Origin of the sequence: Lysinibacillus sp. GbtcB16, assembly GCF_019091145.1 — a bacterium.
Lineage (GTDB): Bacteria > Bacillota > Bacilli > Bacillales_A > Planococcaceae > Lysinibacillus > Lysinibacillus fusiformis.
In genome coordinates, this window is the sequence record NZ_JAGXJV010000001.1 from 749,729 (window position 1) to 865,071 (window position 115,343).

Annotated in this window: 114 protein-coding genes (1 of these 114 cut by a window edge); 75 read left to right on the forward strand and 39 right to left on the reverse strand. The window is 36.6% G+C overall.

Translation table 11 applies throughout. The annotated features are described in order from the left end of the window. Nucleotides 1-31: 31 nt before the first annotated feature. The 7 genes from KVT27_RS03660 to KVT27_RS03690 all read left to right on the forward strand — a co-directional run bounded on the left by KVT27_RS03660 (nucleotide 32) and on the right by KVT27_RS03690 (nucleotide 7,126). On the forward strand, nucleotides 32-613 hold the full coding sequence (locus tag KVT27_RS03660; protein ID WP_036124433.1) for a pyridoxamine 5'-phosphate oxidase family protein: 582 nt from the start codon (nucleotides 32-34) through the stop codon (nucleotides 611-613). Between the two features lie 193 nt (nucleotides 614-806). Then, entirely contained in the window at nucleotides 807-1,499 is a 693-nt protein-coding gene (vanR, locus tag KVT27_RS03665; protein WP_036147781.1) for a VanR-ABDEGLN family response regulator transcription factor, read from the forward strand. A gap of 22 nt (nucleotides 1,500-1,521) precedes the next feature. Beyond that, entirely contained in the window at nucleotides 1,522-2,616 is a 1,095-nt protein-coding gene (locus tag KVT27_RS03670) for a sensor histidine kinase (RefSeq protein WP_208706147.1), read from the forward strand. 90 nt (nucleotides 2,617-2,706) lie between these two features. Continuing rightward, nucleotides 2,707-3,621 (forward strand): D-alanyl-D-alanine carboxypeptidase family protein, encoded by a 915-nt coding sequence (locus KVT27_RS03675; RefSeq protein ID WP_036124437.1) that lies wholly within the window; start codon nucleotides 2,707-2,709, stop codon nucleotides 3,619-3,621. Nucleotides 3,622-3,765: 144 nt separating this feature from the next. Next, nucleotides 3,766-4,161: a VOC family protein gene (locus KVT27_RS03680; RefSeq protein ID WP_217580726.1), complete on the forward strand. Its 396-nt coding sequence runs from the start codon at nucleotides 3,766-3,768 to the stop codon at nucleotides 4,159-4,161. A gap of 252 nt (nucleotides 4,162-4,413) precedes the next feature. After that, on the forward strand, nucleotides 4,414-5,544 hold the full coding sequence (locus KVT27_RS03685; RefSeq protein WP_217580728.1) for a CamS family sex pheromone protein: 1,131 nt from the start codon (nucleotides 4,414-4,416) through the stop codon (nucleotides 5,542-5,544). Nucleotides 5,545-5,857: 313 nt separating this feature from the next. After that, entirely contained in the window at nucleotides 5,858-7,126 is a 1,269-nt protein-coding gene (locus KVT27_RS03690; RefSeq protein WP_036147783.1) for an NtaA/DmoA family FMN-dependent monooxygenase, read from the forward strand. Between the two features lie 52 nt (nucleotides 7,127-7,178). Here the strand turns inward: KVT27_RS03690 and KVT27_RS03695 are convergent, their stop codons facing one another. The 3 genes from KVT27_RS03695 to KVT27_RS27215 all read right to left on the reverse strand — a co-directional run bounded on the left by KVT27_RS03695 (nucleotide 7,179) and on the right by KVT27_RS27215 (nucleotide 10,435). Further along, nucleotides 7,179-8,105 carry a TIGR03943 family putative permease subunit gene (locus KVT27_RS03695; protein ID WP_036147605.1) on the reverse strand — a complete coding sequence of 309 codons (927 nt, stop codon included), beginning with the start codon at nucleotides 8,103-8,105 and terminating at the stop codon, nucleotides 7,179-7,181. Between the two features lie 11 nt (nucleotides 8,106-8,116). Continuing rightward, complete coding sequence (locus KVT27_RS03700; RefSeq protein WP_042737475.1) at nucleotides 8,117-9,115, reverse strand: permease; 999 nt, start codon at nucleotides 9,113-9,115, stop codon at nucleotides 8,117-8,119. Between the two features lie 132 nt (nucleotides 9,116-9,247). Beyond that, complete coding sequence (locus KVT27_RS27215; RefSeq protein ID WP_036124444.1) at nucleotides 9,248-10,435, reverse strand: AraC family transcriptional regulator; 1,188 nt, start codon at nucleotides 10,433-10,435, stop codon at nucleotides 9,248-9,250. A gap of 164 nt (nucleotides 10,436-10,599) precedes the next feature. Here KVT27_RS27215 and KVT27_RS03710 point away from each other — a divergent pair, with 164 nt between their 5' ends. Next, nucleotides 10,600-11,358, forward strand: coding sequence for an SDR family NAD(P)-dependent oxidoreductase (locus KVT27_RS03710; protein ID WP_217580730.1), 759 nt, complete (start codon nucleotides 10,600-10,602; stop codon nucleotides 11,356-11,358). A gap of 57 nt (nucleotides 11,359-11,415) precedes the next feature. Here the strand turns inward: KVT27_RS03710 and KVT27_RS03715 are convergent, their stop codons facing one another. The 6 genes from KVT27_RS03715 to KVT27_RS03740 form a co-directional block, all read right to left on the reverse strand. Beyond that, nucleotides 11,416-13,077, reverse strand: coding sequence for a methyl-accepting chemotaxis protein (locus tag KVT27_RS03715; RefSeq protein ID WP_036147606.1), 1,662 nt, complete (start codon nucleotides 13,075-13,077; stop codon nucleotides 11,416-11,418). Further along, complete coding sequence (locus KVT27_RS03720; protein WP_036124450.1) at nucleotides 13,077-14,060, reverse strand: BMP family lipoprotein; 984 nt, start codon at nucleotides 14,058-14,060, stop codon at nucleotides 13,077-13,079. Before KVT27_RS03720 ends, KVT27_RS03715 begins: the two co-directional genes overlap by 1 nt. A gap of 260 nt (nucleotides 14,061-14,320) precedes the next feature. Then, entirely contained in the window at nucleotides 14,321-15,589 is a 1,269-nt protein-coding gene (locus KVT27_RS03725) for a PTS ascorbate transporter subunit IIC (RefSeq protein WP_036124451.1), read from the reverse strand. A 32-nt stretch (nucleotides 15,590-15,621) separates the two neighbouring features. Next, nucleotides 15,622-15,885, reverse strand: a complete 264-nt coding sequence (locus KVT27_RS03730) for a PTS sugar transporter subunit IIB (RefSeq protein ID WP_036147608.1) — start codon at nucleotides 15,883-15,885, stop codon at nucleotides 15,622-15,624. Beyond that, on the reverse strand, nucleotides 15,882-16,346 hold the full coding sequence (locus KVT27_RS03735; protein WP_217580732.1) for a PTS sugar transporter subunit IIA: 465 nt from the start codon (nucleotides 16,344-16,346) through the stop codon (nucleotides 15,882-15,884). Before KVT27_RS03735 ends, KVT27_RS03730 begins: the two co-directional genes overlap by 4 nt. A 55-nt stretch (nucleotides 16,347-16,401) precedes the next feature. Beyond that, nucleotides 16,402-17,313 carry a LysR family transcriptional regulator gene (locus KVT27_RS03740; RefSeq protein WP_217580734.1) on the reverse strand — a complete coding sequence of 304 codons (912 nt, stop codon included), beginning with the start codon at nucleotides 17,311-17,313 and terminating at the stop codon, nucleotides 16,402-16,404. 138 nt (nucleotides 17,314-17,451) lie between these two features. Between KVT27_RS03740 and KVT27_RS03745 the strand changes: the two genes are divergently transcribed. The 8 genes from KVT27_RS03745 (at nucleotide 17,452) to KVT27_RS03780 (ending at nucleotide 25,885) form a co-directional block, all read left to right on the forward strand. Next, the gene (locus KVT27_RS03745; RefSeq protein ID WP_217580736.1) at nucleotides 17,452-18,417 is read left to right on the forward strand and encodes an ABC transporter ATP-binding protein; all 966 of its coding nucleotides are present in this window, start codon (nucleotides 17,452-17,454) and stop codon (nucleotides 18,415-18,417) included. Further along, the gene (locus KVT27_RS03750) at nucleotides 18,414-19,439 is read left to right on the forward strand and encodes an ABC transporter substrate-binding protein (protein WP_217580738.1); all 1,026 of its coding nucleotides are present in this window, start codon (nucleotides 18,414-18,416) and stop codon (nucleotides 19,437-19,439) included. The genes KVT27_RS03745 and KVT27_RS03750 overlap by 4 nt, the downstream gene beginning before the upstream one ends. Before the next feature lie 58 nt (nucleotides 19,440-19,497). After that, nucleotides 19,498-21,159 (forward strand): ABC transporter permease, encoded by a 1,662-nt coding sequence (locus KVT27_RS03755; protein ID WP_217580740.1) that lies wholly within the window; start codon nucleotides 19,498-19,500, stop codon nucleotides 21,157-21,159. Beyond that, entirely contained in the window at nucleotides 21,152-22,222 is a 1,071-nt protein-coding gene (locus KVT27_RS03760) for an MBL fold metallo-hydrolase (RefSeq protein ID WP_217580742.1), read from the forward strand. The genes KVT27_RS03755 and KVT27_RS03760 overlap by 8 nt, the downstream gene beginning before the upstream one ends. Next, nucleotides 22,215-23,021 (forward strand): hypothetical protein, encoded by an 807-nt coding sequence (locus KVT27_RS03765; RefSeq protein WP_217580743.1) that lies wholly within the window; start codon nucleotides 22,215-22,217, stop codon nucleotides 23,019-23,021. Before KVT27_RS03760 ends, KVT27_RS03765 begins: the two co-directional genes overlap by 8 nt. 191 nt (nucleotides 23,022-23,212) lie before the next feature. Beyond that, nucleotides 23,213-24,514, forward strand: a complete 1,302-nt coding sequence (locus KVT27_RS03770) for a M48 family metallopeptidase (RefSeq protein WP_036124464.1) — start codon at nucleotides 23,213-23,215, stop codon at nucleotides 24,512-24,514. Between the two features lie 79 nt (nucleotides 24,515-24,593). Continuing rightward, on the forward strand, nucleotides 24,594-25,412 hold the full coding sequence (locus KVT27_RS03775) for a YitT family protein (RefSeq protein ID WP_008174345.1): 819 nt from the start codon (nucleotides 24,594-24,596) through the stop codon (nucleotides 25,410-25,412). Between the two features lie 98 nt (nucleotides 25,413-25,510). Next, entirely contained in the window at nucleotides 25,511-25,885 is a 375-nt protein-coding gene (locus tag KVT27_RS03780; RefSeq protein WP_036147616.1) for an MmcQ/YjbR family DNA-binding protein, read from the forward strand. A 65-nt stretch (nucleotides 25,886-25,950) separates the two neighbouring features. On the opposite strand, the gene KVT27_RS03785 is transcribed toward KVT27_RS03780, so the two are convergent. The 6 genes from KVT27_RS03785 to KVT27_RS03810 form a co-directional block, all read right to left on the reverse strand. Further along, on the reverse strand, nucleotides 25,951-26,292 hold the full coding sequence (locus KVT27_RS03785; protein WP_217580744.1) for a GIY-YIG nuclease family protein: 342 nt from the start codon (nucleotides 26,290-26,292) through the stop codon (nucleotides 25,951-25,953). A 17-nt stretch (nucleotides 26,293-26,309) separates the two neighbouring features. Continuing rightward, nucleotides 26,310-27,065: a DUF2087 domain-containing protein gene (locus KVT27_RS03790; RefSeq protein ID WP_031417937.1), complete on the reverse strand. Its 756-nt coding sequence runs from the start codon at nucleotides 27,063-27,065 to the stop codon at nucleotides 26,310-26,312. Nucleotides 27,066-27,199: 134 nt separating this feature from the next. Continuing rightward, a complete protein-coding gene (locus KVT27_RS03795; RefSeq protein WP_217580745.1) occupies nucleotides 27,200-28,075 on the reverse strand; it encodes an ABC transporter permease in 876 nt (291 codons plus the stop codon). Next, complete coding sequence (locus KVT27_RS03800; protein ID WP_217580746.1) at nucleotides 28,075-28,995, reverse strand: ABC transporter ATP-binding protein; 921 nt, start codon at nucleotides 28,993-28,995, stop codon at nucleotides 28,075-28,077. The genes KVT27_RS03795 and KVT27_RS03800 overlap by 1 nt, the downstream gene beginning before the upstream one ends. A gap of 5 nt (nucleotides 28,996-29,000) precedes the next feature. Beyond that, entirely contained in the window at nucleotides 29,001-29,405 is a 405-nt protein-coding gene (locus KVT27_RS03805) for a DUF3021 domain-containing protein (protein ID WP_025114246.1), read from the reverse strand. Between the two features lies 1 nt (nucleotide 29,406). Beyond that, a complete protein-coding gene (locus KVT27_RS03810) occupies nucleotides 29,407-29,856 on the reverse strand; it encodes a LytTR family DNA-binding domain-containing protein (protein ID WP_089985532.1) in 450 nt (149 codons plus the stop codon). 224 nt (nucleotides 29,857-30,080) lie between these two features. Here KVT27_RS03810 and KVT27_RS03815 point away from each other — a divergent pair, with 224 nt between their 5' ends. Next, a complete protein-coding gene (locus KVT27_RS03815; protein ID WP_217580747.1) occupies nucleotides 30,081-31,109 on the forward strand; it encodes an AbrB family transcriptional regulator in 1,029 nt (342 codons plus the stop codon). A gap of 44 nt (nucleotides 31,110-31,153) precedes the next feature. On the opposite strand, the gene KVT27_RS03820 is transcribed toward KVT27_RS03815, so the two are convergent. Then, the gene (locus KVT27_RS03820) at nucleotides 31,154-32,848 is read right to left on the reverse strand and encodes a methyl-accepting chemotaxis protein (protein ID WP_217580748.1); all 1,695 of its coding nucleotides are present in this window, start codon (nucleotides 32,846-32,848) and stop codon (nucleotides 31,154-31,156) included. A gap of 213 nt (nucleotides 32,849-33,061) precedes the next feature. Here KVT27_RS03820 and KVT27_RS03825 point away from each other — a divergent pair, with 213 nt between their 5' ends. From KVT27_RS03825 to KVT27_RS03840, 4 genes are all read left to right on the forward strand, one after another. After that, the gene (locus KVT27_RS03825; protein ID WP_008174324.1) at nucleotides 33,062-33,202 is read left to right on the forward strand and encodes an RAxF-45 family protein; all 141 of its coding nucleotides are present in this window, start codon (nucleotides 33,062-33,064) and stop codon (nucleotides 33,200-33,202) included. Nucleotides 33,203-33,306: 104 nt separating this feature from the next. Continuing rightward, entirely contained in the window at nucleotides 33,307-35,109 is a 1,803-nt protein-coding gene (abc-f, locus tag KVT27_RS03830; RefSeq protein WP_217580749.1) for a ribosomal protection-like ABC-F family protein, read from the forward strand. After that, nucleotides 35,102-35,893 carry a GNAT family N-acetyltransferase gene (locus KVT27_RS03835; protein WP_217580751.1) on the forward strand — a complete coding sequence of 264 codons (792 nt, stop codon included), beginning with the start codon at nucleotides 35,102-35,104 and terminating at the stop codon, nucleotides 35,891-35,893. The genes abc-f and KVT27_RS03835 overlap by 8 nt, the downstream gene beginning before the upstream one ends. 309 nt (nucleotides 35,894-36,202) lie before the next feature. Next, nucleotides 36,203-36,937, forward strand: coding sequence for a hypothetical protein (locus KVT27_RS03840; RefSeq protein ID WP_036124482.1), 735 nt, complete (start codon nucleotides 36,203-36,205; stop codon nucleotides 36,935-36,937). A 90-nt stretch (nucleotides 36,938-37,027) separates the two neighbouring features. On the opposite strand, the gene KVT27_RS03845 is transcribed toward KVT27_RS03840, so the two are convergent. The 17 genes from KVT27_RS03845 to KVT27_RS03925 all read right to left on the reverse strand — a co-directional run bounded on the left by KVT27_RS03845 (nucleotide 37,028) and on the right by KVT27_RS03925 (nucleotide 60,808). After that, on the reverse strand, nucleotides 37,028-37,399 hold the full coding sequence (locus KVT27_RS03845; RefSeq protein WP_008174304.1) for a hypothetical protein: 372 nt from the start codon (nucleotides 37,397-37,399) through the stop codon (nucleotides 37,028-37,030). A gap of 109 nt (nucleotides 37,400-37,508) precedes the next feature. Continuing rightward, nucleotides 37,509-38,192 carry a M23 family metallopeptidase gene (locus KVT27_RS03850; protein ID WP_036124483.1) on the reverse strand — a complete coding sequence of 228 codons (684 nt, stop codon included), beginning with the start codon at nucleotides 38,190-38,192 and terminating at the stop codon, nucleotides 37,509-37,511. Next, nucleotides 38,192-38,473 carry a phage holin gene (locus tag KVT27_RS03855; protein WP_217580753.1) on the reverse strand — a complete coding sequence of 94 codons (282 nt, stop codon included), beginning with the start codon at nucleotides 38,471-38,473 and terminating at the stop codon, nucleotides 38,192-38,194. The genes KVT27_RS03850 and KVT27_RS03855 overlap by 1 nt, the downstream gene beginning before the upstream one ends. A 17-nt stretch (nucleotides 38,474-38,490) precedes the next feature. Then, a complete protein-coding gene (locus KVT27_RS03860) occupies nucleotides 38,491-38,904 on the reverse strand; it encodes a hypothetical protein (protein ID WP_217580755.1) in 414 nt (137 codons plus the stop codon). Between the two features lie 159 nt (nucleotides 38,905-39,063). Further along, nucleotides 39,064-42,045 carry a hypothetical protein gene (locus KVT27_RS03865; protein ID WP_217580757.1) on the reverse strand — a complete coding sequence of 994 codons (2,982 nt, stop codon included), beginning with the start codon at nucleotides 42,043-42,045 and terminating at the stop codon, nucleotides 39,064-39,066. Between the two features lie 384 nt (nucleotides 42,046-42,429). Beyond that, a complete protein-coding gene (locus KVT27_RS03870) occupies nucleotides 42,430-43,110 on the reverse strand; it encodes a hypothetical protein (protein ID WP_217580759.1) in 681 nt (226 codons plus the stop codon). A gap of 121 nt (nucleotides 43,111-43,231) precedes the next feature. Continuing rightward, a complete protein-coding gene (locus tag KVT27_RS03875) occupies nucleotides 43,232-45,967 on the reverse strand; it encodes a hypothetical protein (RefSeq protein ID WP_217580761.1) in 2,736 nt (911 codons plus the stop codon). A 21-nt stretch (nucleotides 45,968-45,988) separates the two neighbouring features. Continuing rightward, nucleotides 45,989-46,435, reverse strand: a complete 447-nt coding sequence (locus KVT27_RS03880; protein WP_217580763.1) for a hypothetical protein — start codon at nucleotides 46,433-46,435, stop codon at nucleotides 45,989-45,991. 11 nt (nucleotides 46,436-46,446) lie between these two features. Then, the gene (locus KVT27_RS03885; RefSeq protein ID WP_217580765.1) at nucleotides 46,447-49,314 is read right to left on the reverse strand and encodes a phage tail protein; all 2,868 of its coding nucleotides are present in this window, start codon (nucleotides 49,312-49,314) and stop codon (nucleotides 46,447-46,449) included. Between the two features lie 13 nt (nucleotides 49,315-49,327). Then, on the reverse strand, nucleotides 49,328-50,113 hold the full coding sequence (locus tag KVT27_RS03890; RefSeq protein WP_217580767.1) for a distal tail protein Dit: 786 nt from the start codon (nucleotides 50,111-50,113) through the stop codon (nucleotides 49,328-49,330). Continuing rightward, nucleotides 50,113-56,427: a peptidoglycan DD-metalloendopeptidase family protein gene (locus KVT27_RS03895; RefSeq protein ID WP_217580769.1), complete on the reverse strand. Its 6,315-nt coding sequence runs from the start codon at nucleotides 56,425-56,427 to the stop codon at nucleotides 50,113-50,115. The genes KVT27_RS03890 and KVT27_RS03895 overlap by 1 nt, the downstream gene beginning before the upstream one ends. 170 nt (nucleotides 56,428-56,597) lie before the next feature. Beyond that, on the reverse strand, nucleotides 56,598-57,089 hold the full coding sequence (locus KVT27_RS03900) for a hypothetical protein (RefSeq protein WP_217580771.1): 492 nt from the start codon (nucleotides 57,087-57,089) through the stop codon (nucleotides 56,598-56,600). A 68-nt stretch (nucleotides 57,090-57,157) separates the two neighbouring features. Continuing rightward, on the reverse strand, nucleotides 57,158-58,156 hold the full coding sequence (locus KVT27_RS03905; RefSeq protein ID WP_217580772.1) for an Ig-like domain-containing protein: 999 nt from the start codon (nucleotides 58,154-58,156) through the stop codon (nucleotides 57,158-57,160). Between the two features lie 34 nt (nucleotides 58,157-58,190). After that, entirely contained in the window at nucleotides 58,191-58,946 is a 756-nt protein-coding gene (locus KVT27_RS03910; RefSeq protein WP_036147641.1) for a hypothetical protein, read from the reverse strand. Next, nucleotides 58,943-59,485, reverse strand: coding sequence for a hypothetical protein (locus tag KVT27_RS03915; protein ID WP_036147642.1), 543 nt, complete (start codon nucleotides 59,483-59,485; stop codon nucleotides 58,943-58,945). Before KVT27_RS03915 ends, KVT27_RS03910 begins: the two co-directional genes overlap by 4 nt. Before the next feature lie 263 nt (nucleotides 59,486-59,748). After that, a complete protein-coding gene (locus KVT27_RS03920) occupies nucleotides 59,749-60,228 on the reverse strand; it encodes a hypothetical protein (RefSeq protein WP_217580774.1) in 480 nt (159 codons plus the stop codon). Between the two features lie 76 nt (nucleotides 60,229-60,304). Continuing rightward, nucleotides 60,305-60,808 (reverse strand): sigma-70 RNA polymerase sigma factor region 4 domain-containing protein, encoded by a 504-nt coding sequence (locus KVT27_RS03925; protein WP_036124529.1) that lies wholly within the window; start codon nucleotides 60,806-60,808, stop codon nucleotides 60,305-60,307. Between the two features lie 227 nt (nucleotides 60,809-61,035). On the opposite strand from KVT27_RS03925, the gene KVT27_RS03930 reads away from it, so the two are divergent. From KVT27_RS03930 to KVT27_RS03965, 8 genes are all read left to right on the forward strand, one after another. Beyond that, nucleotides 61,036-62,352: a ParB N-terminal domain-containing protein gene (locus KVT27_RS03930; RefSeq protein ID WP_217580776.1), complete on the forward strand. Its 1,317-nt coding sequence runs from the start codon at nucleotides 61,036-61,038 to the stop codon at nucleotides 62,350-62,352. A 10-nt stretch (nucleotides 62,353-62,362) separates the two neighbouring features. Further along, nucleotides 62,363-63,349 (forward strand): phage lytic cycle repressor MrpR family protein, encoded by a 987-nt coding sequence (locus KVT27_RS03935; RefSeq protein ID WP_036147646.1) that lies wholly within the window; start codon nucleotides 62,363-62,365, stop codon nucleotides 63,347-63,349. A gap of 149 nt (nucleotides 63,350-63,498) precedes the next feature. Further along, a complete protein-coding gene (locus KVT27_RS03940) occupies nucleotides 63,499-63,963 on the forward strand; it encodes a hypothetical protein (protein ID WP_036124535.1) in 465 nt (154 codons plus the stop codon). Nucleotides 63,964-64,023: 60 nt separating this feature from the next. Further along, nucleotides 64,024-64,197, forward strand: a complete 174-nt coding sequence (locus KVT27_RS03945; RefSeq protein WP_155269843.1) for a hypothetical protein — start codon at nucleotides 64,024-64,026, stop codon at nucleotides 64,195-64,197. 34 nt (nucleotides 64,198-64,231) lie between these two features. Next, nucleotides 64,232-64,477, forward strand: coding sequence for a hypothetical protein (locus KVT27_RS03950; protein ID WP_217580778.1), 246 nt, complete (start codon nucleotides 64,232-64,234; stop codon nucleotides 64,475-64,477). Nucleotides 64,478-64,528: 51 nt separating this feature from the next. After that, the gene (locus KVT27_RS03955) at nucleotides 64,529-64,708 is read left to right on the forward strand and encodes a hypothetical protein (RefSeq protein WP_036226864.1); all 180 of its coding nucleotides are present in this window, start codon (nucleotides 64,529-64,531) and stop codon (nucleotides 64,706-64,708) included. Between the two features lie 206 nt (nucleotides 64,709-64,914). Beyond that, entirely contained in the window at nucleotides 64,915-65,445 is a 531-nt protein-coding gene (locus KVT27_RS03960; RefSeq protein ID WP_008174302.1) for an NfeD family membrane protein, read from the forward strand. A 15-nt stretch (nucleotides 65,446-65,460) separates the two neighbouring features. After that, a complete protein-coding gene (locus KVT27_RS03965) occupies nucleotides 65,461-67,014 on the forward strand; it encodes a flotillin lipid rafts scaffold protein FloT (protein ID WP_036124540.1) in 1,554 nt (517 codons plus the stop codon). A gap of 39 nt (nucleotides 67,015-67,053) precedes the next feature. On the opposite strand, the gene KVT27_RS03970 is transcribed toward KVT27_RS03965, so the two are convergent. Together KVT27_RS03970 and KVT27_RS03975 are read right to left on the reverse strand one after the other, a co-directional pair. Further along, complete coding sequence (locus KVT27_RS03970; RefSeq protein WP_036124542.1) at nucleotides 67,054-67,599, reverse strand: GNAT family N-acetyltransferase; 546 nt, start codon at nucleotides 67,597-67,599, stop codon at nucleotides 67,054-67,056. Between the two features lie 15 nt (nucleotides 67,600-67,614). Continuing rightward, a complete protein-coding gene (locus KVT27_RS03975) occupies nucleotides 67,615-68,439 on the reverse strand; it encodes a methyl-accepting chemotaxis protein (protein WP_025117432.1) in 825 nt (274 codons plus the stop codon). A gap of 292 nt (nucleotides 68,440-68,731) precedes the next feature. On the opposite strand from KVT27_RS03975, the gene KVT27_RS03980 reads away from it, so the two are divergent. Further along, nucleotides 68,732-69,934, forward strand: coding sequence for an MFS transporter (locus KVT27_RS03980; protein ID WP_036147648.1), 1,203 nt, complete (start codon nucleotides 68,732-68,734; stop codon nucleotides 69,932-69,934). Between the two features lie 21 nt (nucleotides 69,935-69,955). Next, nucleotides 69,956-70,681 (forward strand): sulfite exporter TauE/SafE family protein, encoded by a 726-nt coding sequence (locus tag KVT27_RS03985; protein WP_036127733.1) that lies wholly within the window; start codon nucleotides 69,956-69,958, stop codon nucleotides 70,679-70,681. Between the two features lie 235 nt (nucleotides 70,682-70,916). Here KVT27_RS03985 and KVT27_RS03990 read toward each other — a convergent pair whose 3' ends face one another. The 3 genes from KVT27_RS03990 to KVT27_RS04000 form a co-directional block, all read right to left on the reverse strand. Next, nucleotides 70,917-71,699, reverse strand: a complete 783-nt coding sequence (locus KVT27_RS03990) for an enoyl-ACP reductase FabI (RefSeq protein ID WP_080709378.1) — start codon at nucleotides 71,697-71,699, stop codon at nucleotides 70,917-70,919. 148 nt (nucleotides 71,700-71,847) lie between these two features. Then, nucleotides 71,848-72,444, reverse strand: coding sequence for a hypothetical protein (locus KVT27_RS03995; RefSeq protein WP_254636044.1), 597 nt, complete (start codon nucleotides 72,442-72,444; stop codon nucleotides 71,848-71,850). 141 nt (nucleotides 72,445-72,585) lie between these two features. Continuing rightward, a complete protein-coding gene (locus KVT27_RS04000; RefSeq protein ID WP_004232564.1) occupies nucleotides 72,586-72,834 on the reverse strand; it encodes a ferredoxin in 249 nt (82 codons plus the stop codon). A 106-nt stretch (nucleotides 72,835-72,940) separates the two neighbouring features. On the opposite strand from KVT27_RS04000, the gene KVT27_RS04005 reads away from it, so the two are divergent. From KVT27_RS04005 to KVT27_RS04035, 7 genes are all read left to right on the forward strand, one after another. Continuing rightward, nucleotides 72,941-73,969 (forward strand): YpbB family protein, encoded by a 1,029-nt coding sequence (locus tag KVT27_RS04005; RefSeq protein ID WP_150907914.1) that lies wholly within the window; start codon nucleotides 72,941-72,943, stop codon nucleotides 73,967-73,969. Then, nucleotides 73,970-75,412 carry a RecQ family ATP-dependent DNA helicase gene (locus tag KVT27_RS04010; protein WP_217580780.1) on the forward strand — a complete coding sequence of 481 codons (1,443 nt, stop codon included), beginning with the start codon at nucleotides 73,970-73,972 and terminating at the stop codon, nucleotides 75,410-75,412. An 86-nt stretch (nucleotides 75,413-75,498) separates the two neighbouring features. Further along, nucleotides 75,499-76,227: a LysM peptidoglycan-binding domain-containing protein gene (locus KVT27_RS04015; RefSeq protein ID WP_217580782.1), complete on the forward strand. Its 729-nt coding sequence runs from the start codon at nucleotides 75,499-75,501 to the stop codon at nucleotides 76,225-76,227. A gap of 146 nt (nucleotides 76,228-76,373) precedes the next feature. Further along, nucleotides 76,374-77,129, forward strand: a complete 756-nt coding sequence (locus KVT27_RS04020; RefSeq protein ID WP_208704496.1) for a metallophosphoesterase — start codon at nucleotides 76,374-76,376, stop codon at nucleotides 77,127-77,129. Between the two features lie 113 nt (nucleotides 77,130-77,242). After that, nucleotides 77,243-78,208 (forward strand): YpdA family putative bacillithiol disulfide reductase, encoded by a 966-nt coding sequence (locus KVT27_RS04025; RefSeq protein WP_036124550.1) that lies wholly within the window; start codon nucleotides 77,243-77,245, stop codon nucleotides 78,206-78,208. A 57-nt stretch (nucleotides 78,209-78,265) separates the two neighbouring features. Continuing rightward, nucleotides 78,266-78,826: a glycerol-3-phosphate acyltransferase gene (locus KVT27_RS04030; RefSeq protein ID WP_036124552.1), complete on the forward strand. Its 561-nt coding sequence runs from the start codon at nucleotides 78,266-78,268 to the stop codon at nucleotides 78,824-78,826. Between the two features lie 4 nt (nucleotides 78,827-78,830). Beyond that, nucleotides 78,831-80,372, forward strand: coding sequence for an aminotransferase class V-fold PLP-dependent enzyme (locus KVT27_RS04035; RefSeq protein WP_036147651.1), 1,542 nt, complete (start codon nucleotides 78,831-78,833; stop codon nucleotides 80,370-80,372). Between the two features lie 28 nt (nucleotides 80,373-80,400). On the opposite strand, the gene KVT27_RS04040 is transcribed toward KVT27_RS04035, so the two are convergent. After that, nucleotides 80,401-81,369, reverse strand: a complete 969-nt coding sequence (locus KVT27_RS04040) for an asparaginase (protein ID WP_036124554.1) — start codon at nucleotides 81,367-81,369, stop codon at nucleotides 80,401-80,403. 84 nt (nucleotides 81,370-81,453) lie between these two features. On the opposite strand from KVT27_RS04040, the gene prsW reads away from it, so the two are divergent. From prsW to KVT27_RS04225, 37 genes are all read left to right on the forward strand, one after another. Next, on the forward strand, nucleotides 81,454-82,128 hold the full coding sequence (gene prsW / locus KVT27_RS04045) for a glutamic-type intramembrane protease PrsW (RefSeq protein ID WP_036147653.1): 675 nt from the start codon (nucleotides 81,454-81,456) through the stop codon (nucleotides 82,126-82,128). Nucleotides 82,129-82,224: 96 nt separating this feature from the next. Next, nucleotides 82,225-83,058: a spore cortex-lytic enzyme gene (gene sleB / locus KVT27_RS04050; protein WP_008180429.1), complete on the forward strand. Its 834-nt coding sequence runs from the start codon at nucleotides 82,225-82,227 to the stop codon at nucleotides 83,056-83,058. A 15-nt stretch (nucleotides 83,059-83,073) separates the two neighbouring features. Beyond that, nucleotides 83,074-84,357 carry a PepSY1/2 domain-containing protein gene (locus tag KVT27_RS04055; protein WP_036124559.1) on the forward strand — a complete coding sequence of 428 codons (1,284 nt, stop codon included), beginning with the start codon at nucleotides 83,074-83,076 and terminating at the stop codon, nucleotides 84,355-84,357. 86 nt (nucleotides 84,358-84,443) lie between these two features. Then, the gene (locus KVT27_RS04060) at nucleotides 84,444-85,103 is read left to right on the forward strand and encodes a flagellar brake protein (protein WP_036124560.1); all 660 of its coding nucleotides are present in this window, start codon (nucleotides 84,444-84,446) and stop codon (nucleotides 85,101-85,103) included. A 96-nt stretch (nucleotides 85,104-85,199) separates the two neighbouring features. Beyond that, complete coding sequence (gene cmk, locus KVT27_RS04065; protein ID WP_036124562.1) at nucleotides 85,200-85,874, forward strand: (d)CMP kinase; 675 nt, start codon at nucleotides 85,200-85,202, stop codon at nucleotides 85,872-85,874. A 102-nt stretch (nucleotides 85,875-85,976) separates the two neighbouring features. Beyond that, on the forward strand, nucleotides 85,977-87,113 hold the full coding sequence (gene rpsA / locus KVT27_RS04070; RefSeq protein WP_036124564.1) for a 30S ribosomal protein S1: 1,137 nt from the start codon (nucleotides 85,977-85,979) through the stop codon (nucleotides 87,111-87,113). Nucleotides 87,114-87,598: 485 nt separating this feature from the next. Continuing rightward, on the forward strand, nucleotides 87,599-88,909 hold the full coding sequence (der, locus tag KVT27_RS04075) for a ribosome biogenesis GTPase Der (protein WP_036124566.1): 1,311 nt from the start codon (nucleotides 87,599-87,601) through the stop codon (nucleotides 88,907-88,909). A 111-nt stretch (nucleotides 88,910-89,020) separates the two neighbouring features. Continuing rightward, complete coding sequence (locus KVT27_RS04080) at nucleotides 89,021-90,037, forward strand: NAD(P)H-dependent glycerol-3-phosphate dehydrogenase (protein ID WP_036124568.1); 1,017 nt, start codon at nucleotides 89,021-89,023, stop codon at nucleotides 90,035-90,037. Between the two features lie 223 nt (nucleotides 90,038-90,260). Continuing rightward, nucleotides 90,261-90,473, forward strand: coding sequence for a DUF2768 domain-containing protein (locus KVT27_RS04085; protein WP_008180416.1), 213 nt, complete (start codon nucleotides 90,261-90,263; stop codon nucleotides 90,471-90,473). A gap of 22 nt (nucleotides 90,474-90,495) precedes the next feature. Continuing rightward, nucleotides 90,496-91,278, forward strand: a complete 783-nt coding sequence (locus KVT27_RS04090) for a hypothetical protein (protein WP_036124570.1) — start codon at nucleotides 90,496-90,498, stop codon at nucleotides 91,276-91,278. Between the two features lie 92 nt (nucleotides 91,279-91,370). Then, a complete protein-coding gene (gene spoIVA / locus KVT27_RS04095; RefSeq protein ID WP_036124572.1) occupies nucleotides 91,371-92,849 on the forward strand; it encodes a stage IV sporulation protein A in 1,479 nt (492 codons plus the stop codon). Nucleotides 92,850-93,047: 198 nt separating this feature from the next. Continuing rightward, the gene (locus KVT27_RS04100; RefSeq protein ID WP_004232618.1) at nucleotides 93,048-93,320 is read left to right on the forward strand and encodes an HU family DNA-binding protein; all 273 of its coding nucleotides are present in this window, start codon (nucleotides 93,048-93,050) and stop codon (nucleotides 93,318-93,320) included. A 220-nt stretch (nucleotides 93,321-93,540) separates the two neighbouring features. Then, a complete protein-coding gene (folE, locus tag KVT27_RS04105) occupies nucleotides 93,541-94,110 on the forward strand; it encodes a GTP cyclohydrolase I FolE (protein WP_008180410.1) in 570 nt (189 codons plus the stop codon). Nucleotides 94,111-94,172: 62 nt separating this feature from the next. Further along, the gene (gene mtrB, locus KVT27_RS04110; RefSeq protein WP_008180408.1) at nucleotides 94,173-94,391 is read left to right on the forward strand and encodes a trp RNA-binding attenuation protein MtrB; all 219 of its coding nucleotides are present in this window, start codon (nucleotides 94,173-94,175) and stop codon (nucleotides 94,389-94,391) included. A gap of 253 nt (nucleotides 94,392-94,644) precedes the next feature. After that, the gene (locus KVT27_RS04115) at nucleotides 94,645-95,412 is read left to right on the forward strand and encodes a heptaprenyl diphosphate synthase component 1 (protein WP_036124575.1); all 768 of its coding nucleotides are present in this window, start codon (nucleotides 94,645-94,647) and stop codon (nucleotides 95,410-95,412) included. A gap of 15 nt (nucleotides 95,413-95,427) precedes the next feature. Next, entirely contained in the window at nucleotides 95,428-96,132 is a 705-nt protein-coding gene (locus tag KVT27_RS04120) for a demethylmenaquinone methyltransferase (RefSeq protein ID WP_036124577.1), read from the forward strand. 19 nt (nucleotides 96,133-96,151) lie between these two features. Further along, nucleotides 96,152-97,126 (forward strand): heptaprenyl diphosphate synthase component II, encoded by a 975-nt coding sequence (gene hepT / locus KVT27_RS04125; RefSeq protein ID WP_036124578.1) that lies wholly within the window; start codon nucleotides 96,152-96,154, stop codon nucleotides 97,124-97,126. An 86-nt stretch (nucleotides 97,127-97,212) separates the two neighbouring features. Further along, nucleotides 97,213-97,629 carry a nucleoside-diphosphate kinase gene (gene ndk / locus KVT27_RS04130; RefSeq protein ID WP_008180402.1) on the forward strand — a complete coding sequence of 139 codons (417 nt, stop codon included), beginning with the start codon at nucleotides 97,213-97,215 and terminating at the stop codon, nucleotides 97,627-97,629. 260 nt (nucleotides 97,630-97,889) lie between these two features. Further along, nucleotides 97,890-99,038 (forward strand): thiolase family protein, encoded by a 1,149-nt coding sequence (locus KVT27_RS04135; RefSeq protein WP_036147655.1) that lies wholly within the window; start codon nucleotides 97,890-97,892, stop codon nucleotides 99,036-99,038. A gap of 15 nt (nucleotides 99,039-99,053) precedes the next feature. Continuing rightward, on the forward strand, nucleotides 99,054-99,821 hold the full coding sequence (locus tag KVT27_RS04140) for a 3-hydroxyacyl-CoA dehydrogenase (RefSeq protein ID WP_150907910.1): 768 nt from the start codon (nucleotides 99,054-99,056) through the stop codon (nucleotides 99,819-99,821). Between the two features lie 69 nt (nucleotides 99,822-99,890). After that, entirely contained in the window at nucleotides 99,891-101,516 is a 1,626-nt protein-coding gene (locus KVT27_RS04145; RefSeq protein ID WP_217580784.1) for a long-chain fatty acid--CoA ligase, read from the forward strand. 125 nt (nucleotides 101,517-101,641) lie between these two features. Then, a complete protein-coding gene (locus KVT27_RS04150; protein ID WP_008180398.1) occupies nucleotides 101,642-101,872 on the forward strand; it encodes a hypothetical protein in 231 nt (76 codons plus the stop codon). 84 nt (nucleotides 101,873-101,956) lie between these two features. After that, nucleotides 101,957-102,730, forward strand: a complete 774-nt coding sequence (locus KVT27_RS04155) for a CheR family methyltransferase (protein WP_036147658.1) — start codon at nucleotides 101,957-101,959, stop codon at nucleotides 102,728-102,730. A 302-nt stretch (nucleotides 102,731-103,032) separates the two neighbouring features. Then, nucleotides 103,033-104,214 (forward strand): chorismate synthase, encoded by a 1,182-nt coding sequence (gene aroC / locus KVT27_RS04160; protein WP_008180396.1) that lies wholly within the window; start codon nucleotides 103,033-103,035, stop codon nucleotides 104,212-104,214. A gap of 3 nt (nucleotides 104,215-104,217) precedes the next feature. Then, nucleotides 104,218-105,309: a 3-dehydroquinate synthase gene (gene aroB / locus KVT27_RS04165; protein ID WP_036226913.1), complete on the forward strand. Its 1,092-nt coding sequence runs from the start codon at nucleotides 104,218-104,220 to the stop codon at nucleotides 105,307-105,309. Further along, the gene (gene aroH, locus KVT27_RS04170) at nucleotides 105,306-105,674 is read left to right on the forward strand and encodes a chorismate mutase (RefSeq protein WP_217580786.1); all 369 of its coding nucleotides are present in this window, start codon (nucleotides 105,306-105,308) and stop codon (nucleotides 105,672-105,674) included. The genes aroB and aroH overlap by 4 nt, the downstream gene beginning before the upstream one ends. A gap of 18 nt (nucleotides 105,675-105,692) precedes the next feature. Next, entirely contained in the window at nucleotides 105,693-106,793 is a 1,101-nt protein-coding gene (gene hisC, locus KVT27_RS04175) for a histidinol-phosphate transaminase (RefSeq protein WP_217580788.1), read from the forward strand. Then, nucleotides 106,790-107,887, forward strand: a complete 1,098-nt coding sequence (locus KVT27_RS04180; protein ID WP_036124593.1) for a prephenate dehydrogenase — start codon at nucleotides 106,790-106,792, stop codon at nucleotides 107,885-107,887. The genes hisC and KVT27_RS04180 overlap by 4 nt, the downstream gene beginning before the upstream one ends. Before the next feature lie 56 nt (nucleotides 107,888-107,943). Then, nucleotides 107,944-109,230: a 3-phosphoshikimate 1-carboxyvinyltransferase gene (aroA, locus tag KVT27_RS04185; RefSeq protein ID WP_036124595.1), complete on the forward strand. Its 1,287-nt coding sequence runs from the start codon at nucleotides 107,944-107,946 to the stop codon at nucleotides 109,228-109,230. A 96-nt stretch (nucleotides 109,231-109,326) separates the two neighbouring features. Beyond that, the gene (locus tag KVT27_RS04190) at nucleotides 109,327-110,595 is read left to right on the forward strand and encodes a tetratricopeptide repeat protein (RefSeq protein ID WP_080709379.1); all 1,269 of its coding nucleotides are present in this window, start codon (nucleotides 109,327-109,329) and stop codon (nucleotides 110,593-110,595) included. 14 nt (nucleotides 110,596-110,609) lie between these two features. Continuing rightward, nucleotides 110,610-111,167: a ReoY family proteolytic degradation factor gene (locus KVT27_RS04195; protein ID WP_008181956.1), complete on the forward strand. Its 558-nt coding sequence runs from the start codon at nucleotides 110,610-110,612 to the stop codon at nucleotides 111,165-111,167. A 146-nt stretch (nucleotides 111,168-111,313) separates the two neighbouring features. After that, nucleotides 111,314-111,763 (forward strand): DUF2487 family protein, encoded by a 450-nt coding sequence (locus tag KVT27_RS04200; RefSeq protein WP_036124597.1) that lies wholly within the window; start codon nucleotides 111,314-111,316, stop codon nucleotides 111,761-111,763. A 154-nt stretch (nucleotides 111,764-111,917) separates the two neighbouring features. Further along, the gene (locus KVT27_RS04205) at nucleotides 111,918-112,424 is read left to right on the forward strand and encodes a QcrA and Rieske domain-containing protein (protein WP_025114703.1); all 507 of its coding nucleotides are present in this window, start codon (nucleotides 111,918-111,920) and stop codon (nucleotides 112,422-112,424) included. A 19-nt stretch (nucleotides 112,425-112,443) separates the two neighbouring features. Beyond that, the gene (gene qcrB, locus KVT27_RS04210) at nucleotides 112,444-113,118 is read left to right on the forward strand and encodes a menaquinol-cytochrome c reductase cytochrome b subunit (protein WP_008181573.1); all 675 of its coding nucleotides are present in this window, start codon (nucleotides 112,444-112,446) and stop codon (nucleotides 113,116-113,118) included. Nucleotides 113,119-113,159: 41 nt separating this feature from the next. Then, complete coding sequence (locus KVT27_RS04215) at nucleotides 113,160-113,927, forward strand: menaquinol-cytochrome c reductase cytochrome b/c subunit (protein ID WP_004232669.1); 768 nt, start codon at nucleotides 113,160-113,162, stop codon at nucleotides 113,925-113,927. A gap of 242 nt (nucleotides 113,928-114,169) precedes the next feature. After that, on the forward strand, nucleotides 114,170-114,766 hold the full coding sequence (gene lhaT / locus KVT27_RS04220; protein WP_008181568.1) for a lipoprotein heptaprenylglyceryl N-acetyltransferase LhaT: 597 nt from the start codon (nucleotides 114,170-114,172) through the stop codon (nucleotides 114,764-114,766). Nucleotides 114,767-114,826: 60 nt separating this feature from the next. Then, on the forward strand, nucleotides 114,827-115,343 hold the 5' portion of the coding sequence (locus KVT27_RS04225) for a zinc metallopeptidase (protein WP_008181566.1). The gene runs 158 nt beyond the window's last position; 517 of the gene's 675 nt are visible here — the first part of the coding sequence; the start codon lies at nucleotides 114,827-114,829; its stop codon lies beyond the right edge, outside the window.

Here is a 115,343-nt window from a genome sequence, read left to right on the forward strand (position 1 = left end):
CCTCTGTAGAAGAGAAATAGGGGGCTAAAAAATGAAAACGGACATTCGAATGCATCTAAGAGCATGTACAGATGACAACCAAATAAAACAATTTTTAGAGGACGCACAAACTGCTTTTCTTGGGTTAGTGGATGAACATATGCCATATGTTATTCCATTTAATTATGTCTTTAAAGATGGATATTTTTATTTTCATGGAGCGAATGAGGGAAGAAAAATAAATATTATTGAGACCAATCCACATGCATGTATTACAGTATGCGAAACGTTTGGAACAATGGTAGACCCCATTCCTGCTGAAACGGATACAGCATATATGAGTGTGGTTGCGAATGGTCAAGTGGAAATAGTAATAGATTTAAATGAAGCAACTGCTGCCATGCAGGCAATGCTGGATAAATATGTACCGAGCTATTACCATACTCGATTATCGAAAACACATATCGAAAAGTATCAATCTTCTTTAGGGAGTAAAACACTTGTCTTGAGAATGAAACCTATTACGATAACAGCAAAAGAAAATAAATTAAATGAACAAATGCAATTTTATCCAGGGAGAATAGTAAAACAAGATATGTCCCAAAAATCTTCTCCTACTGCCATCCATTCTTAAAATTAAGGCGCTGTAAAACAATTAGCTTTATAGAATGGATGTCGTTATAAAAAAGATTTGGAAATATGTTATTTCCGAATCTTTTTTTAGTTGGTTTCGAAAATAAACTATTCTTATTTATAGATATAGCAATAAGGAAGTGCTATAATGCGTGTGAAAAAACGTGGAAAATTCGAGGATAGAAGGAGGAACAATTTGTTTGAACATTTTAGTAGTTGACGATGAAAAAGAAATTGCAGATTTAATAGAGCTTTATTTAAAAAATGAAAATTATCATGTATTTAAATATTATACAGCTCAGGAAGCATTGGCTTGTATTGAGCGTGAAGGTTTAGATTTAGCTATTTTAGATATTATGATGCCACATATTGATGGCTTTACCATTTTACAAAAAATACGTGAAACCTATAATTTCCCTGTCATTATGCTGACGGCTAAGGAAGAGGAAATTGATAAAATAAATGGATTTTCTTTAGGAGCAGATGATTATATTACAAAGCCTTTTCGACCGTTAGAGTTGGTCGCTCGCGTTAAGGCACAGTTACGAAGATTTACGTTATACAACCAAAGCTCGAAGCCACATGAAAATATGATTGATTTTGCAGGTTTAATGATGAACAAAAATACGAGACAAGTCTTGTTAAATGAAAGACAATTATCCCTTACACCTACAGAATTTTCCATATTATGGTATTTATGTTCGAATAGAGGAAAGGTTATTAGCTCAGAAGAGTTGTTTCAGGAAATATGGGGAGAAAAATATTTCAATAGCAATAATACAGTTATGGTTCATATTCGGCATTTGCGCGAGAAAATGAATGATTCTGTAGAGAATCCCAAATTTATTAAAACGGTTTGGGGAGTGGGGTATACAATTGAAAAATGAGTTTGGAAGACTGAAGAGGAAAATGATTTTACAAATTATTTTTATTCTTGCTGTGGCCATTATATTCGGTTTGATTATCAACTTTGCCCTCATCGATGGTGTTTTGCAAAAGCCTTTCGCCAATGCTTTTATGTCTTTTTGTGAAAATGTTTTACAATTAGATTATTATGCAGCCCGACAAGCTTATTTTGTATTATTCCAACAAAATAAACCCCTTTTGCTAACGATAGGATTCATTTTATTACTGCTAGTTATTTTTTATATGGCCTTATCTCGTTTCACTCGTTATTTTCATCAAATTAGTTCAAGTATCTCCATGCTTTCTGACGAGTCAGAACAGGAAATCCACCTACCTCCTGAGCTAGATTTTTTGGAGAAAAAATTAAATGATGTAAAAAATAAATTAGAAAAACGGGCAAGAGATGCGCAAGAAGCAGAGCAACGGAAGAATGACCTTGTTGTTTATTTGGCACATGATATTAAAACCCCTTTGACTTCGATTATTGGCTACTTAAGCCTTTTAGACGAGGCTAAGGACATGCCTGTGGAGCAAAAAGAAAAATATGTAACAATTACGCTAGAAAAATCTTATAGGCTTGAGCACTTAATCAATGAGTTTTTTGAAATTACTCGATTTAATTTACAATCCATTATTTTAGAGAAAGATTCAATTCCTCTAAACTATATGTTGATGCAAGTCGCCGATGAATTTTACCCATTGTTAACACCTAGAGGTCAAAAGGCAATCGTCCATATCGATGGAGATATTACTATTTATGCAGATGGAAATAAATTAGCAAGAGTATTTAATAATATTTTAAAAAATGCAATGGCCTATAGTGATCCTAATAGTACAATTGAAATTAGTGCTAAAAAAGAAAATAATGAAACATGTATTTCGTTTTCAAATACAGGAAAGACGATCCCTCCTGAAAAACTAAAGATGATATTTGAAAAGTTCTATCGTTTAGATAATTCAAGATCCACACAAACTGGTGGTGCGGGACTAGGTTTAGCTATTTCAAATGAAATTGTACAAGCCCATGGCGGAACAATTACAGCTACTTCTAGTAATGAAAAAACGATCTTTACTGTCAGGATTCCGGGTAATTCTTAAGAAACCTTAAGAATTCACTAATAGTTAATTAAAATAAAGCTCCTCTTTTTATGTTTGAATTAAGACATAATGAGAAGGAGTTGTTTTTATATGTTTAAGAGAAAAGGTATTTTTACTATACTATTCATTTTCGTCATGTTGTTTGTTTATTTTATATGGGCTAAAGAAACGCCTGTATCCTTACAAGTCAACACGCAATCGTTTGACACGCCAACAAAGAGTGGCGATATGATGAATGTTAATTTATATAGCTCGAATGCTATTCTAGTGAATTTAGATGATAATAAAGTTCTGATAGATAAAAATAGCGAGGAAGTTATTTACCCTGCATCATTAACAAAAATGATGACGGTTTTAGTGGCTATCGAGCAGATTCCTAATTTACAGGAAGAAATTGTTTTAGGAAATAATATATTTAATCATTTATACGAAGCGAACGCATCACTTGCTGGCTTTCTTCCAAATGAAAAGCTTACGCTAGAGGATTTATTATATGGTTCTATGCTGCCATCAGGCGCCGAGGCTTCCATCGGTTTAGCTGAATATATTGCTGGTTCGGAAAGAAAATTTGTAAATCTAATGAATGAAAAGGCCCAACAGTTAGGCATGAAAAATACTCATTTTATGAATACTACTGGATTGCATCATACAGAGCATTATACGACTGTCAAAGATATGTCTTTACTTTTGCAATATGCATTAACAAATGATGAATTTCGTCAAGTGTATACAGCGGAAAGATATTCTATCAAACCTACAAATCGTCATCCAGAGGGAATAACCTTTACAAATAAAATGTTTCAAAATATGACAACAAGAGCATTACCAGGTGGAGAAATTTTAGGTGGGAAAACAGGCTATACGGATGATGCGGGTTTATGTTTAGCAAGTTTAGCTACAATAAATGGACAAGAATACATCTTAGTAACAGTAGGGGCTGAAGGGAATTCTCGAACAGAACAATATAATATAACAGATGCATTTTCCGTGTATAGTCAATTATAAATTAGTTTCATGTAGCTTTAGAGATTCATCTGAAATCATGTAATGTTGAATTGACAGAAAATTAATAATTATTTTATTTTTCATCTTATCAAAAATGCTTTATAGTAAATGTATTCAAACATATTTGCTTCGAAGGAGGATACAATGGGGAGATTGGTTCATTTTGAAATTCATGTAAGTGACATGGAGAGGGCAAAGAATTTCTATGGAAACGTATTTGGTTGGTCATTTCAAGATTGGAGTGACTACGCAGGAATGCCGTATTTTGGAGCAGTAACAGGTGTTGAGGATGAGCATGGCATTGATGGCGCTTTAATGCAACGTCAAGGTCCTCCTCCAGAGCCTAACCAAGCTATGAATGGATTTGCTTGTACGATGGGCGTAGAAAGTTATGATATAACGGAAGCCAAAATTCTAGAAAACGGTGGCCAAATAGCTATGCCAAAGTATGCATTACCAGGTATGGCATGGCAAGGATACTATATGGATACGGAAGGCAATGTATTTGGTATTCATCAGCCAGATAAAAATGCAAAGTAAGAATGATGTAGCCTTAGCTATGTAAATAGGGAAGAGTGCATTAAAGCTAATTGAATCTCTGAGGCAACCCAACCAAACTAGTAAGACTTATGTTCTTTTATGAACATAGGTCTTTTTTTGATGGGCGACATCGCATGAACAAAAGGGGCAAAAATGGTGAAATTTTCAAGTTAATGATGTATTATTTCGGTAAATTTGTTATGGTAAATAAAGGTATTTAAAATGTACCATAATGATCGAGGAGTAATCGTGATGAAAAGAAGACAACGAATGTTATTTTTGGTGGCGCCCCTATTACTTTTAAGTGCTTGTAATAGTGAGATGGAGGGGAGCACGAACAATGAGAAAAAGTATATATCGTCTATTCAAAAAAAGGAAACTTATGAAATTCAACCTTCTACTAAATTCAATATTGCTAGAGGCTCCATAATCAAGAATATGAATAATGCATTAAATATGAATGAAATAGAAAGAGGTTTAATGGAATTATCCATCCATCAATTTCCAACTGATAAGTTTTATTTGCAGGAAGGTCAATATGTAAGTGATGAAACAATTAGTCAATGGCTAAGTAGAAAAACAAATGATGATGTAGGTTTAAACCCTGCAATCGAACATAAAACCGATAATGTTTTAGAGGATGAAAAAAGGTATCCCTTAATCCTTTCCCATGTATTGGAACAAAATTTTATTAATAAAGAAACTAGTAAAATGGAAGGCATGTCAATTGCAATATCGTTAAATGAATATTATGACATACGAGTAACTGATGGTGATGGTTTAATTTACACTGGGCAAGTGAAAGTAGACCAAAACGATGATGATGTCGATGATGTCAAAAACTTTGGGAAAAAAGTAGCTGAAAAGATAATTAAAGATATTAGGGGAAATGTAAAAATACCGAATGTTCCTATTACCCTTACGTTATTTCAAGAATCGAATATAAATGATATTATTCCAGGGGTATTTTTAGCAGAAACGTTTATCCCTCAGGGGGAAGCTAGCATTACAAAATGGGCTGAAATAGATAAGAAATTTTATATATTTCCCTCGGAAGCGTTATATAGTTTAGATCAAAATATGTATACTAAATTATTGCTTTTTAAAGAGGACATTCAGGAAGGATTTAAACATGTAAACCTAAAAATATTTGGCAAGCTACGATATGAAGAAGGCAAATTAACAGATATTCAAATAGAGGTAAATGCTCCACTTATAAATGAACCAGAGCTGATTGGTCTATTACAGCTCATAAGTACCAATTTAAATAGGATATTAATCGATTATATTCCCATTACAGTTCGGATCATTGATCAGCAACAAGATGTAGGAATTGTCATTTGGGACCCTATTGAAAAACAAATTTTTGCAAAGCCTATTTAGCTTCTCGACATCGTAAATGTTTAGTTATAACTAGTATTTGAATTAATTGAAATTAGGGGAACTATCCACATTATAAAAGCTTATGACCCATAGGCTAGCTGTTAATAAAGAGGTCAAACTTTTTGCCTCTGGTGATATCTTTTATTATGATAATAGCTATATTTTCCTTTATAGTAAGTGTTTTAAATAATAACGTCTAGGTGCCCATTCAACTGAGGCACCTCTTTTTTATGGCAAATGGCATTGCAATCTTATACATGAATGAGTATGATGAAAATGATAATCATTTTCATTTAAAAGGAGTGGAGTATTCATGAAAAGACATCTCATTATTGGTATGCATCTAGCTGTGCAAAACAAACATGGTGAGAAAGATGTGTTGATGGATGAGCATATTGCATTCGCGAAGCGTGCTGAGGCGGCTAAATTAGATTTTTTATTTAAAGCAGATTATTTAATGGCTCATCCAGAATTAATGGCTAAAACTAAAGGTACAGTTGGGTTAGACCCTAGCTTTTTATTGACTGCAGTGGCAAGAGAAACGAAGCAAATAGGTTTAGTAACGACCATTTCTACCTCTTTTATACCACCCTATTTGATTGCCCGACAATTACAATCCTTGAATTGGATTAGTGGGGGACGTGTAGGATGGAATATCGTGACCTCCATTGATGGTGCCTATAATTTTAGTAACGAGCCTATGCCTTCCTCAGAGGAGCGTTATGCAAAAGCGGCTGAATGTACTAAGGTTGTGAAGCAGCTATGGCATAGTAATCCTTATGAAATGTTAGAAACAGATGGCAATATAGAGAAAATAAAAGAACTTATGAAGCCAATCAATCATGAGGGAGAGTTTTTCCATATAAAGGGGCCGTTAAATATACCGATGCATCCGGCAGGAGAAATTCCATTATTTCAAGCAGGAGCATCAGACGTGGGGCGACAATTTGCAGCAACCGTATCCAATGCCATTTTTGCGGCGACACCAGCTATGGAGGTTGGTATTGAGATGCGCAATGATTTACGGAAACGAGCTGTTAACGTGGGACGTACAGCAGATGATATACGCTTATTACCAGGACTCTATTTCTTTATTGGAGATACATATGAAGAAGCATTAGACATGTACCATCATGCACACGCACATTTAACCCTGGAGCGTCGTTACGATGCTTTAGAGTCAGTCATTGGTTTGAATGTTCGACATATGGCACTACATGATCCTGTAACAGTGGATATGTTACCACACGAGAATCAAAAAGTACGCAGTCGAACACATGCTGATCTTGTTCGTCGTTACATCATGGAAAATGAACCATCTGTTGAAGTACTGCTTGCTCGTCCAGAAGTAATTGGTTCAGCACATCTTGTAGCAATCGGCACACCACAGCATATTGTCGATCAAATTGTTACTTTTTATGAAGAGGGGGCATTGGATGGCTTTATTGCTGTTCCAGGTGGTCCTGCGAAATCTTTGGATTTATTCTTTAGCGATGTTATCCCTCTGTTAATAGAGCATGGGTTATTCCGAGCTGAATATGAAGGTAGTACATTAAGTTCCCATTTAGGCTTAAACGTGTAATTATCTAATAAATAAACGAAAAAGGGCAAACAAATAGTTTTGCCCTTTTTTGCTAGAAGCTCATCCGAACATTAATAGGATAAAGATAGGGTGATTCGGGTTGTTCAATTGTTACCCAATTATCAATATGGATGACAGGTAAGCTTGCCCCCTCATATGTTGTTTGACCAATGGTACCGACTACTTCAAGCCATGTATCTTCTGTGAGCGTAGGTGCCTCAGGAAATTCTGTTAGAAAGCCTACGATACTTGCATCAGCGACACAATGGGTAATAAGAAATCTTGAAATAACTAGTTGCTGCTCTGTAAAGCTTTCCTCTTTTAAAACAAAGCCCTTTATTTGAATTTTCTTCCCTACATAATTAGACAAATTTTGATTGATTTCTTCATAGTAAATGGTATAGTCCTCATCGGTCATTTTCAGCATAGGCTGTTGTGAGAGCCGTTGCTTTAATTGTTCATATTGTTTTTTCGTCATCTCCTGTTTTTCCTCCAGAAGTCGGGGGTCAGCATCATGCTCATCGTAAATATTTTCATCGATCATTTCATTTGAAGTCAGGTAATCCTCTATTTTAGATGATTGATTTTGCTGAGTGATTATAAAAGCACCACCCTTTTTATCAGCGATGGCAGCATCCAAAATTTTTGCTGGCACGAAGAAGCCCGTCATGATGGGGGTTATGATAATAAGGTAGGCTAGCCATTTTTTTCGTGTAGAAGGAGCGTGAACATGGTCGTGATGAGAGCAGCAAGCTTGTCCGATTGGATGACATGGCTGGGAAGTCTTTGAGAAAGATATAACTGTTGTTAATTGCACAAGAAAAAGTATAAAAAATAAAGCGGCAGCTGTTTGACTAAGGCCTTCATATTTAGGGTTGATGAATTTTGTTAGTTCTCCGGTCCAATGCAGATTGGCTATCATAGCCGAGAAAGCGAGGAGCATTAGGGCTCTTAGTGCTTGTTGCACGTGAAATTTCATAGTTTACCCCCTTAGAGATACGCTGAAAGAATCCATATACTAATGTAGACAACTATAGCCACTAAGGCGATTAATGAGAAGACAAATTTTAAGCGAAATACGCTCATCAACATGATAGTATTTTTCAAGTCAATCATCGGGCCGAAAATAAGAAATGCAAGAATGGATGGTGTAGAGAAAACGGCGCTAAAGGATGCGCCAATAAAGGCATCGGCCTCCGAACAAAGGGATAAAATGAAGGCTAAGCCCATCATGACCAAAATTGAGGAGGATACACCATCTCCAATTTCGACGAGTGCTTTGGTAGATACATAGGTTTGCACAAAGGCAGCTAAAAACGCCCCAATAATGAAGTATTTGCCCACATCAAAAAATTCATCAATGGCATGTTTAAACATAGTCATTAGTTTTGTGACGAAGGATGTTTGTTGATTAGTAGTTGTCAATGAATAGGGCTGTAAGGAATGTTTAAATTGTGAGCCTTTAAAAAACAAGCTGATGAGTAATGCGACTACAATGGCAATGACAAAGCCAATTAGCATCCGAAGGCTAGCTATTCTTAAATCATTGCCAAATGCCATATAGGTAGAAAGAATAACGACTGGATTAATGAGCGGGCCAGTTAACATAAATCCCATAGCTGCATGAATAGGTACACCTTTGGCTATCAATCTCTTAACAATCGGAACAATTCCACATTCACAGGCTGGAAATAAGGCTCCTATAAGACAGCTCATAACAACAGCCAACAGAGGGTTTCGAGGAATACACCTTTGAATATGTTCCTCTGTAATGAAAATTTGAATAAAGCCAGCAATGAGTATTCCCATTAAGACAAATGGTAATGCCTCAATTAAAATACTTAAAAAAATGGTGTTCAAACTGAGTAAAGACGAGCTTAGATTGTTCAGTGCAGAGATGTTGAACAAGATTAGCGATAGAATACTAATAAATAGAATGAAGAGGAACCAAAAATTCAATGCATATTTAGAGAAAGCTAGACGTTCCACAAATACCTCCTTAAAGTGTAATGATTACGTTTTAATACAAGGTATGTGATAAAAGTTTCTGTTAGTACTTTCAAAAAAAGAGAAAATATAAGCTATTTCCCACTAACTTATTACTTTCTCTCCTCTATCAATTTATTGATGAGCATATTTAGTTCTATATTGCTTAGGGGTGATACCAGTAAATTTCTTAAAAACTTTAATAAAATAGCTTTGGTCTGTGAAATTAAGTAAAGAGCCGATATCTAAGATTGGATAGTTTGTAAATGTTAAGAGCTTCTTCGCCTCATCAATCCTTTGCTGCTGAATATATTCAGTAAAGGAAATCCCTACTTCCTTTTTAAATAAGGAGGAGAGGTAATTGGGGCTTAAATGGCAAATAGCTGAAAGTTGATCGAGTGTTATATCTCCGTATAATTGATTTTCAATATAATGAATACAAGCAGTAACGGGAGCCGAATATTTCCTTGTTTTGGCTTGTGCTACACGACTTGTGTAGTCGTAAATAGCTTCCTCCATTAACGAAAGAATGTCGATTAAACTATTTTGATCCTCTAGTTTCTGAATGTAAAAATCACTTAGTGTAAAGGCTGTTTCTTCGTTTAACCCACCTTCAATCGCTGCACGACAAATTAGGGCAATCCCTGTAATCATCAAATATTGTACACTTTTTAAATTATTACGCTTTGAAAGTACTCCAAGTTCCGCTTGTTCAACAATGGAATAGTTCAAGACTTCTGTTAATTTCTCCATACGCCCATTTTTCACATTGTCTAATAATATTTTTTCATAGTAAAGATTTGTATGGACAATATCATTTCTTCTGGCATACGAAAGCTCAAGCGCTGTATGTCCCTCATGGCGAATAAGAGGCTTTAGCTCTTGGTTGTAATGAATTACTGCTGTTTTATTTAATTTCCGCTGATAGATGGAATAATAAACAAATAAACTAATAGCTAAGCGCTGCTGATAATGAAGAGTAGGGATCGGCTCGTGCTCATGATAAGTGGTTTCCTCCAATTGTGGTGAAAGAGAGGGACCGACAATTATGGCTCCTAAATGCTTTTTGTTTATGATGAGGTTGATCAAGAAGAAATTAAAATTAGCGATAGTGAAAAAAAACGGATAGTCTGATGAAGACGTATGGTAAGGATATGTTTTCAATTGTTCCTTTATAGAATGATAGGATGGATGATTGAGACATTCCGCTGATGCATATTCAAAAATTATTTCTCCCGATGCATGAATATAAGAGACAGGAAGATGATGTGTTTCATAAACGAGTTGACTTATGTATTGAAGGTCGATAGTAGATATTTTCACGTGTTACACACCTCAGTTCTTCATGGTGCTTTCAAAATGAAAGCAGTTACAATTTTTATGAACAGACAATGGGAAAGTACTATTTTGTGTAAAATAATACAATAAAAAAGGGGAAAGTAGCAATAAAATAGACCATGTATTCAACATAATAGGGGGAATGGAAGATGGATCTTTTAAATAAAATTGCCTTAGTAACGGGTGCTGGAAGCGGTATTGGAAGAGCAAGCAGTTTAAAGCTTGCTAGCAACGGTGCAAAAGTCGTGATCGTTGATTTCAACAAGGAAACGGGAGAAGAAACATTAAAATTGGTGAAAGAACAAGGAGGAGAGGGAATCTTCGTTCAAGCTGATGTTTCGAAAAGTGAAGATGTAGAGAAATATGTGAATGCTGCCGTTGAAACATACGGTCGTATTGATGTATTTTTCAATAATGCAGGAGTGATTCAAAAAATTTCCCCATTAACAGAGATTGCTGATCATGAATATGATCGCATTATGTCAATCAACGTAAAAGGAGTTTTTCTTGGCTTAAAACATGTGATTAAAGTAATGGAAGGACAAGGTAGTGGCTCTATTATAAATACAGCTTCAACGGCTGGTGTTCGTAGCGAGCATAGTATGGCTGTTTATTCTGCAAGTAAGCATGCAGTTATTGGTTTAACAAAATCTGCTTCATTAGAGTATGTGAAAAAAGGTATTCGTATTAATGCGATTTGTCCTGGTGGAGTGGAAACAGCGCTAACAAACAGTGTAACTGCTATGTTTGAAACAGGGGGCTATATTCCAGAGGAAATTCCAAATATGAGAATGGGACGTTATGCTAAACCAGAAGAATTAGCAGAAATGGTTGTTTTCCTAGCATCAGACAAAGCAAGCTACATGACAGGCTCTATCGTAGTAGTTGATGGTGGCTTAACATTATAAAATAAAGAAATCCAGTGAACAACTAGTCACTGGATTTTTTCATGTTTATTTGACAAGCTATAATGTGAATTTTTTAAGCTCATTCATTAATGTATCCGTCATTTTTTGAAGGTCGACAATTTTTGTATTTATTTTTTGGAAGGATACTAGTTGTTCCTGTGTTGAGGCTGAAATTTCCTCTGTACCTGCGGCTGTTTCTTCTGTAATCGCAGAAATATTTTCAATCGTACCATTCACTTGCTGGCTCATTTCATTTGTTTGCATCATTTCCTTAGTGAGATGCTGTAAATCATGATGGATATCAGTTATATGATTAGTAATGGCTGCAAATGAATGTTCCGTTTCTAGCATTGATTGTGCTTGCTCATTCGAAAGCTCATGCCCTCTTTCAGCCGTTTCTAAGATGTGATCTATACCATCTTGAATATGAGTAACCATTGAAGAAATTAAATTTGTCGCATGTTCCGTTTCAGAAGAAAGCTTTTTAACTTCATCGGCTACGACGGCAAATCCTTTTCCTGCTTCGCCAGCACGGGCTGCTTCAATAGCGGCATTTAAAGCTAACAAATTTGTTTGACTGGCAATTGTATGAACAGCATTAGCGGCTCCTTCGATTTCTGTTGTAAATTGTGAAAATTGAGTAACAGCATTTTTAATTGCTAGTGAGGCACCTTGAATATCCTTCGCAATAGTAGATTGTTTTTCCAATGTAAATTGCCCATTTTGAACGGCATCCAATGCCTGTTTACCATGTATAGCTGATTGCTCTGTTGTGTGAGCAACGGATTTAAATTGATCCGACATATTATTCATGAGAATCGCGACCGATTGAATATCTTCTGACATCGTGTAACTACCCTTTGCTAATTCGTCCGTAGATACTGCTACTTGATTGCTACCTTCGTTAATATTTTGCATATGGCTTGTTACATCCTGTGTAAATAAACTAACATCCTTGCCTATTTGATCGATGGACAACACGGTGCTCTTTAAATTCGTCATCATTTGTGAAAAACTTTCAGTCAATCGATCAATTTCATAACGGCTATTTGATTGATAGGAAAGGGTGGAGGTATCTATCGTGAGATCCCCAGTAGCCGCGCTCTGCGCACATTCTACAATTTGGTTGATAGGTTTCGTAATTCTTTTAGCAGCTACATAAGAATAAACAATTGTTGCTAAGATTAATAGGACACTGCCTATGATAGCTGTTGTAATAATAAAACCAATTTTTTGCTTTGTTACTTGTATCATCTCTTGATACCATTCATTCGTTTCTTTTTTCAGCAAATACATATCATTTAAAATGCCTTTAATTCGAAGAGATTGCTTTTTAACTTCTGGACGATTGTCCTCTTGCAGGCCTGCTTTTGTAGCTTTTTCGAGCGCTGCAAATTTATCTGTAATTTTACTAATTAATTTCTGATGTTCAGGAATTTTCGATAGGGATGCTAATGCATCTAAATTGACTTTTGTTTCTTGTAATATAGCAAGTGCTTCATTTTTATTGGCCTCACTATCTAAATAGGTGTAGTTATTTAATGATTGGCTAGCAACTACGAAGCTTTGTTCAAGCTCTTTCACTGAGAGTAATAGTGCGGTATCATCTTGAGCCGTTGTTTGAATGGAAAATGTTTGAACAATAATAAAACCAATCATCCCCATCGCCAGCAAGATGGGGATCAATGTGTTCATAAATAATTTCTTTCGTAGTGTCACTAACTATCCCTCTTTTCTGCAGAAACTTTTATCGAGCCTGAAACAATCGCTTCACGGGCTTTTTCAATGGCGGCTTGTTGCTCAGACGTTAATGTAATCACACGGATATCAGCTAGTCCTACACCTTGCTCGGCTAGTCCTAGAGCCAAGGATTTTTCAGTTAATTTACCTTCGTCCACCAGTGTTTTTGCGAGTTGAAAAACGGCATGGTCAACATTCTTTAACATAGAAGTGACGACTGTTTTTTCAGCAATATAAAATTGATCGATATCAACCCCAGCTGCATAAATTCCCATTTCTTCAGCTTTTTTTATCGCCCCAAAGCCTGTAAAACCAGCAGCGTGGTAAATGAAATCAACTTGATTTTGAATATATTTATCAGCGATTGCCGCACCAGCCTGTGTATCATCAAAGGTTCCTGCATAGTCACTCATAATTTCAATATTTGGGTTTACATAGCGAGCCCCTTCTATAAAACCATTTTCAAAGTGATGGATAACAGGAGCATCTGCCCCACCAATAAAGCCGATTTTCCCTGTTTTGCTTGTCATAGCAGCCACCATACCAACTAAGAAACTTCCTTCTTGCTCCTTAAAGGTAATAGAGATAATGTTGTTCACATCTGACTGTCCATCAATCAATACAAATTGTTGCTCAGGGAATTGCTTCGCAGTCTTTTCTAGTGCCTCTTGTACAGAAAAACCGAGACCAATGATAATATCATATTTTTCTTCTACAAGCTCCTGTAGCTTCTCCTCATAATTTCCATCTGGTGCCTCTTTATAATCAAATAAAATACCAAGTTCATCCCGCGCCTTTTCAAGTCCTTTAAAAGCAGAATCGTTGAATGATTCATCTCCAAGTCCAGCATCCGATAGTAAAACTCCTATCTTATAACCTTCCGTTGATGTATCTGTCTGAGCCGATGAACAGCCTGCTATTAATAGAGCAATCAAAAGACAAGCCACCATTAATTTCTTCAAAATATGTACCTCCTGTTGTTTCTAGTTATAAAGTATATATCGGCAAAAATTTAATATTTTTAGTCGGATGTCAGACGTCGAATAAAATAAATTTTTGTACGATCTATAAGAATATATATCCAAATCTATATACATAATAAGTTAATAATATAAAGCTAGATAACTAATCAAGTAATATATTTATTAAAGTTTCCCACTTTTCCACGGATGTACAATAACAAAAAAGCCCAACGCAATTTGCGTAGGGCTTTTTTCTAGAATTAAACAGCTCCAAATAATTTTAATAAATTAATAATAATAATGCCGATAATACCAAAGTCTGAATCACCAAAGGTCGTACCTTCATAGCCGATATCTCCCATAAAGATTAAAAGTATCGCGGGAATAAAGCTAATTAATAAACCATTAGCAAAGGCACCTGACATGGCACCGATTCTGCCTCCTGTAGCATTGCCAAACACACCTGCTGCAGCGCCAGTAAAGAAGTGGGGAACTAGCCCTGGCACAATTACTTTCAGTCCGATGAAAGGCAGTATAAACATTGAAACAAGTCCAGCTAAAAAGCTAAATAGGAAACCAATGATCACAGCATTCGGGGCAAATGGGAAAATAGTTGGGCAATCGAGTGCAGGCTTCGTATTGGGCACAAGTTTATCAGCAATGCCTTTAAAGGCTGGAACAATTTCAGCAATTAACATCCGTACACCAGCTAAAATGATATATACCCCAGCAGCAAATGTAATCGCTTGCATAATGGCGAAAATAATGAAGTTAGATCCACCAGATAGTTGTGCCTCTATATAGGAAGGTCCCGCGAATAGCGCTACAATGACAAAGAATACACTCATCGTTAAAGAGATAGCGACAGATGTATCACGTAAAAAGCCAAGGGACTTAGGTACCTGTATATCTTCTGTTGATTTTGCTTTATTACCAACGAGCTTGCCAATTTTGGCAGATACATAGTAACCAACACTACCAAAGTGACCGACAGCAAAATCATCACTGCCTGTTATTTGGCGGACAGTTGGTTGCAAAATAGCAGGGAACACTACCATACAAAGTCCGAGTATAATAGAACCGACAATGATAAGAGGTGTCCCACTCATTCCACCAACAGATAAAGAAGCAGCGATTAAACAAGCCATGAATAATGTATGATGCCCAGTTAAAAAGATATATTTTAATGGCGTAAATCGCGCAAGTAATAAGTTCATAACCATCCCAAATACCATAATGAGTGCAGTGGCTGTTCCAAAATTAGTTTGAGCAGCTGCTACGATGGCCTCGTTGTTAGGAATAACTCCCTGTACGTGAAAAGCATGATCAAACATTTTACTAAAATGATCTAACGAGCCAATTAGGACAGTTGCTCCTGCCCCTAGGATCACAAAGCCCATAATCGTTTTTAACGTACCTGAAAGAATAGTGGAGCTTGATTTCTTTTGAATAAATAAACCAATAAATGCGAATAGGCCGACTAATATAGCTGGTGTTCCTAAAATGTCATGCATGATAACATCTAACATACCAACACCTCATCCTATCCAAATTTTTGTGCTTAAAGCCAAGGTTCCAGCTTTTCCTTAATTTCCGATATATTCATCATATTGACGATACTCACAATGATTGCGTTGTCTTTCGCTAATTCATTCACAATATCAGCTGCACCTAAATAAATATCAGCTTTCTCCGCCTTTGCGGATGCTAAATCCGTATGGGTCACCTCCGCCTCTTTGCCCATAGACTCTAATGCCTTCTTTACATTTAATTCTAAAATAAAACTACTTCCTAATCCGCTACCGCACACGACTAATATTTTCATCCTGCTGACTCCTTTGTCGTATATTGTTTGATCTTCTCTCGTATGTCTTCTTCATGCTGACAAGCAATAAGGCTATCAATCTGATCCGGATGTTGTAGCACTAAGGTTAGATCAGCCAATGCCTGTAGATGTGATGTATGGTCGATTGCAGCTAAAACAATAATTAAAAAGACAGGCTGATTAGGGCTGAAAAAAACAGGCTGCTGTAAACGTAGCAAACTTACTGCTAAGGCATGAACACCGTCTGTTGGCCGTGCATGCGGAATAGCAACTTTCGGCGTAATGACGACATAAGGACCATATTGCTCAATGGATTGAATCATCGCATCGATATAGCGTTGTTCAATTTTATGTTGACGTATTAATGGATTGGCAGCTAAACGAATGGCTTCTTGCCAGGACTGAACAAAGTTTGCAACTTGGATACAATCCTTTGTCAGCAATTGGGTTAGCAAATACATTCCTCCTTTCTAATAAATATATCCCCATTGCATTTTATTACGGCGATCTGTGGAATTATGTCAGAACTGAAGACATTTTTAATCGCTGCGCTACTTCGTAAATCGACATTTTGACAAACTCATCAATGGTATTATCTAACCGCGTTTTAGGATATATAAATTGAATCTTTCTCCGAAGCGTCACATCCTGTAAATCCTTTTTCATTAGTAGACCCGATTTTAATTCTTCTTCAATTAAGGCAGCGGAAACGAAAGCCAAGTTCTTTCCGAAGGTCAGCATTTTTTTTATTGTACTTACCGAATCCAATTCGATGGTATAAGTAGAAGGCTGAAAGGGGTCCATCCACTTTTCGATGAAGTGATTCGTGGAGCTAGATGACGTATGCAATAACAGTTTATTTTTAAGAACATCCTCTCTCGTGATGAGCTTTTTAGAGGCGAGTGCATGTGTTGGGCTTAATGCTAAAACAAGGGCATCTTCTCCGATTGTCTCGTAATGAAGGGCAGTATTTTCCTGTTTAGTCTCCATAATGAGCCCAAAATCTAATTCTTGAAGGGCCACTTTATTTTCAATTTCCGGAGCTGTTTTCACCTCTAACGAAATACGAATCTCTGGATAAGCCATTGAAACTTGATGGATTAAATCGGGCATGAAAATATGTGCGGGTAATCCACTTGCCCCAAGTCGGAGGGAGCCGATATGCCCAGCTAAGAGGTTTTCAATAAAGCGATTCATATCCTTTTGGAGCTGTACAATTTGACGGGCATAATGATAAACACCCTCTCCCGCTTCAGTTAAGCGGTACCCGCCTGCATTTGTGCGAAATAATCGGATACCATATTCCTCCTCAATTGAACGAATATGAAAGGACACAGTTGGGGCTGTAATACCAAGTTCTTTGGCGACTGGAGCTAATTTTTTAAATTCAACGAGTAAGCAAAATGCCTGTAATTTTAAATTATTCATTTTATCCTCCTAAAGTAAATTAGAAAAAATATTGCATTCACTTAAGTTTATTAGATTTTTTTTAACGAGTTATTAATAGTAGATTAATATTTTCTAAATATGTGGAATTTATAGTAGGTAGTAACGAGGAGGATACTTATGAAAATCTCATTAACTAATATCGAGAAAAAATATGGACAATCTCAAGCATTATGGCCCATCAATGTTGAGTTAGATCAACAATTCATTACGATTCTCGGACAGTCAGGCTGTGGTAAAACAACTTTATTAAAATTGTTGGCAGGTCTTGAACAGCCAACGAAAGGGGAAATTCGATTTGATGACACTGTCATTTATTCTTCCGAATCTCGTAAAAATGTCAAACCGAATAAACGCAATATCGCCATGGTTTTTCAAGATTTTGCCCTATGGCCTCATATGACCATCTATCAAAATATCGCCTTTGGTTTAAAGGGGATTATTCCAAAGTCAGACATTCCAGCACGTGTAGAGCATGTGATGCACTTAGTAAAAATGCAAGGGTTTGAGAAACGGAAGCCAGGAGAGTTATCAGGCGGTCAGCAGCAACGCGTGGCACTGGCAAGGGCTTTAGCTACAAACCCTCAATTGATTTTATTTGATGAGCCATTATCTGCCCTAGATGCAGTGCTTCGAAAGCAAATGCAGGATGAAATTATGCAACTTATCCATGAGCTTGATTGCCAAGCCATTTTTGTTACTCACGATCAAACAGAAGCGATGACCATGTCAGATCAAATTATCATTATGGAAGAGGGAAGAATTGCACAAATCGGCTCCCCTGAAGAGATTTATCGTGCGCCAGCAACACCTTATGTAGCCGATTTTATTGGAAAAGTAAATTGGTTACACAATGGACAATCTATTGTGCGCCCTGAAGGTGTTTCTCGAATACAACGTCCAGGCACGATTGCTAAGCAAGCGAAGATTGTGAAAAGTACGTTTGTTGGAGACCGTTACCTAGTACAGGCTCAAGTGGAAGGAAAAGCGTGGAGCTTTTATGAGAATCAGCCACTAGAACATGGAAAACGACTACAAGTATTTATTGATGAAAATCAGATCTATCAAATGGAGGGTATACATTGAAAAAGCGACGTTTTAAATTATGGGCAACTGCGGGGATTCTACTAACATTGGCATTAGCTGGCTGTGGGAATAAACAGGCGGAGGAGGGGCAACAGGTAAGTGCAAAGACGCAAGAGGAGCAAGTATTAACCGTATATTCTGCGGGCCCTGATGGCTTAGCCGCAAATATTCAGCAAGCTTTTGAAGAAAAAACAGGTATTAAGGTTGAGATGTTTCAAGGTACTACAGGCAAAATTCTTTCTCGTTTAGAAGCGGAAAAAAATAATCCTGTAGCCGATATTGTCGTACTAGCCTCGGTAGCTTCTATGGATGGTCTTAAGGCAACTGACCAGCTACAAAGCTATAAAGATGCCGAAAATAAAGAGAACATCAATCCTACTTGGTCAGACGGAGAAGGGTATTATTTCGGCTACAGTGCCTCGGCCTTAGGTATTGCCTATAATACGAAAAATACAAAGCAGGCACCGACAGATTGGGCAGATTTAGCAAAAGCTGAGTGGCAAAACAAAATTAATATACCGGATCCAAGTTTATCAGGTTCAGCTGTCGATTTCTTATTTGGGTATACGGAAGCAGAGAAAACGGCATGGGCAACAGTGGATACGTGGAAGAACAATGGATTACAACTCAATGGCGCAAATAAGGAAGCGTTAGATGCAGTCATTACAGGTGAGAAAAATGCGACAATAGCAGGCGTTGATTATATGGCTTACAAAGCAAAAGCAGATGGTGAACCAGTGGAAATCGTCTATCCGAAAAGTGGTACGGTCGTTAGTCCTCGTGCTGTTGGTATTTTGAAGGATGCGAAACATGTTGAAGCTGCAAAGGCATATGTTGACTTTTTATTGTCAGATGAAGGACAAAAGCTTGTAGCAGATGCTTACTTATTACCAGGAAATAAGGAGATTGCGGTAAAAAATCGTGCGGCATTAGATGAAATTCCTCAACTACAAGTTGAGTGGGCAGGTGCTGAAGCCAAGCAACTTGATGTATTAACAAAGTTTATCGATTTATTTCGTTAACCGATAGGGAGGTACATAGTTCTCCGTTGAGTTTGCAAATAGAAGGGTTGAAGTAGTCATGATCATGGAAGGAAGACGAACGTTTGGATTTTTAATGACAATTGTCGTCGTATTTGCTATCGCTCCTTTAATGGCGATTTTGTTCTATACGTTTACAAAAGAGGGGCATTTTGATTTTTCACAGTTTAGCCGAATGTTTGCACATGAACGATTATGGCAGACACTTGGGAATTCAATAGGCTTAGGGATTTTCGTTATGTTAGGTACAACGTTAATTGCCTTTCCTATGGCATTTATACGAACGAAAACAAGCTTATATAAACATGAATGGCTCGATATTGTTTTAACCATTCCATTTATGACACCCCCTTATATTGGTTCTATGGGTTGGATATTGTTTATGCAGCATAATGGTTTTCTTCAACAATTAGTTCCGGGCGCTGCTTGGTTAACGGATTCATTCTTTTCCTTATTTGGAATGGTTATGATTATGAGCTTACACCTATTTCCGTTTTTGTATTTAATGTTAAGAAATACATTACTACGAATGAACGGTTCCTTTTTAGATGCAGCATTGATTTTCGGACGGAATCCGTGGAGAAATTGGGTCAAAATCGTTTTACCACTTATTCTATCAAGCTATGTTTTAGGAAGTTTACTGATTTTTATCAAAACGCTTGCGGAATTTGGAACACCAGCTACATTTGGTAGTCGTATTGGTTTTCAAGTATTTACAACAGAAATTCATTCGTATTTATCCAGATGGCCGGTCGATATTAGGATGGCGACCTCTCTGTCTTTATTTTTACTCTCGGTTTGTTTAGTCATTTGGTATTTCCAAAATTTAATGGGACGTAAATATACTTATGGTGTGCTTTCAGGGAAAAGTTCTGGAAAACGTGAGGTCACAGATAAATGGTATATAAGAGCCACATCATGGATCTTTGTAGGGTTGATCCTCTTATTATCTATTGGTATCCCTTATTTTTCAATTATCATCACCTCTTTGCAAAAGGTGCGAGGAGATGGTTTACAAGCAGGTAATTTTAGCTTTGCCTCCTATCAGGAGCTATTCACAGTTGGCAGTGCAGGATTAACAGCATTTTTAAATAGTATTGTTTTTTCCATCATGACGGCCGTGATCACAGCAATTATTGGCTTGCTTATGGCACTCTATATTAAGAAAGGGGAGACAAAGAAACAGCAAGTATTAGACTTCTTTAGCTTAATGCCTAATATTATTCCTGGTATTGTCTTTGTCGTAGGATTGATTATGTTTTGGAATGCTCCATGGCTTCCCGCAACCATCTATAACACAAAAACCATGGTTGTGGTGACATACTGTGTTCTTTTCTTACCCTATTCTGTACAGTATATTAAATCTTCGTTTTCTCAGTTAGATGCTTCCATATTTCAATCGGCAGCAATTTTTGGTCGTAGTAACTGGGATATTTATCGCAAAATCATCCTTCCGTTATTAATGCAGGGCATACTTACGGGTATGATGATGACCTTTATTATTTCGATGCGAGAGTTAGTGGCCGGTCTCTTAATTTTGCCACCTTCTGTTGAGACAGGCGCAACGTTTATTTATAGTCAATTTGAGCAAGGAAATGTAGGTGTTGGGATGGCTGTTGCCGTCATTACCGTCTTCATCACGGTGATTTTTATGTTTCTACTCGATTGGTTGCAAAAACGTGGAGGACAAGCACATGTTTAAGATTGAAATTTTAGGCGGGGTGGGGGAGTATGGGCGCAATTGCTTTTATATTGAAAATCAAGGGAAGGCGATTTTACTGGATTGCGGGGTGATGAAAAATTCACAAAAAAACCCACCAGCTATAACACTTAATCATGTAGAAAAACTAAAGGCAGTTTTTATTTCTCATTCCCATATTGACCATGTGGGTGCACTACCGCTACTTGAAGAGATGGGCTACAAAGGACCGGTTCTAATGAGTCATAAAACTTCTCAGCAGCTTCAACAACCTATTTCGCATATCCGCACTTTCCATCCAGATTCAAAAGGAACATGGACAAGGGTGAATGATTATTTGGCCTTTCAATGGGGATATAGTGGCCATTTAATTGGAAGTGTATGGTATAAAATTCGCCTTTTTGAAAAGGTAATTTTTTTCTCAGGTGATTATGTTCGTGATTCCTATTTACTCAAGGCCTCCTTACCAGTAGAAGATGGGACGATTTATGATGTAGCATTCATCGATAGTGGCCATATTGAAAAAAATATTGATAATCATGAGGTATTACGCAAGCTAGAAACTTATGTAAATGAACATCCAAACAACGCTTTTATTTTTCCATCATCCTTTTCAGGGAAAACCGTCGATATTGTTACCTATCTTGCTCAGCGAACTTCACGAGCCATTTGTATAGATACAAAATTACAGTCCCTGTTTAAACAGTATGAAGAAGAACCTGAAAATATTTGGCCGCACAGAATGACGTTACAAGTCGGTCACACGCAATGCTCTGGCAATGGTCATACACTCTATTTTATTAGGGAACAGGATGAAGCTCGACTTGAAGAACTAGCAAAGGAGCATCCGACGGCCATATTCATTCATACAGGGTATTCGCGTCCGTCATTCAGTCAGCATGTTTTAACGCAACCTTCTAAGGAATTTTTCTATAAAACCCATCCCGACTATCAGGATACAATTTCGCTATCGCAAAGTATCCATGCACGACAAACTATTTATTTTCACAGTCCACATACAAATTTAGAAACAACCATACAAAAGGAGGAAGTAAATAATGGCTAAATTAAAGAAATGGGCATTTTATATGTGCTTCATATGTTTGACAATTATTAGTATGATGTATATCCATCCAACAGAGGCAAATGCAGCAATAGAACCAGGGCATGAAATTAAGTTTAATATCAAATCAGACATTTTTACAGAATCAAATATAGCAAATGTTTTTCAAGCAACAAAAAAAGACGATGTAAAAATTTACTTCTATGATACTTCTGATAAAATGTTTCTCCAAAATGATTATATTCATCGCTTACGTGTATACAAGGGCAGTAATAAGATGGATATTACCTATAAAAAGCGTTTTCTTCATACACCGTTGAACGAAGCGATTGCTGAGGCAACAGATCATGGCTTTACGGGCTCAGAATCCAATTATAAATTTGAATTAGATATAAAGGGCGACCAGCGTACATTTACGATTAGTCGTAAAGAATCCTTGAAAACGACTTCAAATGTTTCTTACGATTCCGTAGATACACCTGCTGCTAAAAAACTTATCCTTGATTATTCACCTAAGAAAATTTTAAATTGGGATGCTGAAGCCTGGTATAAAAATGTATTATCTCAAGCTGTTGTCTACGGTCCTGCCAAAGCTACTACCTATAAAGGAAGCTTTTTAGGACATGACGCTGATATTGAGGTTTGGGCGTATAAAGGAGATATAATGGTCGAGCTTTCTACAAAAGTGGATGATAGCGCTCTAGCTGCTGTTATCGAACAGCAATGGTATGACCAATTATTATCCGCAGGCTATTTAAGTGAGGATCAACGTGGGAAAACAACATTTGTAATGGATAAATAACAAGCATTTTCATAAATTCGCGACATGTTGAAACAATGAGAAGGATAGACTGTCCTCATTGCTAGAAATGGAGCGAATTTTTTCTTGTAAAAAACAGTTGATAAAAAGTAGGTCCATATTTGTTCTAACTTTAATAATTTCGCTTACACTTACTATAGGACGAACTTTGGGTAATATGAGGGGGAATTGACATAGCTAAAAAAATGGGCATTGTTGCGCTATTATTTTTCGGTGTTTACGTGCTTTGTATGTACTGGTATATATTCCATAGTGGAGGAGGCAAAATACCAAGTGCTTTACAGGGAACTGTTGCTGATCCAGTAATGTTTATGTCTGGTAAGGAACTTTTTTTAAGTGGTGAATATTCAAAAATACGGAACTTTTTATTCTTTGTAGCTACTCCTTTGGAATGGCTTGTTTACTTCATGATATTACTGCTGGGGGTCTCACGTTATTTAGAGAAAGTGAGCACATCCCAAACAAAGTGGAAGCTTTTGCAAAATGCAGGCTATTTATTTTTATTGTCATTATTAGTATATGTCGTATTATTCCCAATGGACTATTATCGTTATTATCTCAGTAAAAGCTATGGCATTAGCACACAAGCATTTGGATCTTGGATGAAGGATGGTGTCATTGATTTTTGGGTGAACTTTGGAATGACCTTGATCATAGTGACAGTGCTCTATTGGCTCATTAAAAAGAGTGAGAAAAGATGGTGGCTCTATGCATGGCTATTAACCATCCCGTTCACAATGTTTGTGATGTTTATTCAGCCAGTTGTGATTGACCCTTTGTACAATGACTTTTATCCGTTAAAAAATAAAGAGCTGGAAACTAAAATATTATCACTTGCTACCCAGGCACATATCCCGGCAGAGCATGTTTACGAGGTGAATATGGCTGAGAAGACGAATGCCCTAAATGCTTACGTAACAGGGATCGGTAGCAATTCAAGAATTGTTCTTTGGGATACTACATTAAACAGACTGACGGATAATGAAATTTTGTTTATTATGGCGCATGAAATGGGTCATTATGTTGAAAAGCATATTTATTTTGGCATTGCAGGCTATCTCTTACTCTCTTTAGCTGGTTTATGGCTAACAGCTAAAATTATGCGACGCTTCGTTACACGATATGGACAGGTATTCAAAATTAATAAAATTAGTAATATTAGCTCCTACCCATTATTTTTACTAATTACCTCCATATTATTATTTGCTTCCAATCCCGTTTCTAATTACGTATCCAGATACCAGGAATCAAGGGCAGATCAATATGCGATTGACTTGATGAATGATCGCGAGGCGGCTGTAACGGCATTTCAAAAGCTAACGATTTCGGGCTTAAGCGAGGTCAACCCACCGCTTTTGGTGAAATGGTTCCGTTATACGCATCCTCCAATGCTAGAGCGTATTAATAACGTTGCTGATAAGGGCGAATACAAACAAGAGGGTCCTTTAAAGGAACAACAGAAGAAAAATAAGTAATTAGGTTTTCTCAGTAAGTAAGTTGGGTAGTCTATGGTAAAGATGTATCAAAATTTGGTCGTTTATAGGGGACATCATCATGCGTAATGTGATTATTATTACACTTTCTTCCATTTTAGTGGCCTTTGCTTATAATTTTTTGTTAATTCCTCATGAAATTTTAAGTGGGGGATTAAGCGGTATTGCCATTATGCTTGGGATTATTACTCCGCTGAATACCGGGGTGTTAAACCTACTACTGAACTTGCCCTTGCTTATTTTAGGTGTGATGAAGCTCGGGAAACGTTTTATTAGCTATACGATTTTATCGGTGGCTGTTTTATCAGTGAGTTTATATATTATCCCAATTTACAAGGCGACACAAGAGCCCATTCTTGCTTCCTTATTTGGTGGAGTCATCGTAGGTGTTGCCATGGGCTTGATTTTCCGAGCAGCAGGCTCCTCTGGGGGCTTCGATATTATTGCCATGCTATTAAGCCGTAAACGTGATTTTCCGCTTGGTACTTTAATTGCTGCTATGAATGGTATCGTAGTGGCAGCTTCGGGCTTTGTCTTTAGTTGGGATGCAGCGCTATTAACGCTTGTTTCCATTTATGCAACCGGAAAAGTAGTGGACACGATTCATACAAGTCATATTAAATTAACCCTTATGATTATTACGAATAAAGGCGAAGAGGTTAAACAGCAGTTATTAGAAAAGCTTCATCGTGGGGTAACGATTATCGATGCGAAAGGAGCCTATTCTGGCGAAGGCCGTCAAGTATTAATTACGGTTATTACACGCTATCAACTGGCTGATGTGAAAAGTACGATTAAAGAAACCGATCCTAAGTCGTTTGTGAATATTTTGCAAACAACCGAGGTGATGGGGATGTTTGATCGTGGTACAAGTAAATAACGCTATTCTCGACACATGTTTTCGATTATACTTACTATAATCGAACGTGTGTTTTTTTATTTTAGGGGTAACTAGTTGATCTTGAAAGGGGAATGGAAATGGAAAAGGAAACGATTCATGCAAATTGTCTTCAGCTGCAAGGAACAACGTATGACTATAAGGAAGAATGGCAAGCAGATCGCTATCATATAGGTGGAAAGATGTATGCCATGATTGGGGGAAATGCCACAGGTAGACCGGTACTAACGTTAAAATGTGAGCCTGCGCGAGCAGAGGAATTACGAGAAGCCTATGCCAGCATTATACCTGGCTACTATATGAATAAAACGCATTGGAACTCCATTTATATGGATGCTGAAGATGTCCCGATGGATTTGGTAGAGAATCTTATTAAGCATTCGTATGAACTTGTTTTCAATAAATTAACGAAAAAAGCACAGCAGGAAATTTACCTATTGGAAGCAAAACAATAACAAGACTCATATGAGTAAGGGATAGCGCATCTACCTTTATTATTGGTAAATGCGCTCATGTATGATCAATTATAGCCTCGCTCACCATAAGGATTTAGCGTGTCGAGCCATTTTTGCTCTAGCTTTTCAAGCTCTTTTTTGGCATTAAAATAACCCTCTTCCTTCTTCTTTAAATACTCAACGATTTTCACCTCGAAAGCATCTTGACCAAATGAATTGTAGTCCGCTTGAAGCTCCTTATTCGTATGTGTATTCGTTTTGAGCATAAATTGAAAACCATTTAAACGTTTCAAATTATTAAAGCTACCGACAAATACTTTATTTGTTTGTGTATTCGTCATTGTAAAAACGCCCGCTTCAATTTTCATGTCCTTATACATTTCTTTTAGCTCTTTTTTATGATCCATTTTAATTACCTGCCTTGTTATTTTTTAACCCAGTAAGCACTGCCGTCAGCTTGGCGGTCCAGAAAACCGTATTCAATTAAGTAACGGCGTATATGAACATAGTCTTCATACATGGGTTTGATGATTTCATTCAATTCTTTTTCCGTATATTGTTTTTCTTTGTCAAAAAGCATTGAGATGGCACGAAGTACTATAATTTTTTGTTTTTCACGCTTAGGAAAACGAACTAGCTCCTTACCAACACCATGTGGAAATAATTTCGCTAATACTTGTTGTTCTTCTGAGAGAGTGACATTATAGCGATCGTCAACCATTGTAGCTGTTTTATGAATAGACACAAACGTATCCTCCTTTCGATCTTGTTCCTTCAGTAATTCCATCATTACTAATAACGTCTTGGCTTGGCGTTCTTTTTCCTTTAATGCAAAACGGTGATGACGAATAGTCGTGGCACTGCCAATTTCTAATTCTTTTTTTATATCCTGATCTGATTTACCTTCATAAAATAAGCGTAAAATATGACTTTGATGCTCAGTTAAGCCGGTCATTTTTTTATTGAGTCCATTTAAGTAATGAAATACAGACTGGTGTGTAATTGTAATATGGTGCTGCATCATTTTTTCGGCTTCATACAGTAAGCCATCGTACGGGTAAATAATTCCTTTTTCTATTTCTTCTCCACATAGTAGACAAGTGAAATGTGTCTCATCGTCGATATAACCCTTTTTTAGATTATCGATAGGCGCTTGCCAAAATAGTTCATTTACATCCATTAGGAATCCTCCGTTAAAAACAAACAATTTTTATATTTGTTTGCTTATTTATTATTAAAATAACAAATTGTTTGTTATAAAGCAATAAAAAACACATCGTTTTCTAAACGATGTGTAAAAACGTTGGCAACTATTTATTTATATTTTCTTTTAAACAAAAGGATTGAGGCAATCGCTAGGATGAGTATTGTACCAACGATAATGAGGATGCTCGTTGAGGCACTAAGGGTATTACCATGAAGCTCATAGACAATACCATAATTAATTTTATAGTCATTCACATAGGAGACCGGTGTACCCTCAAAGACATTGGTAATGGAGCTTTCCATAAATGTGTTTCGTAAGAGTAATGTAGTATGACTAACCGGAAAATACATAATTAAATTTTGTGCAAAGCTTGGTAGAGCACCAAGTGGGACATAAACACCGCATAAAAATCCAAGTAGTGTACCGACAATAGTTCCTAATGTTGAGAAGGCATTTTGTGTCGACACAAACAAGGAAAGAAATAGATTCAAGACACTTGCGAGCAAGACAGATAATAAGATAATGCCAAGTACTTGAACAAAATGTGTAAGGCTTAAAAGCTTACCGCCTGTTGCTACTATAAAAATTTCACAGCCAATTAATGCGATAAAGGAAAAAATACTGCCAATTATTAATGCATTGAGCACATAGCTCATTTGTATTGTGGAGCGGGAAAGAGGGGCAGTTAAAAAATCGGCCATTGCCTTTGATTCCTGATCCTTTATGGCAATACCATATGCACCAAGTGTTGTTGAAACGGCAATCATCGATAGTAACCCTGCTACAACCCATTCGTTCACCATGGTAATTACTTCAGGTGTGGCTTCCGTGATTCGTTCAATTGCATCTACCTGCATTTTTTGGAGGAATACGGCGTAAAGCACGATGACGATAATTATCGATAGTAGAGAGAAGAACACTTGTGTTTTATCTCGCCTAAATACTTTACTATTTCGTTGTACTAAGCTTATTAGGGCTTCCATTATGCAACATCCTCCTCTGCCATAATATGAAGGAAGACATCGTCCATCGTTCCTTTAATTACTTCAAAGGAGGCGATGAGTGGCTCCGCTTTCTTTAAAAGGGAGAGAGCTTGTAGAGTGGACTCCAAACGGATTGTATAGATTTCCTGTTTCTCGGTATAGGAAATGGCGTGTTCCTCCAGCCATTTAACACCGTCTATTGGGTTATTGAAAACAACGGCCATAGAGTCGTAGGCATACTTTGTTTTCAACGCATCAGGCGTACCTTGTGCGACAATTTTTCCTGCCTTTAAAACAAGGACCTGATGGGCGACTGCCGCTTCCTCCATGTAATGGGTTGTTAAAAACACCGTCATATTCGTTTCGAGTTGAAGCTGCTTGATGGCCTGCCAAACTAATTGCCGTGTTTGGGGATCTAAGCCTGTTGTTGGTTCATCTAAAAATAAAATAGTGGGACGATGAATAAGTGCACGTGCAATGTCTGCTCGTCTTTTTTGACCGCCTGATAATGTTCCATATTTTTGCTTTTCAATATCCTCTAAATGCAAATAGGAGGAAACAAATTGATAGTTTTCAGTAAGCTGTGTTTTAGATAATCCATATGTTCTGCCTCGGTGTAGAACGTTTTCCTGCACAGTTAAACGATCGTCTAATAAGCTTTGTTGGAACACAACACCAATGGATTTACGGATATCTGCGTTATGATTGCTGACATCTAGTGTAAAGTTATTGATAGTGACATTGCCGCTGGATTTTTTTAATAAAGTACAAAGGATTTCAATTGTTGTCGATTTGCCAGCACCGTTTGCTCCTAAAAAAGCAAAGAGGGTACCTCGTTCTACTGTGAATGAAATGTCATTCACCGCATGATGATCACCATATTGTTTACATAAATTCTCAACTTTTATCGCGAGGGTCATCCAGATTATTCCTTTCTCTTTCGGATTTCTCGATTTATTTTTTCAATATCATTTAATTGAAGGATATAAAGAATACACCAAACGATGATGTAAATAACGGCTTCAGAAAGCAGCACATATTTCACACCAGAATGCATAAACCAACCACCAAAATAGCCAGCAATTAAAACACAGATTGTCACAGCGATTAAATGCAAAAGTAGCTGCGCCATAAAAGGAATTGATTCAATCTCAAAAATACCAGATATAAGTCCAATGGCAATGCCAAGTATGGCTGCAATTACAATTTGCTCTAGTAATTCTGTGCCTGACACCATCGCATTATTTGATAGGACGCTAAATGTCACTAAGACATAAGAAGAGCTAAGGGAAATGAGTAGTCCGATAATCATCATGCTTACATATTTCATGCTATAGATCCCTCCCAATACCTAAGTGTCGCTTCAATTCTTTTATATATTTACGACTAACATGAATGGTTACATCATTTTCAAGCAGTAATTGTGTTGTACCGATTTTGCCCATTTGAATAGAGGAGATTTTATGAATATTGACTAGTGTAGATTTACTTACTCGTACAAAGTCCTTAGAAAGCTGTGCCTCTAATTCATATAATTTTCGTTTAGACTCAAACTCTTGCTCATTCGTTTGTAAAAATACTTTGGCATCCTCTGCATAGATGGAATAAATATCAGAAATTTTTAAAAGATGAATTTCTTGTTGAAAGTACCCATCTAGCATAGTAGTTTGGGATGCTTGTAATTGCTGCATGAGTCTTTCAATTTGTTCGTTGTATTCTTTCGCATGTATATGAACCTCTGTTTCTTCAAGTTCATGGTGAATAGTTAAATGAATTTTCATAGGAGGCCTCCTTTACTTTCCCCAACAAAGGAGAAAACGCTGAATCAGGTAATAATAATGTAGCATAGAAAATTTTAGCAAAGGTAAATTATTGGATAAGAGGTTCAATTTTATCAATAACAGGTTAATTTTTAACGATAGCAAACCATACAAAAGTCGCTTCAATAGAAAAAAGGGTAAAGAAACGTCATAATATAGTTATCTAGTTGTAAGGGGTTGCTAGTATGTTTGTTTTGAGTAAGCATATTTTGATCACATTATGTATTGGCCTAATAGGTGCTGTCGTTTTTCAACTACTTCATATACCAATGGCTTGGTTGCTAGGCGCGATTACAGCAGTACTTATTGTGCAATTGTCGACCAACGTACAATTGAGATGGCACTCTTCCTTCCGTAATTTTGGCTTAGTCGTAGCAGGCTATTCTATTGGCTTTGCCTTTACTCCAGAAGCGGTGCAGGATATTAAGCTTTTTTTAGGGAGTATTGTCGTTATAAATGTGATTTTTATATTATTATTTTTTGGTGTCAGTTATTTAGTAGCCAAACGTACAGATTTGGATTTTGCAACGGCATTGACATGCTGTGTACCTGGTGGCATGGCACAGGTTGTGGCTTTTGCTGAGGAGCAAGGCGATATGGATATGGTGGTCATTACATTCTTTCAAATCCTCCGTGTTCTTTTAATCGTCGGCTTTGTCCCGCTAATGTTGACAGATGTTGGTGGAAACAGCACTATGAACAACGGAATGTATACATGGGGCCTTATCGGTATACTAATTGTTTGTGGCTTAGCAGGATGGATTGCTCAAAAGCTTAAAATTCCAACAGGTTATATGCTCGGCCCAGTATTTTTATTGATGGGTATTAATATGGTGGGGATAGAAGTGCCTAGAATACCCATATCTCTTCTACATATTGCTCAATTGATGGTTGGAATCCATATCGGGTTATTGTTGAAAAAAGAAGATTTACATTTATCAAAGAGGCATATTTTTTATGCATTTGTATCAGCTGGCATTTATATAGGAGCAGCGTATGGCTTAACATTTTTAATGAAAAGTTTATACAGTCTCGACTTTAAGACAGGCTTTTTAAGTATTGTGCCTGGGGGACTTGATCAAATGGGGATTATTGCGGCTTCTGTACATGCCAATGTGACAATCGTCACAGCTTTTCAACTCTTCCGAATCCTAGTGATTTCAATTTTCCTTGTGCCTGTGGTCAAAATGTTTGTAAAAAAAGTGAAAACATGAGGGATAGTGATCAACTAATCCCTCATGTTTTTTTGCTGGTCGATTTAATATTTAAATTGATGGATTAAATCTTGCAATGTTTCGGCATTCGCTGTTAGCTGTGACGCTGCCTGATTAATATCATCCATTGATAGAAGATTTGTTTCAGCAATTTGTGTGACGATTTTTGATTGTTCGCGAGCATCCATAGCAATTTCAGCCATAATTTGTGTTGAAGCATTCGCCTGTTCAATTCTTGCATACAGCTCTTCGGCAATGCCTGACACCTCTTGAATTTTGATTGTTACAAGAGACACCTTTGTAGTAATGTCTGCAAAAGCCTGACTAGTTGTGTAGACTACCTCTGCGCTTGTAGTGGCCTCTTGCTTACTTTGCTGCATATACACCCGTGCTTCCTTAGACAGTTGTTGCATCGTATGAATCGTCTCTGTAATTTCTGCTGCGGAGGTTTTGGATTGTTCGGCAAGCTTCCGAACCTCTTCTGCAACCACTGCGAAGCCCTTGCCATGTTCGCCTGCACGAGCCGCCTCGATCGATGCATTGAGGGCTAATAAATTCGTTTGATCAGCGATGGCATGAATGACCTCCACAATCTCATCTATTTTATTGGCATGTGTATCAAGTGCTGCAATGGCTTCTGCACTTTCCTGAACGGCATTGGTCATAGCATGCATTTGAAGCTGCATATTATGTGCGGCATCCTCACCATGCCTAGCTGTATCGAAGGCTTCCGACGCATAGGAAGATACCTCACTATTAGTTTCTGTAACTAGTTGAATTCCACCTGCAATATCTTCCATCGCTTCGGCATTCTCATGAGCACTATGCTTTTGAGTACTTGCACCACTTGCAAGCTCCTGCATATTGGCTGTTAATTGCTCCGTTGTTGTCGTGGTAGAACCTGCCGTTGCAGATAATTCCAGTGAGGATGCAGACACTTGATTGGCTGTTGCATCTACTTGTTGTATCATACTACGTAAAGTTGCCAGCATGGCATTAAACGACTCTGCCACATGGCCGATTTCATCCTTTGATTGTACTAGTAGCTGCTGTGTCAAATCACCTTTACCAGCAGAGATCGTTTCTAACTGGATGTTTAATTGCTTTAAAGGTCTAACAATGCCACGAATAAAGAGCATGCCTGCAATGACTGCAATAAGGGCTGAGATGACAGCGATAATCCCAGTCTTTACTAACATCTTTTGTGCGACTACATCAATATCAGCGGAAGGTACCCCAGCAAAGAACATGCCAATCGTTTCGCCGTTATTATTTTTAATGGGCTCGTATTTTGTAAAATAGGGGTTGCCTAGCACTTCGGCAGTACCAGTGTACGTTTTCCCTTGCTGTAAAACAGTGTCAGCTACTTTTGGGTCGACCGTTGTTCCAATAGCACGTTGTCCATCTACGACAATATTTGTATTAATTCTCGTTTCCCCAGCGAAAATTGTAATGGCAGCCTGTGATAATTCTCCTAAAGTATCAATAAGTGCCGTTTCATTGGCTACGTTTACATTGCCTTTGTAAAGCTCGCCATTTTTTAATTGCCATTCACCAGGTAATGTTTGGTCGAGGTTAAGTATACTTAAATCTAAAATTTGATGGAGTCTTGTATTGTACTCATCTCGTAATGTTTTTTTCATTTCGGCTGTGTTCATAAGACCTATAGCAATGAGTACAAATCCAATAATAACCACAATTAATAAGCTCATTTTCTTTTGAATATTTAGCTTTTTCATGAATTGTCCCTCCACATTCTCCGTGAAAAACCCTATTACCAATCACCTAAATATTGATATAATTTGGGAAAAAATTTCTATTTTTTATTAGTATATAACTAGTGTGCCAGTTTGTATATTTATAAAATAAAATGATTGTTCATTTATCCCCTTTTCAAATAATCTGAAAAATGGTATTATATGTTTAACTATATTGAACGGAGGTGAAAAAGAATGAATAAAAACGCTACGGACACATGTATAAAAGTGGATACAGCTATGTATTTTGCACGTGTCATTACTTTCGATTTTGCGAACAACGGGATAGGTCTGTCCATTTTTAAGCAAAATCAAATAACTAACGTAGCGAATTAACCATTCTTTTTCACACATTTTAATGAGAAAAAGACTGCTTGTTAATGAGCAGTCTTTTTTGTGTTGTCAAGATGTTTTCGCGCGTTTCATTGGAGGAAAAAACGATGCAAATGAAAGCTGAGCAAATACAAAAAATTATGGGTGGCAATATATTATTTGAGAATTTACAACTGGAGGTAAATAGTGGGGAGCATGTTGCTATAGTTGGGGTAAATGGTAGTGGTAAGACTACTTTATTGCAGCTTCTATCGGGTGTAGATTTTCCCGATCGGGGACGTATCATAAAAAGTAAAGATGCCACAGTCGGTTATTTACATCAAATACCAAATTATCCAGGTCATTCAGTAAAGAAAGTGCTAGAAGAGGCATTTGCTGATATTTATGCATTAAGGGCTAGAATGACAATACTTGAGCAAGAGATGCAGTCAAACGTAACGGATAAAATTTTATGGCAATATGGGCAAGTACAGGAGCAGTTCATGCTACAGGGGGGCTATGAGGTGGAGGCCCAATTAGCGATGATTGCAAATGGGCTAGGCATTCTGGAAATGTTGGCACAGCCATTTAGTAGTTTAAGTGGTGGAGAGAAGACGAAAGTAATGCTCGGGCAAATTTTATTAAGCCAGCCAGCTATTTTATTGTTAGATGAACCAACGAACCATCTTGATATGCAGGCAATCGAATGGCTTGAAAATTACGTACGCAGCTTTGAGGGAATTGTCATTGTCGTCTCTCATGACCGTCATTTTATGAATCAGATTGCACATAAAGTCATTGAAATTGAAGATGGAGAGGCCTTTACGTATACAGGTAATTACGATGCTTTTATAGCGCAAAAAGAGGCAAAGATTGAACAGCAATTTGCTGATTATGAAGAGCAGCAGAAGAAAATTAAGAAAATGCAAGAAACGATTAAACGATTAAAACAATGGGCTAATGAAGCAAATCCACCAAACGCTTCTATGCATAGACGTGCGAAAAGTATGGAAAAAGCATTAGCACGTATCGAACGGGTGAAGAAGCCTATATCAAAAAAGAAAATGAATCTCGCTTTAACGATGGCTGAACGCAGCGGCAAAGAGGTAGTGCAATTACAAGACATTTACCACGGCTATGAGAAGCCTTTATTGATAGACAGTAACCTAGCTGTCTACTTTGGAGAAAGACTAGCGATTGTTGGGAACAACGGTAGTGGTAAATCAACGTTATTAAAAATGATGTTAGGGGAAATCGTTCCTAATCGCGGTGTTTGCCATGTAGGTAGTAATGTGAAAATTGGTTATCTATCACAGCAACTGGAACATAAAAATCCAGCTATCCGATTAATTGATGCGTTTCGTGAAAATGTAGCGGTGTCTGAGGCCGAAGCACGCCATATTCTCGCGCGATTTTTGTTCTATGGCTATGATGTCTTTAAAAAAGTGAAGAATTTAAGCGGTGGAGAAAAAATGCGCCTTCGGTTAGCTCAATTAATGCATGAGGATATTAATGTGCTCATTTTGGATGAACCCACGAACCATTTAGATATTGAAGCAAGAGAGGTATTGGAGGATACGTTAGAAACCTTTGAGGGAACCATTATTGGTGTGTCTCATGACCGCTACTTCTTACAAAAAATATTTACAAAAACAGCATGGCTGAAGGATCAAACTATTCATGTTTTTGAAGGAGACTATGAGTGGGCTAGACAAAAACTTGAGGAACTCTCGAAGAAAATAGTAGTTGAAAATGAAGTGGCGCCTAAAATACAATCTGTCAAAAAAGAGCTATCGCTTGAGCAACAAATTGAAAAACTAGAGGCAAAACTAGAGGAACCTTCACTTGCTAAAGAGCAACGGCAAAAGCTCAAACAGCAAATAGAGGAATTATATGAAAAATGGATGGAAGAGGGAACGGAACATGCTTAATTTAGAACGCATTATGCAGCTTGATATAGATTATGTAAAGAGTTTTAGTGAAATGGAGCCATGTAAAGAAGGCGTTTTATTCTATAATAAAGCAATCCCGACTTATTATGATGCTAATCATGCACATGTTTGGCGAAAGATCGAAAAACCTGCTCAGTTTTTAGAAGATATAAAAACGTTCTATCAATCTCAGTCGCTTATCCCACGGCTGTATTTATATAATCTTGAGGATAATCAAGCGTGTATAGAGGCTTTAGAGATGCATGGCTTTCAATATGAGCAGTTCGTCAATGAAATTCAGTGCTGGAATGGTGAGTTTCGTCAACTCTCACCACTTCCAACGATCCAAATTGAACGGGTAACAGATGCAAATATGAACGAAGCCTTGGCAGTGGAAATGAGCATTTCTGCTTTTGGAGATCCTGAATTAATTAAAATGGCCTTTGAGCAAGCGTATTATTCGCCAAGCTTTACGTACTATTTATTAAAACTTGATGGGGAGCCATGCTGCTCTGCTAGTATATTTGTGTCAGAAAATCAAGGAAGGATTGAGAGTGTAGCAACCATTGAAAGCCATCGAGGTCGTGGTTTAATCGGCTATATGTTGCAGCATATCCAGCAGCAGTCAGTGAATCAGAAGCTTGAGCAGCTTTGGATATGGCCAATTAACGATCAAGTTGCTAAAGTCTATGATAGGTCTAACTTTAAATCGGTTGGATCCATTGCCTCCATTCATGCATTTACAGAAGGTAAAAGTATTCAAGATATACGACAAAACTCTTAATCTAACATATAATTTTCGCTATGAATTCGTACAAATGGTCAGAGGTAGGGGCCATCTTATTAGGGCTTGTTGTTCTTATTTTACTGGTGGAGTATATTTCAAATCGTCCACGTACTAAACTGGTTAAAGGATAAAATTTTTAGAAGGTAATAGTTAGTAAAATTCCTGAATAGTATCGACTATTCAGGAATTTTGATTTATTCTTATAAAAGAGGAATTTTCATTGATTATAAGTTTTTTACTTGAAAAAATACCGTATTCGATTTATTGTCTTTAGAGATACTTGTATATGGACTTGGAGGATATGGAATGCACGGAATTTATATACGCTATAATGTCTCAAAAGAAACTTCAGCAGCAAAATGGCCCAAAAAAATGGATGCATTTGCTTATGTTCAACGAGAAAAACCACAACAAGATAATGACAACTTGCTGTCACCGGAAGAGCTAAAAAACCATGCAATTCGTTATATTAAAAGCTTAAAAGACAATGCAAGTGAACATTTAGTAGAGCAACGCAACGGCGAAATAGAGCATTTTGATCGTCGCTATATGGAATCCTTAAAATTAAAGGAAAGCATTGATTCACAGCTGATTAATCTAGAAGAAATCCGTTTATTGCTGCAACTAATGAATGTTTTAAATTTATCGCATGCCTTTGGAGAAAATGCTGGAAAGCTCCTACGTCAAATTACACCATATGCAAAAGAGGTAGAGCATCCAACATTCCAAACTACTCGTGTAGAGCGCCATTTTTATTCAGAATTAATCGAACAAATAGAAGTTATTTACACACGCATTATGCGTCAGCACAACCCATCAACTACAGAAATGCAACATTCAGAGAAGCTCTGGACAACAGTCTGTGAGCAAGCAATAGAAAAGGTAGAAACCCGCATTGAACGCTTATCTTCTATCAAATTAAAACATGAAAACAATTTATTAGAGTTTAATCATTTAAAACAACAAAATATCGAGGCAAAGGAACGCCTAGATTTAGCCGTTCATGAATTGGATGAGATTTTAAATGTACTAGAATCTTAAAAAAGCATGTCTACCGATTGAAATTTCAGTCGGTGACATGCTTTTTATAGTATAGTCAGATAATAAAGAGTAGGCCAATGAGCGCACTCTTTATTTTTTCTCAGGCTGATCGCGTTTAGATTGGCGCGAAATACGTAATAAATCCAGCCCAAGCAATACAATAATGATATAGAACAGTGGGCTAGTAAACGATAAACCAATTTGTGACTGACCACCAAGCAATGTTAGTACAATCCATAATCCAACTGTATACAGAGTCAAACCAACATAGGCCTTCTTAGACATCTTTTTATATTGACCTTTATCTAAGGCTAGCTGTATGATCACTAGCACGACTAATATGAGAAGAATTATCTTTTTAGTCAAGATCGATGCAATCGTTGTGTCAGGGAAGAAATCATTTACAAATAATAATGTGAAAAATACTAGAATAAAGAAATTTAAGATCGTTGAGAGCTTCATGCTATATCTCCTTAGTTGCCAGAATCCATTCTATTGTAACATGGTTCTATTAGATGGGAATGAATTTATGTTATATGGAAGAGAATTTTATGTATAAGGTATGAAAAAATTAATTTTTACTGAATGAATCATTATATCTTTTAAGCATTGTGGCAAATTGCTCGCGCGTTAAGAAATTTTGAGGATTAGAGCCATCTGTTATACCTTTATTTTTTAACCATTCCCAAGCAGAATGATGTATTTTAGCGGGTTTCCGAGTTGGAATAATAGCCTGTTTCGTCTTTAAAGCTTCCTCCAGTTCGTTAATTTTAGTAAGTAACTCTGTATATTGTGACATCGTCAGCTCTCCTTTGTTATTAATAATAGTATTAGCTTCGTTTGCTAGAGAAATATATGTCATAGGATCAATTGCATTTGGCTGACCAATTGCCCATTTTCCGTTATGTATTTCAAAATGTAGATGGATACCGAATGCTCTACCACTGTTCCCCATAATGCCAATTTGTTGGCCTTGCTTCACAGTTTGACCAACACGAACACAATAAGAGTCTAAATGTGCATAATTCGTTTCATAGGCTTTACCATTAACGATATGTTTAATCATTACTACTTTCCCATAGCTACTTAACACCTGGGCGCGACTAATTACTCCAGCAGCACTAGCAAAAATGGGAACTTTTCCTGTTGAAGCAAGATCGACACCTTGATGCCACTCATTGCCATATCCGATATTTCTCCATCCAAATTTACTCGTTAACCTTGCATTTTTAACCGGACAAATAAAATCTAGCATTATAGATCATCTCGTTTCGGTTTTTTATATCTTAAAGCCCGTGATGAATCACTTAGGTTAGCGGTAGTGGGATCTAAAATGGCATTATATGTACTTACAGCCATTAAGGTGATTACATATGGATTTGAAGCGGCATTGACGAGTAAGGTCCTTATACTAGACCAGGTGGTTAAATCGGCTCCTGTAATCCCGTAGTAGGCAAATAGGGGGGTGATAATAGATAATCCGACTGTAATCCAAAATTGAGGATTATGGATGCGAACTTTCCAATTGATTTTCATAAAGATCAAATCCTTTCTTAGAGACCTAATTTAAATAATATCCAAGCGCTAATAACTACTGTTGGCAGTAAGATCCACCAAATAAGATATTTATATAAAATTTCATTGAAGGAAATTGTTCCCTTGCTTGTTTCAGTTTTTAAATCTTCCTCAATTCCATCAACACGGTTTCTAATATTTTTTACATTATTTTGTAATTCATCCTGAGACAAATTCAATTTAGTTAGGTTTAAATTTATGTTATTAAAAGTTTTATCCATTTTATTTAATTGTATTTGTTGATGTTTATTCATTTCTTGCTGTTGTTCAGATACAATTGTTAAGCGGTAAAGTAACTCTTTATCCTTTTCTAAGTTAGTGAGTTTATTACCTTGATTTTTTAACTCTGTTTCTATACTTGCTAATCGTTCACCAATTTTTTCATTTTCCAATGTATCACCAACCTTTATTAAAATAATAAAAGAGTAGGGGAGAATTAACTCACACTACTCTAATTAAAATTTCTGGTTTTTATAAATTATGTAATTTATAAACTTTTTTCTCTATGTAATTTCTTGTATATCTATGTAGCTCTATATACTATTATCCTCTTACTGCAATTGCACTCTGGTTCCTGATTTAAACCTCATTACTGGGAATATATTATACTGATTTGAAGTATCTTTGATAGAAGTAGTACTACTTCCAGTCTTTCCGAAATAAGTTGCTGGCCTGTTGTCGCTATAAGACTTACTGGCAGCCCAAGCTCTAGTAGCTCCAGAGTTCCATATAGCATTGCTATTCATATAGCTCTTTGCATTATTTTTATCCATTAACTGTTGGGTAGGAAGACTAATTGTTGTATTTAATATTACTGATGGTGCAGAACTTGTTCTTTCTAGGTTCCAAGATACATTTTCTTCTACAGCATCTCTTTCTGCTTGTGTCATCATCGTATTGTAGAAAGTATTATTTAACCAGTAAGCAATATTTGTAGTAATTTGAGGATTAAATTGTGAACCTGCACCGGTATCAAACGCCCTTATACCAATGCTTTCCCTTCTTATAACGTACCTGTCAGACAATAAAATATACTCAGAGCCATCAGGTAAAGATAATTTATCCCCAGTTGAACAGTAGTCTATAATAGAAAGAACACCAGTAATTTCATATGTAAAAGTATATGCTTTGGTTTTATATTTATAATATAAAGTAATATTACCATTGCTATCGACTATAAAAGAATCACCATTTAATTTGTCACCGTTGCCCATTTCAAACCAATTAACAGTATTGATGCCTCTTGTCCATCTATTGTCAATCACCTTATCTTCTTTAGCTACATCATATATGTTTATCAAACCTGTATTTCCGTCTATCGTCAACAACGGTTTAGATGGTGGTTCAATCATGTCAACGGTTGTTTTAAATACTTTAACTCCTTCGGCTCCATCTGACATTTTTATAAACAATGTATAATCTTCATCGATTATAGAGTTAGGTATATAAACAGTTCTAGTGGTTGAATCCAATAATTGAACATCGGTTCCTAAACTTCCATTATTGAAATCTGATATTGTTTTAATCCCTTTTAAAATTCTTGCGATCTCAGGCATTTCATCATCAAAGTTCCATTCAAAGATAAATCTTTTATCCATTCCCCAAATATCAAAAGGAATTGCTACTTCATTTGATATTTGGTTTGAATTCACATTAAAAACATATTCAAACGGGTATACATCTTCTAAAACATAATATAATGTATGTTCCCCTACTTCTGTTACAGTGAAAGAATCGCCTGTTATAACAATTCCATTCTCGTCAAACCACTCAATGTTTTTCCTGCCTACATCCCATTTTTTAAAAGTAGCATTATAGTAATCTGGACTATACGTAACAGTAGCTAAACCGTCTAGAATCGAAATGTTAATTATAGGAGTTTCTAAGTTATTTTGGGTTGTGAAAAAAGTAAAGATATGTTCGCCCCCAAAAATATCTTTTACATATAATGTATGTTCCCCTACTTCTGTCACATTGAACTCACTTCCTGTGAAAGAATTACCTTCAGTTCTAAAATACTCTATATTTCTTGCACCGACATCCCACTTTTTAATAACAAAATCTGAGTCATTTTGAGTACTATCAAATACTACCTTTGTTACTCCAAATTTCGTGGAAACATCTGGGGGTAGGACAATGAAGAAGTTAGTAACAAAATCCCTATTTCTATATTTATAATAATAAGTATTGATGCCAGAATTATTAACAAAGAATATATTTTCCTTTAGAATATGACCGTTTTCATTAAACCAATCAGTATCTCTATCGCCTTCCTCCCATTTCTTCAAAGACACTAGCGCCTCGACTTCTGAGGTGTATTCAACATTAACAGTAAATACTCCTTTGACAGAAATAGTCGGTGGGGTATGAGGATGGATCTGCCCTTGACTAACATCTATAGTAGTAATATAATCATGGCCATTATCTTCCTTCCAGTAAATAGTATACTTTCCTATTGAAGTGATTGGATAACGCCCATCAATAATTACAAATCCATTTTCATCGAAATAGGACTTATCCTTTACTCCAGCTGCTATCTTAATAATATTCATTGGTATAGGAGATTCAAACTCTATTGTTAACAATCCGTCAAATACTTGAATATCCGGTATATGTGTTTGAGGCATATCTTGAGTAATATTAAAATAAACCAAATACTCATTACCATCACTTATCTTATAATACAATGTATGTCTTCCTGCTTTATCTATAAGAAATGTTTTAGTATCCAACAAATTACCGTAATTTTGAAAGTATTCAATATTATTGATTTCATTATATTCCCACTTTTGCAAGGATAGTAATGTTGTGGGATCATGGTTAACAGTAACTACATTATCTATTACTGTGATGAGAGGTGGTATAGTAGGTGAATTAGGATTGAATTGGTTTTGCACTAATTTGTACTTAGTATCTGCTGGGTCGTAGTATATCATCTTACCATCAGAATTCAATCCTAAACCATGTACCATTTCTGTAGCTATATTTGTGTTAATATGAGTGTTATATGAAGGCGGAAGGTATTCTTCTAAAATTTTATTGTTAGAATCTGTTATAGCTACTCCATTAGCAGTATCTAATATATCTTTCTTAATCAGATTACTATACAATCCATAAGCTTCATTAAGCTGACCTATTACTTGTCTTACATAATTCATCTCTGCCGAATCTTTTTTGTAGACAACTAAAGAAAATGCAGGCAGAGTCTTGTTTGAATTGGTAATCTTAATAGTTGGTGAAGCGCTAAAAATAGTGTCTACCTTTAACAGTTCATCTGGTAATTGTACTCTTACCAATTTCTCGTTATTGACTGTTACTATATTGCTGTTAGTGACCGTCGTAGTAAATACTTGAGAGGTATTCCCGCTATTTCTAAATACTATAGTTAAACTATTAAAAAGGCTCATGTCTAATGGATAGTTATTCTTAATTAATCTAAAAAGATATGAAGCCCTCTCTGATTGCGCAAAAGAATAATCGCTAATTTTAACTTTACCGTCTATATCCAAATTAAGCTTAACTTCTTGGGTCATATTAAATCTCCTTTCTTTTATATAAAAAAAGAGGGGAGATGCCCCTCTTTTAAAAATCACTATATGTATATCTATTTGTTGGTAATCTTTGTTCTAACATGGTTTTTAATGTAGAATTAGTTGCAGTAACTATTAATGATTCCTGGGTGTGAGACGTAGATAAAAATATGTTGAGGTCTCACGAATACATGATCTGGGACCTCATTTATTGTAGATTGATTGTGTAAGTTCCAACATCTGTAACTTGGAAACCATCGAAGATGAAACAAGTATCCTTATTCAGTATTTGTCTCTCAAAATAATTCTACTTCTGTAAATCGGATTCTTTCCTTTGGGTATCTAATTATTACTGTTCCATCTTCAATGATAATGCTAGAAGGAGTGCTAGAGGGGAGTACCTTCTCCAATTGGCTTATCAGAGAATATGACATTATTCCAAGCGCCATCTGTATCTTTAACCATAGCTACGCCATTAGGTGTGATTCTAATGTCATGAACACCCTCTTCACTTCTAGCATAAGCAGCTAAGTGATTTTTCAGGAAGTCAGGTGTCTGACTTTCTACAATTTTTTTATTACTATCTAAAGATGCTATGCCATTTAGAGCACCAAACTCACTAAGATTAATACCTTGCGTTAATTTTAACTGAAATGCCTCAATTTCTTTATTTAGGTCATCTATGATTGAAATGAAACTTAAATCCTCTTGAGATAAATTATCATAAAATCTAACTTTTATAGGAGTAGGGGAGACCCTATCAGTGTCTTTTATTAAAGTTAGATATATTGTATAAATACCAACCTCAATCATATGTATTTGGGAAAATTGAAAAACAATCCAATTTACACCGTTTATTTTTTCCTTTTTTGCAAAATCAATTAGTTTAACTTTACTAGGCATCTCTATTGTTACTTCTGCTTTGTCAAATTGAGAAGTGTCGAAAGCTATACCATTATCATGTATTCTAAATTTTAGTATTGCTGTATCCCCACGCCTAAAAACAGGAGGGGAAAAGCTGGGAACGTATTTTAAGTCGAGATCTATTAAATATTCATTCTTAAACAATTAATTACCTCCTAACTTATTCTGCTTTATTTATCTAAAGTTGAATGAATAAGTAAACATATATAACACTCCAATTTATTAAGCAATAATTTTATTAATAAATTGGAGTGTGTGAACAATATTAATATAAGATTATTTCATTATTTGCTGACACAAGTGTAGAAGAATATAAACGTACCATTGGTCTTACACCTCTTGGATAGTCGGTGTCTCCTATACTAAATGAAGTATTTCCTGTTATACTCATAACTCCATTTCTCCCAGAATATGCTTCTTGAGTTGGTGTCATTATGCTGTTAGGACCAACTGGAAATTCTAAAAATCCTGAACTAGAATGTCCTTTGCTGTAATATTTCCACTGTGAAACGTTAATTAATCCTATATTAGCATTAACTGTTTCAGAACTTTCATTATTATTGGCACCAACGTTCCAAGTTGAAGATCTAATTGTGTCTTTTTCTTTTGTGGAAAATGTATTATAGTAGGTTGTGTTTAGATAATAAGCAATATTTTCTGGATTACTCGGATTAAATTTAGCGACATTTCTAGTATCATTATAATTTCTATACGCTAATTCTTCATTCATCCATAATAAACCTTCATATGGAACTATTAATATCCATGATTTTCCTGCGAATTTAATAATACTCCCTTTAGACATGTCATCTAATCGCTTAGTGGTAAGAGTAGTAACTGATTCAGTTTTTGTACCTCTATTTCCTAAGGTGTCATAAGCTTCAAATATATAATTTCCATTTGTTATTGCTGTGAAAGTTGTTGATGAAGAATTAACCACACTACGATCAGGTTTAACAATTCTATTAACCCCAGATTCACTATCAGACGCTGTTACATTGAAAGTTACTTGTGTTGATGTAGTCGTTCTAGTAATGCTAAGAGTGGGTGCAGTTTTATCAATATTTGAAATAGTAATTGTTTTTACGGAATCATTGCCAATATTGTCTTTAACGTAAACAGTATAAATTCCATTTGTTGAAGCCATAAAGTATCCAACAGTAACATTAGTACCTGCTGTATTAAAGTAAGATAATGATTGATTACCACTAGCCCATTTTGTTACAGAAATACCGTTTTGAGATGTTGCACTTATGTTTACTGTTACATTTTGATTTGTCCAAGTAATAGTTGAAGGGGCTAAAGTAATAACAGGAGGAGTCATAATGATACTATTAACAGTAACTTTTAATACGAAACTATTCCCTGCTTTGTCATATACACTAAAATTATAATCCCCATTTGCTTTCACAGAATAAGTAGTTGTTGCACCAGAAGCTTCACTGTTATCTGGCTTGATAATTCTATCAACTCCAGAATCATCATCTGTGGAGTTTACTGTAATTATCACTATTCCATTAGATTGTGTTTGTGAAGATGTAGCAGTAGGAGAAACCTTATCAATAGAAGTGATACTAATTTGTTGAATAACATCTAAATTACCCTTATTTTTCGCATATACATAGAGATAACCATTATTACTAATTACTATATTTTGAATATTGGCAGACATAACCGTACCAAAGTTACTATCGTTTCTAAAATTAGCTATAGTAATATTATCAGTAGTTGAATAATAGTATCTTTTATCTATAATAGTAGTCTTCTCTGTAATTGTAACATTTGCAGTTTTATCGGTATTTGTCCAAGTTTGATTATTAGGAGTTAATAATAATGTAATGCTTGGTGGAACAGTAATTAAATCACTTGCCTTAGCTTCAAATACTTTAACGATTTCAAGCCCGTTTGTATATTTTCGATATATACTGTATGTGCCTATAGTATCTACACTAAAAGTATCTATAAATACATTACCATTTGTTTGGAAATATGCCACATCTCGAATTCCTGTATCCCATTTTTGAATTTCTAATACATATGTACTATCATCTGTAACTGTGACTTCTCCCTCTGACACAGAAATTGTAATAGACGGAGTTTTTAAATCTTCTACCTCGACAAGGAATTTATAGATATATTCTTTATCATTTTCATCTTTGTAGTAGATAGACCAATTTCCAACCGTGTCTACTGGAAAATTATTTGCGGTAAATAACGAACCACTTACTTTCACTTCTTGTAGAGTTTTATCTCCAAAGATATATTTCTTAATTACAGCAGAACCTTTTCCTGTGAATATAAGGTTTGCCATTCCATTAGAAACAGTAACAGTAAGACGTAAACTATCACTAAAGTCTGGATGACCAACGTATTCTTCACCGCCATCTTTAGTTCTATATTTAGCAACGAAGTTTTCATCAATATATAAACCGTGTACCCAGTTCTTAAAAACACTATCCTTCGTATGATTTTCTAAAAATGAAGGCATATGAGATATGTCTATTTTGCCATCAGCGTCCAACTTAGCTATTCCGTTAGCAACGCCTTTTTTATTTTTTTGAATAATGTCGTTAACTATGCTTTCGAGATAATCCGACTGATTTTGTAAGTCCTGTATGAGTTCTATGTATGCTAACTCAGAAGTTCCTATAGTATCAAAGAAGCCTACTAAAATTTCTTGCAAAGAAACTCTTCCTGTATTATCTTCGAATGATAAAATAACTTTATATACTCCAAGTTCAACTATTTCGTCCTTATTGAATATATATTGAATATAATCTACGCCATTTATATTGACTTTTTGACAAGGCCGTTTTATGTAACCGCCTTGAGGGAAGGTGATAGTGACTTCACCTTTAGAAAATGAAGATATATCATATGTTTTTTTATTATCATATATAAGGAAATTGATAATAGCAGTGTCTTTTCTTCTGAACGTTGGTACTGATGAGTAATATTTAAATTTTATGTCAGCTTTAACAATCCAACTATTACTAAACACTAAATCACTCCTCTTCTGATTTTATTTCTTTGCATAGTAATCAATGGCTTTTTCAAATTCTATACACCAATTATCAAAGAATGTCGCTGCATTTCCCTCTAATTCTATTTCGTCATTATGAAGAATAAATTCTCCGATAGAAATAATTGCATCCTTCATATATTCTGAACATTCCAGATAATAAAACTCTTCATCTAATGTTGACATATCTTCCATAGCTTTATCGAAGAATTTTGGTTTCCATTTAATAGCACCTTTATCTGTCATAATTGGGTTACCGCTAGCGTCCAATTCTGCATATTTATTTATAATAATCTGCAATTCTGGCATTAGCTTTTCTGAAAGATAAGTACCGAGATCTCTAACAATTCTTGTCCTCATTCTAGAAAGCTTGGTACCTTGTATTTTCACTCCATGTAAGAAATCAGCAAAAAAGTTTATTTCATAATTTCGTATTTTGATATTCATATGTATCCTCCTTAGTATAGTCCACTCACAGTAGCTCCACTAAAATCTACATGACCAAAAAATCTAGTTGTGTATCCGCTACTACCTATTGTTACAGCAGACCCTATATATACTTCTGGAGCAGATATATTCATAGACCATCCTGTAGAAACTATTCTAGCTGTATTATTAAAAATAATTTGTTTTTCTGCACCATAATATTTTTCACCTAAATAGATATTATTGCCTACTTTTAAATCAGTATCTATGTCAATACTTCCTGATGTTACATTTCCTAAATTTGAGGATAAAGAGCTTAAAGAATCCACTTGTATTTTATTAGCCCTTATAAATCCAGATGTTATTTGGTCAGTATCAATATTGATAGCTTTCATAGTTTCAGCGCTTAATGATCCTGTGACTAAACCTTGAAATGTACCAGAAGCCGCAGACAAACTCCCAGTAAATACCCCATCTACCCCATTTAATGTGCCAGTAAAGGTACCACCTGCTGCTACTAAATCACCAGAAAACGTACCGCCAACATTCTTAATATTTCCAGTAGCCCATTCTAAACGTCCTGCAAACCAGGCATCACCATTATTACTTATTTCGAATGTTAAACCTCCAGAAGCATTATAACCTTTGATGCCAGTACCATCTATTACTACACCTCTATTTGTACTAGTGGATGTTCGGATAGATAAGCTTCCTATAATTTCTACTAATCCAGTAGCTGCTTCAACATTAAATGTTCTTACGCCATTACTATTAAATGTACGAATACCTTTTCCATCAATCTGTACACCACGGCTAGGATTGTCTGTAGTCCTAATATCGAAAGCACCATCATAAATTCTTAGCCCATATTTGTATTGAGAAGGGGAGTCAGGATCTTGATATTTTCCTAATTCGATCTTTTTCACTCCGTTGGCATCATATACAGTCTGGGTAGTTCCATCAATAGTAAAAAGGCCATTATCGCTTTCAATTACTAACTTATTGCCTAATATCATTCTACCGTACAGCCTATTGGCAAATACGCCATTTTTATTAATGGCAACTTCTACAGAATTACCTGCATCTTTTGTTATAGCTAGTATACCGTTATTAATTACAAGAAAAGCTTTCTCATCTTGTAAATCCTTACTATAAAATCCACGTTCAGTCATTGTATTTGAATTTGCCGTACCACCAAGTAGTACATTTCTAGCAGTGTCAAAATTAGAATTAATCATATGAGTAACTAGATTATTTGCATTTACAGCTAAATCAAGTTTGTATTTATTCATATTAACAGTAGTGGAGGTATTGTGAGATGAATAAATCATATTAACCAATTTTGAATTGTCATCTTGTAAATCTTTATCATTAGCTATGATTAGCGAAACATCATTATTATCAAAGTCATAACTAATTTCTATAACTTTAGAGGATATACTAATATCTAAGGTATTTGAGATTAATTTAACTGTATCTCCTAAATTAATTTTATCTCTATCTCCTACATACTCCATGTCATTTAAAAAATTTGTGATTTTAAATGACATTGTGATAGCGGGTTCATTAACAACTTTAAAATACTTTGTTGAAGCATCTAATAAATCTTGTTCTTCAACAATAGTGTCATCTGAAAAATCTTTGCATATTATGTATTTATTTAATTCTAGTAGTTCACTTTTTGTAAAATTATTTTCTACATCTAATAAATTGTGTAAAGTTGCAATAGATGTTTCTATTTTTTTTATTTCGTTTTCTTTAGAGTCAATTTGATTCTTTTTAGAATGAATTTCTACATTCTTATTATTTATTTTATTAATAATTGTTTGCCACTCTGATTTAGAAATTGCTTCATCTAAATAAGTAGCATTCATAATATCTAATTCATTATGAAGCATCTTCAGTTCAGTGTCATACACACTCAACTCTTGATTTAATGTAATCAATTCTGCTTTTTTAGTCGAAAGTGAAGTTGATAAATCTTTAAAATTATTTGCATTTTGGTTCAATAATTTATTGTGTTTTAATAAAGCAATACACAATGCATCACTCATATATTCAGATTGTTGGATAATATTGTAATTATCATCACATTCAAAAGGATATATATACCAACTAAAATCTTCTAAATAATTCGAACCAGTAGGGGAGAGTGAACGAAATTCAAGACCTTCATTACCATAGCAATACATGCGTGTGACAATTTCATCTATGTTAATGTCTACATTATATGACTCTAAAAATTTTCCCTTTTTTAATTTCCATCCTCTGTTCAATCCATTTTTTTCTGGTTGATAGAATGAAACTTTTTGATTAACTGTGTCAAAAAAAATAATAGCATTAAATTTTTGAGCTACATCAAATAAACATTGCAATACAGTTGAGTTATCAGTTTCGTATGATCGCTTTAACGAATTCGAATTATTAACATCAAACTCTACATCAATATGATCAATTCCCCAATCAGTCTCTTCTAAAAAATCAAAGACTAATTGACTTAATGTGTATGATGTCACTTCATATAGTTTAATTAACTTATTATTTAAAAGGTATCCAGAGCTTAACAAATTATATGAAATAGTTTCTTCATCATTTGACATCGACTTGCCTTGATTCATTACTACAAAATATTCTTTTGAACCTTTGAATTGAAATTCAACTAAATAGTAAAGCTTAATTTCAGTAATAAGCGGATTTTCAATTAAGGAATGATTTCTTTCAATATGAGAAGGTATAGAAAAGGAAAGCTCATTAATAGCCCCTAATTTTAGATTTAATTTTAAATCGTAAATATCTTTTAATTTAAAAATTCGACTTTTATCAGGCTTACAAAGATACATATTCGGTGTAAACTCTTTTTTAGATAAGATATCATCAATATACACTGACAGGATGTTCATTTATTTATCTCCTTTAATAGTATAATGGTCTATCTTCATTTAAATATTTATATTCAAGGTAAAATTCGCAGTCAAAATTGCCTTTAAAAATAAAACTTACGGATGAGTTTTTATCAACATCTAACCAAATATCATTATGATTGTTATGTAAATGTCTATTATGCGATTTTTGTAGACTACTAAAAATTTCTTCATTTTCACAATTAACTAGGATAACTTCATTATTATATAGATTTGTTAATTTGAATTCTTGTCCATTACTTTGATTAATGATAGATATATCTCCATCACCAATTTTTGATATTTTTAGTTGAGGTCGTATAGTTATATCTCCCTCGTTGTAAAAATACACTTCATATTTGTCTCGTACAGACAAATCATGTCTAATGAGAGGGGAGTAGCTATATGGTGAGTCACATCTGATATTTAAAGTTACATAACCATTCTGACATCCGTTATGAAGAAGATTGCTGTTGCCCTCGATAATGGCATAAAAAATACGGTTTGGGTTAGATTCTAAAATTAATGGTTTATAATAGTCTGTAAACATCCATCTAGTTATCTCTCTTAAATTATTTCTATCTTCCCATTGTTCAATAAAAAAAGATAAAGAAAAAGAGAGCGGATTATTCTCCACTCCCATAAAATAAGGTCTATCTTTTCCGTTTATCTTTTTCTCTCTGATGGAACGTTGTGGTAAAAAAATATCTTTATAAAGCCCACCATCTTCATTAATCATTACAACACCCATGTCTTCACTAGACACCCCGTCAAATGTGAAATTTAGGGATTGGTGCATTAAAATCTACCTCCTTTTTCTCGTTTTATTCTATTAACAATGGTTTTACCAAATGTATCAGCCTGTTCTTTATTAGCCCCTATAATATCACCAAATTGAATATGAATAATTTCTTCATTTGCGATAGGAGATATTTTTTGAGGAGGAATAAACTTAGATAGAAAAGGGGATAGACTCGACATAACTTTTTCCATAATATTAATAGAATCAAATAGACCTTTTGTATCGGCTTTGTTCAATATAATTTCATCAGGATGGGCAATAATGGCTTTTCCTCCTTTACCATCAATACCTTCACCGGTCCAATTCATGAAGCCGCCAGTGTCAAGAGTAGCAATCTTTTTCTTCATTAATTCTCGTGTTGTAGAATTATCGATAATACTTAAATTGGAATTAAAGAATGATTTTAATTGATCAATTTGAGCTGACGTATATGTATTTTTAACAGAATCAAAAGTCATATTTTCAGAAATATCTGAGCGATTATTTCTTCCTTGCATAGCAACATAATCTGCTTTACTTTTAAGGGCAGTTCTAGTGTTGGCATTTAAGGACGGTTCGGGAACGAGCTTTTCATAAATGAATTTACCTAACATAACTTGCATATCACCTTTAGATAAGCTGGAAGGTTGATTGTTGCTTCCGTTGTTGGTACCTTCATGTTTATTGCCAGAAATACTGTTAATAAACTGTTCAATAAAACTATTGTACTTGTCTCCTAAAATACCCTTATTGCTATTAAAATAGTCGTACAACGAGTCTTTATCAGCTTGAGTAAGTATTTTCATAGATTCATCAAAACTGGCACCATCTTTCGAAAAACGAGTACTATCATTATCTCGACCCTCTTTTGCTAGTTTTTCTGCTATTTTACGAACGCTATCTTTATCTCTCCCAGAAGCATTAGGTAGAACTTTATCATATAAAAATTTACCTAATAGAACTTGTAAGTCACCATTAGATAGACTACCTTTTGATGTTTCTAGCCCATTTTCTGTATTAGGATTGAAATTGAGTGAACCGTTATCTGTTGAAATTTGACTATTATTAAATTCATTAATAAGTTCTAATGCATTTCTTAAATTATCAATTACATTTTGTCTAATTGATGTTCCAACAGATTGCATAGTACCATCCAAGGTATCTTCTAAAAGAGGCATTGTATTAATCATGTTTTCAATATACATTTTAAAATCAGCATCTACATTTTCAAAATGTTTTGATAAAATAGCTTCTCTTATTTGAGCAAATTTCCGCTCATCATTTAGCAAGTCATTATAATGTTTTTCCCAATATTCGGTTTCCCGATTAATCTTGTTGATTAAATTTTCATGCTCCGCCTCTTGAAGCTCTATTTTTCCGTTTATTTCCTCTTCTTTAGTCTCTAGTAAGTCATTTAAGCCCTGCTGTTGGAGTTCAATGTCACGGTCGTGTCGTTTTTCTGCAATGTCTTTATCAATTTTATCCAGCTGTTCTTGTAATTGCTTCCGTTTTTGTTTAGCTTCATTTGAGTTATCAAGCAGAAGGAGATTATATTTTGCTTGTAAGTTATCACGCTCTTTTTCCATGTCACCAATCTGCATGTTATAATCACGCTCAGATTCTTGACGGTCAATTAAGCGTAGTTTATCTTCAATATTTTTACGGAATAAATCCATTTCATCTTGAAGATTTTTCATGATCTTCTCATGTCTTTCATTTTCACGCTTAATTTCATCGTCAAGCATCTTAATATGCTCATCTCTGCGTTCTTGGATATATTCTTTATAGGCATTAATGACGTTATCAGCAATGTTTTTAAGTTGAGATTTATTAGCTTCTTCTATTTGTTTTGTGTAATCCTTAATGGAGAGGGTAGCGTTCAGGTAAGCCAAATGTTCATCCTCTAATAGCTTTTTCACTTCTTTGATACGTTCAGCAGTAATATCACGTTGCTTTAATTCTTCCATCAAGGCATCTCTTGTTACTAAATGCTGTTGAGCTTTTTTTTCATATTGTTCTAGTATAATTTTAGTGTATTTAACATAATCAGCAGAACCCTCATCAAACATTTTACGAATCAATTCAGCTCGATTTATTTCGGATTCTATAGCATTTATTTTCTCATCCGATTGGGTTTTGATATTGATTAAAATATCAAAATCACTATCTTGAATATCTACTTGTAACTCTTTCATACCAATCGTTAGCTCTTCAATTCGTTTTTTTGCAGATTGTAAAGCATCGCCAAAAAGTTTGTTTCCATTTACCAAACTTTTTAATTGAGTTAGTTCATAAAGATTGGCATTTTGTTTTTCCTTCATCGCATTACTGATATTCACAAGAGTTTTTACATATCTTGCAGAAGATGTATCTAATTCTTCAATTTTCGCTTTTTCATAGGCAATAACATTATCCTGTATTTGACGTTGTTCTTCATACTTTGACATGTATGATTCAACTTTTTTAGTACCTACGTCCCAAATGGCAAAATCTATCTCACTATTGACATTGTTCAGTTCATGTAGACGTTGCGTATACTCATCAATGACCTTCTTTGAGACTCTGCCACTCTTAATAACGCCTTCCAGATAAGCAATTTCATTTTGGTTAATTTTCTTTTTATCATTTAAAGCAGCTGTTTGTTTGTCTAATTCTTTACGATAGGATTCTGATGTGACAGTGAGTTTCCTTAATCTGTTATCACTAGTTTCCAATAAGTTATCAATCGTTGTCTTTTTGTTTTCAAAAGAGGAAAGATAGCTATCAATTATGCCGCGCTCAAGGTCTTCTACTAAATCTTTTTGATTTAAAATCTGTTGCTGTAAACTTACTAATTCAGATTTTGTTTGATCAATAGCTTGTTGTGTCGTGTCAACGGCAAAGGATGTAGAAGATGGGGCTCCATTTTTTGCATCAGTATAGTAACTTGTTGGATCTACGCGTTGTCCGTTAGCATTCTTCACTTCGTAATGTAAATGTGGACCTGTCACTCTACCAGAAGCACCAATATTACCTATTTGCGTTCCCGCACCAACGTAATCACCAATTTTAGCGATAGCTTTATCTAGATGTGCATAAAGATGTTTGAAATTGTTTGCATCTTGTACAACAACGATATTTCCATAAGAGCCGTCATAGCCATTTTTAATAGCATCCCCACTAGCTATTATTTTGCCTGCAACATTCGCATCTAAGCGGGTTCCTTTAGACCCTGAAATATCCATGCCTAAATGATTATCTGATTTGCCAGAAATTGGGTCTTTACGCCCTCCGTATGCGCTAGTGATTTTGCCAGACCAACCGTTTAGATTAGTAGATGGAGAAGAAGAGGTGGACTTGCTTGTAATATTACCTGTTTGTTGAATTTTTCCTGAGGCAATCTGATTTTTTAAAGAAGCCTCTTGCTGTTGCATCACTTGAAGTTTTTCTTTTTCAAATTGAATTTGAGTTTCTAAAGCTCTTCGATACTCACTAGAATGTTCAGGAAGCTTAGACAGCAATTTTTGTTGTTTTTCAATTCCGAGATTTAACTCTTCAAGTTTTTGTTTGTATTTATCGGTTATGTATATTGATTGCGTTGTTGACTTGTTGGCATTATTGTTTGCTTTTTGGGAATAGTCTTTAGCATCAATAAATTTATCAATTGAAGTTATATTACTATCTAATTGTTTTTGATAGCCATTCAACTCATTTGTTAAATCTTCAACTTTAATATCATTTGCAGCTTTTACCATGGAAGCTCGCATCGCTGCAAGGCCTTCAGCATCAGTCATTTTGTCGCCTTTATTTTGATTGTCGATAAATTGTTGTAAATATAAATTCGATGTTAATAGAGCTTGGATTTCACTTTTCTTAATTTCAATTCTATCTTTTGCGGCTTTAGCAGCATCCACCGTCATTTGTTGTTCAGTAGTTAATTTTCCTTCTCGTGATAACTTATAAGCTTTTAATAATGTTTCATTTGCATGATTTTCTGCTTGAATCGCCTTAATTTTATCTGCACTTAATGATAGTGCTTTACCATCTTGATCAATAAGAGACGGGTAAAGGGTGTTTAAATTATTCATCACTAGGTCACGGGAATTCAATACATCAACAAGCCGTTGTTCCTCTGCAGTTAAATTACTTTTTTGACTAAAATTACGAATCTCTTCTTCAGTATGATCTTTTAATTGGTTAGTTAACGCCTGATATTCCAATAATAGGTCAGAGGTATCATTTACTCTTTTTTGTGAGACTCCTGCTAGCTTTTCATGAGTAGTCGTAAGTTTCTCAACTTCATCTTTGTAGCCTTCTACTTTTGCTTTTGCTTCAGCAAGTGTTAAATTGTTAACCTTCATTTCAACAGATAAATCTTTTTGTTTTTGAGTAGTATTTTCGTAATGTTGCTTTAAAGAACCCATGATACTACTTACTTCTTTTTCACTTAAACCAAGCTTGGACAAATCAGTAGAAATACTGTTCATATTATCTTTAGTTTTATTTGCCATCGATTCAAAAGTTTCAGAAGTAGCATTCTCCATATTCTGGAACAAACCTACTATTTCATTGATAACGGAACTGGCTTTTTCATTTGAAAATAATGATGTTAAAGAATCCTGTAAATTGTCTAGGTCGTTTACATCGGCGGAAGCAATTAGCTGGGCAGCAAAACCTTCTGCATTGTTTTTAACACTATCCGTTAATCTATTATTCTCGTTGATAACATCAGCCATATTAGTAATATAGTCATTCTTTTGCGCTAATATTTCTCGTTTTAATTCTGCATCAGATTTGATAATAATATCTATTTGACCTTTTGCGATAGTACTTAATTCTTTATAATAATTTACTAGAGTTGTGTTACCATCTTTTTCAGCTTTTGATTGTAAATTATCTATTTCTTTAATTTTCTTTTCAAAATCTTCAGCAGATTTAAGGAGAGGTTTAAAATTATCATCATAAAATTTAACCTCCCCTACAATGAAGGAGCTGTTTGCTTGATGGCTAAGAATTCTTGCCGCTGAATCTATGTTTGAATTGTGTGAGTCCTCAAGGTCAGAAATTGACTTTTTCCGAGTATCGATATCATCATTTCGCTTATCTTGGGCTGCTATATTAGCAATTTCTGCTTCAATAGTTTGCTGTTCTTTAAGGAGTCCAATTTTCACTCTCAAAGCATCAGCTGAACCAATAATCTTATTCCCGAATTCGTCCTCTTGAGCGACGATGTTAGGTAATATCTCACCAAGTCTATTAGAAATTTCTTGGTATTCAGTCATAACAGAAGGGTCTGTATTTCCTAACGCCATAGCATTTTCTAATTGAGCATATTTTTCTAACTGACTATCAATTTTACTGGCATTCGAAGTATAAGATTTCAATAGTTCTTGTTCTTCAGTTTTTAAATCTTCGATCTTTTGTTTGGTTTTCTCTCTATCTTCAATTATTTTATCGATAATAAAACCGCCAGCACTTAAACCGATTCCAACTAAATTGAATCCAAGTAATGCTCGACCAGTAAAGGCTGTACCAGTGCCTAAAACATCTTCACCAAGTGTTTTTAATGTAGAGGCGAGGCCAATCCCATCAATAACGGAAGAGGTAAGTGATGTAGAACTTTGAGCTGCTTCAGCCGTGTTCTTTCCAAATGTCACTATACTCTGACTCATCTTGTCAATTTGGTTTGAAATATCAGAAATGCCCGCTATGTTTAAGCCTTCACCAAGCTGGATGTTGGTCAGTTGGGTATTTAAATCGGTGATTTGTGATGCTAATTGTTCAAAATCAGTAGTATTCGTATAGGCTTTTTGGAGTTCGTAGATATTATATAAATTAGATTCTAAAGCCTGTAAATTTTGCTGGGCTTCTTGGATTCCATAAAGTTTAAATTGACTTGTAGAGATTGTTTCCATTTCTACTTTCAATTGTGACGCTAAATTTTGCAGAGATTGAAGATCGCCAGTCGGAATTTTGGCCAGCTGTTTAGAAATTTCTTTCACATTTATATGTACATCATCAAACATTTCATTAAGGGTATCTATAGATTTTAAAGAATCAGTAATTCCCTGCTTGAAATTTTCGAAAATAGAAAGGGGAGCGGATGATTCAGTTCCCACATTTTGCAGCTTTAAATGAAATGCTTCTAATTGCTGTTCTAAAGCTTTAATTTGCTTTCCATACTCATTAAATATTTGAGTATTTGATCCTGTAACGTCTAAATTGATCGATAGATTGGGGATGTTCTTTAATTTTTTTAAGTATGTAGAAATATTTTGTTTCGAGATCCTGTCGTTAATTTTTAGAGCCACTAGAAACTCTGTGGGTTTTTTTTGTTCACCACCAGTACTCAATCAATATTCCCTCCTCATTAAATCAAATGAAAAATCAGCTACTATGTTATTTAAGATGGTAGCTGTTTTTAATTTGCATATTTTTTTAGATGACAATAATTGCTCTAAAATATTCAAATACCCACCCAATTAGGTAGGGGAGTAGTTCAAAATTCTAATTATCTTTATCATTAAGAATTGAAATCAACGGTTCGTTCTTTTCGACTGAGCTCTTCTTCTAGTGCTAAATATTTAAAACTTAAATTTAGACGCTTTTTAATTTCATATAAAACATTAGAAATTTCTTGCATTGGGAACATGTTCAGTAGGAACATTTCATACCAGCCGATGTCAACTAGTTCATTCATAGTAGCAAAATGAAGTTCAACAGACTTATCTTTTAATTCAGTCTGTAAGTCAGTGAAATGTTTAATAATTAAAAAAAGAATATAATTATTTAATTCATCATCATTGTTGAAAAAATCTAGCTTATGCTGCTCTACATAGGTCAACGTATCGGATAAATCTTTGATTAAAATAGTTATTTTACGCTTACTAAATTTAGGGTAGTAATAAATAAATTTTCCTTGATCTTTATCAATGAAAAATTTTTGCTTTTTATTTAATTCTTCCGCATTCCTATGGATATCTGTCAATGTTATTTTCGTCCCACGTTTTGTCATAGTACACTCCTTTACTGAGTAAAAAGTGAAAAGGGTAGAATAATTCTACCCTTTTTAAATTAATTCACTTATACGATATCTACAATAATTTTTTCGCTGTAAGTACCATCTGTTACTTCAATAATTGTTTGATCATTGACTTTTGAAGAAGATCCTAAAGTAACGACTCCATCTGCATTTACAGTTGCGACAGACGAAGATTTAGATGTCCAAGTTAAATCTTTGTTTTGTAGCAATACATTGCTATAGCCTGCCCCACGAATACCTAACACTGAAATTAGTTGTTTGTCTCCAGCGACTGTAGAATCTAGAACTACATGAGATGGGTTGGCAGCAAGTGCAGTAAACTGTACTTTATCCTCAGATAAATTACGCAATTTAATATAAGCATAATTTCCTTTTTTATCGGCAAGTGAGCTACCAGCTAGTGAAGAAGAAGCAACACCTTCATGTGTCATTGAAATTTCTACAGCACCATTCGGTTTGAAGTTGGGTACTTCAATAATAACTTCCCCAGTTTTACCATTATTAGATCGAATATCTACGTTTAATTCCATACGAACTGCTTTAGGGAATGAGTCAGCTGAAATTTCAATTGTATCCATCATTTCCTGAACAGCGTAGATAACCTGGATTTCTTTTCCAGATAATGCAGGGACACTAATTTCCTTACCAGTTGGCGTATATTGTGTGAATGTACCGTTTAGCTGCTCCACATGTACCTTACCTAGAGGAGTTTCAGCTAATGTACCTTTACCAGTAGCATCAAGTAAAATAATTTCATCTGTATAATATTCAGCTAATCGATGATTGATTTCAGTACCATTTTGTAAAGCAATATAGGCAGTATCAAAAGCAGCGTCTTCAATAGAGAACGTTAATTCTTTCTGATAGTTAAGTTCGTACACCTTTTTAGAGCCTTTACCAGCATGAATTGCCTGTGTTTGAATAGCTTGAGTCATAGATGAGTTAAGTAATGTTTTACCATTTAAAATTAATTCATCCGTTAAACGATCAAATAAACGAACATTTGCTACTGAAGTTAGAAATTGATTTTGTTGTGACATATAAATTACCATCCTTTTAGTTTTAATTTTTTATTTAACTAGGTTCAAGTCCTAGTTTTTTCATTTGTTGATCAAATGCCGATTTTGTAATAATGACATCTTCGTTTTTCTTCGGTTCTTCAATAAAGCCTAACCAATGGGGGAGATCTTGGTCATTTTTAAATTCAATCATCCCAGAGTAGCGTGCATTAAGAATGGCATCGCTACTTACCATATAGTCCATGCGTGATAATCCTTTATGGAATTGGTATAAAGTTAACTGTTCAATTTCATGATAGGGTAAACCAGATTTACAATGGTAGGCAATGATTTGTTGCTCTAAATCTGCTTGTCTTGTTTTTCTTTTCGCCATAAATGCACGTGCTTCTTGTATGGCTTTTTTTGTACCAGGATCAATAAAATCATCATCTAAGTCAATAAGATTTTGTTCACTAATAATGGTCTTGATTTTATCGAAATCTCGCTCATACAGAGTAATACCATCGATTTCCATAAAGACCATACCTTTTTCATTCATCGCAATATGAATATCCTTGGTATTAAAAACTAATCGATATAATGAAATTAATTTCTCTATAATTTCATGCCCACCATCGTTTTGTGACACAGAAATTAAAAAGAGCAAGTAGGACATTCTAATTATTTCTGGTTGTTGAAAATCATTCTTAGGTAAAAGTAAACATTGCACGGCATCATAAAATTCATCTACATCCTTCATTTTTACAGGATAAACATTTAAACCTTTATAATTAAGAGGTTTCCCAAAAGCCCGTTTAGTGGTGATGTTCATGATCTATATCCTGTAGGTTGTTGTCCTGAGGGCATAATGTAACTCCAGCGATAACCAACAAAACCTTTTGGTAAATTGGTGATGGGCAGTCCACTATGGAATCTTAAATCCCCAAACTCTTCAATATCCTCTTGAAACAGCACCTCATTTAGCACTTCACCAAGCCAATCAATACGAAAATCAATATTATTGACAGAATCAGGTGTATAAATATCAAAAATATATTGCTGGGTGCTTGAGTAGGGATTATCCGTAAATTGATTGATGTTTTTTAGATAATTTTTTTGAGGCAACCGAGGTCCTGTATATAAACAAATTCTGCAAAAGTTTGTTTCGAGCGATAAATCACTAGGTTTATCACCAATAACGATTAAATTATTAAGTATTTGTTCTTTCTCGGGTAATTGAGAGACATCCAATTTTGATTCGTCTAGTGGATCATCGGATGGATCTTTAGGTATGTAGTACAGCAAACGAAGAAGTTTTTCATTATTGATTAATGAGTGATAGAATTCAGTAATGTTTTTTACAATTTTCATTCTCCTTTATCCTCAGCCTCCTAAAGAAGAGTGTCATTTTGAAGGTTTCTTCATTAAAAATTTGTTAGATCCATTTATACAACCAATAGGCATCACCTTCTTTCATTTAATGATAAGGATTCATACTAATCTAGTGAAACTGCATCTCAAAAATTTAAGTTTCACTATTATGAAGATGAAACCTTCATGATAGGTCTGTAAAAGGGAGCCATACAGACCTATTAGAAAATTTCATTTTTAATATGTATTTTAAATTAATTCACTCATTGGGTAGATTCTTCGTCTAAGTCCTCAATGCCAAGTGCAAGAGCTTCAAAATATGAGGTATTTGAAAATGTATTATGTCTGTGAGAGCCTTTTTTTATTTCCTTCTGTTTATAGTGGGAGAGTACATAATTATCTTGTAATTGATGTGGTGTACTTTGATTTTTAAGTAATTTTGCTAATTCTCTCCGCCTTTTATTTCGCCTTTTCGCTTCCTTAATATACTTTAAGCTTTCTTCTTCTAATAATAGCTCTTCCCTAGTAAAATATCCCTTGGTCATATAATACCCAAGCATATCCAATAAAACGATTGTATGGTGAGCTTGCGAGGTGATATGTAAATAGATCTCTAAAGATATTTCTTCACCACCATAAATAATTTTCTCATTTTCTAAAATTGATTGTATGTATAACACTCGTTCTTTTATCGGAAGCTCAAAATTTAATTCAATTATCGTATGTGGTAATTGTATTTTCATATTAATTCTCCTTCTACTTATTATGGTGACTGGTGTAGGGAATAATCCAATTTTTTCGCCCAAACATCTAATGCCTTTACTTTTTACATTTTTTACATTGGGAATGGAATAAATCTTTACTGCTATTATTCAAACTAAAAAATTCATCTGTAGCAGGAAGAAACTCACGACATTTACTACATATTTTTGTTTTTAATCTTAATTTATTTATATAAGTTACTTTTCGCCATTGTCTATCATTCTCTTGCTTAATTTTTAGACAGATTGTGTTAAATCTACTTCCAATAGTTTTGACAGGAATTCCTAAAATTTTTGCGATAGTATAATTGGAATAATCTTTAGTAATATAGGAAAGTAGTTTAATTTGTTCTTCGTTCAATGATTTTTTAATTAATTCATCCAAATCTGCAAATAGACTGATAACATCTGTGTTCATTTTTAAAGAATTTGTTGCACAAGCACCTTGATTGAAACTTGTATCATCAATTGATCCTCTAAAAGTTAATAACTCTTTTATAACTGTTATATCAGATAATACTAACTGATTATATTTCGTATCCTTACTAGTTTGAAAAGCCATGCCAAATCCATCTCCTTTTATTTTTCCATATTTATGCTTTTATATTATAATCTTATTAATAAATAAATCAATATTTTAAATTAATTAATTTATTAAAAGGGGTTTAACAGGTTCTTGGTAATGATAATATAATTGGATTAATTAATTTAAAAATATTATAATTGAAATTATTATGTGTTACTATTAAAGTAAATTTATATAATTGGAAAAAAGAGGAGGAAAGAGGATTGAAGGTTGGGAAAACGAAAGAGTTATTAATAGATGAGATTAAAACTAAAATTCCTTTGTTGGTTCAAAGCAATTTAAAATTAGATGAAATTTCCGCACAACTACATAAACATCAAATAAGTATTGGTAATATTCTTGAATTAATTAATGATGAGAGTAGGCTATATGAAGCAAATTTGCAAGAACTTTTATTACTGGGAGAACAGCTTCACATAAAATTTAATGATGCTGATGATGATTGGATAAAGGAATGGCTTAATGCATCAGAGATTAAAGAGTTGAGGTTGTACATAAAGGAATCACCATATGAAGAAGTAATTACATTGCCATATACTTTTGAGAATGCTGTTAAAACCGGTCACAATGAGTATGTCGCAGTAATTCCTAACGCAATTATTGGTAAGCTTTGGATGAGTGGTATTACGATGTATAATCCTAATATTCAAAGGCAGGCAAAAAAGAAAAAGATAAAAAATGGAATTATAGAGGTTATGAACTTAAATCCAAAGTCTTTGCGAGATATTGAAAAACAAGCATTAGAAGGAGATTTAATAACCTCTACTTTGCGCTATAATGCTAAAGTTGGCTCTGGTGAAAATGGAATTGAATTTATTTATGACGATCGTGAGAAATCCCTTACCTTATTGGAGGGATCGTCATTAGATGTTTTAGATGGAGCACATCGAACATTTTCTATTTATAATGCTTATATGAAGAAAGTCAATTTAGAAGGTGCTATGATTGTTATTTTTTCAAATATGACGGAAGCTCAATGTAAACGAGTTCAGGTAGATATGGCAAAAGCAAATCCTATACCAAAACCACGTCTACAAGAATTAGCTAAAGATAAATTATCCGATGAAGTAGTCATTGAATTAAAAGCTGAGGGAGAGTTAAAGGGGAGAATTACATCGAACTCCAACGTAAAATATTCATATGGTGAAGTAGTCACTTTTTCTGAATTATCAAATGCGATCGATAATAGTTTTTCGATAGAAAATCGCTTAGAAGTTATTAATATAGCCAAAATTATTAATGAATATATGATGTACCTCTTTGCGCACCATAAGGCAAACTTAATGGATAAACATTCATTAATGTTTAAAAGTAGAATGTTTATAGGACACATTGAATTGGCTGCTAAAATGTATGAGTATAGTATTCCATTCGAAAATTTAAAAAAGAACTTAGCCAAAATAGATTTCTCCATTACTAATACTTTGTGGGAAGAAGTTGGAATTCTTAAATATGGTAATATCAGCTCTCGTAATAGAATGAAAATCCAAAAAATATTTCAACAATTAATTTTAGAATGAGGTGTAAAAGGTGCTTAAAGAAAACGTATTAAATAAAGATATTAAGGAATGGTATCTAAAGTCGTTAGATATACAAGATAACAGTCTTACAACTTATTTATCACTATTTAATAAGGCAACAATACTTGAAAATCAAAAAAATAAAGATATCTTTGATATGAATAAAGTAGAGTTGGAAGAGCTGTTTTATAGTTTGAAGTCGCCTAGCCCGCAGTCTATTAGTGCATCTATCGGTTTTCTTGGAAGATATATAGATTGGGCGATCATGAACGGCTATACAAATAACCGATCGCAGAGACTACCAGGTATTATTGATATGGAGTACTGTAGTAGGTTTGTTTATAAAGCATCTATTGTCCGTTATACAAGAGAACAATTATTAACATATATGCAGTTATTTGAAGATCAAAGACATGCAGTATTTTTACTATGTTTATTTGAAGGAATAAAAGGTGAAGGCTATAGCGAGATCTTGAATTTAAAGATGGAAGATTTAAAAGATGACAACGGTGTCTTTCTGGCTAAATTGACGAATAGCAAGGGATATAATCGAATTATTGAAATATCCGAGGAATTATATTGGCGGCTAGACAGGTTAGATAAAATATCTTCAACAAGTTTACAGCCAAAGCAAGGCCAAAAGTATTTTTCAGATAGTACTTATATTTTTAAAAAGGCGAATGCAAAAGGAGAAGATATTCAGCTTAGGGCATCCTTTGGAAATAGAGCATTAGATTTAGCAAAATCAATCTTTGACAATAGCAATTTAATCGCTAGTACCATTCAAGTATCAGGGATGATGTGGTATATATGGGAATTACTTAAGAATCAAGAAGAGAAGATACTAAATAAAGAAATTTTAGAGAAAGTTGCAAGTAAATATGATACTGGATATGTAAATAAAGATAGTAACTATGTTAGTTATTCTATCCTACAGCATAAACTGGATTTTGATTTTATTAAAACTAACTATGGTTTGATCAATATAGGATTATAGAACTGGTGTATACCAGTTTTTTTATTTGGCGAAAAATACTAATAGATATAAATTTGTAAATATTCTCTAGTAAATTGCTTGAAAACGAACGTCTGTTCGTGTTAATATAAAGACAATATAATTGGTTTAATCTATAAGGAGCGATTTACATGAATGATAAGGAGACAACAGCAGTATTGGAGCTTGTTATTTATAAAGATAGTGATATTTCTTTAGAGTTAATGAATAATTTCTATGGCAGTATTTCCAATGTAATTTTAAACGACGAAGGTGGAAATGCATTGAGTTGTGAATGTATGGATAGCTCGCTTTCTAGTTTAATTCTAATGGATAAATGGAATGATGATGAGGAAGAGCTTATTAAGGCAATGGGTGATACTAAATTTATTTATAAAAAATCTCAGGCTATAGATATCCATTATGATAGTTTAGTTCAGTTGGATGATCATAAAGATAATATTTTTTCTGTTGTTGAGTTCCAAAATATTGTTTATTTATATAATGGGTACCAAAGAAAATCCATTATCGATAACAATATTACATGTCTAAATAGTCTTAAAGAATATTTAAATACTAACTATCCGAAACATAAAATTTTAGAAAGAATGAATTAAGTTGGGTCATTGTTAGTTATTCATAAATAGATTAATTAATGTAAAAAATGAGGTGTTTTAATGGAGAAGTATTTAGTTAAAGAGTTCGCATCCGAAATAGTTGAACAATCGAAAGGTAGAATAAGTACGATAGATGCAGAAGCATTGGCGATTGTTTATATAGCAAAAATGAAATCTATCCATCCACCCTATAGCTTAAGAAAAATCCTTCAAAAAGGGGTACACCACCTTTAGTACATATTTATATCTCATAAAAGGAGGCCTACATATGAATGCAATTAATAAAGATGAAACAGAAGGTACACTAGATACTAATTTTATAGAAGTTCTGTATATGCTTAATCAAGGTAGGGGGATTGAAGGTGAACAAAATTTTAGGGAATGTATGAATAAATGTATAAAGCTTCAAGTAGATTTATTAAATTCTATTAATCTTGTTGAACGGACATATTTTGAAATACATAATAAAAATGAGCTTACTCATTTAGCATTAAATGCAGAGTCCAACACTTAATTGCTGTTACAACTAGGGAATTGTATTCATTTAATGAAGGGAATGAGTTAAATGAACATAGTAAAAAATGATAGAACAATTGCTTTAAAGATTGATAGCTATGCAATGGCATTAGGTTATCAAGAAATGGGCGAACTAAATCTACTTATTTCAACAGAGATGGATCATTTAGAATGGGAGGCGCATATAATTATAGAAGGGTTATTAAAAAGGGTAAATGAATACATATAGGAAACTTAGAGGAATAGAATTGGTGTTTTCAATAACTCTGAAAAACCAATCGTTACTTAACATACAATACAACTTGATTTTTACATAATGTGTTGGAGCATAGTCCATGTATGCTCCTTTTTTAATTGAAAAATTAAGAAAATTTTTGAAACTTTTCCTGAGTGACATCCGTATAGTAGGTAATATGATGAAAAGGGGTGAGCAACTTGACGCTATTTGGCTATTCACTCGAGCAAATCTTTTTGGTGGTTTTGATTTTTGCTGGTCTTGCCACGATACTAGTTATGTTTTTTGGTGATGCAGTCGAAGGTATTGGGGAAGGACTGCCCATTTTTAATCCGAGTGTCATTCTTTCTTTCATTACGTTGATGTCTGCAGCAGGATTTATTTTAGAAAAACTAGCCTGGTTCTCTAGCGTTTGGAACATTATTGCTGCATGTATCATCGGCGCTATTTTAAGTACTTTATTTTATTTATTTATTCTCGTTCCACTACGGTCAGCGGATGTTTCATTAGCGTATACGGAAGAATCACTAGGTGGGCAATTAGGCAAAGTCATTGTACCAATTCCTGTAGATGGGTTTGGAGAAGTTGTTATCGAAACAACAAGTGGTATGATTTCGAAACGAGCAACAGGTTACGATAATGAAGCCATTGACTATGATGAAACTGTCCTTATCGTGGACGTGAAGGAAGGTACACTTTTTGTTAGAGCATATGAGAAAAAATTTGTCTAAAGGGGAGATATGTCTATGTCAATCGATATTCTAATTGTTTTAGGAATTGTAGCATTTGTATTAATTGCACTAGTAGGTTTATATGTAACAAAATATAAAACAGCAGGTCCGGATGAAGCACTGATTGTGACGGGTAGCTATCTCGGCTCTAAAAATGTACATAAAGATGAGTCGGGCAATCGCATAAAAATTATTCGCGGTGGCGGTACATTCGTATTCCCTATTTTCCAGCAAGCAAAGCCATTAAGTTTACTATCTAGCAAACTAGAAGTAACAACGCCTGAAGTGTATACGGAGCAAGGTGTTCCTGTTATGGCTGATGGTACAGCCATTATTAAAATTGGTGGTTCTATTTCAGAAGTTGCGACTGCAGCAGAGCAGTTTTTAGGAAAGCAAAAGGCAGAGCGTGAAGGGGAAGCACGTGAAGTGTTGGAAGGTCATTTACGTTCAATTTTAGGCTCCATGACGGTTGAGGAAATTTATAAAAACCGTGATAAATTCTCACAGGAGGTTCAACGTGTAGCTTCACAGGATTTAGCTAAAATGGGTCTTATCATTGTTTCCTTTACGATCAAGGATGTACGTGATAAAAATGGCTATTTAGATTCACTCGGTAAACCGAGAATTGCACAGGTAAAACGAGATGCTGATATTGCGACAGCGGATGCGGAAAAAGAAACACGTATTAAACGTGCAGAAGCATCTAAGGAAGCGCAAAAGGCAGAGCTAGAGCGTGCGACAGAAATTGCGGAAGCGGAAAAAGAAAATCAATTAAAGGTTGCTGAATTCCGCCGTGAGCAAGATATTGCCAAAGCACGTGCTGACCAAGCCTATGAGCTCGAAACAGCTCGAGCTAAACAGGAAGTGACGGAGCAAGAAATGCAAATTCGCATTATTGAGCGTCAAAAGCAAATTGAATTAGAAGAAAAAGAGATTTTACGTCGTGAGAAGCAATATGATTCTGAGGTGAAGAAAAAGGCTGACGCTGATCGTTATGCGGTGGAACAAAATGCCGCTGCCGAAAAAATGCGAGAGCTTGCTCAAGCAGATGCAGAAAAATACCGTATTGAATCTTTAGCTAAAGCAGAAGCGGAAAAAATCAGATTAGATGGTCTTGCTAAAGCGGATGCAGAACGAGCACAAGGGGAGACAGAGGCAGATATTATTCGCCTTCGTGGTCTTGCGGAAGCTGAAGCTAAACGTAAAATTGCGGAAGCCTTTGAGTATTATGGTCAAGCAGCTGTACTGGATATGGTTGTGCGCATGATGCCAGAATATGCAAAAGAGCTAGCGAGCCCACTTGGTAATATCGATAAGATTACAGTCGTTGATACTGGTGGTGGAGAAGGTAGTGGCGCGAATAAAGTAACGTCTTATGCCACTAATTTAATGTCTACGCTACAAGAAACGTTAAAAGAAACCTCTGGTATTGATGTGAAGGAACTGATTGAAAGCTATGCTGGTAAGCATACATTGCGTCCAGAATTAGAGCAAATTGCTCTAGGGCTTGAAAAAAAACAAACAACAGTTGAAGCTGAAGAAACGAAAGAAACAGTAGAACAACCATAAGTAAAAGCGACCTGATGATTCATGCATCAGGTCGCTTTGTTATTTTTGTTGCTGCCACTCAGTTAGAAGCATGCCATATACAACATGATCTACATAATGATCATACAGCCATTCTGCTGCTCGCAGGGTGCCCTCTTTTATGAAGCCGAGGCGTTCTGGAATAGCGCTGCTTTTTTCATTGCCAACAGCCACTCGAATTTCTACTTTGTGAAGGTGTAATGTTTCAAAGGCATATTGTAATAGAGCTTTTACAGTTTTGGTCATAATGCCATGCCCCTGTGCACCTTCACTAAGCCAGTAGCCAATGGTACCGATTTTATTAGTAGGATGAATAGTATTAAAGCCAGCGATGCCGACAATTTCATTTTTAAAGAGAATGACAAGAGAAAGGCTATTATTAGCTTCATGCCCCTTGATACAGCCTTCAATATAGGCGATTGTATCTGCTACTTCCTTTGTATAATCCAACCATGGTAGCCATTCCTTTAAATGCTTTCTTGAAGCATCGGTACATGCAAAAACTGCCTCGGCATCCTCTAGGGTAATTGTACGTAAAGATAAATCATCGTTAATGTAAATATCCAACTCATCACCTCATTATTATTTTAGGGCATCGTGCATGAAGCCTTTCATCTCTCGGCTTAGCACTGTCAGCTCTTCGATAATTTCGCTAAAATCTTGTACGAGCTGTGCTTGCTCATTCGTTGCATCATTGATTTGACCCATATTTTGTTTTAAATTCTCAAGATTTCTATTAATATTTCGTAAGGAAGCTTCGATATTTTCGGTTGCGCTAGACGTCTCAAAGGACAATTTTCGAACCTCCTGTGCCACGATATTAAAGCCAGCACCATGTTGCCCAGCTCGAGCCGCCTCAATGGAGGCATTTAATCCAAGTAAATTGGTTTGGCGAGAAATACTTTTAATTAGATCAGTTACGTCATTTGTTTTTTCCGAATCCTCTAATGCATGTTGTGCCTGCTTATTAATTTCCTCACTAGTAGCCGCTAATTCCTCTGAATGGGAAGCGATTGTATGTACTTTATCTTGAAGATTATTAACGATATTGTCCATTGTACTCATATAATCTTCGAGTTTTAGTTCATTATCAATAGGTAGTCCGAAAGCCAATGCTCCTACGACTTGGCCGTTTTCACGAATGGGGAAGGAAAAAGCATTGATGGCTACGCCGTATACATCCTTAGGAATGACCACATCTGCATTTTGTCCAGTAAAGGCAATGTAAACATTTTGATCATTAGCATTTACTTTTTGTCCATCCTGGTAGCCTGAATCCACACGTTTACCTGCTAAATATTTGATGACTGTTTCACTTTCCTTTTCAATGACAGCAACAATCGCTTCTTGTTTTAATGCTAGATGAATATAAGGTGCTGAAAGGGCTAAAGCTTCAATAATTTTCATAAAATTTCCTCCAAGTCTAGTCAATGAAAAATGGTTGGCTCATCTGTTTTCAATATGACAATGGTGCTAGATGATTACTTTTAATGTAGCACAATATTTGCCAAGTCAAAATAGCAAATTCTATTTTTATTTTTGGTGAAACTAGAAAATGTCTCTTTTTTATTGTCAATGAAAATTAGTCATTTAGTGCCGAAAGGTAGGGAGAGTTTGTCCATTTTTTGACGAAGGGGTGTGTTTTTTATGGAATATTGTATTAGACTAATAGATGTGTAGTAATGAAGGAGAGATTTTCATGGAATATATACAAAAGGGGACGAAGTCGTTTCATAAAGCTAATTGGGCTTTGTTTTTAGCAGGCTTTATTACGTTTGCAAATTTATATAGTACGCAACCATTATTGCCAACCTTCGCGGAAGTGTTTAAAGTATCACCAGCCGTTGCTAGTTTATCTCTTTCAGTAACGACCTTTGCTTTAGCGGTGAGTTTAGTCATCGTTGGTTCATTATCAGAGGCATGGGGAAGGAAATCGTTAATGACCATTTCGATTTTTGCTGCTTCTATCTTTACACTTACGCTAGCATTTTCTCCTAATTTTGAAACAATAATTGTGCTACGAGTATTGCAGGGTATTGTTTTTGCAGGATTACCTGCCATCGCTATGGCCTATTTGGGAGAGGAAATGGAGCCAGCAAGTTTAGGGGTTGCCATGGGCTTATATATTAGTGGAAATTCAGTAGGCGGTCTTAGTGGCCGAATAATTATCGGCACATTAACGGACCACTATAATTGGCATATCGGGATGTTTATACTAGGGTGTATTAGTTTACTTGTGAGTGTGTTGTTCGTCTGGATATTACCAGGCTCCAAACACTTCAGCCCCCGTCCCTTACAAATAAGGGCATTATCAAAGACTCTTTTTCAGCATTTGAAGGACCCTTCGATGCTTTGTCTATATGGAATTAGCTTTGTTTTAATGGGGAGCTTTGTCACTCTTTATAACTATATAGGCTTTAAATTAATGGCACCCCCCTATAATCTAAGCGCCACAATTGTTGGCTGGATATTTGTTATATACTTAGTTGGCACATTCAGCTCAGCGTGGTTTGGCGGTTTAGCTGACCGTTATGGGCGACAACGCATGCTATTACTAGCGATTGCCATCATGTTAGCAGGTGCCATCATGACGCTTCATAGTTTTCTATCTTTAAAAATAATCGGGATCACCGTTTTTACCTTTGGCTTTTTTGCAGCTCATTCCATTGCGAGTGGCTGGGTAAGTAAACGGGCATCTCATGATAAAGCACAAGCCTCCTCCCTCTATTTATTTTTTTATTACTTTGGCTCTAGTGTTGGAGGAACTGTAGGTGGGCTATTTTGGATGAAAAACGGTTGGGTAGGTGTCATAGCAATGATTGCGGTATTTTTAATGATTGCTTGTGGCCTATCATTTTTATTAAAAACTATTATTACTAGACAAAGAATTACAACCACTTAAATGATGTGAGGTGTTGTTTTGCTGGAATTAACGTTTTATTTTTTTATTATTTTAACCGCAGCCATTTTACAGACAAGCACGGGATTCGGCTTCTCTATTATGGCTACACCATTTTTACTGTTGCTTTTCTCACCACCACAGGCGATGCAATTAAATATTATTTTATCCCTTGTTATTTCATTTTCGTTGCTATGGAAGGTTAAAAAAGATATTGAGTTCGCGTTGCTAATAAAAATTATGATTGGGAGTATTGTAGGCGCACCTGTTGGTAGTCTTTTATTTGCCATCGTGGATGTCACTACATTTAAGCTGCTCATAGCAATTCTTTTAATTGGGTTAACAATTATGCTTATAAAGAACCTTTCCATTCAACAAACAAATGGAAGAGATTATGGTGTTGGCTTTATATCAGGGATGTTTACAACAAGTATTGGGATGGCTGGACCGCCACTGCTCCTCTATTTTGCAAGCACACATAAAAAGAAAGAAACGATTAGGGCAACGTCACTAGCTTATTATATTTTTATTTATTTGATTAGCTTACTATCACAATTAACAATCGAAGGTACAAGTAAAACCGTTTGGCTCTATAGTTTATATGCCTTGCCGTTTGTTTTGATTGGCCTGATAGTAGGACAACTATTATTTCGTAAGCTCAATCAGAAGCTATTTTTAATATTTATTTATGTACTATTAGTCGCCTCTGGTATTATGCTATTTATACAAACCATTTGGGCGATGCTATAAACGATAAAAAGGATCGAAGAGGCTTAGTGTTCCATCCTTTCACACTGTAGACAAACTCTCACTGAATTTTGAGATTGCCTACAGTCTTTTTTCTTTTGCCATGAAACGAAGTAAAGTCGTTGATATCCACTACGGGCGGAGTTGAGCTGCTTCCCACTTTTCCCGCAGGAGTCGCCGCCCTTCGTTCCAATAATGACAAAAGGATGGAAGAGACATAGTCTTCCATCCTTTTTTATTAACCCATAATATTGTAGCCAGCGTCGATGTAAATAGTTTCTCCAGTGACACCACGTGATAGGTGAGAGAGCATAACAATTGTCATATCGGCTACTTCATCTTGTTGAACATTCCGTTTTAAAGGAGCTGTTTCCTCGATTTTGTGTAAAATTGTATTAAAGGAAGGGACACCTTTTGCAGCAAGCGTACGAATAGCACCAGCTGAAATAGCATTTACGCGAATATTGTCTTGACCAATATCAGCAGCAAGATAGCGCATAGAAGCTTCTAATGCAGCCTTTGCTACACCCATCACATTATAGCCATCAAGCACTCGTTCCGCCCCTAAGTAACTCATTGTAACGATAGAGCCACCTTCTGTCATATACGGATGAGCTGCTTTGGCTGTTGAAATTAGAGAGTAGGCACTTGTATCTTGTGCAAATGCATAGCCTTCACGTGTTGTTTCTAAGAAGCGGTTGTGTAAATCTTCAGCATGAGCAAATGCTACGGAGTGGACAATACCGTGAATAACGCCAACCTTTGAGCCAATTTCATCAAACGCTGCTTTTGTACTTTCATCACTATTAACGTCACATTGAACAACAAGGGAATCAGTTTGACCAATATTATCTAATTGCTTTTGTAATTTTTTCAATGAGCGTTCTTGACGATATGTGAAAATAACGTTTGCACCTACATCAAATAAACGTTTTGCAATGCCCCATGCGATACTACGATCATTCGCTACACCCATGACAACAATATTTTTATCTTTTAATTGTAATAAATTATCCATCATTATGAAGAACTCCTTTGTGAGATAATATCTGTTATTAGTACCAACTACTAAAATCTTATCATACATAAAAAACTGTTGCAATAGAGTAGCCGATTATCGGGCAAAAAAAATTCATCTCTTCTAAGTGAGAGACGAATTAAAAAGCAACCTAAAAAGCTATATAATCTTCATACATATCTACTGCTTGATAAACAGCACTATTAATAGTGATTCTAAAGCAATTTTGGCTACGAATGGTTTGAGCAAGAATTTTGATGGCTCTTGTTTGGTCTCTATGGAAAGGAGTGTTGTCCGTTTGAAACCCATCATCTAAATATGCGAGAAAATAAGGTTTATCTTCCTGCGAATATAATAAATCTGCCTCAGTACTTTTCCCAACGGTCTTATAAACCCATAAATCAATGGCATTTCCTAATTGGAATGCAGCAAAATATTGTAAATCATCATTATTACACTCGTTTATTTTTTGAATTATTTGAATTTTTTTGAGCTCTTCCAGCAAAAATGTATTGATAGAGTAGTAGATGGCCTTAGAGGGATTGAGTATCAGTTCATCAGTATGCTGAGATTTTAAAAATACCCAATTATTTAAAACTATGGCCCAGGAATCGAGTGTATTTAAACATTTAGCATACACCTGTGGAAAAATCATTTGCCATTTTGCCGCAAGATTTTTAAATTGATCAATATGGTCTTGATCGATATGAAATAAACTATGCTCTACTTGTAACTGCTCAAACATCATCATCATTCCTCCAATAGATTGGTCCGTATAGAAAAGAGCTATATGATGGATTATCATGTTGCAAAAGTTAGCAAAATATTTCATCCAAAAGAAAAGGCACCCATTGAAGGATGCCTTTTGGGTATACAGACAAATTAAAGACTATTCGAATTTTAATGAGTCACCATCAAAAGTTTCATCTGCTACTTTGATAGAATCAGTTGGACACCCTTCAAATGCGTCTTGCATATCCTCTAATAGATCTTCTGGCACTTCAGCAGTTCCCATGTTATCATCTAAAATAACGAAGGCAATACCTTCATCATCATAATCATAAATGTCTGGCGCTGCGGCTCCACATGCGCCACAAGCGATGCATGTATCTTTATCAACTATTGTGTATTTAGCCATTTTTTTCTCTCCTTTAACGATGTTCCTACAAAGCTTCATACTCATTTTAAAGATGTTTATCTTACATTTCAACTTAAATACTATTAAATTGGAGGAATTTGCGTCAATGTTTCATCAAATACTATTGCAAATCTTTCAAAAACTCAATACGGAACGAACGATTTCGGCTGCCTATCATGTCCTGAGAGGAAAGCGTTCAGGTCAGACCATTCAAGACATTGGCCTTTTTCAATTGCATCAATATTTTGGCTTATTACCTAAGCTACCACGGACTACCTTTGATGAGGCAGTAACGTTATTTATGCAATATAGTTGGTTAAAAGTGCAGGATTCTGGTCATTTTTACATGGAAAAGCTGGGTTTACAGCGAGCACAACAAACGCCAACATTTTTCTTTGATGGATGGCATTATCGGGGGAATGAGCATGTGTTTTTTGCACGTCTTTCATTAATTGTGCAAAGTTTGTCACATCAAACTGCAGTTATTCGTTCTTTTTCGCCCATCAGTAGAGATCCTGCGATTCAAACTTGGGCTCGATCCTTTTTGCAGGATCATCATTACCTACAAGGTCAATTACAACAACAATTATTAGACGAATGTACCAGTGTACTAAAGAATCTTCCAGTTTCAGATAGTAGCAAACAGCTTGTCCTTTACCGTTTAAGTGGATATCGCTTACCTGGATGGACATGGCAACAGCTTGCCGATAAACGACAGGAAACTGTGCTTGATAGTCAATTAGCTTTTATTGAAACACTACATATATGGTTAAATGAAGTGCAACAAAGCAATGATTACCCATTGCTTAAACAAGTGGCACAAGGACTAAGAGTGAAAATATTGCTAACCGATTCTGCACAGCAAACAGCACAATTATATGAACAAGGATATTCAATTGAACAAATAGTGAAATTAAGAAAGCTGAAGCAAAGTACTATTGAGGACCATTTTGTGGAATTAGCGATGTATGAACCGAACTTTTCTATTGGTCCATTCGTCTCATATAAGGAAGCTGAAAAAGTTTGGCAGGCATCGAAGCATTTTCAAACGAAAAAATTGAAAATCTTACATGATGCTTTAAAGGAATTGAGTTATTTTCAATTAAGGCTTGTCCTTGCGAAGGGAGAAGTATAAATGGAACTGGAAGAACTATTGCATAAACATTTTGGTTACTCATCATTTCGACCAGGACAAAGGGAAGTCATTGAAGCAATACTTCAAGAGAAAGATGTAATGGCATTATTGCCCACAGGAATGGGAAAATCATTGTGCTATCAGCTCCCGGCCTATATTTTAGATAAACCTGTGCTAATCGTTTCTCCGTTGCTTTCTTTAATGCAAGATCAGGTAGAGGAATTGAAACGTTTTGGAGAAAAGAGGGTTGTCGCCTTAAATTCCTTTTTATCTCTCACTGAAAAACGGTATGTATTACATTATTTAGAACAATATCGTTTTATTTTTACCTCACCAGAGATGCTACTTCAACAGCAGATGCAAGACAAATTAGCGCAAGTGAAATTAGGTTTAATCGTAGTGGACGAGGCTCATTGTATATCGCAATGGGGGTATGATTTTCGACCAGATTATTTACGGATAGGTGAGTGGCTATCAAGGCACAATCGACCTCCACTGCTAGCACTATCAGCGACTGCAACAAGCAAGGTCATGCAAGATATTCGGGAAACATTATCGTTAAAGGAACCATTTGAATTTATGTATAATGTGGATCGGCCAAATATTCATTTAGGACGCATTGTTCTAGAGGATAAGGCAGATAAAGCGAGCTGGCTTATGCGACATGTCAAAGAAACTGCTGGCCCAGGAATACTGTATGTTTCCTCACGCAAACGAGCGCAACAATATAGTGACGCATTTTTACAAGCGGGTATTCGTACTGCAGCCTATCATGCAGGCTATGGGGCTGAGGATCGCCAATTTATTCAGCAGCAGTTTATTGATGGCGAATTGGACTGGATAGTGGCAACAAATGCTTTTGGTATGGGGATTAATAAACAAGATATTCGTCAGGTCATTCATGAATCAATGCCTGCTAATATTGCAAATTATATGCAGGAAATTGGTCGAGCAGGTCGAGATGGTGAGTCTGCGCTTGCCATTTTACTCTATAGTGATGGTGATGAAGAGCTAGCGAAGTTCGTTGTTACGGGTGATCTTCCGAGTCCACAGCATGTTGATCGCTATGAGGAACTCATTTCCCAGCAGGTACTGCCAGCACAGATGTTAAAAAATGGGGAACTAGGTGAGACGGCATTTCGTGTGTTAGACTATTGGATGCAACAAGAAACGAAGGAGCAAGTGAAGGCTCGACTAAATCATTTAGCCCTAGAAAAATACCATGCAGTCGATGAAATGTTGAAGATTATACAGACAAAAGACTGTATTCGTGAACATCTTGTCGGGTATTTCGGGCAAAAATTGCAAAAAAAACCGGAAAACTGTTGTGAAAACTGTGGAATCCATTATGATGAAATCAAGAAAGAACGCTTAACAGCCGAGAAAAAAATAGAAATGATTTCGTGGGAACGTCGATTGCAGCAACTTTTGCTGGGTAATTAGACTAAATCTGACGGTCATTTACTTTTTTCGTAAAATTCGTCATAATAGAATGACAGAAAGCGTAGTAAGGTTTGGGGGAAAGACGAATGAGTAAAGAAGATTATCGCGATAAAATAGAAGAACATCGACAATCATTTGAAGATGAGCAAAACGAACAGCAAACATTGTCGAGAGTTTCCAGAATGAATAAAAATGGAGATAAAAACAAAAAGCCAAAAAATCCGAAACGAAGAACACCGTTAATGACTATACTTTTTGTGATATTTATCCTTATCCCATTAACTATTCTTGTTTATTTTTGGAAGTTTTACGAACCAGGGAAATCAATAGAGCAAGCTGAGAAGGACTCAGCTGAACAGGTCGTCGAAATGGATTCTTCAGAGGCTTCCGCATCTGACAAAGACAAAAATAAAGACAAAGGCGATCAAGCTGATCAAAAATCAAACGAGCCATCTAAAGAAGATGCTGATAAAGTAACTGCAGATCAAAAAGAAGCTGAGGCAGCGAAAAAAGCACAAGAGGCAAAAAAGGCTGAAGAAGCAAAAAAAGCGGAAGAAGCACGTAAAGCTGAGGAAGCAAGAATAGCTCAGCAACAGGCAGAGGCAGCGAAAAAGGCTGAAGAGGCTAAAAAAGCAGAAGAAGCGAAACAAAATGCTAAAGCAAGTACACACACTGTCAAAGCAAATGAGAACTTATTCCGTATTGCATTAAATCATTATGGTGATGGTAGTGAGGCGACTTTAGCTAAAATTCGTGCTGCTAATGGTATGTCTTCAAATACCGTTATGGTTGGGCAAGTAATTAAACTTCCTTAAATAAAAGCCATATAATGGTCATATAGTTTAGCGAGTATAAAATAAAGGACAAACGTTCACACCAAAACGTACGTCTGATTTAGCAAAAAGACGATTCTTCATAAGAAACGAATCGTCTTTTTGCTGTCGTAAGGAGAAGTGAGAGAATGCTTTATATAGGGCTATTGCTTATCATAGTGGTCATCTTTTTGCTTTATATGTGGAAGATGGCTCATGAGAACAATGTTTTACATCACCAGCTACTATTAAAGGGAGAGCCGGAGAAGGTACGTTTATTTTTTATTTCAGATGTTCATTTGCGAAAAATTAATAAAAGAATGATTGCACAGCTAACAGAACATTTTGATGCGGTCATTATTGGTGGAGATTTAGCAGATAATCGCACACCTATTTCACGTATTCATGATAATTTACAATTACTAACTTCCATTGGACCTACTTATTTTGTATGGGGAAATAATGATAGAGAAGTGGGAGAAGATCGGCTGAAGAGTATTTTGCAGAAATATCATATTCAAATTATTGTCAATGATGCGGTGCTGTTACCTACGAAAAATCGCTTCTGGCTTAGTGCAATTGAGGATACGACGGTAAAAGAATATAGCTTTGAAAAAGCCTTTGAAAAAGTTGGAGAGCGTGATCTAGTGGTTTTTATAGCGCATAATCCAGAGGTTTTTGCAAAAGTCCGCGCTAAGTACCGTGCTGATTTAATGATGGGTGGACATTTACATGGAGGGCAAATCCGATTTGGTCCATATGGTGTCCATCCTAATGGTTCATATCGAGAGCGAGATGGTGTCATGACTTTAGTAAGCAATGGTTATGGTACTACATTATTGCCAATGAGACTTGGTGCCAAACCACAATGTCATATAATCGACATCGATATTTCAAGTAAATAAACAAACAAAACTTGCTAGAAGGCGTATAATATAAAGGAATCGTCTATTTTCATAATGGATGTAAGCAAGGAACAGCAACTAAAGCTGTCCAAATTCGATTGGAGTGTCAAGAAATGCAGCAAGCAGATGCCATTATTGTTGGAGGAGGCCCATGTGGTTTAGCAGCAGCAATAGCTTTGCAAAATATTGGATTAAACCCCATTGTCATTGAAAAGGGTAATATCGTCAATGCGATTTATCATTATCCTACACATCAAACTTTTTTTAGTACAAGTGAACGATTAGGAATTGGTGATGTGCCATTTATTATTGAAGGACGTAAGCCCAAGCGGAATCAAGCGCTTGTCTATTATCGAGAAGTTGTTCGATTAAAAAACATTCAAGTTAACCGCTTTGAAAAAGTGCAAAGTGTCGTGAAAAATAATGGTATGTTTACTGTTACTTCAGACAAGGATAAATATGAAACACCTCATGTCATTATTGCGACAGGCTATTATGATCATCCTAATTTTTTAAATATCACTGGTGAACAATTACCTAAAGTTTTCCATTACTTTAAAGAGGGACATGAATTTTTTGATACGGATGTTCTTGTTATAGGAGGCAAAAATTCAGCTGTAGATGCAGCGTTGGAATTAAATAAAGCAGGTGCTCGCGTAACGGTTGCCTATCGAGGAAGTGAATACTCTCCAAGTATTAAGCCATGGGTATTACCTGAATTTGAAGGGGTAGTCAAAACGGGAGAAGTTGACATGCATTTTAATACGAATGTGTTAGAGATTCGTGAGCATGAAGTGGTTTTAGAAATAGATGGCCAAGAAAAGGTGTTGCACAATGATTTTGTCTTTGCTATGACTGGCTATCACCCTGATCATTCCTTTATTAAAGCCATGGGTGTCGATATTGACGAAGAAACGGGCCGCCCTTATTTTACACCGGAAACGATGGAAACAAATGTGGAAGGCTTGTTTATCGCAGGCGTAATTGCTGCGGGGAATAATGCTAACGAAATTTTTATTGAAAACGGGCGTTTCCATGGAGATTGTATCGCTCAAACTATTGCTCAAAGAAAAGGATAATGGTGAGGCTGTATAGGCGTGTAGCTTATACAGCCTTTTTAGCAAGGAGGAATATGATTGATTGGTTTGTACTGGCTCTTCAGTTATTTAATAGGAAACTTCATGACAGCATTTTTCGTTGGAAAGATATATGGTGTCAATTTGCAGGAAGAACGCAGTAAAAATTTAGGTGCGCGCAATGCGGGAAGCGTCCTTGGCAAAAGGGCCTTTCTTCTGACTTTTCTAGGCGATGCCTTGAAGGGTGTGCTCGTGGTAGGCATAGGTCGTTTATGGTATTTAGAAGAATGGGTCATTGTTAGTGGTGCAGCCTGTGTGATTGCAGGTCATTTATATCCTTTCTGGCTAAAATGTAAGGGAGGAAAGGGAGTCGCAACTTTTATTGGAGTTGGTCTCGCACTATCACCAGGCTTGTTTTTATGGATGATTGCAGGTACTGCTGCCGTACTGATGTTGACAAGGAGCTTAACATTAGGCATGGTTGGAGGTTTTATCTTTTATGTTGGCGCGATCATACAGGCGGGACAATTAAAGCCCTACGCACTTTTGATGATTGCAATCGTGTGTATGCTCATAAGACATATGTCTAATATTAAGGAGTCATGGAAAAGAGGGAAGTAAAGAGATGTATTGGTGTAAAATAGCTCAAACAAATGAAGAATATGAGGCGATTGCGCGATTGAATTATGAGACATTTGTGGAGGAAATACCACAGCATGAGCCCAATATGCAAAGACTAAAAGTTGACCGATTCCATGAGCAAAATACATATATAGTGGTGTATAAAAAAACAGAATTAATAGGAATGGTAGCATTTAGAGATCAAAGACCCTTTTCAATTGATGAAAAAATTGGGAAGGTAGAGCAATTTTTACCGCAAGCGGTTTGTGACAAGATTTGTGAAATACGCTTACTTGCTGTGAAAAAAAATTATCGAACTGGGCGAGTCCTATTAAAGCTCACACAAGCTTTAAACACATTTGCCTATGAAAAGGGCTATACGGCAGCCGTCATTTCAGGAACAACGCGTGAAGAAAAGCTTTATAAGCAAATGGGTTTTCAACAATTTGCTCCTGCTGTTGGAGCAACGGATGCCCAGTTCTTACCTATGGTGCTTACTAGGGATGTATTTGAACATGACCTACAACGTAGGCTTGCAAAAGATAACTATACTTTTTATCCTGGACCAGTTAAGCAATTAGAGTCTATTGGATATACCAATTTATCGCATCGTACGCTAAGTTTTAAGGCAATCTATGAACGAGTACAGCAAAAGTTACTACATTTAGCGAATACCAAGCATGTTGGAATAATCGTTGGAACTGGAACATTGGCCAATGAGGTGATGCTTGCTCAATTACAGGCCCAGCAATTGGGGAAAGGTCTGATTCTAACAAATGGGGAATTTGGTGAGCGGTTGAGAAAACAAGCAGTCCGTTGGTCATTAGATTTTGATGTCGTTGAACAAGAATGGGGAGCACTATTTGATTGTGAGAAAATAGCGTTATTATTAGGAACTGGAGCATATGAGTGGATGTTGGTCGTGCATGGGGAAACCTCGACGGGGACTTGTAATGATTTAGATGGTCTTAGTCAATTGGCAAAGTGTTATAATGTGAAGCTATGTGTAGATAGCATCAGTACGTTCGGTGCTATGCCATTTTCGTTACAGGACTGTTATTTGGCTACTGCAGTGAGTGGGAAAGCAATTGGGGCAGTAAGTGGGCTCGCATTTGTATTTTCACAATACTTAGCGCAATCCGCCACTACACTGCCTGCATACTTGGACTTAGCCAATTACCAGCAAGGTGCCATACCTTTTACGCTTCCAGCCGTATTGCTTGGTAATTTAGATGAGTCTTTACAAGCCTATCCAGTCCGCTATGAGCAGCTACAGCAACGTTTTGAGGCACTACTGCAGCTGCCCTATATGCACTTTCAATTACCAACAACTCAGTACCCAATGCTTATAACCATTCAACTGCCAAGGACACTTTCAAACCTACACACCGATTTAGCCTTAAATGGACTATTGGTTCATGGTGATAGCCTATATTTACGTCAAAGAGGATTTCTTCAGTTTGCTGTCATTCAGCCAGATTTCGAAGATGCTTTTGTACGTCTTAATGAAATGCTCCACTACTATGAACAAATAATCGAGGCATAAGCAAGTGCTCAATATGAATACATTGGCTTTACAGGAAAAAATCCTTTAAATTTAAAGGCTCTCCAGTTGTGTTAAGTCCAATTAATAATTTTAATCGTGCCTTTTGTCCATTTATACCCGTGGCAAATATCGCACCTAAGTCTTCCAGCATTTTACCGCCACCAATATATCCATATACACCTTCTGCAATTCCATTAAAGCAGCGGGAAACGAGGACTACAGGAATATTTCGTTGGATCAGACTTTCAATGCCTTTAACAACAGAAGGAGGGACATTTCCTTGACCTAACCCTTCAAGCACAACACCCTCATATTTACATGCGAGCACGACATCTAGTAAATCTTCTTCCATACCAGCATAAACTTTTAGCATGGCTACGCGTTTAGATAAATTATTAATTTCTACGTATTGACGACGAATTGGTGCATGATGAAACAAAATACGTGATTTTGTAATCAGCCCAATTGGTCCATATTGTGGAGATTGGAAGGTATTTACTGAACTTGTGCTCGTTTTCGTTGTATTGACGGCAAGATGTACCTCATCGTTCATCACAACGAGAACGCCTTTGTCGCGAGCTTCATCATCGACTGCTACCCGGATTGCCTCCATTAAATTATAAATACCATCTGCTCCAAGCTCATTGGATGAGCGCATGGCCCCTGTCAATACAATAGGGATGGCTAAATTTGTAGTCAGTTCTAAGAAATAGGCAGTTTCTTCTAATGTATCTGTACCATGTGTAATGACAACGCCATCGATTTGCTTTGCTGTAGTTTGTTCCATAATCAAGTTGCGTAATTGAAGCATCTCTTTTGGCGTGATATGTGGAGAAGGTAGGTTAAAAGCTTCTATTTCAATAATGGTCGCTAATGAATTAAGTTTATTGCTCTCTTTCATGAGTGGATTTTCTTTATTGGGCATAACTGCTCCTTCAGCACTCATCGCCATGGAGATTGTGCCGCCAGTATGAATTAATAAAATTGTTTTTTTCATAAAAAATAAAATCTCCTTTTAAAAAGTTTTTTTGTCATTACATGGTATAATAATAGCAGTCTATTGTTGAAAGGAGCCGGCATCATGATCATTTTATTATCTGCTGCCATTGCTCCCGGTCTAGCGCTTTTTAGTTATTTCTATTTGCGCAATCAAATGGCTACGGAGCCAAGAAAAACTTTATTACAAACATTTTTATACGGTGCATTTTTAACGTTCCCGATTCTGTTTTTACAATATGTACTAACAGAGGAAGGGGTTTTTCGATATTTTTACCTTCAAGACGTACTTTTCTCTAGTGTTGTTGAAGAATTTTTTAAATGGTTTGTGCTATTAATTGCCATCTACAATCATGTTGAATTTGATGATCCATATGACGGTATATTGTATGGGGCAAGTATATCACTTGGTTTTGCCACAATCGAGAACGTACTTTATTTATTATCCTTTGGCTTGGATACAGCATTTATGCGCGCGTTATTACCTGTATCAAGTCATGCATTATTTGGCGTAGTCATGGGCTACTATTATGGACGTGCTAAGTTTTCAAAGTTTGCCAAGACGAAAGAAATGATTGCTATGGCGCTTTGTGCACCAGTGGTACTTCACATTCTATACAATACAATATTATCATTTAAAGGTCACTGGATTTATTTAATGATTCCTTTTATGCTGTTTTTATGGTGGTTTGGCCTACGAAAGGTGAAACTAGCGCATTATCATCTAGTACAACATTTGCATATGCATAAAAAAATTTAAAGCGTAGAAATCGTCAAGATTTCTACGCTTTATTCTTTTTTATCATGTATAAATTGCCTCTTTTGTTTCAAGCTATAAAAAAAAGGAGTGATAAAAGTGCGTTTAGTAAGCATACTTTTTGCTTTGATATTGGGAATTAGTATAATTGCGATTCCTCAAAATGAAGTGATTGCCTTTAGTGACCAGCAAATTACTCGTGGTGCCTATGGAGATGATGTCATTGAATTGCAAGCAAGGTTACAATACTTAGGTTTTTATAAGAGTAAAATTGATGGGAAATTTGGCTATAACACATACTGGGCATTACGTAATTTCCAAGAGAAATATGGTTTACCAGTAGATGGTATCGCTGGAGCGAAGACCAAAAAAACAATAGCTGGCTATTCTGATTACGATGAAAAATGGGTAAAAGCGCAATTAAATGCCGGTAATCAATTTACCTACTATGGTGGTGTTCCTCTTGATCAGCAAGTGAATAAAGGGACTAGTACAGGTAGTGGTGCCGGTAGTGGTGGAGGAAATAGTAGTGGTACTACTAATAACAATGGAACACAAACTCAAGTTCCTCCTAAATATACAGAGCGAGATTTACAGCTAATGGCGAATGCTGTGTATGGAGAAGCAAGGGGAGAGCCATATGAGGGACAAGTAGCCGTAGCGGCAGTTATTTTAAACCGTTTAGAAAGTCCCGATTTCCCGAATACGATTTCTGGCATTATATTCCAACCTTTAGCATTTACAGCTGTTGCAGATGGACAAATTTGGTTAGAGCCTAATGATAGAGCAAAAGAAGCTGTTATTGATGCAATGAATGGCTGGGATCCATCTGAAAATGCTTTGTATTATTTCAATCCGAAAACGGCAACAAGTAAATGGATTTGGTCTCGTCCACAAATTAAACAAATTGGAGAGCATATTTTCTGTTCATAGAAAGGAGGAAGATAGATGAAAACTTGGCTCGTGGTCTTAACGATAGCTGTTATCGGGTTAGGGGCATATAGTATAGATTTACATGGTGATAAAGAAGATTTACAACGTACTGTTCTAGCGCAGTATACAGATAAGCTAACAGATGCATCTGAAAAACTATCTCATCTACAGCGATCAGTCTCACAATCCCTACTGTTTCAAGATGAGCAAGCCATTCACAGTGAATTAGATTCAGTTTGGCGTTTAAGCTCAGAAGTTCGTTCTTCCATTGCTAATATTCCGATAGGGCAAGAATTATCTAATGAATGGATGAATTATTTAGGGCGACTTGGCGATGAAGCGAAGAGAACTGCAAAAACAGGCGATTATGATGCTTGGCGTGAAAAAATGCCACAGGTCTCTACGAATTTACAAGCTCTTTCTGATGATTGGACAGCTGCAACCGTTGATTTTTATAAACATAATGGGAAAATGGATGTTTGGCTACAGCAAGTCGATAATAAAAATCCAAACACGAATTTTGATAAAGTGAAAGACACGTTAAAAGGTTATGGAGAAAAAGATTTCCCGCTGACATTATCTGAGTCAGATTGGCAGAAAAAAATTGCATTAAAAGCTTTACAGGATGCTGAAATTACAGAAAAAGAAGCGTTGGAAAAAGTGAAGCATTTATTCCCAGTTATTAAAGATGCAACATTTACTGTCACAAAAAGCAGTGACACCGCACCATATCCTTTCTATCACATACAATTCCATCAAGGGATTCGTTTAGGGTATGTGGATTTAACGGTAAAAGGAGGACATTTACTGTCCTATTTAGTAGAACGCCCTGTTGACGAGGCGAAGCAGTCACAAGAGGAAATTCTCAAAAAAGCCGAAGATTATGTTAAGAAATTAGGCATGAACGATTTAGCCTATGTGGAATCTCGTGAAAACCATCAAGCATGGCATGTAACGTTTGCCCGTGTACATCCAGGAGATAACGCATTAATTTATGCTGATGGTGTTCAACTTAAATTAGCAAAAGATACAGGTGAATTATTAGGGGCAAACGCGATGGAATACATTCAAGAAGAAAATATTAAAAAGCAAACAGCAAAACCAATTGATTGGAAAACATTCTTCCAGGATGATATTCAAGTGCAAGAAGTAAAAAATATTTATACAGATAATGGTGAATTTGAACAACGTCTATGCTATGAGGTCATTGCCTTGCGTGATGGTAAAACACAAGAAACATTTAGAATCGTCATTGATGCAGAAAATCATAATGTTTTAAAAGTGGAATATTTAACTTAATAATAAGAAAATACTACCAATTTTTATAGCCAAAATTAATATCTCATGAGATAATTAAGCCATATTTATTGTACGGGGAGATGCTCATGGAGATTAAAATTGGCACACAATTACAACTTGAACCGACTTATACAGAGCGTGTGGAGAAATTCCGCTGTAAAGTTGTAGAGCAACAAGATCATATTCTTTATATTGATTATCCAATTAATATGGCGACAAAGAAAACAGCATTTTTGATAGATGGCTCTGAATTTAGAGCAACCTTTCGCACTGAGGACAAACAATCATTTGCCTTTAATACGGAGGTAATAGGTCGTAAAGCAGGCCATATACCTATGATTATGTTGCATTGCCCAAAGCCAGAGGAATTTATTAAAATTCAACGACGAGAATATGTACGAGTTGAAACACCCGTGGATGTGGCCGTTCAGTTCAAGGATCACAAATATCAGTTAGTTGCTGCGGATATTAGTGCAGGAGGCTTGGCCCTTGTTTTGAAAGGTGAAGTGGCTTTCAATGATGGGGATGAGGTGAAATTAACGGTTGCCTTACCATTTGCCAATGGGGATGTGAAATACGTGATAACAGAGGCAACTGTCGTGCGTATTTTTGAAAAAGATTCTAAACGAATTGCAACAATCCAGCTAACGGATTCTGATGATGTTGACCAACAACATATCGTGCGCTTTTGCTTTGAGCGTCAGTTAGGCAATCGTCGTAAAGAATTGAATCCCTTTAATGCTTAATATTTTGCATAGTAATTTTTTAAAAGCCCTCTCCTAGCAGAGGGCTTTTTATAGGTTATATGATACAATATGAGGGGACAGAAAGTAGGGAAGAATATGAAAAAAAACATTCAAATTGCGATAGACGGGCCTGCTGGTGCTGGTAAAAGTACTATTGCAAAAATTGTTGCTGAGGCACTTGATTTTACTTATATCGACACAGGTGCAATGTATCGAGCAGTTACGTATAAAGCGATGCAACAAAACATATATTTAGATGATGAAGCAAAATTAGCTGAAATGTTAGCAGCAAGTACTATTGATTTAAAGCCGTCTCCACAAGGGCAGCTTGTCTTTTTAGATGGTCACAATGTATCAGCTGATATTCGATCAAATGAAGTCACTTCATCAGTTTCTCAAGTAGCTGCCCATGCAAAGGTTCGTGAGTTATTAGTAGCTCAACAACAAAAACTCGCAGCAAACGGTGGCGTCGTTATGGATGGCCGCGATATTGCTACACATGTATTGAAAGATGCAGAACTAAAGATTTTTATGTCTGCAACGGTAGAGGAACGCGCAAGAAGACGATTTATAGATAATCAAAAAAGAGGAATCGACTCTTCACTTGAAAAACTTCAGGAAGAAATTGCATTACGTGATAAAAAAGATAGTGAGCGTGAAGCATCACCACTTATTCAAGCAGAAGATGCCGTATTTTTAGATACGACAGCGTTGTCTATCGAAGATGCAGCACAAGCTATTTTAAAATTAGCACAAGAAAAAATGCTATAAATCCTAAAATTTCAGACATTTTTCAAATTTAAAGGATTTATTTTTGTCTTTGTCTTCAATATCGAATAAAATAGTAAGGGAAGATGCGAAGGAGGGTTACATATGTCTGAAGAAATGAACTATGCAGAACAAACGTTTAACGAGGGTGATATCGTCAAAGGTATTGCAGCGCAAGTTGATGAAAAAGCAGTATCTGTATCAATTCCAGGTGCACCATTTGATGGTATTGTCCCAATCAGTGAATTATCAAGCTTGCACATTGAGAAAGCTTCTGATGTCATCTCTGTTGGAGATGAGTTAGACCTGATGATTACAAAGGTTGAGGAAGAAAATTTTGTCCTATCAAAACGTAAAGTGGATGCTTTAAAAGCATGGGATACACTTGAGCAACAATTTACCGCGGGAGAAATTTTCGAAGCGGAAGTGAAGGATATTGTTAAAGGTGGTCTTGTCGTAGATTTAGGTGTACGTGGCTTTGTACCAGCATCGCTTGTAGAAGACTACTTTGTCGATGATTTTGAGGGCTATAAAGGCAAAACTTTAAGCTTTAAAATTGTTGAGCTTGATAAAGAAAAGAATCGCCTAATTTTATCTCATCGCGCAGTAGTGGAATCAGAAAAAGCTTCCCAAAAGCAAAATGTTATTAATCAAATTAAGGCTGGCGATGTTTTAGATGGTAAAGTACAGCGTTTAGCATCGTTTGGAGCATTTATTGACCTTGGTGGTATCGATGGGCTTGTCCACATTTCACAAGTGTCTCATGAGCATGTAAGCGATGTGAGTGAGGTTTTATCAGAAGGACAAGGTGTAACTGTAAAAGTTCTATCTGTTGATCCAGCAAATGAACGCATTTCATTATCAATCAAAGAAACGATCCCTGGACCTTGGTCTAATATCGAAGAACGTGCAGCAAAAGGTGCTATTTTAGACGGAAAAGTGAAACGTCTTACATCTTTCGGCGCATTTGTGGAAGTTTTCCCAGGTGTTGAAGGATTAGTGCACATTTCGCAAATCGCTCATAAACATATCAATACACCACATGAAGCATTAAAAGAAGGACAAGAAGTACAAGTAAAAGTCCTTGATGTTAATGCTGAAGACGGTCGATTAGCGCTAAGCATTAAAGAATTACTCGAAAATCCTGAAGCAGAAGAAGTGATTGACTACGAATTACCTGAAGAAAACACAGGTTTCTCTTTCGGAGACGTAATTGGCGATCAATTAAAAAACTTTAAATAAGAAGAACGCGAGGATACAAGATTGTATCCTCGCTTTTTTGTTGGAGTGATGAGATAGGATTTGCAAAATGATAGATAGAATCAATGAAATGGGAGAAAACCTATAAAGTGATGGATAGGATTCGAAAAGTGAGGGATAGAACCAGCAAAGTGACGTGAGGCAACGAAGTGGGATAAACCTCCAAAAGTGATGGATAAAAGCATCGAAGAAGAAAATCCATAAAGTGACGGATACAACTCTCAAAGTGACCGATACAACCTCCATATAACGAAAAAACCTTCCAATTGATAAAAACCAAAAATCAACGGACCTACCCTCAACAAACCTTCCACTCACGCACTCAAAACACATTATAAAACCGCGAAAATAAATCGTTTGGATTGGTAAAGCCATACATAGCGTTCTACTTTATGGATATGATATGATATAATGGCATTTTTCGTGTATAATAGCGAAAGACAAGAAGTTGGAAGGATGAAGTACAGATGACGAAACCAGTAGTAGCCATCGTAGGTCGTCCGAACGTAGGTAAGTCGACGATTTTTAACCGTATCGTTGGAGAGCGTGTGTCTATTGTGGAAGATATCCCAGGCGTAACACGTGATCGTATTTATAGTTCGGCAGAGTGGTTAACACACGATTTTAATATTATTGATACAGGTGGGATTGAAATTGGGGACGAGCCGTTTTTAGAGCAAATTCGTCAACAAGCTGAAATCGCCATTGAAGAAGCAGACGTTATTATTTTTATGACAAATGGTCGTGAAGGGGTAACGGCAGCCGATGAGCAAGTAGCTAAAATTTTATACAAAACTAAGAAACCCGTTGTACTAGCAGTCAATAAAATCGATAATCCTGATATGCGTGAAATGATTTATGATTTTTATGCATTGGGCTTCGGTGAGCCTTGGCCAATTTCTGGCTCTCACGGCTTAGGTTTAGGGGATTTATTAGATGAATGTGCGAAACATTTCCCGAAAGAGGATGAAGAGCAGTACGGAGATGATGTAATTAAATTCTCATTAATCGGTCGTCCGAATGTGGGGAAATCATCTTTAGTGAATGCTTTCTTAGGTCAAGATCGAGTAATTGTTAGTGATATTGCGGGTACGACACGCGATGCAATTGACACACCTTATGCGTATGAAGATCAGGAATATGTCATTATTGATACTGCCGGTATGCGTAAAAAAGGGAAAATTTATGAGACGACCGAAAAATATTCTGTTTTGCGTGCGTTACGTGCGATTGAACGTTCAGACGTTGTGTTAGTGGTACTGAATGCGGAAGAAGGTATTCAGGAGCAAGATAAGAAAATTGCTGGGTATGCACATGAAGCCGGAAAAGCAGTTGTGATTGTTGTCAATAAATGGGATGCTATCGAGAAAGACGAAAAAACGATGAATGTATTCACGCAGCAAATTCGTGAGCATTTCCTATTTTTAGACTATGCACCGATAATTTTCGTTTCGGCTAATACGAAACAGCGTGTTCATCAGATTTTACCGATTATCCAACGTGTTAGTGAGAATCATGCGATGCGTATTCAATCTTCTATTTTAAATGAAGTCATAGAAGATTCTGTAGCACGTAATCCTGCACCAACCGATAAAGGTCGCCGTTTACGTATTTACTACGCTACACAGGTTGCAATTAAGCCACCAACGTTTGTGGTATTTGTTAATGAACCTGAGCTTATGCACTTCTCTTATGAACGTTTCTTAGAAAATCGTATTCGTGAAACATTCGACTTTGAAGGAACGCCGATTCGTTTAATTACACGTGCTCGTGCTTAAAGTTATCGTCATACACATACAATACGCCAACCCGACACAATTGTTGGGTGGCGTCTTTTTACAAGAAAATAAAGTAGTGTAGACAACCCACAATAAGGGAGGATTTTTTTTATGGAAAAAGTTTGTGTGTTAGGGGCAGGCTCTTGGGGGTCTGCGCTGGCAATGGTACTGGCAGAAAATGGCCATGATACGCTTGTATGGACACATCGAGCTGAACAGGCAGAAGAAATCAACCGTATGCATACCAATAAAAAATATTTACCTGAAACGGTATTGCCAACAAATTTACATGCTACGAGTGATATTGCAAAAGCAGCAACACATGCTGAAACAATCGTTGTCGCTGTGCCGACAAAAGCAATTCGTGAGGTTTGTGAAAAATTGACGGCTGAATTAACTAAAAAAGTTTTATTTGTACATGTTTCAAAAGGAATTGAGCCTGACTCTTTAAAACGAATTTCTGAAATATTAGCAGAGAGTTTACCTGCTGAAAAAGTGGATGAAATTGTAGTGCTTTCAGGTCCTAGTCATGCTGAGGAAGTAGTTCTTCATCATCCTACAACCGTTACAGCTGCATGTGCGGACATAGATGCTGCTGAAAAAGTACAGGATTTATTTATGAATCAATTTTTCCGTGTTTATACAAATGACGATGTGATTGGTGTAGAAATTGGTGGGGCACTGAAAAATGTTATCGCTTTAGCTGCAGGCATTACCGATGGCTTGAATTACGGGGATAACGCGAAAGCCGCATTAATTACGCGAGGACTTGCGGAGATTACTCGTTTAGGTGTAAAAATGGGTGGTAATCCATTTACGTTCTCAGGGCTTACAGGCATGGGTGATTTGATTGTAACGTGTACAAGCGTTCACTCAAGAAACTGGCGAGCAGGTAATATGTTAGGGCAGGGCATGAAGTTACAAGAGGTTCTCGATCAAATGGGGATGGTTGTAGAGGGTGTACGTACGACAAAGGCTGCCTATCAATTAGCAGAAAAGTATGGTGTGGCAATGCCCATTTCCACAGAGCTTTATAGTGTACTCTTTAATGAGGTAGAGCCGAAAGTGGCAGTAGACGCACTTATGATGCGCATGAAGAAACGTGAAATTGACGAGATGAAGCATTAATATTATTTTTATGATTAAATTTGTCATGAAACGGACATAAATAAGGTGTCTCGGTGAATCTACTGAGACACCTTATTATGTGCTAGTAATTGAATAGTTAAAGCATTTTAAAAGGTTGTCCATTTCTTGATAGTTATGGGACAACTATTTCTTTTTAACAAAGGCACATAGTATAATATACTTTGATTGTGTCTTGACATAGAAAGAAAGGTGGTTATTTGTAATGGGCCCGTTAGCTCATATGCCTGCTTTGGATGTAATGTGGGTATCGTTTTATTGTATAGGCTTTATGATAATATCAGTCGGCTTAATTTATTTAGCTCGTAACAAGATTTCGAATGTATTTTTACGAACAATCGTAAATTTATGTGCATACATACTGTTTGGACTTGGCACATTTTTAATGGTACTTATAGTTGCCACATGGCCAGCATAATAAATAACGAGGTGTTAGTAACATGAAAAAACTAGGTACTTTTCTGGTGGTAATTGCAACCGCCATATTGTTAGTCGGGTGTGCGTACCCAGAAGACGAGAAAAGGGCGAAGGTTACGCCTGATGTGGACCAACTAGCAGCTGTACAGCGTGCTGTTAATGAATACCGTGAAGCAACTGGTGGGCTAGTACCCATTAAAAATAGCGAATTAGATACAGATTTATATATCAAGTATTTAATTGATTTTGAAAAGCTTATGCCGAAGTATTTGTCGACGATCCCTGGAAATGCCTATGAAAAAGGCGGTATATATCAGTATATTATTTGGGATCCTGAGCATGAAGCGACCGTTAAACTAGTAGATTTAAATGCTGCAGAGCGCATTCGCGAAATAGGAATTCGGAAACTATCTACACAATATTTACCAATAACAGGTTCATCATCTGATAATGTGTACCAAATTAATTATAAGGATTTGGGCTATAAAACAGAGGTTACTGTGAAAAGTCCCTATTCGGGCGTCGAATTACCGCTCTTTATGACTGGTGACGGTGAATTGCATGTAGATTATTCCATTGATTTAGGACAACTTCTAAAAGAAGACAAGCCGGATGTCAAGCCTGGCGATGATATTCGCCAATTACTTGTCGATAAATTTCCTGTAGTACCTGCCTACTCTGTTCCGTATACAGTGGACGAGAAGGGTGAGCCAGTTTATGATATGGACACGTATAAGGCAGATGTTAAGAAGGCTCAAGAACGACAAAAACAAGAGGCAGAAGCCGCTAAGAAAAAAGAAGAATAATCAACAAGCTCCTTACATTTGTGAGGGGCTTTTTCATATTTGTCTACAGGCTCGCATATAGTGAAAAAGCGTAGATAAAGGAGGCAGAAACCTTGAGTGAAGCAGTATTTAGAGAAATTGCAGAGCGAACAAATGGCGATGTTTATATTGGTGTTGTCGGTCCAGTACGTGTAGGTAAATCAACATTTGTAAAAAAGGTAATGGAATCCGTCGTGTTACCAAACATTGTGGATGAAACAGAAAGAATGCGAGCACAGGATGAGTTGCCACAAAGTTCTCCGGGGCCAGTCATTATGACTGCTGAGCCGAAGTTTGTGCCTGCCCAAGCAACCCGTATTGTGGTCGGTGACGATGAAATGCCATTTCAAATTCGATTAGCAGATTGTGTGGGTTACATTATCGAAGGAACAAAAGGCTATGAAGATGAAAATGGTCCGAAATTTGTTCATACTCCTTGGCATACAGAGCCTATTCCGTTCCAGGAAGCAGCGAAAATAGGTACGGATAAAGTAATTCGCGATCATGCGAATATTGGAATTGTAGTAACAACTGATGGAACGGTTAACGGTATTAGTCGTCGAGCTGCTGAGAGGGCAGAAGAAGAGATTGTTGAGCAACTAAAGGAAATTGGCAAGCCTTTTGTCATTCTACTTAATTGCCAAATGCCAGCTAGAGAAGAAACTGTTCAACTGCGCAATGAGTTGTTTGAACGTTATAATGTTCCCGTTATCGCCATTTCAATTGATCAAATGAGAGAAACTGATATTCAGTATATTTTACAAGAGGCGTTATTTGAATTCCCAATCCGTACGATAGAGGTGGAGAAGCCAGATTGGTTAGATGTGCTAGATGCCTCACATCCATTAAATGTTGCATTGATTGATTCGATGGAAGAAGTACTTTCTTCTGTTATGAAAATTAGAGATGTGCAACAAGCATCCGATGCTTTTAAAGCTATTGATTTTATTGATCAAAGTGAAGTAGTCCATGTAGATGCCGGTATTGGTACAGCTGTAATTCGTGTGTCCTTACAGGGTGAACTATATAAATCGGTTTGTAATGAGTGGTTAGAAGAACCGATTGAAACGAAAAAAGATTGGCTATTATTTATTAAAGAAGCAGCAGAGGCAAAAGAAGCTCAAAAACGCTTTAAAAGTGCCATTCATGATGCGGATACGACAGGCTATGGTGTTACATTACCTATGATGCAGGAATTTGAGCCGACAGCCCCAGAATTAATTAAGCAAAATAATTTCTTTGGTGTACGAATGAAAGCGAAGGCGCCATCTTATCACATTATTCGTGTCGATATGGATTCAGAATTTGCCCCGTTAATCGGCTCTGAGTTCCATAGTCAGCAACTTTTAAAAGATTTGAACCATGCTTATTTACATGACCGTGATGCTCTATGGAATACACAACTTTTTGGCACACCATTACATGAAGTATTAAAAGAAGGTATTCGATATAAAATGGATGCAGTTCCAAATACAGCCAAAAAACGGATGCGTCAAACGATCGAACGTATGGTAAACGAAGGTGATCGAGGGTTAGTCACATTTATTTTATAGTGATAAAAAATAAAAATAAGTGTAAAAAATAGGAAAAGGGCTTTTCGTTTTTATGCGAAAAGTCCTTTTTTTTGATTTTTTGGGTGAAAAACTGATTTTTTGGTTATAATCATGAATGAATACAGTTGCGTAGCGGTTTTCTATGTGTTACTCTTTTTACAGAATTGGTTCATGACCCTTTGAGAGGAGGTGAATGGTGTGAATAAAACAGAATTAGTAAACTCTGTTGCTGAAGCTGCAGGTCTTTCTAAAAAAGACGCTTCTAAAGCAGTTGAAGCTGTATTTGATACAATTCAAGATGCTCTTGCAAAGGGTGACAAAGTACAATTAATTGGTTTTGGTAACTTCGAAGTACGTGAACGTGCGGCTCGTAAAGGTCGTAACCCACAAACTGGTAAAGAAATCGAAATCGCTGCTAGCAAGGTGCCTGCTTTCAAACCAGGTAAAGCGCTTAAAGACGCGGTAAAATAATACACGTCTAGTAGTTACATAGAGCAGTCTTCATGTGAACAACATGGAGACTGCTCTTTTTAACTTCAAGTTGACTATACATAATGATAATAAAAGCTAGATTTGCTAACTTGCAGCAATTTTTTTGTGAAACAAGTAAGTCATTTTGCGCTTACCTTTTGGATGTGCTACGATGCATAGGGAAATGTGTAATGTTTTGATACGCAGGAGGTTTTTTCGAATGTCGAATATAGATTTATTGAAAATAGAAGAGGCAGTAAAAATGATTTTAGAGGCGGTAGGTGAAGACGTAAATCGAGAAGGTTTATTAGATACACCAAAACGTGTCGCAAAAATGTATGCTGAGATGTTTAGTGGCTTACATGAAGATGCCAAAGACTATTTTAGAACAGTGTTCCACGAGGATCATGAAGAATTGGTCCTTGTTAAAGATATTCCTTTTTATTCGATGTGTGAGCATCATCTAGTTCCGTTCTATGGAAAAGCACATGTCGCTTACATACCAAATGACGGCATTGTTGCAGGACTAAGCAAATTAGGGCGTGCAGTAGAAACAATTGCTCGTCGACCACAGTTGCAAGAACGTATTACATCTTCAGTCGCTGATACCATTATGGAAATGTTGGCACCAAAAGGAGTGTATGTGGTGATTGAGGCTGAGCATATGTGTATGACTATGCGAGGGCTGAAAAAACCAGGCTCTAAGACAGTAACATCTGTAGCACGTGGTGTTTATGAGCAAGATGAAGTGAAGCGTAGAGAAGTTCTATCATTTATTCAAATGTCTTAAATTGCTTGTCTAATTATGTTATGATGAACTAAGAATTTGTCGGATTTAAGGAGTGTACAAGAATGTCACAAGATTATATTGTTATTCAAGCTGAAGAAGATGGTGTACATGTCATTGGTTTAACGCGTGGAACAGATACAAAGTTCCATCATTCTGAAAAATTAGATGCCGGCGAAGTTATGATTGCTCAATTTACAGAACACACTTCTGCGATGAAGATTCGAGGGAAAGCACAGATTCATACAGCACATGGTGTGATTCATAGCGAAGCAAAAAAATAATAAATAGACAAGATATGGTTTCATAATAGTTTTTATCCTGTGCCATTTAGGCACATATAAAAGAGTTAGATGTGAAAAACTAATTATATGGGCAGTAGCATTCCCTTTTCATGGAAAAGCTCTACTGCCTATCCTCTTGAAGAAAGCAAAATTTTTTTATTCCGCATCGTTGCGTATGCTATAATGACTCAGTAAGCAAACGTTAAGCCTTCAATAGGATTAACGTATTTGAAAGTGAAATGGAGTAAGGTCTATGAATGCAACATACATTCAAAATTCAATTGCCCAGTTAAAAACAGAGATTTTCATGGATGTTCGTCATAGAACTTTGCAAAAATACACAGGAATGCCTGTGTTAGATGAAAATCAATTGTTTTATTTGTTAGTCCCGTTTTTGAATGGTGAAGAGTGGCAACAAGAGCAACAAGAGGCTGCCATTACTGTTGGCATTGTGTATGCGGCATTGGCGGCACACGATCACATAAAAGAATTAGATGCTACTTCTAAAGAACAGCAGCTTACAGTATTAGCTGGGGATTTTTATAGTGGTCGTTATTACGAAATATTAGCGATGTCTGGAAATGTCGCATTGATACGAAATTTGTCACAAGGAATTGTGACACGATGTGAAAACCAGATAAAGGTGTATGAGACCGAACAAAGAACAATCGAGCAATGGTATGCTTCGATGTGCAATATTGAATCAGGATTAATTGCTCAGTTTTTCGAGCTTTATTCCTTTAGTGAATATATACCGTTGATGGAAAAAAGTTTATTGATCTTACGTTTAGAAAAAGAAATGGCAGCCTATCAACGTGGACAAACGTCCTTAATAGGTAAGGCACTTGAAGAAAGTGTTCAACGTCATGGTACTACTTTTAATAGCGTCATCAAGGAAAAAATAGTGCATTTAAAAATAGAGCTGTCGAAGATGGTGGAGAGTGCATCATTTTTACAAAGTGATGTGAAACGAGCTTTACATGCACATGTAGAGGCTTCTATTGCTTCTACTAACGGATAAGAGAGGTTTTTCAAAATGGCTAAAACGAAAGCAGAGCACGTTCACGAAGTATTTGAGAGTATCTCGGATAATTATGACAAAATGAACGGTGTTATTAGTTTCCAAATGCATATTGGTTGGCGTAACGATACGATGAAACACATGGCTGTCAAACCTGGGTCAAAGGCATTGGATGTTTGCTGTGGTACGGCAGATTGGACGATCGCATTGGCTGAGGCAGTTGGAGAAAGTGGAGAAGTAAAAGGACTCGACTTTAGTCAAAACATGCTTAAAGTTGGCGAAAAAAAAGTACAATCATACCCACAAATTGAACTGATTCATGGAAATGCTATGGAATTACCTTTCCCAGATGATACGTTTGATTATGTGACAATTGGCTTTGGTCTACGCAATGTACCAGATTATTTGCAAGTCTTAAAGGAAATGCACCGTGTCGTAAAACCAGGTGGAATGGTTGTTTGTTTAGAAACATCTCAATCTGAAATTCCTGGTTACCGTCAATTATTCCGTTTTTATTTTAAATTTATAATGCCGATATTTGGTAAAATATTTGCGAAAAGTTACAAGGAGTATTCTTGGCTTCAGGAATCTGCGAATGATTTCCCAGGTATGAAAAAGTTAGCGGCATTGTTTGAGCAGGCAGGATTAGAAAAAGTATCGTACAAAGCATACAGTGGCGGGGCTGCGGCAATGCATATAGGCTTTAAAAAGATACGTTAATGGGGGAAGGTTTTCACACGTGGAAAAGATGAAGTTAAAACTACTCTATTCCGATTTGAAATCAGATATCGATATCATTGAACGAGAGTTAGAAAATGCGGTGGACTCATCTTCATATTTGATCAACGATGCTTCTCTCCATTTATTACAAGCTGGTGGCAAACGTATACGACCAATTTTTGTATTACTAGGTGCAAAATTTGGTGAATATGACATTGAGAAGATGAAGGATGTTGCAGTCCCATTAGAGCTCATTCATATGGCATCACTTGTCCATGATGATGTTATTGATGATTCCAATATGCGAAGAGGACGCCCAACTGTCAAAGCGCAATGGAATAACCGAGTAGCAATGTACACGGGCGATTTTATTTTTGCACGTGCTCTCGAATATATTACAAAAATAGAAGACCCACTAGTTCATCAAATTTTAGCACGTACCATGGTTGAGATTTGTAACGGTGAAGTTATTCAAATTGAAGATAAATTTAGACTTGATCAAGGTTTAAAGGATTATTTTAGAAGAATCAAACGTAAAACAGCTCTACTTATTTCCTCTAGTTGTGAATTAGGGGCTGTTGCGGCAGGCGTTGATGCTAAAACTGTACGTCATTTAAAACGCTTCGGCTACTTTGTGGGCATGAGCTTCCAAATTATCGACGATGTGTTAGATATTATGGCAACAGATAAGGAGCTAGGAAAGCCGGCAGGTAGTGATTTATTACAAGGCAATATTACCTTACCGATTCTCTTGTTAAAGGATGATCCGGAGATGCAACCATTCTTGGTAAAAGTATTTGCCGGTACATTAACAGAAGCCGAACGTCAAAATATGTTGCAGTATGTGCGTAAATCTCATGCAATTGAGCAAGCTAATCGTATGAGTGATAAATATTTGAAAAAGGCTTTACAAGAAATAGATGCTTTGCCAAAACATCCAGTAAAGAAAAAGCTACGTGATGTCGCATTGTTCATGGGTAAGCGCAAATTCTAGCTTTTTGTTGTACAAAGCCTCATTTTTTGTTAATATTTATCGGTAGGTGTAAAACCTGTTAGAAGAATTTAAGGAGTGTTTTAAACATGGCAATTGAACAAACTTTTTTAATGGTTAAGCCAGATGGCGTTGAGCGTCAAGTAGTTGGAGACATCGTTGATCGTTTCGAGCGTCGCGGTTTTGTAATGAAAGGTGCTAAATTAATGGTAATTTCAAAAGATTTAGCAGAAAAACACTATGCTGAACATGCTGAGCGTCCATTCTTTGGTGAACTAGTTGATTTCATCACTTCTGGTCCTGTATTCGCTATGGTATGGGAAGGCGAAAACGTAATTAAGCTTGCACGTACAATGATGGGTGCAACAAAACCTGAGGAATCTAACCCAGGTACAATCCGTGGTGACTACGCAACAACTGTTTCTCACAACATCATCCACGGTTCTGACTCTCTTGCTTCTGCAGAGCGCGAAATCGCTTTATTCTTCGGTGAAGATTTAGTTTAATTTGCGAATAGATTAGGCAATCTCAATACAATTGAGGTTGCTTTTTTTTTCGCTTAAAATGGAGATGGCTAGTAGGTTAGTGGTTATTTAGATGGGCCAGTCAACTTAGTGAATCATCTAATTCTATAACCATATAGAATTGTTAAAAACTTCTTGTTCATGTACAATAAATGCTATAATATTCTGATAATTAAGTGAGGAATATATTAATAGTCTTGTCAATAAACTGTGAAGGATGACGAGGAAAAGGGGCAATGGAGATGAGAGAAGTGGTGATTGTTGCGGCTGTGCGAACGGCTGTGGGGCGAAGTAAGGGAGTATTAAGTCATGTTCGAGCGGATGATATGGCAGCCGATGTGTTGCAGGAGGCTGTACAACGGGCAGGCATAAATAAGGAACAAGTGGATGATGTTATTTTAGGCTGTGTGACGCAAACTGCAGAGCAGGGAGGAAATATTGCGCGGACAGCCCTGTTAATGGCTGGATTTCCTGATAGTGTGCCAGGTGTGACCATTGATCGTCAATGTGGTTCAAGTCAGCAAGCCGTGCATTTCGCTGCACAAGCTATATTAGCGGGGGATATGGATATCGTAATTGCTGGTGGTGTGGAAAGTATGTCTAGGGTGCCTATGGGAACTAACATGAAAAATGCTCATTTAGGTAATCGCTTACAGGGAAATTATAATATTATACATCAGGGACTATCAGCGGAGAAAATAGCCGAAAAATGGTCCTTATCAAAAGAGCAGCTTAATAGTTATGCCTATGAGAGTCATCAACGAGCACTAGCTGCCATTGAAGCAGGGTCTTTCAAAGACGAAATTCTACCTATTGAAGTCATTCAAGAAGATGGCACTGTCGCAACAGTTGTTAAGGATGAGGGACCTCGTGCTGAAACTACAGTTGACATTTTAAATGGTTTAAAAACTGTTTTTCAAGAGAATGGTGTCATTACGGCTGGTAATGCTAGTCAGATGAGTGATGGGGCATCAGCAGTAGTGGTGATGGCATTGGATAAGGCACAGGAACTTGGTATTCAGCCACTCGCTAAAATTACCACAAGAGTTGTTGTAGGTTCTGACCCGACATTGATGTTAACGGGACCAATCGAAGCAACTCGAAAGGCGTTAGAACGATCGGGCTTGAACATAGAGGATATTGATACGTATGAGGTCAATGAAGCCTTTGCACCTGTGCCACTTGTGTGGTTGCAGGAAATTGGTGGGGACCCAAAGAAGCTCAATCCAGATGGCGGAGCAATTGCACTAGGACATCCATTAGGTGCTACCGGAACAAAATTGTTAACGACTTTGCTCTATCGCATGGAACGAGAAAATTACCGGTACGGCTTACTAGCTATTTGTGAAGGTATGGGGATGGCTAATGCTACGATCATTGAAAAAATGTAAAGGGGGGTATGTGCAATGAGGAAGCATGCAGTAGTTGCAGTTGTAACAGGTGGGGCATCCGGTTTAGGAGAGGCAACTGTTCGTCACATCGTCGAACAAGGTGGCAAATCCATCATCTTTGATGTGAATGATGAACGTGGACAAGCTCTAGTAGAGGAATTAGGGGAAAATGCAATCTATGTACGAGTAGATGTTACGAAGGAGGAAGATGTAGCAACAGGTCTTGAGCAAGCCATAGCAGCATTTGGCCCTATAAATGTAGCGGTGAACTGTGCAGGAATTGCCGATGCGAGCAAAGTAATTTCTAAGCGTGGAATTCATGCACTTAGTTTATTTGAAAAAATAATTACGGTTAATTTAATCGGTACATTCAATGTCATTCGTCTAGTAGCTGAGAAAATGCAGCGTAATGAGCCGAACGAGGATGGACAGCGCGGCGTTATTATTAATACGGCATCCATAGCAGCATTTGACGGACAAATTGGACAGGCTGCCTATAGTGCGTCAAAGGGTGGCGTAGCAGCCATGACCTTACCAATTGCACGCGAGCTTGCTGAGTATGGTGTGCGTGTGATGACTATTGCACCTGGTTTAGTTGAAACACCTATGTTTGCATCTTTACCAGAGCCTGCAAGGACAGCTCTTGCACAAATGACGCCATTCCCTAAACGACTTGGTAAGCCATCCGAATATGCACTTCTGGTAGAAAGCATTATCCAAAATGGTTTGTTAAATGGTGAGGTCATTCGTTTGGATGGAGCCATTCGGATGCAGCCTAAGTAAATCTTTTTAATTGTAGCAGCAGTCAGCCTCAGTTGTTTCAAAAATTTGTCAGCGAAGGGGACCGGTAACATGCATATGATGGATACGCCTTTAATATTAACAAGTTTTTTGAATCGAGCAGAACGATTTTTTCAGTCAAAGAAAATATATTCGCGAACAAGCGCTACAACTATTCATGAATTTACGTATAAAGAGTATGTCAAACGAACTCGTCAATTAGCGGATGCTCTTACAGAATTAGGTATGCAGCAGGGCACGAAGGTTGGGACATTTGCTTGGAATCATCATCGTCATTTGGAAGCCTATTTTGCTGTACCATGTGCAGGAGCAGTTCTGCATATGATCAATATTCGACTGGCACCAGAGCATATTGTCTATGTTATTAATCATGCGGAGGATGAAATATTATTAATTGACGACAATTTAGTACCCCTTATCGCACCATTTGTTTCACAGTTAAAAACGGTTAAACACATTATTATTATGGGGGATGCTGTGGCACTAGAATCTATCCCCATTCCAAATGCTTTATCCTATGAAGCACTAATTGCAGATGCCAATGAGAATTTCACATTTCCAGAAGATTTAGATGAAAATACACCTGCTGGCATGTGTTATACGAGTGCAACGACTGGTATGCCGAAGGGCGTAGTTTATACACATCGCAGTATTGTCCTTCACAGTTTAACCGCTGGGCTTGCAGATAGTATTGCCATTTGTGAGTCGGATGTTGTACTACCTGTTGTACCAATGTTTCATGCCAATGCGTGGGGCTTCCCCTTTGCTAGTATAGCCTTTGGTGCCACTCAGGTATTACCAGGGCCTATGTTTACGCCTCAGCTTTTACTTGAGCTTTTTGACGTGTACAAAGTAACCTTGACGGCAGGCGTACCTACCATTTGGCTCGGTGTTTTACAGGAGCAACGTCTACACCCTCGTGACCTATCGTCAATGCGATTAATTGTTTGTGGCGGATCTGCCTCACCAATTGGTCTTGTAAGGGGCTTCGAGGAGGAGCTGAAGATTCCTTATATGACTGGGTATGGGATGACGGAGACCTCTCCACTTGTAAGCTTATCAACGTATTTAACCCATATGCAGGACTACACGGCTGATGAAAAAATGCATGTTCGCATTACCCAAGGGATGACCATGCCCCTTCTTGAAACTCGTGTTGTTAATGAAAATGGCGAGGTCCCATGGGATGGCGAAACAATGGGAGAGCTAACGATACGAGGTCCATGGATCGCAAATGAGTACTATCAAGATGAGCGTACAGATGAAGCCTTTAAGGATGGTTGGCTTTATACAGGGGATATTGCGGTAATGACGCCGGATGGCTATATAAAAATTACCGATCGTACAAAAGATTTAATTAAGAGCGGTGGTGAATGGATTTCGTCAGTTGAGTTAGAAAATGCCTTAATGTCTCATCCAAAAGTCTTTGAAGCAGCTGTGATTGCTATCCCACATGAAAAATGGCTGGAACGTCCCTTAGCATGTGTAGTACCAAAGCCAGAATATAAGGATTCCATTTCTAAAGAGGAGCTCATCGAAAATTTACAAGCGCAATTCCATAAAACATGGATTCCATATGATATTGTTTTCATTCAGGAAGTACCAAAAACATCTGTAGGTAAATTTTTGAAGGCGAAATTACGAGAAGATTTAAAAGACTACCGTGTACAAGTTTAGTCAATTAGCTAGAATGAAGGTAGTGAAAAGCTACCTTCTTTTTTTAATTGAAATAAATTCCTGAAAAGTGAAACTATTTTTTCCATTTTGCCGTATAATTTGAATAACGAAAGGAAGTGGACGTATTGTCAATTGCCATTGTAGCGATTATTGGTGGGGTTATTATTTCTTTAGCTGGGATTTTTACAGATTCTCGAACGAGACAGCAAAAAATTAAATTAAAGGCTATCGAAAAAGAAGTGGAATTAGAAAAACTTCGATTAGAAACCTATACGATTGAAACGGAAAAAATGCGCCTTGAATTAGAACAGTCGAAGGTGCTACTATTAGAGGAAAAACAAAACTCAAGCAAGTAGATGGGTATACATGAGAAAGACTATTTCAGGATTGTCTCTTTTCCGCTATAATGGAACTACGACGCTAGAGGGGAAGATGACCATATGTCTGATTATGAACAGTTTATAGAAGGTATCAAGCGCAAAACAGGAATAGATTTAGCGTTATATAAAGAAGCGCAAATGAAAAGACGATTAACCTCACTTTATGAAAAAAAAGGTTATCGAAATTTTGTTGACTTTCTAAAGGCACTTGAACAAGATCGTGATTTAATGAATGAGTTTTTAGATCGTATGACGATTAATGTTTCTGAATTTTATCGTAATGGAAAACGTTGGGACGTATTGCAAAAGAAAATATTACCGAAGCTATTACAAACAAATAAGCGTTTGAAAATTTGGAGTGCTGCTTGTTCAACAGGAGAAGAGCCGTATTCATTAGTAATGGTCTTATCTCAATTAGTGCCTTTATCTCAAATTCAAATTATTGCGACTGATTTAGATGAAAATGTCATTCAAAAAGCGAAATTAGGTGTCTATCCAGAACGCTCATTAGCAGAAGTGCCAAATGATATTAAAGCTAAATATTTTGAACAAGAGGGCTCCTACTACCGAGTGAAGGATGAGATTAAGCGTTGTGTGACCTTTAAAAAACAAAATTTGCTAAATGATACCTATGATAGCAATTATGATTTAATAGTTTGCCGCAATGTAATGATCTATTTCACGGAAGAAGCCAAAGATCAAATTTATAACGATTTTAGTAAAGCCTTACGCAAGGATGGCATACTATTTGTAGGATCGACAGAGCAAATTTTTAATCCATCTCGTTACGAATTTGAAGTAGAGGATACATTCTTCTATCGAAAAAACAGTTAATAATATGAATGAAAAGCTTTGTACAAATGACTGGTTTCATCATGTACATATAGTAACTAAAGCATTAACATAGATAATTCGTACGCTTTTCGCTTATCCTAAGCAAAGGCGTATTTTTTATAAATTTTAGCACTTCACTTCAGTAGTGTAGTAAGGTTTTATGCAAGTCGTTCAGAATATTCGCATTTAGGTTATGTAAATAGAATGAACTTAAAAGACATTTGCAAAAGGACTGTTTTTTTAAAGAATATATGTTATAGTGAAAAATACATACTTTAGCGAGTTGAAGGGAGAAAGCGTTTATGCGTTACTTAACAGCGGGTGAGTCACACGGCCCCCAACTAACAACTATTATTGAAGGTTTACCGTCACTCTTACCCATTACAGCAGAAAAAATTAATCACGATTTAAAACGACGTCAAGGAGGTCATGGACGTGGACGACGCATGCAAATCGAAACAGATACAGTAGAAATTGTCGCTGGCGTTCGTCATGGACAAACACTTGGATCACCTGTCGCACTAGTTGTAACCAATGATGATTGGAAGCATTGGACAAAAATTATGGGTGCTGAGCCATTAGCAGAAGATGTGAATCCTGAGGATATCAAACGTCAAATTTCACGACCTCGTCCAGGTCATGCGGATTTAGTTGGTGGCATGAAATACGGACACCGTGATTTACGAAATGTATTAGAGCGTTCTTCAGCTCGTGAAACAACTGTACGTGTAGCGGTTGGCTCAGTGGCGAAGGCTTTATTAAATGAATTAGGTATTTCCATTGTCGCACATGTTACGGAGATTGTTGGAATTAAGGCTGATACATCCTTAGTGGAAGGGAAAACAGTCGATGAAATTCGTGCCATCGTAGAAGCGGATCCTTGCTATTGTGTAGATCCTGTCGCCTCTGCCAAGATGGTAGAAGCGATTGATGAAGCAAAAAAAGCTGGCGATTCTATCGGCGGTGTTGTGGAAGTCATTGTGGAAGGTATGCCAGCAGGTGTAGGGTCTTATGTACACTATGATCGTAAGCTCGATGCTAAGTTGGCTGCGGCAATGCTATCTATCAATGCATTTAAAGGTGTTGAGTTTGGACTTGGTTTCGAGATGGCACGTCGTAAAGGCTCAGAAGTTCATGATGAAATTATTTGGACTGAAGAAGAAGGCTATACACGTGCGACTAATCGACTTGGTGGCTTAGAGGGTGGCATGTCTACTGGTATGCCAATTGTTGTACGCGGTGTAATGAAGCCAATTCCTACATTATATAAACCATTACAAAGTGTGGATATCGAAACAAAAGAACCATTTAAAGCGAGTGTTGAGCGTTCTGACAGCTGTGCGGTACCAGCAGCATCAGTAGTAGCTGAGCATGTTATTGCCTGGGAAATAGCGAATGTTATTTTGGAGCAATTCCATAGTGATCAATTACCACAACTAAAAGCTCAAATTGATGAACATCGTCAATATACGAAGGGGTTCTGATTTATGCGTGTTCCAGTTGCAACAAAATCACATCATTATGAGGTTGTACTTGGCCATCGATTTCTAACTAAAGCTATTCAAACATTTGCGGTTCAGCTAAAAAAAGCAGATAAACTGTTTGTCTTTACAGATGCTCATGTATGGGAGGCACAGGGAGCCTATTTCAAGGCAAATTTCCCATATGATTTTGAAGTGTTTATTTTGCCTGGTGGCGAAGCATGCAAAACCTTTGAGCAATATAATGCAGCTCAAACTTTTTTACTAGAGCAAAAATGCTCGCGGAAATCATTTATTTTTGCTTTTGGTGGCGGGGCTGTTGGAGATTTAACGGGGTTTGTTGCAGCAACCTATATGCGTGGAGTTCCATTTATTCAAATTCCAACAACTATTTTGGCGCATGATTCAGCAGTAGGTGGGAAGACCGCTATTAACCATCCATTAGGAAAGAATATGATTGGCGCATTTTATCAGCCAGAAGGTGTTATTTACGATACAGTTTTCTCTGAAACTCTACCTGTACGCGAAATCCGCTCAGGAACAGCTGAGTTAATCAAACATGCGATGATTTCTGATCCAGCATGGTTAGAGGAATTAATGGCAGCAGATTCCGTTATCCATTTTAATCAGCAGGAATTAGCGAGCCAGTTAAAAAAAGGGATTGAGGTTAAAGCAAAAATTGTAGCCGAGGATGAAACAGAGCAATCTGTTCGAAAGTTTTTAAACTTGGGCCATACATATGGACATGCGATTGAAGCGGCTGCAGGCTACGGCAAAGTAGCTCATGGTGAGGCCGTCATGATTGGCCTTGTGTATTGCTTATTATTGAGTGAACGATATGGGGAGCTAGACCGTTCGTTTACCAAAGCGTTTTTACAATTTGCAGTTAAAAATGGCTATCCTTTTGAGGCTGTTAATGATTATACATTTGAACAATTAACAAGCTATTTAATGAAAGATAAAAAAACGGAGTATGGTATTCTACAATTTGTTTTATTGGAAAAAATAGGTAAACCATTTGTGCGGGCAATTGATTTAGAAGAATGCCAAGAAGTAGATGCCGAATATAGACAGTTATTAGCGGAGGTGCTTGTATGATTCGTGGACTTAGAGGGGCAATTACAATTGAATCTGACAAGTCAGAGCTTGTATGGGATGAGACAGCAAGATTAGTGCGTGAGGTTGTGGCAGCAAATAATGTAGAAATAGATGACATTGCTTCCATTTTGATTTCTACTACGCCGGATATTACCTCAGCATTTCCTGCTCGTGCAGTACGCTTAATGGAAGGATGGCAATATGTTCCAGTAATGTGTACGCATGAAATGGATGTGCCGAATGCACTACCATTATGTATTCGAGTATTAATTCATGCAAATGTAGAGGTAGCACAAAAAGATGTGAAGCACTTGTATCTCAATGATGCAGTGAAATTAAGACCAGATTTAGCACAAGCTAAATAAGTAGAGGAGATGTTTTAGATGAAGTGGAAACAACAATTGGACGGTATGCAAGCGTATAAACCAGGAAAACCAATTGAAGAAGTGCAACGTGAATATGGCTTAAAAGAAGTGATTAAATTGGCATCAAATGAAAATCCATTTGGATGCTCACCTAAGGTGACAGCATATTTACAAAATAATGCAGTGAATCATGCCCTTTATCCAGATGGCTATGCACAAAATTTACGTACAGCTGTTGCAAATCATCTAGGCGTTCAAGAGACACAGCTTCTGTTTGGTAACGGCTCTGACGATATTATTGCTATTATTACTCGTGCATTGTTGTATCCAGGGGTAAATACTATCATGGCTGATCTATCATTCTCCCAATACTGGCATAATGCTGAAATTGAAGGTGCTGAAATTCGTAAAATTGCTTGTGTAGATGGTGCACATGATCTAGATGCAATGGCGGCTGCAATTGATGATCGAACAGCTGTCGTATGGGTATGTAGTCCGAATAATCCTACTGGTGTTGTAATTCCAGATATGGCTTTACGTGCCTTCCTTGCCAAGGTACCAAATGATGTACTTGTCGTATTAGATGAAGCGTACATTGAATACGTGACGCATCCTGAACATAAGGATACGCTACCAATCATCGATCAATATCCAAATGTTCTTTTATTACGTACATTCTCTAAAGCATATGGTTTGGCATCGTTCCGAGTTGGCTATGCGATTGGACAGCCAACTGTCATTGAAAAGCTTGATCCGGTCAGAGGTCCGTTTAATAATACGAGTTTAAGCCAAGCTGTAGCTGCTATTGCACTAAGTGATCAGGAATATATAGAAGCATGTCGTGAAGCAAATGAAAATGGTAAAAAGCAATATGTTGAATTCTGTGAAAAACATAATCTAAAATTCTTCCCATCTGATACGAACTTTATTTTCTTTGATACAAAGGCTGATAGTGATGTCATTTTCCAAGAGCTTATGAAAAAGGGCTTTATTGTGCGCAGTGGTAATGCTTTAGGATTATCAGGATTTATCCGTGTTACAATCGGTACCGAAGCCCAAAATGCAGCATTGCTAGTTCAACTTGACAATGTATTAAAAGAACAAGGAGTATTTGCATGACACGCAATGTGCTCGTAATTGGGCTAGGATTAATTGGTGGCTCCATTGCCCTTGCTTTACAGAAGGCACCAGACACAAAGATTTTTGGCTATGACATGGATGCTCAAACGCGTGAGCATGCGCAAGCTTTAAATATTGTACATGACACTGTGACGGATCCACAGGTAATTGCAGGTGATGTCGATATCATTATTTTCGGTACACCAGTTAATGCAACGCTTGAATGGATGGAGCAATTAAAATCATGGCCATTAAAAAATAAAGTCATCGTAACAGATACAGGAAGTACAAAAAAATTAATTATGCAAAAAGCTGGGGAATTACGTGAACTTGGCATTACGTTTATTGGTGGACATCCTATGGCAGGTTCACATAAAAGTGGCGTATTAGCTGCAAAGGCGCATCTTTTTGAAAATGCATACTATATGCTTACACCGCTTGCTGGTGAAGAAATTGTTCATATGGCACAGCTGGAAAGCCTATTAAAATTCACGCATGCAAAAGTGGTGAGTGTTTCTGCAAATGAGCATGACCATATGACAGCTGTGGTGAGTCATTTCCCACATGTCATTGCAGCTTCCCTTGTGCATCAATTAGGAGGGGAGAATGGGGAATACCCTATGACTCGCTCCCTTGCCGCGGGTGGTTTCCGTGATGTCACGCGTATAGCTTCTTCCAACCCGGTTTTATGGCGAGATATCACTTTACAAAATCGTGATGAGCTACTGACTCAGCTAGAAGGCTGGGAAAAAGAAATGGGCCGTATTAAGGAATTGCTGACGAATGGGACTTCTCGGGATATTGAAGACTATTTTTCTATTGCCAAAGAACTGAGAGATGAATTACCAATTAGCGCAGGAGCTATGTATACAGCGTTTGACTTATACGTCGATGTTCCAGACTATCCAGGTGTCATTTCCGAGGTAACAGGTTTGCTGGCTGATGAGGCAATAAGTATTACGAATTTAAGAATTGTCGAGTCAAGAGAGGATGTTTTCGGTATTTTGGTCATTAGTTTCCAAAGCGAAAATGACCGTGAACGTGCTGCAGCATGTATTCAAAAACGTGCCAATTTTGAAACGTATATTTCATAGAAAAGAAAGCGTCGGCTTTACGGCGCTTTCTGTCTTCATATTGGAGGGGAAAATGAATGAGTGAAAAAGTTTTACAATACAATAAGCCATCTATACAGGGATCACTAACTGTTCCAGGCGATAAATCGGTCTCACACCGTTCTGTGATGTTTGGTTCCATTGCTACTGGGACAACAACAGTAGAAGGTTTTTTACTTGGGGAAGATTGTTTAAGTACCATTGATTGCTTCCAGAAGCTTGGTGTGCATATTGAGGTGGAAGGAACGAATGTAACGATAGAAAGTCCAGGGATGAATAACTGGCAGGAGCCTAAAGAGGTGTTGTATACAGGTAACTCTGGTACAACTACGCGTTTAATGCTTGGAATTTTAGCAGGCTCGACAGTTCATTCAGTCATGACAGGGGATGCATCAATTGGCAAGCGACCAATGCGACGCGTCATTGATCCACTGCGTCTAATGGGAGCCCATATTACGGGACGTGCAAACGGTCAATATACACCGTTAGCCATTCAAGGTACAAAACTACAGGCCATTGATTACAAAATGCCAGTAGCTAGTGCTCAAGTTAAATCCGCTATATTACTTGCAGGCTTGCGTGCTGAGGGTACAACGATTGTTCGAGAAACAGAAGTGTCAAGAGATCATACTGAACGAATGCTGCGTCAATTTGGTGCCGACGTCGAAGTGAAGGATGGAGTCGTTTCATTAGAGGGTGGACAAACATTAAGTGGGACCCATGTTTCTGTACCAGGGGACATCTCGTCAGCGGCCTTTTTCTTAGTGGCAGGGGCAATTTGCAATACTAGTCAATTAACTCTTGAAAATGTTGGCGTTAATCCAACGCGTGATGGAATTATCGAGGTTCTTTCAAAAATGGGCGCAACGATGACAGTGATTCCAAACGATGATCGTCAAGCTGAACCGACAGCGACCATTCAAATTCAAACGTCTACTTTATCTGGTACAACAATCGAGGGAGAGTTGATTCCTCGTTTAATTGATGAAATACCAATCCTTGCTTTACTTGCTACACAGGCACACGGTCAAACGATTATTAAAGATGCCGAAGAACTAAAAGTAAAGGAAACAGATCGTATTACAGCGGTTGTAGCAGAATTAAAAAAGCTGGGTGCTAACATCGAAGCAACAAATGATGGTATGATTATTAAAGGGCCAACACCATTGAAGGGTGCAAGTCTCAAAACATATGGCGATCATCGAATTGGCATGATGGGTGCTGTGGCTGCTTTAATTACCGAAGGCTCAGTCACTTTAGATGATGCACAGTGTATTGCTGTATCGTATCCATCATTCTTTGAACATATTGAGGCAGTAAGGTAACAATTGAAGATGGACTCTCCAAGTTTTTGGGGAGTTTTTTCTTGTTTCGGTGGTAAATGTTTTGTAGCATAAAGGTATCAAAGAAAGAATAGGTGAATGACTGTGAACAATGCGATGACTGAAATGATGCAAGCACTTGAACAGGGAGACTTAGCATTAATAGATCAGCTACTTGAAACATTTTTAGTGAAGGAGCTACCCGAGGAAATTTACGCACTTGCAGAAATTTTTATGCAATATGGGTACATGAAAGAAGCTGACCGCGTTCTGGAGCATTTACAATTTTTATTCCCAGAAGAGGCACAGTTAAAAATAGATCGTGCAAATGTTTTAATGGAGCTTGGTGATGAAGATGAAGCATTAAATTTATTGCTTGAAATTGAAGAAGCATCACCAGAATATCCTCAAGCATTATTAGTTTTAGCTGATTATTATCAGATGCAGGGGTTATTTGAAGTAGCTGAAATACGTATAAATGAAGCACTAGCAATTTTACCAGACGAGCCATTACTGCATTTTGCCAAAGCCGAGCTGTTATTTGAAACAGGTCGTTTTTTAGAAGCTGCAAGATTGTATGAAGAATTATATGAACAACAAGCTGAATTTGCTGGTATTCATCTTGTGGAGCGATTGGCGGAGGTTTATCGTGCCGGGGCTGCCTACGAAACGGCATTGGATTACTATTTAAAGGCGCTTGAGGATGAGGTAAAACCAGATATTTTATTTGGTGCTGCATATTCAGCCTTCCAATCCCAAAAATACGAGATGGCTATTAAACAATTAGAGGAATTGAAAGAGTTAGATCCTGATTACTTCTCAGCTTACCTATTGCTAGCAGAAAGCTATGCGATGACAGAGGAAAATCAAAAAGCCTATGCGGCAATCCAAGAGGGATTAAAACGCGATGAATATGATAAAACACTCTATTTATTTGCTGGGAAAATGGCATTGAAAAATAGTTTGCCAGTAGATGCAGAGCAATATTTACGAGAAGCAATAGCGTTAGATCCTGAATATATGGAAGCCGTATTAGCACTAATTTCTGTGTTAGGTCAACAAGAACGGAATGAAGATGTTATCGAATTATTTGAGACTCTACAGCAAAATGATTTTGAATGGAGCACATTATACCCATTTGCGGCGGAGGCATATGAAAATTTAGAATTGTACGACCGTGCATACGAATTTTACCGTTTGGCATATAATGATTTTAAGGAAGACGCAACATTTTTAGAAAAATATGTGTACTTTTTATTAGAGGAAGGAAAACGTTCAGAGGCGAAAGTGGTTCTTGAACAATTAATGAACATTCAACCAGGTGAACCAGAATGGCAAGAGAAGTTAGAAGCCTTAGAATTTGAGTAAAGGAGGGAGTGGGTATGACTGCTTCTGTATCAGTTGTTGATAAAAAAGCATTTGTTCGATGGTTTTTAAAAAATTATCAATTGAAACGTCGTGAGTGTGTTTGGATTTTAAATTACTTACTTAGCAATGATGACTTATTAAAGCGAATCCGATTCGTGGAAGAAGCTCACTATTGTCCGAGAGCAATGGTGATGTCAACAGTTGATTCAACAGGTGTTCCTTTTCGTTTCTATAAAGGCAATGTAATGACAGCAGACGCCGAAAAGTCTTTCCATGATTTACGCTTACACGAGCAAGAAGATATGTATATACAGTTGAATTTTCCAAATATACCACCAAGTGCACAATACTTAGCAGTTCTAGAAGAAAACCCTTATATGCCAGAGACACTGTTAGTTAGTGAAAAAGATCGTTTACTGGCAGAAGAACTGCTTTCCAATAGCTTACTCGTATTCCAAGAAGAAAAATTACTTGCACAAATTGATGAAGCCCTCGATCAGGGAGATGAAGAACGTTTTTATGAATTGTCTAATTTGTTACAAGCATTAAAGGAAACGGCTAATTTACCTTAGGTATAGGTAAAAATTGAATGTCCTTTACCCACTTCAATATGGTAACATTACTAGTGAATGAATGATTGTTTTCACTTTTAATTGGGTATCCTATTTGAAGAGTGGAAAAGGGCATTTTTTATTATGCGACAAAGGAGGTTTGTTGAATGTACTTTAATGCAAACGATGTGACATCGTTTTTGGGACAGAAGGATTTCATCGATACTGCGATAGTTCCGCTCATATCCATCGATTTGGCTCCTGAGAAAATGAAACAAAGTGGTGCTGAGGTAGATTTTCTAATGTCTTTAACTTCTTTCATAGAACAACAGTTTAAAGGCCGTTTACTAGTCATGCCACCTTTTTCTTATATGACTTCTTTAAAAAACGAAGAATTACCGAAGCAATTTGAAACACAATTACATAATGCTGGCTTTAAGCATGTGTTCTTCATTACTTGTGACCACTCTTGGACAAATATTGGAGATATAGTAAATATTATTTGGTTACCAGCAATTCCGTTAGAAAGTATGGATGCAGGTGTGAAAAAATCCATTCTCGAAGATCAATTACGACAAGTGGTTCCGATGCTTTCGACCAAATGGGCACAGATTTAACAATTAGTTTCAATAAATGTTCACATTCTCCAGCTTTCCACAGAATGCTATATTGACCAAGCTATGGACTTGATATATCATATATATGTCCTAGTATTACTATTTGTAAAAGTATGTCCGTTGGACTGACCTTTAAGTTAGAGGGGGGAAAATAATGAGTAATAATCGAGTTTCACGTCGTCAATTTCTAAGTTATACTCTTACTGGTGTAGGTGGATTTATGGCGGCAGGTATGCTAATGCCAATGCTTCGCTTTGCAATTGATCCTGTGCTACAAAAGCATGAGGGTGGAGATTTTGTAAAAACAGAGCATAAAATCGCTGACTTGACTGAGGAGCCTGTAAAAGTTGACTTTTCATATGAACAAGTGGATGCATGGTACAAATCACAGGTTACAGATGTAGCTTGGGTTTATAAAAGTGGCGATCAAATCATTGCCCTTTCACCTGTTTGTAAGCATTTAGGATGTATGGTTGACTGGAATGGAGATTCTGCACACCCAGGTCAATTCTTCTGTCCATGTCACGCAGGACGTTATGAGAAAAACGGGAAAAACATTGCAGGTACACCGCCTCTAGGTCCGTTGGATGAATTTGAAGTACAAGAACAAGATGGCTATTTAATGATTGGTCCAGCTAAAGCAAATACTCTAGTTAAATAAGTAAGGGGGTACGACAACAGTGCTAAATAAAATTTATGATTGGGTCGATGAACGCCTAGATATTACACCTATTTGGCGTGATATTGCCGACCACGAAGTGCCAGAGCACGTTAACCCTGCACATCATTTTTCAGCATTCGTTTACTGCTTCGGTGGATTAACATTCTTCATCACAGTAATTCAAATTCTTTCTGGTATGTTCCTAACAATGTATTATGTACCAGACGTTGTGAATGCCTGGAAATCAGTTTATTATTTACAAAACGAAGTAGCGTTTGGTGAAATCGTGCGCGGTATGCACCACTGGGGAGCTTCATTAGTTATCGTAATGATGTTCTTACATACACTTCGTGTATTCTTCACAGGTTCTTATAAGAAACCTCGTGAGTTAAACTGGATGGTTGGTGTAGGTATTTTTGGTGTAATGATGGGTCTTGGCTTTACAGGATACCTATTACCATGGGATATGAAAGCATTATTCGCTACTAAAGTAGGTATCGAAATTGCAGCATCTGTACCGTTTATCGGTTCGATGATTAAAGTATTATTAGCGGGTGACACTACAATTCTTGGTGCTCAAACGTTAACTCGATTCTTTGCGATTCATGTATTCTTCTTGCCTGCAGTATTGTTTGGGTTACTTGCAGCACACTTTATCATGATTCGTCGTCAAGGAATTTCAGGACCGTTGTAATTGTCTTGACGGTTCGATGATCTTTAAAAGGAGGGGACACTATGCATCGCGGAAAAGGAATGAAATTTGTCGGCGATTCTCGTATTAAAGCGAATCACAGAATGCCGAATGTTCCAAAGGATTATTCCGAATATCCAGGTAAGACGGAAGCTTTCTGGCCGAACTTCTTACTGAAGGAATGGATGGTAGGTGCTGTATTTTTAATTGGATACTTATTATTAACTGTCGCTCACCCGTCACCACTTGAAGGGCCGGCAGATCCAACTAGAGCATATACACCGCTACCGGACTGGTACTTCTTATTCATGTATCAACTTTTAAAATACTCATTTGCTTCTGGTCCATACAATGTAATTGGAGCAATTGTAATTCCAGGTCTTGCATTTGGAGCGCTATTATTAATGCCATTTTTAGACAAGGGTCCAGAACGTCGTCCATCTAAACGTCCATTACCGACAGCGTTTATGTTATTAACTCTAGCTGCTATGTTCTACCTAACTTGGGAGTCAGTTGTTAACCACGACTGGGAAGCTCAAAAAGCTATGGGTGCAATCGTAGAAACAGTTGAATTCGATAAAGAATCAGAAGGTTATAAACTATACGCTGGTTCAGCATGTATTACATGTCACGGTGAAGGATTAGAAGGTGGAGCAGGTGCACCATCTCTAATGAACACTGGATTAACAGCTGATGAAATTAAGGACATTGCTCATAATGGTCGTGGTAACATGCCACCAGGATTATGGACAGGTTCAGATGAAGATCTTCAGAAACTTGCTGAATTTATCGAAAGTTTAAAAGCTGAGTAATAGTAAAAGAGTCAGGAAACTGGCTCTTTTTTTTCGACCTTGTTATAATATTGGGACTGAAAGCTAGGCGAAAAGGTTCCCTTGTCCTAAGCAATTTAGCGAAAAATGTCGAAAAATAGATAAAAGCGAATGAATTTAATCCATTAGCACATATTGATGTTGTGGAAATAATTTCACTTGGAAATAAAAATCTTCCCTATACATAACAAAGAAATATTAGTAAAGCGCAAGGAGTTGAATTTATGCAAATAACACGGGCAAATCTTTGGTATCTTCTAAACCATAAGTCATTCTTAATAGCGCTGCTTATTATTAATCTATTAGGCACAATTTATGGATATTATTGGTATGGATGGCAGCTTGCTATGACTAAGCCTATTTTTTATATTTTTGTTCCTGATAGCCCGACAGCCAGCTTATTCTTTTGCTTTGTGTTAATGGCTTGGATTATGGGGAAAAGATGGCCGCTAATGGAAGTATTAGCGCTTGTAACATTAGTGAAATATGGTTTGTGGGCTGATGTCATGAATATTTGGACATTAGTTGAAACAGGATCGATCGGTTGGCAAGGTTGGATGCTAGTTGGCTCACATTTTGCAATGGCGGTTCAAGCTATATTATATATGAAGAAATATGTATTCACTTATTGGCATGTAGTGATAGCAGCTGTCTGGACGCTCCATAATGATGTCATTGACTATGTGTTTGGACAGATGCCTATGTATGGGGATTTAGTCAAGTACACAAGCTATATTGGCTACTTTACATTTTGGTTATCAATTGCATGTATTCTCCTTGCGATTTTCTCAATTAGGTGGCGCAAATATTTGCCGAATTAGGGTATAAATTATAGAATTATAGTATCGAGGTAGAAAGGGGTTAGAATATTGTCAACAAGCATGTATATTGTTTATTTTATTATTATTATGCTGCTGCCACTTTATGCACAAATGAAAGTAAAAGGCACGTATAATAAATTTGCGAAACAACGTACAATGAAAGGCCAAACAGGTGCAGAGGTAGCGCGTGCGATTTTAGATGCGAACGGCTTATATGATGTACGAGTTGTGCCAACACAAGGTGTGTTGTCTGATCATTACAATCCGGCAACCAAAACAGTTGCTTTATCAGAAAGTAACTTTTATGAAGCGAGTGTTGCAGGTGCTGCGGTAGCTGCCCATGAGGTAGGTCACGCCATCCAACATAAAGAAGCTTATTCTATGCTTACATTACGTAGTAAGCTAGTGCCCGTGGCAAATATTTCTTCGAATGCGTCTTGGATTTTCGTAATGATTGGTATTTTTGCAAGTAGTACGAATTTCTTGCTTTTAGGTATCATATTATTAGCAGCAGGTGTTGTTTTCCAATTAGTGACACTTCCAGTGGAGTTTGATGCTTCAAAGCGAGCATTAGTTC

What these genes read in the sequence shown, in the direction of transcription:
- KVT27_RS04090 (WP_036124570.1), top strand. Translation starts at nt 90,496, where the DNA reads ATGAAAAAACTAGGTACTTTTCTGGTGGTAATTGCAACCGCCATATTG.
- KVT27_RS04115 (WP_036124575.1), top strand. Translation starts at nt 94,645, where the DNA reads ATGAATGCAACATACATTCAAAATTCAATTGCCCAGTTAAAAACAGAG.
- KVT27_RS03735 (WP_217580732.1), bottom strand. Translation starts at nt 16,346, where the DNA reads ATGTATTTGCTAACCCAATTGCTGACAAAGGATTGTATCCAAGTTGCA.
- KVT27_RS03685 (WP_217580728.1), top strand. Translation starts at nt 4,414, where the DNA reads ATGAAAAGAAGACAACGAATGTTATTTTTGGTGGCGCCCCTATTACTT.
- KVT27_RS04215 (WP_004232669.1), top strand. Translation starts at nt 113,160, where the DNA reads ATGCATCGCGGAAAAGGAATGAAATTTGTCGGCGATTCTCGTATTAAA.
- aroH (WP_217580786.1), top strand. Translation starts at nt 105,306, where the DNA reads ATGATTCGTGGACTTAGAGGGGCAATTACAATTGAATCTGACAAGTCA.
- KVT27_RS04060 (WP_036124560.1), top strand. Translation starts at nt 84,444, where the DNA reads ATGGAGATTAAAATTGGCACACAATTACAACTTGAACCGACTTATACA.
- KVT27_RS03855 (WP_217580753.1), bottom strand. Translation starts at nt 38,473, where the DNA reads ATGAAAATCAATTGGAAAGTTCGCATCCATAATCCTCAATTTTGGATT.
- KVT27_RS03670 (WP_208706147.1), top strand. Translation starts at nt 1,522, where the DNA reads ATGATTTTACAAATTATTTTTATTCTTGCTGTGGCCATTATATTCGGT.
- KVT27_RS03840 (WP_036124482.1), top strand. Translation starts at nt 36,203, where the DNA reads ATGCACGGAATTTATATACGCTATAATGTCTCAAAAGAAACTTCAGCA.
- folE (WP_008180410.1), top strand. Translation starts at nt 93,541, where the DNA reads ATGTCGAATATAGATTTATTGAAAATAGAAGAGGCAGTAAAAATGATT.
- KVT27_RS03940 (WP_036124535.1), top strand. Translation starts at nt 63,499, where the DNA reads ATGAATGATAAGGAGACAACAGCAGTATTGGAGCTTGTTATTTATAAA.
- KVT27_RS04025 (WP_036124550.1), top strand. Translation starts at nt 77,243, where the DNA reads ATGCAGCAAGCAGATGCCATTATTGTTGGAGGAGGCCCATGTGGTTTA.
- aroC (WP_008180396.1), top strand. Translation starts at nt 103,033, where the DNA reads ATGCGTTACTTAACAGCGGGTGAGTCACACGGCCCCCAACTAACAACT.
- KVT27_RS03975 (WP_025117432.1), bottom strand. Translation starts at nt 68,439, where the DNA reads ATGAAAATTATTGAAGCTTTAGCCCTTTCAGCACCTTATATTCATCTA.
- KVT27_RS04195 (WP_008181956.1), top strand. Translation starts at nt 110,610, where the DNA reads ATGACTGCTTCTGTATCAGTTGTTGATAAAAAAGCATTTGTTCGATGG.
- ndk (WP_008180402.1), top strand. Translation starts at nt 97,213, where the DNA reads ATGGCAATTGAACAAACTTTTTTAATGGTTAAGCCAGATGGCGTTGAG.
- KVT27_RS03965 (WP_036124540.1), top strand. Translation starts at nt 65,461, where the DNA reads ATGTCAATCGATATTCTAATTGTTTTAGGAATTGTAGCATTTGTATTA.
- KVT27_RS03900 (WP_217580771.1), bottom strand. Translation starts at nt 57,089, where the DNA reads ATGACAAAACGTGGGACGAAAATAACATTGACAGATATCCATAGGAAT.
- KVT27_RS03810 (WP_089985532.1), bottom strand. Translation starts at nt 29,856, where the DNA reads ATGAAAATTCATTTAACTATTCACCATGAACTTGAAGAAACAGAGGTT.
- KVT27_RS03980 (WP_036147648.1), top strand. Translation starts at nt 68,732, where the DNA reads ATGGAATATATACAAAAGGGGACGAAGTCGTTTCATAAAGCTAATTGG.
- KVT27_RS03995 (WP_254636044.1), bottom strand. Translation starts at nt 72,444, where the DNA reads ATGATGTTTGAGCAGTTACAAGTAGAGCATAGTTTATTTCATATCGAT.
- KVT27_RS03740 (WP_217580734.1), bottom strand. Translation starts at nt 17,313, where the DNA reads ATGAATAATTTAAAATTACAGGCATTTTGCTTACTCGTTGAATTTAAA.
- KVT27_RS03885 (WP_217580765.1), bottom strand. Translation starts at nt 49,314, where the DNA reads ATGAACATCCTGTCAGTGTATATTGATGATATCTTATCTAAAAAAGAG.
- KVT27_RS04055 (WP_036124559.1), top strand. Translation starts at nt 83,074, where the DNA reads ATGAAAACTTGGCTCGTGGTCTTAACGATAGCTGTTATCGGGTTAGGG.
- KVT27_RS03755 (WP_217580740.1), top strand. Translation starts at nt 19,498, where the DNA reads ATGATCATGGAAGGAAGACGAACGTTTGGATTTTTAATGACAATTGTC.
- cmk (WP_036124562.1), top strand. Translation starts at nt 85,200, where the DNA reads ATGAAAAAAAACATTCAAATTGCGATAGACGGGCCTGCTGGTGCTGGT.
- KVT27_RS04035 (WP_036147651.1), top strand. Translation starts at nt 78,831, where the DNA reads ATGTATTGGTGTAAAATAGCTCAAACAAATGAAGAATATGAGGCGATT.
- aroB (WP_036226913.1), top strand. Translation starts at nt 104,218, where the DNA reads ATGCGTGTTCCAGTTGCAACAAAATCACATCATTATGAGGTTGTACTT.
- KVT27_RS04040 (WP_036124554.1), bottom strand. Translation starts at nt 81,369, where the DNA reads ATGAAAAAAACAATTTTATTAATTCATACTGGCGGCACAATCTCCATG.
- KVT27_RS03790 (WP_031417937.1), bottom strand. Translation starts at nt 27,065, where the DNA reads ATGGATGTAAATGAACTATTTTGGCAAGCGCCTATCGATAATCTAAAA.
- KVT27_RS04000 (WP_004232564.1), bottom strand. Translation starts at nt 72,834, where the DNA reads ATGGCTAAATACACAATAGTTGATAAAGATACATGCATCGCTTGTGGC.
- KVT27_RS03785 (WP_217580744.1), bottom strand. Translation starts at nt 26,292, where the DNA reads ATGGATCATAAAAAAGAGCTAAAAGAAATGTATAAGGACATGAAAATT.
- KVT27_RS04135 (WP_036147655.1), top strand. Translation starts at nt 97,890, where the DNA reads ATGAGAGAAGTGGTGATTGTTGCGGCTGTGCGAACGGCTGTGGGGCGA.
- KVT27_RS03955 (WP_036226864.1), top strand. Translation starts at nt 64,529, where the DNA reads ATGAACATAGTAAAAAATGATAGAACAATTGCTTTAAAGATTGATAGC.
- KVT27_RS04145 (WP_217580784.1), top strand. Translation starts at nt 99,891, where the DNA reads ATGCATATGATGGATACGCCTTTAATATTAACAAGTTTTTTGAATCGA.
- KVT27_RS03815 (WP_217580747.1), top strand. Translation starts at nt 30,081, where the DNA reads ATGTTTGTTTTGAGTAAGCATATTTTGATCACATTATGTATTGGCCTA.
- KVT27_RS04200 (WP_036124597.1), top strand. Translation starts at nt 111,314, where the DNA reads ATGTACTTTAATGCAAACGATGTGACATCGTTTTTGGGACAGAAGGAT.
- KVT27_RS03825 (WP_008174324.1), top strand. Translation starts at nt 33,062, where the DNA reads ATGAATAAAAACGCTACGGACACATGTATAAAAGTGGATACAGCTATG.
- KVT27_RS03775 (WP_008174345.1), top strand. Translation starts at nt 24,594, where the DNA reads ATGCGTAATGTGATTATTATTACACTTTCTTCCATTTTAGTGGCCTTT.
- KVT27_RS03745 (WP_217580736.1), top strand. Translation starts at nt 17,452, where the DNA reads ATGAAAATCTCATTAACTAATATCGAGAAAAAATATGGACAATCTCAA.
- KVT27_RS03910 (WP_036147641.1), bottom strand. Translation starts at nt 58,946, where the DNA reads ATGAACATCACCACTAAACGGGCTTTTGGGAAACCTCTTAATTATAAA.
- KVT27_RS04080 (WP_036124568.1), top strand. Translation starts at nt 89,021, where the DNA reads ATGGAAAAAGTTTGTGTGTTAGGGGCAGGCTCTTGGGGGTCTGCGCTG.
- KVT27_RS04180 (WP_036124593.1), top strand. Translation starts at nt 106,790, where the DNA reads ATGACACGCAATGTGCTCGTAATTGGGCTAGGATTAATTGGTGGCTCC.
- KVT27_RS03730 (WP_036147608.1), bottom strand. Translation starts at nt 15,885, where the DNA reads ATGAAAATATTAGTCGTGTGCGGTAGCGGATTAGGAAGTAGTTTTATT.
- KVT27_RS03820 (WP_217580748.1), bottom strand. Translation starts at nt 32,848, where the DNA reads ATGAAAAAGCTAAATATTCAAAAGAAAATGAGCTTATTAATTGTGGTT.
- KVT27_RS03805 (WP_025114246.1), bottom strand. Translation starts at nt 29,405, where the DNA reads ATGAAATATGTAAGCATGATGATTATCGGACTACTCATTTCCCTTAGC.
- KVT27_RS04085 (WP_008180416.1), top strand. Translation starts at nt 90,261, where the DNA reads ATGGGCCCGTTAGCTCATATGCCTGCTTTGGATGTAATGTGGGTATCG.
- KVT27_RS04190 (WP_080709379.1), top strand. Translation starts at nt 109,327, where the DNA reads ATGACTGTGAACAATGCGATGACTGAAATGATGCAAGCACTTGAACAG.
- KVT27_RS04155 (WP_036147658.1), top strand. Translation starts at nt 101,957, where the DNA reads ATGTCTGATTATGAACAGTTTATAGAAGGTATCAAGCGCAAAACAGGA.
- KVT27_RS03945 (WP_155269843.1), top strand. Translation starts at nt 64,024, where the DNA reads ATGGAGAAGTATTTAGTTAAAGAGTTCGCATCCGAAATAGTTGAACAA.
- mtrB (WP_008180408.1), top strand. Translation starts at nt 94,173, where the DNA reads ATGTCACAAGATTATATTGTTATTCAAGCTGAAGAAGATGGTGTACAT.
- lhaT (WP_008181568.1), top strand. Translation starts at nt 114,170, where the DNA reads ATGCAAATAACACGGGCAAATCTTTGGTATCTTCTAAACCATAAGTCA.
- KVT27_RS03950 (WP_217580778.1), top strand. Translation starts at nt 64,232, where the DNA reads ATGAATGCAATTAATAAAGATGAAACAGAAGGTACACTAGATACTAAT.
- KVT27_RS03990 (WP_080709378.1), bottom strand. Translation starts at nt 71,699, where the DNA reads ATGATGGATAATTTATTACAATTAAAAGATAAAAATATTGTTGTCATG.
- KVT27_RS04005 (WP_150907914.1), top strand. Translation starts at nt 72,941, where the DNA reads ATGTTTCATCAAATACTATTGCAAATCTTTCAAAAACTCAATACGGAA.
- KVT27_RS03920 (WP_217580774.1), bottom strand. Translation starts at nt 60,228, where the DNA reads ATGAAAATACAATTACCACATACGATAATTGAATTAAATTTTGAGCTT.
- KVT27_RS04120 (WP_036124577.1), top strand. Translation starts at nt 95,428, where the DNA reads ATGGCTAAAACGAAAGCAGAGCACGTTCACGAAGTATTTGAGAGTATC.
- KVT27_RS03675 (WP_036124437.1), top strand. Translation starts at nt 2,707, where the DNA reads ATGTTTAAGAGAAAAGGTATTTTTACTATACTATTCATTTTCGTCATG.
- aroA (WP_036124595.1), top strand. Translation starts at nt 107,944, where the DNA reads ATGAGTGAAAAAGTTTTACAATACAATAAGCCATCTATACAGGGATCA.
- KVT27_RS04205 (WP_025114703.1), top strand. Translation starts at nt 111,918, where the DNA reads ATGAGTAATAATCGAGTTTCACGTCGTCAATTTCTAAGTTATACTCTT.
- KVT27_RS03780 (WP_036147616.1), top strand. Translation starts at nt 25,511, where the DNA reads ATGGAAAAGGAAACGATTCATGCAAATTGTCTTCAGCTGCAAGGAACA.
- rpsA (WP_036124564.1), top strand. Translation starts at nt 85,977, where the DNA reads ATGTCTGAAGAAATGAACTATGCAGAACAAACGTTTAACGAGGGTGAT.
- KVT27_RS03795 (WP_217580745.1), bottom strand. Translation starts at nt 28,075, where the DNA reads ATGGAAGCCCTAATAAGCTTAGTACAACGAAATAGTAAAGTATTTAGG.
- KVT27_RS03905 (WP_217580772.1), bottom strand. Translation starts at nt 58,156, where the DNA reads ATGTCACAACAAAATCAATTTCTAACTTCAGTAGCAAATGTTCGTTTA.
- KVT27_RS03690 (WP_036147783.1), top strand. Translation starts at nt 5,858, where the DNA reads ATGAAAAGACATCTCATTATTGGTATGCATCTAGCTGTGCAAAACAAA.
- KVT27_RS03915 (WP_036147642.1), bottom strand. Translation starts at nt 59,485, where the DNA reads ATGAAAATTGTAAAAAACATTACTGAATTCTATCACTCATTAATCAAT.
- KVT27_RS03680 (WP_217580726.1), top strand. Translation starts at nt 3,766, where the DNA reads ATGGGGAGATTGGTTCATTTTGAAATTCATGTAAGTGACATGGAGAGG.
- KVT27_RS03880 (WP_217580763.1), bottom strand. Translation starts at nt 46,435, where the DNA reads ATGAATATCAAAATACGAAATTATGAAATAAACTTTTTTGCTGATTTC.
- KVT27_RS03760 (WP_217580742.1), top strand. Translation starts at nt 21,152, where the DNA reads ATGTTTAAGATTGAAATTTTAGGCGGGGTGGGGGAGTATGGGCGCAAT.
- KVT27_RS03890 (WP_217580767.1), bottom strand. Translation starts at nt 50,113, where the DNA reads ATGCACCAATCCCTAAATTTCACATTTGACGGGGTGTCTAGTGAAGAC.
- KVT27_RS04140 (WP_150907910.1), top strand. Translation starts at nt 99,054, where the DNA reads ATGAGGAAGCATGCAGTAGTTGCAGTTGTAACAGGTGGGGCATCCGGT.
- KVT27_RS03845 (WP_008174304.1), bottom strand. Translation starts at nt 37,399, where the DNA reads ATGAAGCTCTCAACGATCTTAAATTTCTTTATTCTAGTATTTTTCACA.
- KVT27_RS03865 (WP_217580757.1), bottom strand. Translation starts at nt 42,045, where the DNA reads ATGACCCAAGAAGTTAAGCTTAATTTGGATATAGACGGTAAAGTTAAA.
- KVT27_RS03800 (WP_217580746.1), bottom strand. Translation starts at nt 28,995, where the DNA reads ATGACCCTCGCGATAAAAGTTGAGAATTTATGTAAACAATATGGTGAT.
- hisC (WP_217580788.1), top strand. Translation starts at nt 105,693, where the DNA reads ATGAAGTGGAAACAACAATTGGACGGTATGCAAGCGTATAAACCAGGA.
- KVT27_RS03725 (WP_036124451.1), bottom strand. Translation starts at nt 15,589, where the DNA reads ATGTTAGATGTTATCATGCATGACATTTTAGGAACACCAGCTATATTA.
- KVT27_RS03835 (WP_217580751.1), top strand. Translation starts at nt 35,102, where the DNA reads ATGCTTAATTTAGAACGCATTATGCAGCTTGATATAGATTATGTAAAG.
- prsW (WP_036147653.1), top strand. Translation starts at nt 81,454, where the DNA reads ATGATCATTTTATTATCTGCTGCCATTGCTCCCGGTCTAGCGCTTTTT.
- KVT27_RS03660 (WP_036124433.1), top strand. Translation starts at nt 32, where the DNA reads ATGAAAACGGACATTCGAATGCATCTAAGAGCATGTACAGATGACAAC.
- KVT27_RS03765 (WP_217580743.1), top strand. Translation starts at nt 22,215, where the DNA reads ATGGCTAAATTAAAGAAATGGGCATTTTATATGTGCTTCATATGTTTG.
- abc-f (WP_217580749.1), top strand. Translation starts at nt 33,307, where the DNA reads ATGCAAATGAAAGCTGAGCAAATACAAAAAATTATGGGTGGCAATATA.
- KVT27_RS04020 (WP_208704496.1), top strand. Translation starts at nt 76,374, where the DNA reads ATGCTTTATATAGGGCTATTGCTTATCATAGTGGTCATCTTTTTGCTT.
- KVT27_RS03850 (WP_036124483.1), bottom strand. Translation starts at nt 38,192, where the DNA reads ATGCTAGATTTTATTTGTCCGGTTAAAAATGCAAGGTTAACGAGTAAA.
- der (WP_036124566.1), top strand. Translation starts at nt 87,599, where the DNA reads ATGACGAAACCAGTAGTAGCCATCGTAGGTCGTCCGAACGTAGGTAAG.
- KVT27_RS03695 (WP_036147605.1), bottom strand. Translation starts at nt 8,105, where the DNA reads ATGAAATTTCACGTGCAACAAGCACTAAGAGCCCTAATGCTCCTCGCT.
- KVT27_RS03710 (WP_217580730.1), top strand. Translation starts at nt 10,600, where the DNA reads ATGGATCTTTTAAATAAAATTGCCTTAGTAACGGGTGCTGGAAGCGGT.
- KVT27_RS03925 (WP_036124529.1), bottom strand. Translation starts at nt 60,808, where the DNA reads ATGGCTTTTCAAACTAGTAAGGATACGAAATATAATCAGTTAGTATTA.
- KVT27_RS04015 (WP_217580782.1), top strand. Translation starts at nt 75,499, where the DNA reads ATGAGTAAAGAAGATTATCGCGATAAAATAGAAGAACATCGACAATCA.
- KVT27_RS04010 (WP_217580780.1), top strand. Translation starts at nt 73,970, where the DNA reads ATGGAACTGGAAGAACTATTGCATAAACATTTTGGTTACTCATCATTT.